The following is an 88,556-nucleotide window of genomic DNA, read 5'->3' on the forward strand; positions in this document are numbered from 1 at the left end:
GGCAACACCTTCGACGAGGGTGTGGCCGCCTTCCAGGAGGTGTGGAACCGGGCCGACCCGCCCCCGGCCATCACGGTCCACGTCGTGGCCGGCTTGGCCGGCCCCGAGTTCCTCGTCGAGATCGACGCCGTCGCCGTCGTGTGACTCCCCTACCCGGTCGTCGCTGCCGAGTCGCACCCAGTGTCAAGGCGGCCGGCATGGCGGCGACAATCGCCTGGGCGGGTCCATGCGACGCCCGCCCGAGCCCCCTCGTCCGCTACGGTGCCGAGCATCCGCTCACCACCTGACGAGGAGCGCCCATGCCCCAGATCACCGTCGAGTACTCCGCGGCGCTGGACGACGCGTTCGAGCGCCGCGCCTTCGCGCTCGCCGTCCACACGACTGCCGGCGCGCTCATCGACTCCGACCTCGACAGCTTCAAGACGCGCTTCCACCGGATCGAGGAGGGCGTCATCGGGGACGGGGCGGCCTCCCATGCCATGATCCACGTGGAGGTGGCGATCCTGCCCGGTCGCAGCGAGGAGACCAGGAGGCTGCTGGGCCAGGCCGTCCTCGACCTGGCCGTCCGGCATCGCAAGGACGTCGCGGAGACCGTCCAGACGACGGTGGAGGTCCGCGAGCTCACCGCCGGCCACTATCACAAGCACGTCTCTCCCTGAGGCCGGCCGCTCCCTGAGGTAAAGGGAACCGCTCGCGCCCGGATCGGCAACAACGGGTGACCCGATCCAGAGCCGAGAGGCCGAGAATGAGTGAAACGAGCGGGCCCGAGGGCGATGACGCCTCCGTCATCGCCAGGTCCCTGCACGAGCCTGAGGCCTTCGCCGAGGTCTTCCGCCGGCACGCGCCGGACATCACCCGCTATGTCACCCGCAGGCTGGGCGAGGACGCTGCCGACGACGTGGCGGCGGAGACCTTCCTCGCCGCCTTCAGGCAGCGGAACTCCTACGACCTGGCGCGCCCGAACGCGCGGCCGTGGCTGTACGGGATCGCGACCAACCTGATGAGCCGGCACGTGCGCGCCGAGGTGCGCCAGCTGCGCGTGGTGGAGCGCACCGGCGCCGACCCCGTGACGGCCTCGTTCGCGGAGCGCAGCGACGAGCGGGTCAGCGCTGAGGCCGCCCGCCGCAGTCTGGCGGGCGCGCTGGCGGCGCTGCCCAAAGGGCAGCGCGACACGCTGCTGCTGGTGGCGTGGGCGGGCCTGAGCTATCCCGAGACGGCCGAGGCGCTGGGCGTCCGCCTCGGTACGGTGCGCTCGCGCGTCAACCGCGCCCGGCTCAGACTCCGCAAGGCGCTCGGCGCGTACGACCCGATGGCCACCGTCAGTGAGGAGCCGGTCTATGAATGAGATGACCCAGCTGGAGAGGTTCCGCTCGGAGATCCCGCGTCCCGGCCTGGACGACCTCCGTGGTCAGCAGGACCGGCTGCTGGCGGCCATCGCCGATCCGACCCCGGCGGGCCCCGCGCGGAGACCGCGCGTCCCCGGCAGGCTCAGGCTCGGACTCGCGGCGGGGCTGGTCGCCGTCGCGGCGAGCGCGGCGGCCGTGGCCGCCATCACGGCCTGGCCGAGCGCGCCAACGGTGATCCACACCATGCCCGCGAGCGCGGAGGAGGTGCTCACCACAGCGGCGAGGCGGGTGGACGAGTTTCCCGAGCTGCGCCCGAAGCCCGGGCAGTTCCTGGTCTTCGAGTCGCGGACGATGGATCCCGCCGAGGTCAACGACGCCGCCGGCCATCACCGGTACCTGTCCCGCTCCGAGCGCAAGGTGTGGCTTCCCGTGGAGGGCGACTCGACGGGCGGCTTCATCGAGAGCCAGGCCCTCGAGCCCCGGCCCTACCCCGGCTGGCCGATCCCCTCGCACGCCGTGGCGAGCCCGGGCCGCAGCGGGCCCGAGAAGCTCGCCGACTTCGACCAGCGCGCCGAGTACCTGCGCACCGACTACGCCTACCTGAGCCGCCTTCCCACGCAACCCGAGCAGATGTACCGGCACCTCTACACCGGGCTCGGCAGCGGCCCCGAGGCCGACGCCGAAGCGTGGAACCGGGTCGGCGACATGCTCGCGGAGGCGTACCTGCCCAGGGCGCAGCGCGCCGCGCTGTTCAGGGCGGCGGCGGCCATCCGGGGGGTCACCACCGTCGACAGCGCCGTCGACGCGGCGGGCCGCACGGGGGTCGCGGCGGCGAGGACCAACCCGGGGCTCGGCATCCAGGAGGAGTACATCTTCGACCCCTCGACCTACCGTTACCTGGGCAGGCGCAGCGTCGTCTCGGACGCCGCCGCGGCCCAGGCGCCACTGGGCACCGTGCTGACCTCCTCCGCGCTGCTGAAGGTCACGGTCGCCGGCCAGGCCCCGGAGGTGGCGGGACAATGAGCCCGAGGAGGGCCGCGCGGACCGGACGGCTCGCTGACGATCCCATCGCATACCGCATCGAGAGAGGACAGACATGTCGGTTCTCGGCACGCCCTGGGTCGCCGCCGCTGTGGCGCGGGTGATGCAGGGCCTGGCCGCCGTCACCCTCGACATGGTCGCCAGGCGCAGGGGGATGACGGTGCCGGAGTTCGCGGGGAACACGGACGACATCACGATCCCGACGTCGATAGCGCCGGCGCGGGCGGTCGTCTACCGCCCTGCCGGCCAGGACCCGTGCCCGCCGGTGCACGTCAACTTCCACGGCGGCGGGTTCGTCATGTGGGGGGTGCGGCTGGACGACCCGCTGTGCCGGTATCTGGCCGCCGAGGCCGAGGTGGTGGTGGTCAACGTCGACTACATGGTCGCGCCGCAGCATCCGTTTCCCGCACCGCCGCGCCAGGCCTTCGAGGTCGTCCGGTGGGTGGCCGAGCACGGCACGGAGCACGGGTGGGACGGCGGGGGGCAAGGCCCGCCAGACGTACGCGGTGATCGCCCGCCGCGTCAGGCAAGCCACGCAGCCCTCCACACCGGTCCCTGACTAGTGCGAACCGCCGAGGACCGCACCAGGGCTTCCGGCTCTCGGACTCGGGGTGGAAGTCTTGCCGGGCGTCGGTGAGGCGTCCGCCGACCGCGGCGCCGACCACGCCACGCGCGGCCCGTACGGCCACCGGCTGGGCGGTCTTCGGCGGGCGTCGCTATGGCACGGCGGTGAAGGAGCTGTCGGCGCGGAAGGCCGGCGTGTCCTGCCGCTGATCCAGCCAGAGCTGGCGGTGGCGGTGGCGGACGACCCGGTCCGGGTAGTTGACCGACTCCAGCGTGACGGAGCCGCTCCTGGAGCCTGCCCTGGCCAGGAAGGTCGCGTCGCGCTCGAAGAGGGCGGTCCCGTTCGGAGCGTCGAAGCGGATCCTGTAGTTCCTGTGCCTGAGGTAGCGGCCGTCGGGGGCGACGAAGGAGTAGCCTTCGCCGGCGAGTCCCGGCACGATCGTGAACGCGATGGCCGTGCTGTCGAGATGGCCCAGGCCGTCGCGCTCGCCGACCGACGCGCCGGTGAGGTTGACCGGCCGCAGCTTCCTGGCCGCCCCGATCGGCAGTGCCCCCGCGGGACGGTTCCTGGTGAAGGTCAGCGTGCCGAACCCGAGGTGGTCGTACTTGCTGCCTCCGTAGTCTCCGCCGCCGCCCTCCGGCGCCAGCCGCTCGGCGTACGCGCTGATGTAGGGCGCGTCCAGGCCCCTGCGCACGACGTAGTGGTTGTACACCAGGGCCCATACCGGGTCGTTCATGCCCCTGCCCGCCGCCGAGACGGTCGTCTGCTGCTGCGGCGCGCAGTTCCTGCCGTTCTCCCACTTGTAGGTGGTGAACGGTACGTCGTGGCCGAGGTTGTACCTGGCCACGTACTCGGCGCCCTTCATGAAGCGGTTGTCGGCGTAGCCGTACAGATCCACGCCCTGGTTCCAGGCCATCTCGCAGATCACGCCCATGAGGCCGACGCCGAGGCTGCTGTGCCCCTGGTCGCGACCGCTCTCCTGCCACTGTCCGAGTCCGCCGGGGTGCAGGAAGGGCACCGCGCGCATGATCGAGCCGTTGCCCGCGCCGTGCTTGAAATACTCCACCGCCCGGCTGACCTTGGCGCCGTCGTCGGTGAGGACGCCGATGGCCAGGACAGAGGCCATGGCGCAAAGGTCCCAGTTGGCCCAGTAGTTGGAGACGCAGGCGTCGTTGTGCTTGGTCAGGAACTGCTCGTTCAGTGGGTAGAAGACCTTCACCAGCATCGAGGCGAAGCGCTCGAAGTCGAAGCCCGGGTAGCCTCGCATGATCTCGGCGACGTTCGCCCACTGCCAACCCTGGATCCCCGCGGCAAGGAAGCGGTCGGCGTTGCCTGTGAGCGTCCGCAGGCTGCCTGACCAGGCGTTGAGGATCCTCGTCGCGGCGTCGCCGTGTGCCTTCTCGCCGCTGATCTTCCACCGCAGCGCGTTCTGGTAGGCGGCGGCCACGTCGACGCACATCTGGCCGATGTTCTGCCCTGTCCCGCCGCGGATGACGGTGGCGAGCGGGCGAGGCGTCCACGTGCTCCTGGAGCGCCCGTTGGCCACCAGCTTGTCCCATCCCGCCTTCCACGGCTGCGCGCCGGCGTTGACCTGAGCGGCCATCCGGTCGAAGTCGGCCTGGGTGTGCAGCAGTCCTGGATGCCGGAAGCCCGCGGCCTCGGCGCGGGCCGCGGGCGGCAGCACAACGGCGGCTCCGGCGCCGATCAGGGCCGCCTTGAGCAGGCTCCGCCGGCTGGTCTGCGTGATCATCTCGGTCCTTTCGTCATGGTCACTTCGGCACAGGAGACGCGGGAGCCGCTTGCGGATAACACAAAATCGGGATTCATACCTGACTGCGTTGGGGGACCCGGTGGGGATCGACCGGCCGGGCCCTGGTGACGTACTGGGGGACGGGGGCACGGTCGTCACCGGTGTCACGGGTCAGGCCGTAGCGGACGATGCCCTTGGCCGGATCGGGCTTGGCGGTGAGGTCCGCCCAGACCTCGCGCCAGGTCCTGGGCGCCACCGACAGGTCGACGTCGGTGCCGCCCTCGTTGTTGTGCAGGGTGACGCTGCCGTCGAGGTAGTAGAACTCGTTCTGCCACATCTGCTGGTGGCCCTTGGGCAGCCTGACGACGCCGGTGTCGGGAGCGCCCATCCAGGTGACACCCGGTGCCTGCTCGTCGTCCATGCGCCGGCCGCCGCCCGAGGCGACGTGGAACAGCCTGCCCTTCAGCCCTGTCCAGGTGGCGGGCGGGAAGTGGCCGATCCTGTTGCGGTAGAGGATGCCCCACCTCACCCCGATGTAGCCCTTGCCGGTGATCGTGATGAAGTCCCCGCGGTGCGTCATCTGGGGGGCGCCGCCGTGCCGCGAATAGCCGTGTTTCCCACTGATTCTCAGCGTTCCGGCGGCACGCGCGGGCAGCGGGGCGGGCGGGCGGTTCCTGGGCGGAGCGTGATCGACGACGTCGACCACGCTCCCGTAGCGGCTGCGCGTGCGGGTCCTGGCAGGGGTCGGCGTGGGCGAGGCGGCAGGCGCGGGCGAGGACGGAACGGCAGCGGTCGGCGAGGCTCGCGCCGGCGTGGGCGCAGGAGAGGAGGCTACGGCGCGCGGCCTGGGCGCCTGGGCCGGCTGGAGGGTCTGGACGACCGCCGCGCCGCCCGCGATGACCGTGACTCCGATCGCGGCCACCGCGATCGGCTTGGTGGCCAGCGACGTGCCCGCCAACCCGGCGGCGGTCGCCGCCTTGCCCTTGACCAGCAGGCCCAGCGAGAGTCCTGCGGGGAGCGCCACCAGGCCGAGCCCGGCGAGCAGGCCCTCGACGGGCACGAGGTCGGCTCGCTGGTCGGCGCAGGTGCCGCACTCTCGGACATGTTTGGAGATCCGCTTGCGCCACAAGGAGCTCGGCGCGCCGTCCCAGCCGATCGTCACCTCGGCGAGCGCCCCGCAACGTGGAGACGCCGACACCGCCCGCACCACGGCGCGCGAGCTCTCCAGACGACGCTTCATCCGCTGGACGCGCACGGCCGCGTGCTGCTCGCTCACCCCCAGGCCCGCGGCGAGCTCGGCCCTGCTCAGCCGGCCCGCCACCTCCAGCCACCACAGGGAGAGCACCTGCCTGTCGTCGGGATCGAGCCAGCGCGTCGCCTCAGCGGTCTCCTTGCGCTGCCCTGACAGGCCCAGCTGGATGACCGTCACCCCGACGAAGTCGGCACCCGCGTCGGCCATGCCGCGCACCTCGTCGAGGACGGAGTCGGCGGGCGTACGAGCGCGCTGCCAGTCCCGCACCTGGCTCATGGTGATGGCCACCAGCCACGACCTGAAGCTCTCCGGATCGCGCAGACCCGGCAGCCCGCCCACGACTCTGGCCATGGTCTCCTGGACCACGTCGTCCACGTCGGGATGCCCGTCGAGCGCGCGGCCCGCGATGTTGTAGACGAGCGGCAGATGGTCCCTGACCAGCTCATCGACGGCCGCGCGGTCGCCACTCCTCGCCGCGAGAACCGTGTCGACCTCGTACGTCGGCTGCGTGTACACCCATCACCTCCGCCACTTCCCACACACGAGAGACGTAGCAGCATCCTCTAAATACCAGGAAATGTCAGATTGGGCGTTTGTCGCGTGCGCCTGCTCGCACGGTTCAGCCGTCGGGTCGCACGATCGGCGACGCCTGCGACATCCGGTTCGTTGGGGAGCTCGCCGCATCGCTCAGCGCTCCCACGGCATGCACCACGGCGCGCGCACCGCGCAGGGTTAGGGTGATCCAGGTTGAGACGGGGAGAACAGCACGCGAAGAGACCACCTCCCTCGTCCCCGGCAGGTGGCGCCGCTCCCGCCTGTGGAGCGTTACACGCGGGGCGAGTTCCTCTTCTTCTTCGACAACGACGCCGTCCTCCCGGCTCCGGATACCCTTGCCCACCCTGCGACCGACCCCGCACGACATGCGGGCTTCCACCGACTCATCGCCCGCAACCGTGTCTGGCTCGCCTACCGCCGCCTGCCTGCGCCTTTGATCCCCCTCTACCCTGTGATCTGGACGCTGCTCAGCGCCGCTCGCATCCGTTCCCGCGCCAACCTGGCCGTCTGGTTCGCCGGTCTTCTGGAAGGGCTCAAGGGCGGCCACGGACAGCGCCGGCCGATGTCGTGGGGCACCGTGCTGCGGCTGACTCGTGCCGGCCGCCCGCCAATCGTCTAGGAGCTCGCCGAGTCACCGCTGTCGGGGTCGAGTTGCTGCTGGAGACCGGCACGCATGCTGGGATGTCGAAGACGCCCCTCTCGTCCAGCACTGGTTCGACACACTGCCATGGGTGCGGGATCTCGGTGACCGGAAAGCAATGCGGTCGGCATCCGTTCTGGTAGGGCCTGACGTCGGTCCCCGTAAGAAAGCCGCACCCGGCCGGGTCGCGACAGTACGTTGTGCCGATGACCGAATCTCTGCCGCCGGGCGGCGCTGTGCTCGATGCCGAGGAACTGCATACGCGGTGGGCGGACGCCTGGCGGCCGGAACAGGTCGCGGAGCGGCTGGCCGGGATCGGTGCGCCCTGGTGCATCGCGGCCGGGTGGGCGCTGGATCTGTTCCGCGGGGGGCCATCACGGCCGCACGGCGATCTGGAGATCGCCGTGCCCGCGGCGGGCTTCCCGGAGATTCGAGACCGCTTCCCCGAGTACGTCTTTGACGCGGTGGGCTCGGGACGGGTCTGGCCGGGGGCGGGAGCTGAGGCGCTGTCGGCCACGCACCAAACCTGGCTGCGGGATCCGGCGAGCGGTCAGTTCCTGTTCGACGTCTTCCGCGAGCCGCATGAGGGCGAGACGTGGATCTGCCGACGTGACGAGGGGCTGCGGCTGCCCTACGACGCGATCATCGAGAGGACGGCAGACGGGATCCCGTACCTGGTGCCGGAGGTGGTGCTGCTGTTCAAGGCGAAGGCGTCGCGGCCCAAGGATCAGGCGGACTTCGACGGGGTGTTGCCGCTGCTGGGCCGGGCACGGCGGGCTCTCCTTGGTGAGTGGCTGGAGCGCGTGCACCCCGGGCATCCGTGGCTGGCGGAGCTGGCGGGTTGAGTGCGCGGGCCGTGCCTGGATCGTACGGTTGCCTCCCTGCCCCACAGCGGGCCGTGTGCTTCCGGGATGCGGCCGCACCCGATGGCCCGTCTCACATGTGCGACCCGTCACATTGAGCACGACTCGTGGGTGGGGGCCGACAGCCGGTGGTAGTCATGATCACACCAATGGCCATCGAAAGGACATTCGTGCGCACACGTAAGCTGGCGACCCTCCTGGCCGGCGCGGCCCTTGCTGCCTCTACCACGCTGGTGGTGGGCGCCGCTCCGGCCAGCGCCGCCGGCCCCTGTGGCAGCAGCTACTCCAGGGTCGGCGTTTACCCCATCTCCAGAGGAGACGGGACCCGCACGGGCACGCTGGAGGTGTACTACAGCTCCAGCGCCCGAAAGAACTGCGCCCTGACCTACGGCTACGGCCCCTACGCCAACACCAGGAGCTGGAAGCGAGTCACGATCTCGAGAGGCGACGGCAGCGGGGAACAGACCAATGCCGGGGAGTTCACCTACTACGCGGGCCCGGTGTACGTCTCGGCGCCCGGGCAGTGCATTGACGTTGCGGGAACGGTACCGGCCTGGGTGACCCGCGAGCTCGACAACGTGCACTGCGGCTGATCTCCCGCCATGCCGAAGGCCCGCCGCGCGGCGGGCCTTCGTGCTGCTACCGGCCTTCGACTGGAGCGGGGCGGCGGCGTCTGCGGCCTCCCCTGCTGAGTGTCGGCGGGTTCGATGCGCACCTCACCGTAGTTCAGGGGAATGGACGTCCACGTCTGCCGCAGGAGCCACGCGCGCAGATGCCTCATGACGGGGGCGGGCACCGCCGGTGAGGGATCGCCCGAGTAGGCCGTGGGTGTCGGAGCCGGGGCGGCCTCGGTCGGCGGGTGAGCGGCCGGACGACCCGGAGCCCCGACGGGGGCTCCGGGTCATCGATCACAGGTAGTGGCCGCACTGGCCGAAGAAGCCGTCCTCCCAGTCGAAACACCACTCCCAGACGATGTAGCCGTCGTTGGGCTGCGCGTGGGCAGGGGCGGCGGTGGCGCCGCTGATCACGACAGCGGCGACGGCGCCGAGCATGACGGCCACGGCCCGCTTACCCGCCCTGGAGAAACGCGACATCGATGACTCCTCCTCATTCGTCGGAACGTTGATGAGTCCATCGCGACGGACCTGTGTATCACCTGGAGCCCGGCTGTAGGTCAGTTGCAGGTGGCTATGACCCGAGGTGGGCCAGGATGGGACCGTGATGGAAGAACAACGCCTCCCCGGCGGGAACACGGGCGGCGCGGTTCGGGCAGGCGACACCGTCCGCCGCGCCCGTGGCCCGTGGACGTCCTCGGTGCATGCGCTTCTCCAGCACCTGGAGAACGTCGGGTTCGACGGAGCTCCACGGGCGCTGGGGTTCGACGACCAGGACCGAGAGGTGCTCACGTTCCTGCCAGGCGACGTGGTCGGGACCGCACGGCCATGGCCCACGTGGGTACACAGCGAGGACGCGCTGTGCCAGGTGGCTCGCTGGCTGCGCGACTTCCACGCCGCCGTGGCGAGCTTCGTCCCGCCTGCGGACGCGGTGTGGCGCGAGGGAGGGACCTGGCGGCCCGGCCTCATCGTCGGCCACAATGATGCCGCCCCCTACAACGCGGCCTGGGCCGACGGACGCCTCGTCGGCTTCTTCGACTGGGACTTCGCCGCTCCGGTCACCCCGGAGTGGGATCTCGCCTTCACCGCCTTCGCCTGGGTGCCGCTGCACGCTCGCCACGTCGTGGCGGCGGAAGGCTTCACCGCGCTCGCCGACCGACCCGAAAGGCTGCGGCTGTTCCTCGACACCTACGGGTGGAGCGGCCCTGCCGGGCAGTTCGTCGAGATCGTCCGCCAACGCGTCAGCGCCTCGGCCGAAGGCATCAGGCGCACCGCGGCGGCAGGCGACCCGGCCTATCAGACCATGGTCGAACGCGGCGTCGATGCGGCACTGGAGACGGCCGTGGACGAGCTGGCCGACTTCCCTCAGTGGTGAACCGATCCACCCGGCAGGATCAGCTGATGAGCGCGGCGAGCGCCTCGCGGCTCCGCTCGTCGGCGGGAGTGTGCGCGAAGACGTAGAGGCCCTGCTCGGCGACGGGCCGCAGCAGGGAGAAGGTCAGCCGCAGGCCCTGCCGTGCCCCCTCGACGGCGGCGGTGATCGGCGCGAAGTCCTGCACCGCCCTGCACTCCCACCAGTGCGCCGCGTCCGGGCGCTCCTTGGTGAGCAGGGCGACGATCTCGGCGGCGCGCCCGTCGTCGGGCCAGTGCGCGGTGTCGGCGCGGAACTGCTCGTACAGCCCGCGCAGCAGCGGCTCCTCCGCCACCACCCGGTACGGCCCGCCGCCGACGTGTGGCGCGGCGAGCAGCAGCAGGGCGTTGCGCCATTCGGCGGGCGCCGCATCGGGATCGCCCCAGACGAGACGGTAGGCCCGGTTGGCTGCCAGGACGTCGAACCGCTCGTCCAGGACGGCCGCCGGAGTCGTCGCCCAGCCGTCGACCAGCGCCCGCGTCGCCTCCCCCACCACGATCGGCGTCCGGCCCGCTCTCGGCGCCGCCGGCAGGAACCCGGCCAGCGACAGCGTGTGCCGGTGGGCCGCCGCGTCCATGCCGAGCACGCGGCAGATCGCGTCGAGCACCTGCCTGGTCGTGCGCGCCCTGCCCTGCTCCAGCCACGTGTACCAGGCCACGCTCACCCCCGCCAGCGCCGCGACCTCCTCGCGGCGCAGCCCGGGCGTGCGCCGCCTGCCGCCGCCGTCCAGCCCGGCCTGTGCGGGGGTGACCTGCTCTCTGGCCGCGCGCAGGTGCGCGCCCAGCTCGCGGCGCAGTGAGGCGTTCATGGGCAGGAATCCTATGAGTACGGCTACCACCATCAATCCTCACCTGCCTGCGCCCGCGCTTCTCCGCGATGCTCGATCACATGACACGGCTATGGCGAAAGCAGACCGACTCCTCCACCCTCACCGAGCCCCGCGTGCTGATCCGCGTGTTCGTGCCGCAGGGGAGGCTGGAGGCGAGCGTCGAGTTCTACCAGCGGTTGCAGCGCGTCGAGGCCGACGCGCGTTTCGACTTCCCCGAGGCGGGCCTGCGCCTGGCGACGGTCGGGGCGTTCCTGGTCATCGAGGGCGACGCCGAGGCGCTGGCCCCCTTCCGCAGCACCACGGGCACGCTGCTGGTCGACGATGTCGTGCCGTACCACGACAGGCTGGTGGCCGAGGGCGCCGAGATCATCTTCCCGCTGCAGCAGGTGCCCACAGGCGCGGGCTTCAACGCACGCCACCCGGACGGGACGGTGGTGGAGTACGTGCACCACCGTCCCACCTCCGAAGGCCGTTGACGCGGCGTGAATCCTTTGGGGCTGTTCGCGCCTCTTATACGTGTCGGCGACAATGCCGGCACAGGATCCGGAGGTTGTCATGATCGTTGGTGCCGTGGTCATCGTCGCGGCCGCGCTCGTCTGCACGTGCGCTGTCGTGCTGCGCCGGCGGAGGCGCTCGCGTGGCTGAGACGACCTGGCCTGGAAGGCAGCTGATCGTCGCCGCGCAGGGTGGTGACGTCGAGTCGATCGCCGCGCTGGTGTCGGGCGCGCACCCGCACGTACGGCGGTTCGCGCACGCGCTGTGCGCCTCGCCGGAGGACGCGGAGGACGCCGCGCAGGAAGCGATGATCATCCTCTATCGCAAGATCGGGATGTTGCGGGCCTCGGGCGCGCTGGCCTCGTGGATGTTCCGCATCGTCCGCAACGAGTGCCTGCGCAGGTCGCGGCTCGTGCTGCACCACCACGCCCCGGTGGAGGACACGCCCACGCTGTCGGCCGAGGACGAGGTGGTGCGACGGCTGGAGGCCGGGAGGGTGGCGACGGCGATCGCCGCCCTGCCCGCCGACCTGCGGCACGTGCTGATCATGCGGGACGTCCAGGGGTACAGCGGGCGGATGGTCGCCGACGCGCTCGGCCTCAGCGTCCCCGCGATGAAGTCGCGCCTGCACCGCGCCCGCGCGACGGTCAACCGCACCCTGCACGGCACACACGACCAGGCCGTGGGGGGCGACGATGTCTGACGATCGAAGCAGTTTCGCCAGCGCCTCGCTCCCCCGGCACCTGGTACGGGGCGTGGTGGGGTTCGGCGCGCTGATCGCCTCGGTGGCGCTGCTGCCCGCGCTGGGGCTCGTGAGTCTGGTGCTCGCCCCTGTCGGCCTGCTCGCCCTGCGCGGGTGCCCCACCTGCTGGGCGATCGGGCTGGTGGAGACCATCTCGATGGGCAGGCTGCGGCGTTCGTGCGTGGACGGCCGGTGCGAGCTGACCGACGGCCGTGCGACGAAGGTCTGACAGGATCAGGTGGCGGGCGAGGGCGAACGGCGCCACGCCACCCAGTTCCCCGCGTGGTTCTGGTTGCTGATCACCGGCCACCAGCCCTTGGGCGCCGCGGGCCAGGTGCTCTGGCTGGGCGTTCCCGCCCGCCACGGGACCACGACGAGGGTCACGTCGGGCGGGAGCCCCTCGGGCCTGCGCAGGTCGACGGGGACCAGCCTGGTCGGCACCTGGACCGCGTGCGACACCCAGATGCGCCAGTGCAGCCCCTCGTAGCTGACGCCCACCCTGTCCTGCGGACGTAGGCCGGCGGGGGTGAGGTCGGTGGCGAAGCTCAGCACGTCGCCCCACGGCGCGGAGACCTTCGCCACGGTCACTCCCGCGATCGCGCACTCGGCCGCCACGCACGCCGCGGCGATGACGGCCGGCCCTGTCCCGCGCGGCGCCGTGGCCCTCACCAGCGCGGCCAGCGTGAGCGCGAGCACAGCGGTCAGCGTGGCCAGGCCGAGGTCGAGTGACCCCCAGTTCCAGGTGAGAAAGGAGATCTCGGGGAAGTCGAACACGCCGAAGAAGTCGCGGGTCAGTCGCTCGCCCGCGTGCAGCCTGACGATCGCCATCGTCACCAGGGTGAGGGCCGCGGCCGCGAGCACCGCCCTGAGCGCCACGACGCGGCGGGCGCGGGTCAGCACCGTCAGCCCCACGGCGAGGAGCACGGGCGTCAGGCAGGCCAGATACCTGCCGTAGGCGAGGTTGGCGACCGTGCCTTCGCTCGGCAGGGCGGCCGCCGTGGCCAGGGCGACGCCGGCCACGGCGGCCACCGTGGCGCCCGCCACCAGCCGGTCCGCCGAAGGCGCGTTCCGCCGCAGCATGAGGGCGGCCAGCGCGACCAGGCCGACGCCCGCCAGTCCCCAGGTGGCGACGATCGCGTGCCAGAGCTGGCCCGTGGCCACCGACAGCGTCCACGCCAGGCCGTCCCAGCTGGTCAGCCGGGTGATGAGCCAGTCCCCGAGCGGCGCGACGCCGCTCGGGTAGATCTGGTGCCGCACCCACGCGTTCAGCGCCCAGCCGAGGCCGGCTCCGACCGCCGCGACGGCGGCCGCGGGCCAGAGGTCACGTCGGGCCGTACGGCCACGCAGGGCGGCCACAAGGGCGAGCAGGCAGGCGTGCACTCCGAGGAGGATGAGCCCGCGCGCGTGCGTGCTGTAGGCGAAGGCGACCGTGGCGCTCGCCGCGACGGCGTAAGACCTGCCGCCGCCGTCCAGCCAGGTGTGCAGCAGCAGCAGCCAGCCGAGGACGACCACCGGCAGGACGGCGTCGGTGAGCGCGAACTGGGAGTAGTACACCGCGGAGGGAACGAGCGCGGTGACGTGGGCGAGCACATAGGCCTTGCCCTTCGGCAGCCCCATCCGGCGGAGCGCCAGATAGGCCAGGACCAGCAGCCCCGCGCCGACCATCGCGTTGATGACGATGACCAGGCGATAGACGGTTGCGGGGTCGTCGCTGAGCCAGTACGCCGGGGCGATGAGCAGCGGATAGCCGCCCTGGTAGAACGTCCGCCAGGACAGGTCGCTCGCGGCGCCGCCCGACAGCAGCCGCGCGGCCAGTAGATATCCGGACTCATCGGGAATCAGCAGGGGCACCGCGTGCTGGAATCCGAGGATGACACGAAGAGCGGCCTGGGCCAGCCAGCCCGCCACGAGGGCGGAGATCCAAGACCGCTCTTTGACGGGCGAAGGAGTGAGAACGGACGGGATACTGACGCTCGCTGGTCCCACGATGGCCCCTGAGGAAAAGACACGACTGGCTGGTGACGGCCGCACCATATCTCCGGAGATTCACCCTGACGGCGCCGCAACATCTGGGTCGCGTATGCACGTGGCAATGAGTGAGTGAGCGGCCGTGCCCGGGATGTCCCGGACACGGTGCCGCGACTACTCCTGCCGTCCCTCAGTCGACCGGCGGCGTGTTTCTGACGAAGGGCCTGCAGTTCGTGGGCCAGGTGTAGGTGCCCGTGACGCGGCACGAGGTCTGGTAGACGTCCCCGTCCGCGGTGAGGATGGAGATGGCGATGTCGTTGCTGGCCGGCTCGCCCTGGTCCACGATCGTGGCCGCGACGACCGTCTCACCTCCCGGAACGAGCGGCGTCAGATCCTGCCAGGTCGGCATCTTGCTCGAGTCCCTGACGAACAGGCCTCCGGAGGCCGGGACGAGCAGGGTGAAGTACTTGTTGTTGGCCTGCGCGCTGTCGAGGCTCACGCCGGGCCCCTGCGCCCCGGTCTCACCCGCGGGACCTGTCGGGCCGGTCGGGCCGGTGACGCCTGTGGAAGGCCCGGCCGGGCCGGTCGGGCCCATCGGGCCGGTCGGGCCGGTGCTGCCCGTGGAAGGCCCGGCGGGGCCGGTCGGGCCGGTCGCACCTGCGGGTCCTCGCGGCCCCTCGGGGCCCCTCGGTCCCGGCGGGCACTTACAGCCGCGGACGTTGCAGCGCCTCTTGCAGGGATCAGGAAAGGACTCAGAGAACTGCGCGAGGTTTCCCGGAGAAGCGGTTCCGACACCCGAGGACGACGCGCCACCGAGCCACTCCGAGCGGAAGGTGTCGGCCGAGGCGCCCCCGGACGTACCGAGGGATGAAGCGAGGACGATCGTCGCCGTGGCCCACGCCAAAGCTCGTCCACCGAAGCGGAGATGATTCGCCCGCTTGGCACTAATTATGGACATCTTGCTTCCATCTGACGTCGAGGTTTCCGAAGAATCCAATTCACTACCGCGCCACAACGGCAGCGGCACGCAGGAGATACCCCTCGACTCGATAGAAAACCCGTGGTTTCTCGCCATTTGCAGGCAAAGGTACTTCAAGTCCGAATTAGCCGCCCACGACGCCACCTTTCCCCGTCGGCCACACTATTCTTCATATATTGTCCTATTTCATCACTTAATAGCGTCGGCGGGGAGGAGTCCGCCACCGACGGCGAACTCCGCGGCGAACCGCGTCTCGCCGATGGCCTCGACGGCTCCCGCGGCGATCCTGTCGACGTCCAGCCGCTCGCCCTGCGGCAGTGGCACGCCCACCGACCGCCTGGCCGCCGCGGCGGCCCCCAACAGCCTGGCGGCGTGGACAGGACGGCCCGCCAGCAGCCGGGCCCCCGCCAGCCCCTCCAGCGCCAGCGCGACCGCCCGCGGATCGCCCGTCGCCTCGGCGGCGGCGAAGCCGTCCAGCTGCAGGGCCGTGGCGGTGTCGGCCTGGCCCCTGTGCTCGGCGATGAAACCCAGCTCGGCCAGGATCAGCGCGGGCAGACCCGGCTCGTAGCCCATCCGGCGGTGCAGGTCGAGAACGCTGCGCAGATGCGCCTGCGCGGTGTCGAGGTCACCCTCCCTGCGCGCCCCCATGCCGAGCCCGATCTCGGCGAACTGCTCGCCGAAGGTGTCCGACTGCTCGACGGCCAGCCGCCGCGCGCGCTCGTGGAACTGCCTGGCCTTCGGGTAGTCCCGCATCAGCAGGGCGATCCTGCCCAGCCCCGCCAGCTTGAAGGACACCTCCCGCCAGAGACCGAGGTCCTCGGCCATCCGCAGTCCGTCGCGGTGGAGCCTCGCGGCGCGCTCGTAGTCGCCCAGGACCTCGGCCTCGGTGGCCAGCGGCGTCATGGCCTGGATCTGGCCCCACTGGTCGCCGAGGTCCCTGAACAGCTCGAGGCTGCGCTCGCTGTCCTGCCGTACCGCGCCGAAGTCGCCGCGCAGCTTGGCGTGGAAGCTCCTGCTGCTCAGGGCGGCGGCGGTGCCCCAGCGGTCGCCGAGCGAGCCGAAGGTCGCCAGCGCGCGGTCGATGAGGTCCGCGCTCCTGGACGGGTCGCCGATGCCGTAGGTGTGCGATCCGAGGAACCACTCCATCCTGGCGCGCCCGCCGGGATCGTCGACCCGCTCGTACGGCTGCAGCGCGGCGAAGTGGGCGGCGAAGTGGGCCGCGCCGCCGCCGAGCAGCAGCCTGATGCCGCCCAGCCAGGCCGTGGCCTTGGCCACCTCGGCGTCCGAGCCGCCCTGCCCCGCCGACAGCGCCATGGCCAGCAACCGCTCGGCCTCGCTGATCCTGCCGCGCAGGTACCAGTACCAGGTCAGCGCGTTGACCAGGCGCAGAGCCAGATCGCCCGCGCCGGAGCGCGCCGCGCTCTCCAGGGCGGCGCGCAGGTTGGCGCTCTCGAGGTCCAGCCGCCGCAGCCACTGCCGCTGGCCGTGGCCCCTCAGGTGCGGCTCCGCGCGTTCGGCCATGCGCGTGTAGTACTCGCGGTGCCCTCGCCTGAGAGCTTCGAGTTCGCCCGCCTCGCTGAGGCGTTCGACGCAGTAGGCCGTGACCGACTCGAGCAGCCGGTAGCGGGGACCGTCCTGGTCGTCGGAGACGACGACCAGCGAGCAGTCGACCAGGCGGGCGAGTAGATCGACGACCGTCGCGGGATCCAGGTCGCCCGCGGCGCAGACCTCCTCGGCGGCGGCCAGCGTGCAGCCGCCGGCGTGCACGGCCAGCCGTCTCAGCACCGCGCGCTCCTGGTCGCCGAGCAGCGACCAGGACCAGTCGATCACCGCGCGCAGGGTCCGCTGCCGTTCAGGGGCCCCGCGCGCTCCTGCGGCCAGCAGCCGGAACCGGTCGTCGAGTCGGGCCGCCACCTCGTGCACGCCCAGCGCCCTGACCCTGGTGGCGGCCATCTCCAGCGCGAGGGGGATGCCGTCCAGGCGTTCGCAGATCGACACGACCGCCTCGACGGTGCTCTCGTCGAGGGTGAAGGAGGGGGCCGCGGCGCTCGCCCTCGCCACGAACAGCTCCACCGCGCTGAAGCGGCGCGCCTCCTCTGGGCCGAGGCCGGCCCCGGGGGCGGGCAGCAGCAGGGGAGGCACCGGCCGCACGTGCTCTCCCGTGATGCCGAGATGCTCCTGGCCCGTCGCGAGGATCTTCAGCAGGGGCGCCGCCTTGAGCAGGTGCTCGGCCAGCTCGGCGACCGGTTCGACCACGTGCTCGCAGTTGTCGAAGACCAGCAGGGCGGGCCTGTCGCCCAGCGCGTGGACGATCCGGTCGACCGGCGACAGCGGCCCGCTCACGTCGTCGCGCACGCCGAGGACGCCGCCGACCGCCTGGTGCACCTCGGCGCAGGCGCGTGAGCCTCGCGACGGGGGCAGCGCGGCGAACTCGACCAGCCGTACTCCGCCGGGGAAGGCGTCGCCGGCCTGCGCGGCGACCGCAAGGGCGAGCCGGGTCTTGCCGACCCCTCCCGCGCCGGTGAGGGTGACCAGTCTGGCGCTCTCCAGCAGGGCGCGCAGCTCGCCGACCGCCTCGGCCCTGCCGATCAGGTCGGTGAGCGGGCTCGGCACGTTCGTCACCGGGCGGACGGAGGTCGTGGCGGGAGCGGGCGCGGCGGTCAGCGCGGGGTCCTGGGTCAGGATCGCCTGGTGCAGCGCGGCCAGCTCGGGGGTGGGATCCAGGCCGAGGCTCTCGGCCAGCAGCTCGCGCAGCTCGGCGTAGCTGCTCAGGGCGGCGCTCTGGCGTCCCGCTAGGTAGAGCGCGCGCACGTGCGCGGCGCGCAGCCGCTCGCGCAGCGGGTGGACGGCGACCAGGTCGCCGAGCTCGTCGGCCAGCAGCGCGTGCTCGCCCAGCCGCAGCCGCGCCTCGGCCTGCTCCTCCAGCGCGGTCAGCCGCTGCTCCTCCAGCCGCGCCGTCGCCGCCCTGGTGAACTCCTCGTCGGCGAAGTCGGCGAAGGCGGGGCCGCGCCACACCGCGAGGGCGTCGGCCAGCAGGGCGGCGCGCTCTCCCTGATGCTCGCTCGCCCGCGCCCGAGCCGTCAGCTCCTGGAAGCGGGCCTCGTCGACCGCGCCGGGCTCGACGCGCAGCTGGTATCCGGCCGGGCGGGAGACGATCAGCTCCCTGCCGCCGGGCTCGGCCTCCTCCAGCACCCGGCGCAGCTGCCAGATCTTGCTCTGCAGCGCGCCGGTCGGGTTGTTCGGCGGCTTCGCGCCCCACACGTCGTCGATCAGCCTGTCGGCCGGCACCGGCCGTCCCCTGTGCACGAGCAGGTCGGCCAGCAGGGCGCGGACCTTGAGCTCGGGAACCCTGACCGCTCGCCCGTCCTCCGTCCACACCCCCAGCGGGCCGAGCACCCCGAAACGCATGCGGTCACGGTAGCCCATCGCGCCCCTCAGGCCTGGCCCGGGTGGGCGGCAGAGGACCGGGAGAAGTCCGGGAGAACATCCACAGCGCTCCCGGCGACGCTGGAGCCCTCTATGGAAGGAGCCCCATGTCATCGAAGAGAGCGGGAAGCAGGGAGTGGACCGGGCTGGCCGTGCTGGCCCTGCCCACCCTGCTGCTGTCCCTCGACCAGAGCGTGCTGTTCCTGGCGCTGCCGCCCCTGGCCGAGACGCTGCGGCCCAGCGGCACGCAGACCTTGTGGATCATGGACGTCTACGGGTTCATGATGGCCGGTTTCCTGGTCACCATGGGCACGCTCGGAGACAGGATCGGCCGCAGGAGACTGCTGATGATCGGCGCCGTCGGGGTCGGCGTCACCTCCTTGCTGGCCGCCTACTCCACGAGCGCCGAGATGCTCATCGTCAGCCGGGCGCTGCTCGGGGTCGCCGCGGCCACGCTCATGCCGTCCACGCTGGCCCTGATCAGCAACATGTTCCAGGACCCCGGGCAGCGCGGCAGGGCCATCGCGCTGTGGGCAGGCTGCTTCATGGCCGGCACCGCGCTCGGCCCGGTGGTCGGCGGGGTGCTGCTCGAGTTCTTCTGGTGGGGCTCGGTGTTCCTCCTGGGCGTGCCCGTGATGCTGGTCCTGCTGGTGACAGCCCCTTTCCTGCTGCCTGAGTACCGCGACCCGGCGGCCGGCAGGCTCGACCTGTTCAGCGTGGCCCTCTCGCTGGGCGCCGTCCTGCCGTTCGTCTACGGGCTCAAGGAGATCACCCGGTACGGCTGGCAGCCGCTGCCGATCCTGACCGCGCTGGCCGGGCTGGCCGTCGGCGCGGTGTTCGTGGCCAGGCAGCGCGGGCTGGCCCATCCGGTGCTGGACGTCCGCCTGTTCCGCTCCCCCGCCTTCACCGCCTCGCTGCTGATCTCCACGCTCATCATGGTCGCCATGTCGGGCAGCTACCTGTTCGTCACTGGCTTCCTCCAGATGGTCGAAGGGCTCTCCCCCGCGCGGGCCGGCCTGTGGATGGTGCCGTCGGCGATCGCCTCCATCGTCTCGGCGCAGCTGGCGCCCACCCTGGCCAGGCGCTTCTCGATGGGTACGGTCATCAGCGCGGGACTGGCCATCGCGGCGGCCGGTTACGTGGTGATCGCCTTCGCCGGTCCCGTCGGCGGGCTGCCGTTGCTGGTCACCGGATTCGTGGTCAGCTTCTTCGGCACCGGCCCCATCGGGGCGCTGGGCACCCACCTGGTGGTCAACTCGGCCCCTCCCGAGCAGGGCGGGTCGGCGGCCTCGCTGCAGGAGACCAGCGGCCACCTCGGTGTCGCGGCAGGCATCGCCGCCCTCGGCAGCCTCGGCGCCGCCGTCTACCGCGAGAAGGTCGTCATCCCCGCCGGGGCCTCCTTCGACGTCGCCCGCGACAACCTCGAGGGCGCGCTGGCGCTGGCGGGGCGGCTTCCCGCGGAGGTCCTGGCCGCCGCCAGGGCCGCCTACACCAGCGGGCTGAACACCGTCGCGGTCGTGTGCGCGGTGTTCGCCGCCGCCGCCGCGCTCGTCGCGATCACCGCCCTGCGGCGGGTCGGCGCCGGCGGGGTGGCGCTGGAGAGGGAGCGGCCGCTCGAGCCCTCGGGGGCCGTCAGGCGAGGTTCAGCCGGCTGAGCTCGCGGCGGGAGCTGACGCCCAGCTTGGGATAGGCCTTGTACAGGTGGTACTCGACCGTGCGGGGGCTGAGGAAGAGCTGGGCGGCGATCTCGCGGCTGCTGTGTCCCGTGGCGGCCAGCCGTACGACGTGCAGCTCCTGCGGGGTGAGCTCCGCGACGGGAGCGGGGTGGGCGGCCCTCGGTGTCTCCCCCGTGGCGTGCAGCTCGGATCTGGCGCGCTCGACCCACGGGGCGGCGCCCAGCCGGGCGAAGGTCTCCATGGCCGCGTGCAGCGGGGCGCGGGCGTCGCCGGGACGGCGGGCGCGGCGCAGCCACTCGCCGTGGAGCAGCTGGGTGCGGGCGTGCTCGAAGGGACGGCCGCCCTGGGCGTGCAGGCGGAGCGCCTCCAGGTAGAGGCTCTCGTCGTCGCTCGTCAGCGCCCGGCAGCGCAGGGCCACGGCCTGGGCCCATGGCTGCCGGGAGGCGTCCGCCCATGCCACCAGGCGGCGCAGCGGCTCCTGCGCCCTGTGCGGCTGCGCCAGCCGTACGGCGGCCTCGATCTGGTCGGGGGCGGAGGACAGCAGCACCGCGGCGTTGCGCCCCGGCCCCGACCAGGCGGCCTCCAGACGGTCCAGAGCGGACTCGTGGTCACCCAGCGACAGCTCCAGCAGGCTCAGCACCGCCTCGCCTGTCGCCCGGTAGGCGCCGGGCGCCTCGCCTACCAGCCGGCGGCAGCGGTCCTCGTCCCCCTCGATCGCGGCGATCCTGGCGCGGACCCCGTTGATCCACGCGATGCGCTGCTGCAGGCCGCTGTCGCAGGCGATCCCGACGGCCTCGGCGACCGAGGCCTCGGCGTCGCGGTGCAGGCCCGCCCACACCTGGGTCTGGGCCAGGACCTGCAGGACCTGGGGCAACGCGCCGATGAGGCCGTTCTCGCGGCAGCGCGCCACCTCGGCTGCGGCCAGCGCCATGGTGGTGGCGTCGTCCCCGATGATCATTCCGGTGTAGAGGGCGCGTTCGGTGTCGGAGGAGGTGGACAGGAACTCCACCAGCAGCGGCAGGCCGCGCGCGTAGTCGGCGCGCATGAGGTGGGACAGGCCCTCGGCCATGGGGTCGGGCGTGCCGAGCGCGGCCAGCTTTCTGGCCGCGGCTGAGACCGCGCCCTCGTCTCCGGTGAACCAGGCGTAGGTCGCGCCGGTGCGCAGCATGGCGGCGCCCTGACACGGATCGGCCAGGTCGGCGCGTTCCTGGAGCAGGTGGACGGCCTGCTCCTCCTGGCCGAGCTCGAACATCGCCGCCGCGCGCGCCATGGTGAGCTCCGCGTCGGGAAGGCCGGGCTCGATGAGGCTCTCGGCTCTCTCGGCGAGGACGGCCGCCTGGTCGGGATGCCCGCCCGACAGCGCGCAGGCCGCCGCTCTGGACAGCCAGCCGACCTGCTGCCGCACGTCGGTGCCGAGCCTGGCGGCCTGCTCGTACAGACGGGCGGCGGCGGCGTAGGCGGTACGGGAGGCCGCTCGCTCGGCCGCGGCGGCCAGCTCGGCCGCCACACCGGCGTCGGGCTCCATCGTCGCGGCGGGCAGGTGGTGCGCCCTGCAGTCGGGGCTCTTGGCGACCTCGGCCAGAGCCCTGTGCACGGCCACGCGCCTGGCCAGCGCCGCGCCCTGGTAGGCGGCGGTGGCGACCAGCGGGTGCCTGAAGGCCACCCCCGACTCGCTCACCTGCATCAGCCCCGCCCTTTCGGCCTCCTCGAGGTCGTCGAGGCCGACGCCGAGCGTCTGTGCCGCCTCCAGCTGGAGCGGCAGGTCTCCCCTGCCCTCGGCGGCCGCGATCAGCGCCATCAGCCTGGTCCGCTCGGGCAGGCGGCCGATCTGCGCCCTGAACGACGAGAGCACCCTGTCGGCCACCTGCAGGTGCGGCTGCCGCCCCGCCTGGCCGCGCCTGGCCGCGGCGAACTCGATCAGCGCCAGCGGGTTGCCCCCCGACTCGGCGATGACCTCCTCGCGCAGGACCGGCGCGACCTCGAGCTCGGCCAGCAGGCTGGTCGCGCTCCCGCCGTCGAGCCTGGAGGGGCGCAGCTCGGTCAGGCCTGGCGCGGCGAAGCCGTCCTCCCTCGTGGCGAAGACCATTGCCACGCCCTCGGCGGCCAGCCGTCTCGCGGCGAACAGCAGGGGCTCGGCGCTGGCGTCGTCGAGCCACTGGGCGTCGTCGACCAGGCACAGCACGGGGCCCTCCTCCGCCAGGTCGGCCAGGAGGGTGAGGACGGCGAGCCCGGTGAGGAAGCGGTCCTGCCCGCGTGCGAGGTCGGCTCCGAGCACCGCCTTGAGCGCGGCGGCCTGCGGGTCCGGCAGCGCGTCGAGGCGGTCCTGCAGCGGCCACAGCAGCTGCGTCAGCGCGCCGAAGGCGAGGTCGGCCTCGGGTTCGATGCCCGTCACGCGCAGCACGCGCAGGCCGAGCGCTGCCGCGCCGCCCGCCGCCCAGTCGAGCAGCGCGGTCTTGCCGATGCCCGCCTCGCCGCGCACCACGAGGGCGCCGCTGTGCCCCTGCCGCGCCGAGGTGATCAGGCCTTCGAGCTCGGCCTGTTCAGTGGACCGCCCGTAGAGCACGACACCTCCAAGTACCTATGACCAGTAGATCCTACTGATGCGGCGAAACATTCCCCGCTCGTACGTTCGTCGGCATGAACGAACTATTCGAGCAGGTCACCCTGGGCAAGCTGGACCTTCCCAACCGCCTGGTGATGGCGCCGATGACGCGCAGCCGCGCCGTCGGCGGACTGGTGACGGATCTGACGGCCGGGTACTACGCGCAGCGGGCCGGCGCCGGGTTGATCATCACGGAGGGCACCCAGCCCTCGGTGATCGGCCAGGGCTACATCGACACCCCCGGGTTGCACACGCGCGAGCAGGCCGAGGCGTGGCGCAGGGTCACCGACGCCGTCCACGAGCGCGGCGGCCGGATCTTCGTCCAGTTGATGCACTCGGGACGGGTCGGCCACCCCTGCCTCTACCCTGACGGCGCGCTGCCGGTGGCTCCCTCGGCGATCGCCTCCGGCGGCCAGATCTACACCCATGACGGCATGCTCGATCATCCCACGCCCCGCCCGATGACGCTCGACGACATCGCCTCGACGGTGGAGGACTTCGTCACGGCGGCCACGTACGCGATGGAGGCCGGGTTCGACGGGGTGGAGCTGCACGCCGCCAACGGCTACCTGCTCCACCAGTTCCTGTGCGGCAGCGCCAACGCCCGCTCCGACGCCTACGGCGGCTCGGTCGAGAACAGGATCCGCTTCGCGGTGGAGGTCGCGCAGGCGGTCTCCGACGCGATCGGGCCCGAGCGGGTCGGCATGCGCATCTCCCCCGCCAACGGCAACAACGGGATCAACGAGCGGGACTCCGCCGACGTCTACCCTGCGCTGATGCGCGCCCTGGCGCCGTACGAGCTGGCCTACGTGCACGTCATGGAGTTCGGCAGCAGGGAGATCACCAAGCTGGTCAGGGCCGCCTGGCCCGGCACCCTCATCCTCAACCCGCACGCGACGGGCCAGGAGGCGAAGGTCACGCCTGAGGCCGCGACCGCGGTGCTGCGCGAGGGCCTGTGCGACGCGGTCAGCCTCGCCACCCTGTGGCTGGCCAATCCCGACCTGCCCGAGCGCATCAGGGCGGGGGGCCCGTACAACGAGGCCGATCCCTCCACCTTCTACGGCGGCGACCACCGCGGCTACACCGACTACCCGACGGTGGCCGCCCGATGAGCCTCCATGTACGGCAGGCCAGGCTCTCAGCGCTCTCGCTGGCCGTGCTGGCAGGGCCGATGTCGTTCGGCATCGCGGGCCCCGCGCTCATCCTGGGCGAGGTCGCCGACGGCCTCGGCGTCTCGCCCGCGACGGCGACCTGGCTGGTGACGGTGTTCGGCTGGGGCATCGCGGTGGGAACGCCGCTGATGTCGGGGCTGGTCGGCCACCGCGGGGTGCGCGCCACGGCGGCGCTGTGCGGTCTGCTCGTCCTGGTGGGATCGGCTCTCGCGCTCGTCGCGCCCTCCTTCCCCCTCCTGCTGGCCGGCAGCGCCGCGCAGGCGCTCGGCGCCGCCGGTCTGACAGGGCTGGCCATGCACCTGGCCGACTCCCCTCGCAGGATGGGCATGGCCACGGCCTCGCTCGCCGTGGTCGGCTCGGTGTCGCCACTCGTGGGGTCACTGGTCAGTGATCTGCTGTCGTGGCGCGTCGTGCTCGCGCTGCCGGTGGTGGCCGTGCTGGCGGTGCCCGCCGTCCTCGGTCATGCGCGCCAGGAGCCTTCGCCAGGCCGGTTCGACGCGACGGGCGCCGTGGTCCTGACCGCGCTGGTCACCGCGCTGGTGTTCGTCCCCCACCAGCCCGTGGTGGCGGGGATCGCCGCGGTCGTCGTGGCGGCGGCGTTCGCGCTGCACCTGCGGCGCAGGCCTGACGGCTTCGTGCCCGCCGTCCTGGTGCGCTCGCCCGCCTTCCTCGGCGCGGCGGGGCTCGCCTTCGCCCTGGCCGTCGGCAACTTCGCGCTGATCTACGCCCTTCCCGCCCGGCTGACGGAGCTGACGACCTGGACGTCCGCGCAGATCGGCGTGGCCATGGTGTGGCCGCTGCTGTTCGGCGGCGGCCTGTCGTGGTTCGTCGTGGCGGCCTCCGCGAGGATGCGACCGCGCCTGCTCATCGCGGTGCTGGTCGTCGCGGGGTTCGCGGCCGCGCTGACCGCGGCCTTCACCGGGTGGGCGTTCGGCCTGCTGGCCGCGCAGGCGGCGGCCTCGATCGCGGCCGCCTCGGGACAGGGGGTGCTGGCGGTCCGCGCCACCGCGGCCGCCCCCGAGGAGCACAGGGCGGCCGCGATCGGCCTGTTCAACCTGTGCTACCTGCTGGGAACCGCCTTCGGCCCCGCCATCGTGGCGCTGCTCGTTTCCGCCTGACAGAAGGGACGACCACCATGCAGTTCGGAGTCTTCACCGTCGGCGACGTGGCGGCCGATCCGGTCACCGGGCGCACGCCGACCGAGTACGAGCGCATCCAGGCGATGACCACCATCGCGATCAAGGCCGAGGAGGTGGGCATGGACGTCTTCGCGACCGGCGAGCACCACAACCCGCCGTTCGTGCCGTCGTCGCCGACGACCCTGCTCGGCTACGTCGCCGCCAGGACCGAGCGGCTGATCCTGTCCACCTCCACGACGCTGATCACCACCAACGACCCCGTGAAGATCGCCGAGGACTACGCGATGCTGCAGCACCTGGCCGACGGCCGGGTGGACCTGATGATGGGCAGGGGCAACACCGGCCCCGTCTACCCGTGGTTCGGCAAGGACATCCGCGACGGCATCGCCCTGGCCATCGAGAACTACGCGCTGCTGCGCAGGCTGTGGCGCGAGGAGGCGGTCGACTGGACGGGCCGCTTCCGCACGCCGCTGCAGGGCTTCACCTCCACGCCGCGCCCGCTCGACGGGGTGCCGCCGTTCGTGTGGCACGGCTCGATCCGCTCGCCCGAGATCGCCGAGCAGGCGGCCTACTACGGCGACGGGTTCTTCGCCAACCACATCTACTGGCCGAAGGACCACTTCCAGCGCCTGATCGGCATCTACCGCGAGCGGTACGCTCACTACGGGCACGGCGCTCCCGAACAGGCGATCGTCGGCCTCGGCGGCCAGGTCTACATGCACAGGAACTCGCAGGAGGCGGTGCGGGAGTTCCGCCCCTACTTCGACAACTCCTCCGTGTACGGCCACGGCCCCTCGCTGGAGGAGATGACCGAGCAGACGCCGCTGACGGTCGGCAGCCCGCAGGAGGTCATCGACAGGACCCTGACCTTCCGCGAGCACTTCGGCGACTACCAGCGCCAGCTGTTCTTCATGGACGGCGCGGGGCTGCCGCTGAAGACCGTTCTCGAGCAGCTCGACATCCTGGGCGAGGAGGTGGTGCCCGTACTCCGCAAGGAGTTCTCCGCCCGCCGTGCCGCCGGCGTGCCCGACGCCCCCGTCCACCCGGCCCTGGGTGTCACCGGCGCCCCTGCGTGACCACCACCGGTGGCGGCGTCCGGTCCCTGCGCCGGCTCGACCGAATCGCCCGCAAGCCGGCCGAGCGGGGTTCGCGCCCAGCCACGCGAACGTGCTCGCCCACCAGCTGGTGTCGGCGCCACCCTTCGCCTCATCGCTAGATGATCTACCCTTAAGCCCCGCCGCTGCCGTGCCCTTCACCCTCGCCTCGAACATTGATGTTCCCATCATGTGCGTGTTCACCGCGCGAAATTCCACTTGTCGGCGCATCATTGGAAATAGCGGTTTCGCATAATGCCCTCATCGCCGCCATTGAGACCGTTTTCAGCGCCATGCCCCTCTTTCTGTTCGAGCAACAACTCTTGGCCTTTCCGTGGACGGCGGGCGGGCCTGCCCATTTCTTTCCCTGGGTACATCGCCGACTGTCGCGGCCTGTCGCGAATTCACAGCTTCTTCAGATCGACCGACAGAAAACGGAAAGAAATGACGACAGAGACCACCCTTTCCCGACACGGCGGACGTGTTCGCATTCTGGCATTCGCCACCCTCTTCACCAGCGCCCTCCTCGTGCCCGCCGGACAGGCGGTGAGCGAGGTCGGCTCGCAGGCCATGGCCGGTCAGCCCGCGGCCGCCGTCGCCGTCACCGTCGGGGAGAAGTCGCTGCTGAGCTGCCGCCACGGGCGCAACTGCCGCCACGCCCGCCACCACGGCGGCCACAAGCGCTCGTGCAACTGCCCTGCCGGCCCTCGTGGACCGCAGGGCCCGCGGGGCGAGAAGGGTGAGAAGGGCGACAGGGGTCCCGCGGGTTCCTCGAGCGGCTCCGCGGCGAGCATCGACTCGGCCTTCCACAAGAACTACAAGTACGTCGTGACCGCGCCGGGCGACGGAAGCACGCTCGTCCGCGACCCGCGTACCACGCCCAGGTGGCATGACCTGTCGGATGTGGCGGGCTACCCCGGCGACGTGGTGGCGGTGTCGGCCGCGGTCATGAGCATGGGCGGCGACCTGCACGTGACCGTGCGCAACCAGACCGGGGAGATCGCGCAGACCTCCTGCAAGATCAACCCCGTACCCGGCCAGTACGCCGCCAACCCCGCGTGGCCGGACAACTGCGCCCCGTTCGAGAGCCTGACTCCGCCGAAATAGCTCCCGCGCGGCTCATCCTGCGCGGGTGAACGCAGGGCCACCGCGTGATCGCCGGCAGGAGCCGGGGGTCACGCGGTGGCCGCCGCCGTGATGTGGCTCAGCACGCACGGCCAGCGGCCCTGCCCTCTGGCGAACACGTCGGTCGTCCACTCGTCGGCGTCGAAGCGCCGGCCCAGGCGGTGCGCGGTGTTCGTGATCCGTCCCGTGAAGAGCCGTCCGAGCTGGTGTCGTGGTCCATCGCCCGATTCACCGGGCGGCCGTCCAGAGGTTCCGCTCGCCCGCGACGGCGCAGAAAGGGTGGGTGCGGGAGGCGTAGGAGCGGGCGGCGACCACGAGACCGAGGCCCAGCCCGGCGAAGGCCAGCCCGCCGAAGGCGATCATCCAGGTCAGTCCCGCACGGGTGAAGCCACCCGACGGCTCGATCGCCGGCAGCACGCCGACGGCGGTGAGCGGGGCGTAGACCGTGAGCCCGATCCCGTAAACCGAGAGGCTGGCGGCGGTCAGCCAGGCGGGGACAAGCGGCAGCAGCCTGGGGACGCGCCTGCCCGAGAGGAACAGCGTCCAGCGGGGGAAGACCATGCCCCACCGGTACATCAGGCCGAGGAGCAGGAAGATCGCCAGCAGCGCGGCCAGCACGGTGATGTCGATCCCCACCGAGGCCAGCGCCCTGGCCGAGGCCGGCGCGGCGGCGTTGGCCCGATCCCACTCCTCGGCGGTGACTCCGAGCGCGTCGCCGCCCAGCGTCCAGACGGTCTTGACCCCCGCCCACGGCACGATGCCGCACATCAGCGCGTAGACCGCCACCCGCGTCCGCCGCGACGCGGTGGAGGCGTCGGGATGGAGCAGCGGACCGGCTCCCACGCCCCTGTGGGCCTGCCCGCAGCGGACGCACCGTCCGCGCAGGCGGCGGCGATGGCCTGCCGCGGTCAGGACCAGCAGACCCGCGCCCGCCGTGTCGAGCAGGACATGGGCCAGACCCGTGGCGCTCTCCACCCCCGATCCCGACACCAGGGTCACGAACTGGAGGGGCAGGCTGATCATCCCCGCCACGAAGACCGGGACGGCCACCGCCAGCACGGTCGTCACCGCCGTCGCGCCCGCACGGGTCAGCGGCCTGGCGGTGGCCAGACAGGCCGCCGCCGCGACGACGGCGAGCAGGGCCAGCAGGAGCTGGGCCACGGGGGCGTAGGGCGTGCCGGGAGTCCATGGCACGGTGGTGCCCGTCACCGCCCAGGTGAGCTGCACGGTCGCGTACAGCGCGCCCCACGTCGCGGCGGCGGAGGGCGCCCACCTCGGCCAGCTCTGCGTCCAGGACTCCGGTCCCGGCTGCGCGCCGACAGGTGCTTCACTGACGCTCATGAGAGGTCCTTCGGTGTCGAGGTCATGCCGATGCCCGGCCTCCACCGAAGATCGCAGCCGCCTCGCCCCCGCTCCTCCCCCACCGAAGGGAGGCCGCTCCCCCTGAGGGGGGAACCGGCCTCTCAAGGGGAACCGTTCGCTCTCAGGGGGAAGGGGCGGAGCCCGCCGCCGTCCAGCCCGGATCGCGGAAGCGGGCGGTGAGGCTGCCCTCCGTCGGTTCCTCGCCGCACGCGCGGCAGACGACTCTGGGTTCGAGCTCGGCCCCGCACGCGTGCTCGAACACCACAGGAGGAACGTCGGCCAGGTGACGGTCGCCCCACTGCATCAGGGTGAGAAGAACAGGGCGCAGCTCCCGTCCCGCGTCGGTGAGGTGGTACTCGAAGCGAGGGGGATGCTCCTGGTAGGGCACCTTCTCCAGAACGCCCGCCTCGACCAGCCGCCGCAGCCGGGCGGCGAGGATGTCACGCGGGGCGCCGATGTTGGCCACGAGGCCGTCGAACCTGCGCACGCCGTAGAACACCTCGCGCAGCACCAGCAAGGAGTGCTTCTCGCCGATGACGGCGAGCGCGTCGGCGATCGAGCACGGGCGTGGTCTCTTCATGACCTCCACCCTATGCGCGTCAGTTGGATTATCTGACTCACTCGGGGGCAGGGAGGAGCGTTGTGAAGCTGCTGGTGATCTGCAACTCGTCCGCCGGTGGGGCCGATGACGACGCCCTCCGCACGGTACTGCGCACCCTCGAGGAGGGAGCCGACGTCCTGACCAGCGAGGATCCTGACGACCTCGCGAGCGTGCTGGCGGCGCACCCCGATCGCGTCCCGGTGGCGGTGGGCGGCGACGGCAGCCTGCACGCGCTGGTGGCGGCGCTGGCCGCGCGAGGCGAGCTGGGCGACAGGACGGTCGGGCTGGTGCCGCTCGGCACCGGCAACGACCTGGCCAGAGGGCTGGGCATCCCCCTCGACCCGCACGAGGCTGCGCGCGTGGTCCTGGACGGGCACACGCGCGCGCTGGACCTGCTCACCGAGGACAGGGGCGGCATCGTGGTCAACGCCGTGCACGTCGGGGTGGGCGCGCAGGCCTCCGAGCAGGCCACGCCGCTCAAGCCGTTCCTGCGCAGGACGGCCTACGCCGTCGGCGCGGTGCTCGCGGGGCTGCGGGCGCGCGGGTGGCGACTGCGGATCACCGTGGACGGCACGCCGGTGGCCGACGGCCGCCGCAGGGTCCTGATGGCCGGCATCGGCAACGGCACCACGATCGGCGGTGGCACCCCGCTGACCCCCGCCGCCCGGCCCGACGACGGCCTGGCCGACGTGGTCGTCTCCTTCGCCGTCAGCCTGCCGGCCCGCCTGGGCTTCGCCCTTCTGCTGCGCAGGGGCGAGCACCGTTCACGCGCTGACGTGCGCACCTACCGGGGCGGCGAGATCACGATCGCGGGCGAGGCCGTGCCGGTCAACGCCGACGGGGAGCTGGGCGCGGCGGTCACCCGCCGCACCTGGACGGTCCGGCCCGGAGCCTGGCGCATCCTGGCCCCCGAAGCGGACGCGGCCGGCCAGGCAGGCGTCACGCGTTGAGCGGGGAGGGCTCGTCCGCGTCGGATCTTCCCGGCACCCCGCTCGCCCCGTGAAGGCGAGCGGGGTGCTCGTCGTGCGAGTGGGCGGGGCCCTCTCCCGAGTTCTGGGTGCGTGCGGCGTGGGCTATGGTCGGCTGCATGGTCACGTGGCGGGTTCCGCGCGGGTCCACCGCCTTCTCCCTGGTGGTGGGCCTGGTGCTGCTCGCCTTCATGCTGGTCGGCTCGACGCCGGCCTGGTACGGCAGCGACCCCGCGCAGCGGGCGAGCGCCGTGTCCGACGAGGCATGGGCGCCCGGCGCGTGGATCGCGCAGTCGTCGAACCTGCCGCCGGCCGCCGCGGGAGTGCGCGAGCACGTGCTGCCCCTGTGGCCGCCACCGCGTCACGCCGCTCAGGGCAGTGACGCCGATCCCCCGCCTTCTCAGCGGGCCGGCTGGCCGGAGCCGAATCCCGCGCGCAGCCCGCGGCAGAGCGCGCACGGCACGGCGGGGCCGCGAAGCCCGCCGGCGATCCAGCCGATCCGCATGTCACCCCGGCCGCCCGGGTCTCTCCTCGCGGCCGGCTGAGCCGTACCCCGGCTCTCTTTCTCCACGTCACGGAGTCGATGCCGCCATGTCCGGCGTCGACGGGGCCTTCGCGCCCCGCGGCGGCGCGGGAGCCGTACGCCCGGCGCCGCCCGCCCCCATTCGGAAGGACCGACCACATGACCACAGGACTCAGCTCCGTGCAGCTCCAGACTCTGCGCGAGGAGCTCGAAGACCACCTGCGCTGGCGCGTCGCCCAGCTCGCCGACCTCAAGGCGGCCTCGGACGGCGACGTGGACCTGCGGGACCTGCTCGCCTCCGTCGCCGCCGCCGACCACGCGATCGCCGAGGCCAGGGAGTGCCTGGACCGCCTGGCCGAGGGGAGCTACGGCACGTGCGGCGGCTGCGGGGCGTCCATCCCGTTCGAGCGGCTGAAGGTGCGCCCGCTGGCGCGGTACTGCATGACCTGCCAGCGCCGCCGCGAGGCCGCCTGACCCGCGAGGCCGGCCGCCTGACGGCGGCCGGCCCTCGCCGGGCGGCCTCACGACGATCGGCGGGCGAGGGTCAGCCGATCGGGACGGCGGCGCCCGAGACCTTCACGCGGGTGTCGCCGGGGACGGGCGTCGTGGTCAGGAGGCTGGGGCGGCCCATGTCGGCGCCCTGGTGGATGGTGACCACCTCCCCGTCGTCGAGACGGCCCAGGTGGCGGAGGTAGCCGGTGAAGGCGGCCGCCGCCGCGCCGGTGGCCGGGTCCTCCACGACGCCGCCCGGAGGGAAGGGGTCGCGGGCGTGGAAGACGGTGCGCGACTCGGCCCAGAACAGGTGGACCGTGGTCCAGCCGCCCTCGGCCATCAGCTCGGCGAGGGCGTCGAAGTCGTAGTCGAGGTCGGCCAGGCGCTCGCGGGTGGCAGCGGCCAGCACGAGGTGGTCGTTGCCCGCGTTGGCCACGTGCGGCGGGTAGGCGGGGTCGAGGTCGTCGGCGGACCAGCGCAGGGCCTCGAGCGCCCGTCGCAGCTCCTCGCCGGTGGCAGGGCGGGTCGAGGAGGGCGGGCTGGTCAGCGTGGCGGTGATGCCGTCCCCCTTGGTGATCTCCACCTGGACCGGGCCGGCCTGGGTGAACAGGTCCACGACAGCGGGGCCGATGCGTTCGCCGAGGGCGACGGCGGCCGCGATGGTGGCGTGGCCGCAGAAGGCGACCTCGGCCAGGGGGCTGAAGTAGCGGATCCGGTAGGCGTGGCCCCCCTCGGGGAAGAGGAAGGCGCTCTCGGAGTAGCCGAGGTCCGCGGCGATGGCGAGCATCTGGCCGTCGGACAGGCCGTGGGCGTCCAGGACCACTCCGGCGGCGTTGCCGCCGGAAGCCGTGCTGGTGAAGGCGACATATTTCAGGACGTCATGCACCCGGCCATCATGACGCACGCGCCCGGCCACGGCCCACCGAGGTCACCCGTCAGCGGCCGCCCGAATTCACGTATTGACGCTGTAGCGGTCAGAGGTTAACGTCAACTCAAATTAAAAGGAAACCTTACTAATAGTTTCCTCGCTGACCTCCCCTCCCACCCCCTACACCCCCTACCGGATGGCGGAGCATCATGAAGAACACCCTCCCGAGCAAGGCCCTCGCGGTGCTGGCGGCATTACTCCTGCCGCTCACCGCGGCGGTCGTCACCCCACCCGGCGCGTACGGCGCCGCCCTCTCCGGCGCCCCGGCATCCAGCGCCTCGGCGGCCTTCGCCGACTGGGCCCCGTGGACCGCCTACGCCGCGGGCGCCCGCGTCACCTACAACGGTGTCGAGTACGAGTGCCGCCAGAGCCACACCTCCCAGCCCGGCTGGGAGCCGCCCAACGTCCCGGCGCTGTGGAAGACCACGGGCGGCGGGGGCGGCGACACCACCGCGCCGTCGGTGCCGGGCAACCTGCGCTCCACCGGCGTCACCTCCAGCACCGTCGCCCTGGCCTGGAACGCCTCCACCGACAACGTCGCCGTCACCGGCTACGAGGTCTACCGCGGCACCACCCTCATCACCACCGTCACCGGCACCACCCACACCGACACCGGCCTGAGCGCCAACACCGCCTACACCTACACCGTCCGCGCCAAAGACGCCGCAGGCAACCGCTCGGCCGCCAGCGCCGCCGTCACCGCCACGACCACGGGCGGCGGGGGAGGCGACACCACCGCGCCTTCCGTGCCGGGCAACCTGCGCTCCACCGGCGTCACCTCCAGCACCGTCGCCCTGGCCTGGAACGCCTCCACCGACAACGTCGCCGTCACCGGCTACGAGGTCTACCGCGGCACCACCCTCATCACCACCGTCACCGGCACCACCCACACCGACACCGGCCTGAGCGCCAACACCGCCTACACCTACACCGTCCGCGCCAAAGACGCCGCAGGCAACCGCTCGGCCGCCAGCGCCGCCGTCACCGCCACGACCACGGGCGGCGGCGGAGGTGGGGGCGACAAGGTGCTCGGCTACTTCGTGCAGTGGGGCGTCTACCAGCGCGGCTACCACGTCAAGAACATCGACACCAGCGGCTCGGCCGCCAAGCTGACCCACATCAACTACGCCTTCGGCAACGTGCAGAACGGCCAGTGCACCATCGGTGACAGCTACGCCGACTACGACCGCTTCTACCAGGCGGGCGAGAGCGTGGACGGCGTCGCCGACACCTGGGACGCCGGCGCCCTGCGCGGCAACTTCAACCAGCTGCGCAAGCTCAAGAAGAAGTACCCCCACATCAAGGTGCTCTTCTCCTTCGGCGGCTGGACCTGGTCGGGCGGTTTCGGCCAGGCCGCGCAGAACCCCGCGGCCTTCGCCGAGTCGTGCTACCGCCTGGTGGAGGACCCGCGCTGGGCGGACGTCTTCGACGGCATCGACATCGACTGGGAGTACCCGAACGCCTGCGGCCTCACCTGCGACACCAGCGGGCCCGCCGCGTTCAGGAACATGATGTCGGCCCTGCGCACCCGCTTCGGCTCGGGCAACCTGGTCACCGCGGCCATCACCGCCGACGGCACCGACGGCGGCAAGATCGACGCGGCCGACTACGGAGGCGCCGCCCAGTACGTCGACTGGTACAACGTCATGACCTACGACTTCTTCGGCGCGTGGGCGGCGCAGGGACCGACCGCCCCGCACTCCCCCCTCACCTCCTACTCCGGCATCCCGATCGCGGGCTTCCACTCCGACGCCGCCATCCAGAAGCTCAAGAGCAAGGGCATCCCGGCGAGCAAGCTGCTGCTCGGCATCGGCTTCTACGGCAGGGGCTGGACCGGCGTCACCCAGGCCGCCCCGGGCGGCACGGCCACGGGCCCCGCGCCCGGCACCTACGAACAGGGCATCGAGGACTACAAGGTGCTCAAGACCCGCTGCCCCGCCACGGGCACCGTCGCCGGCACGGCCTACGCCCACTGCGGCAACCAGTGGTGGAGCTACGACACGCCGAGCACGATCGGCGGCAAGATGGGCTACTCGAAGAGCCAGGGCCTCGGCGGCGCGTTCTTCTGGGAGCTAAGCGGCGACACCACCAACGGTGAGCTGATCACCGCGATGAGGAACGGCCTGGGCTGACCCCCGGCTGCCCCCGCAGGGCCGGTCCCGCGCCAGGGCCGGCCCTGACGGGTGTCAGAAGATCTCCACCTCGATGATGCGCGTGTAGTCGTTGGCGCCGTTGGAGGCCAGCGCCGAGACGCGGATCGCGTCGGTGGTGACGGCGGCGAAGTCGGAGCGCGCGCTGCCCTTGGTGTTGCCGCGCACCTGGGCGACCGTCCGCCACTGGCCCTCCACCCTGGCCTGGACGTCCCAGTCGCGCAGGCCCACCGAGGAGGCCGGATAGCGTTCGGTGTCGAGGGTGTGGAGGTCGACGCGCGTCACGCTCCTGGCGCCGCCCAGCGCGATGTCGACCGTGTCGGGCCAGAGCCTGCCTGTGGCGTCGTTCCAGCCGTTGCCGCCGGCCCAGCCGTTGGAGCTGCGGTCGCCGTCGACGACGCTGCAGGCCGGATAGTTGGCGTTGGTGTGCTGCGAGGAGGCGGTGACGGGCCGCCTGAGCGCGAGGTTGCCGCCGTTGTCGAGCTCGTCCACGCCGACCACCCGCACGGGTACGGCCAGCCGCTCCTTGCCCGCTTCGAGCCGCAGGCCGTACTCACCCTTGGGGGTGGAGGGCGGGACGGCGACCAGCAGTTTCGCGCCGAGTTCGTAGCCGGGCGGCAGGTAGCTGGACAGCATGGAGCGCGAAGCGGTCAGCGGCGCGTCGATCTCGACGGACATGTCGGCGTAGCGGGGCTTGCCCGCGTCGCTGCGCATGCCGATCTCGATCTTGGCGGGGCAAGCGGCGTCCACGCCCAGGGGCGCGACGAGCAGCCCGGCCCCCGCGATCGGGATCAGCCTGCCCGTCCCCTTGCTGGTGCCGGGGGTGACCTTCAGCGAGGAGACCGACGGCAGATCCTGCTCGGGCGCCTGGACGGCCGGCCCGGGATCGTCCCTGTCGGCCAGGGCGGCGGCGCCCGTGGTGAGCGTGAGGGCGGCGACGGTCAGCGCCGCGGCGAGATGTCTCATGTGCCTGGCTCCTTCCTAGAGCGCGTGCAGGCCGGGCACGCCGTCGAGCGCCACCAGGCTGGCCCTGGTCGAGACGGGTGCGCCCGGCCTGGTGACGTAGGGGACCACCTTGTAGTCCGACCTCCACTGGCTCCTGGTGACCGAGCAGGAGACGTAGCCGCGCTGGTAGCTGGAGAACCTGATGTGCGGGTTGACCGGGTCGGAGCCGCCAGGGGGCAGGCCCGTCGCCGGATTGCCGTTGCCGCCGCTGCTGATGGAGGTGCCGACGAACTCCACGCCGACGACGGGGGCGGAGGGGTCGTCGAAGTCGGTCTTCAGCTCGCCCGCGAGGTTGTAATGGATGTCGCCGGTGAGCACGATGGGGTTGCGCACCTTCCGCTCGACCATGCCGGTGAGCACACGGTCCTTGGCCGCCTTGTAGCCGTCCCAGAGGTCCATGCTGAGCCGCTGCGCGGGGGCGGGGTCGTAGTCGAGCTGGCACATGGCGATCTGCTGAGCCAGCACGTTCCATCTGGCCCTCGACTCCCCCAGGCCGTCCAGCAGCCACTTCTCCTGCTCGGCGCCGAGCATCTGGCGCGAGGGGTCGAGCCTTTCGGCGCAGTCGTACTGCTGGCCGTCGCCGCAGACCTGGTCGTCACGGTACTGACGGGTGTCGAGCACGTTGAACTCGGCCAGGTCGCCGAAGGTGAACCTGCGGTGGACGCGGGCGTCGGGGCCCCGCACGACCGGCACCCTGATGGGCAGGTTCTCCCAGTAGGCGCGGAAGGCGTTGGCCCTGATGACCAGGTAGTCCTGCTCGGTGACCTCGCCACCAGGGCCGTGGACCCCCGCCCAGTTGTCGAGCACCTCGTGGTCGTCCCACGTGACGATCCACGGCGCCGCCGCGTGGGCGGCCATCAGGTCGGGATCGCTCTTGTAGAGGCCGTACTGGATGCGGTAGCGGTCGAGGGTGTCGCACTGCACCCTGAACTGGTCGGGCACGGGCGTCGCGCGGTTGCCTCCGCTCGCGACGATCCCGTACTCGTAGATGTAGTCGCCGAGGTGGATGACGACGTCGGGCCGTTCGGCGGCCAGGTGGCCGTAGGCGGTGTAGAAGCCGTCCTGCCACGAGGCGCAGGAGGCGAAGGCCAGCGTCAGCGCCTCGGGGCTGCTGCCCAGGGCGGGCGCGGTCCTGGTCCTGCCGACCGGGCTGAGCTCGCCGCCTGTCCTGAACCGGTAGAAGTAGTCGCGGCCGGGCCGCAGGCCCTTCACGTCGACGTGGACGGAGTGGCCGTACTCGGGAAGGGCCCATGCGGCGCCGTGCTTGGCGCGCCGGGTGAACCCCTCGTCCTCGGCGAGCTCCCACTCGACTCTGATCTTGCGGTGCGGCATGCCGCCCAGCGGTTCGAGCGGTCTGGAGGCCAGCCTGGTCCAGAGGATCACGCTGTCGGGCAGGGGGTCGCCTGACGCGACGCCGAGCTGGAAGGGGTAGTCGGCCGATCGGGCGGCGGCCGACTCGGCCGTCCAGGGGTCGGCCAGGTTCGTGGTGAAGGCCAGGGCCATGGCGGCCCCGCCTAATCCGAAAAAGGAGCGGCGGTCCATGGGTCTCCCAGGGGGGAGGGGACGGGAGCCCACACTTTGTAGCAAGAGTGATGTTGATTTAACAAGACCTAAGTTAAATTCACAGCCTCTTCACACCTGCGCCACCTCGACGTTGTGGTGGCGTTCGCGCAGGCGCCGCACGGCGTCGTCAGGGGTGCGCGAGTCGACCACGACGAGGTCGAAGTCGTCGAGGGGGGCCACCCTGTGCAGCGCCACCCGTTCGAGCTTGGAGTGGTCGACGGCGAGGATGCTGCGGGAGGCCGAGCGCAGCATCGCCCGCTTCACCAGCACGATCTCCTGCTCCTGGTGGAAGGCGTAGCTGTCGGAGATCGCCGAGGTCGACACCACGAGCAGGTCGGTGCTCATCGCCTCGACCGCGTCGACGCAGGCCACGCCGAGGAAGGAGTCGTGGGAGGCGTGGTACTCGCCGCCGAGCGCCATGAGCCTGATGCCGGGAGCGCCCGCCAGCAGCCTGATGGCCTCGAGGAAGTTCGTCACGACGGTCAGCGGGGCCGCCTCGCCGAGGTGACGGGCCACGGCCAGCGCGGTCGTGGAGTCGTCGATCATGACCGAGCTGCCGGGCTCGATCAGCCCGGCGACGTGCCTGCCGATCGCCTCCTTCTCGGCCAGGTGGGCGGTGAGCCGGTAGGCGATGTTGCTCTCGAAGACGTTCGAGGCCTGCGCCGTCACCCCGCCCCGGAACTTGCGCACCATCCCCTGCCGCTCCAGCTCGTCGAGGTCGCGGTGGACGGTCATCACGCTCACCCCGAAGCTCTCGGCGAGTTCGGCCACCGACGCCGTCCCCCTGCGCACCACGAGCTCGGCCATCGCCTGCCGTCTGGCCGCGCCCGCGTTGACGCGCTGACGTGAACTCACCTGTGCACTCTCCCGTCCGCCGCCTCTCCGCTGCGAATATCCCAGACCATCGAGCGTCTCGCGCGAAAGGGACTCTTGACACCCGTGGAGGCGACTCGTAGCCTCCCGGTAATCACAACATCACAAGAACTCAAGTTAGATTTAACACACTTGAGAGGAGGTGACCATGGGATCAGCTCTGCCTCACGACCTGCGATGCGACCACCGCACCACGCCGCTCGGCGTGGCGAGCGCGCCGCTGCTGGCCTGGCGGCTCGAAGGGGCCGACCCCGTCGCGTACCAGGTCGAGATCGGCGATCTGTGGTCGACGGGGCGCGTCGACGACCCCGCCGCGATCAGCCACCTCTACGACGGGCCACGGCTGCGCCCCAGGACACGCCACACCTGGCGGGTCACCCTCTGGGACGCCGCCGGCTCCACCAGCTCGGCCGAGTCCTGGTTCGAGACCGCCCACGACGCATGGACCGCCTCGTGGATCGCGCCGGACCCCGACGCGGTCGAGCACGTGGACCCGCCCACCGAGGGCGACAGGGCGCTGAGCGCGCACGGGCTGCTCCCCTGCCCGCAGCTGCGCAGGAGCTTCCAGGTGCCCGGCGCCGTCACCGCGGCCCGCCTCTACGTCAGCGCCAAGGGTCTCTACGACGCCAGGATCAACGGCGAGAGGGCGGCCGACGCCGAACTCGCCCCCGGCTGGACCGACTACCGGCGGCGCATCCCGTACCAGGTCCACGACGTGACGCGGCTGGTCGGCGAGGGCGAGAACGTGCTGGCCTTCACGATCGCCGACGGCTGGTGGAGCGGCTTCACCGGCTTCGACCCGCGCAGGCCCGGCTACCACTACGGCCGCTTCCCCGAGCTCATCGCCGAGCTGCACCTGACCCTCGCCAACGGCTCGGCCAGAGTCGTGATGACCGACGGGACCTGGCGCACGGCGCAGGGGCACATCCGCCACGGCGACCTGCTGAAGGGCGAGTGCCACGACCTGCGCGCCGCCACGCCGGGCTGGGACTCCCCCGGCTTCGACGACTCCTCATGGACTCCCGTCACCGTGCGGGGCGCCGATCACCACCTGCTCGTGCCCTCGTGCGACGAGCCGGTCAGGGCGCTGCGCGAGCTGCCGCCTCTCTCGATCACCAGGACGGGCCCCCGCACGCACCTGGTGGACTTCGGGCAGAACCTCGCCGGCAGGGTCCGCCTGGCCGTACCCGCCCAGGATCCGGGCACCCGCGTCACCGTCAGGCACGGGGAGAGGCTCGAGGAGGACGGCGGCCTGCACACCGCGAACCTGCGCACCGCCGACGCCACCGACGTGCTGATCACGGCAGGCGGCGAGGCGCTGTTCGAGCCGCGCTTCACCTACCACGGCTTCCGCTACGCCGAGATCGACGGGCTGGAGAGCCTGGGCGAGGTCAGAGCGGTGGTCCTGCACAGCGACACCCGGTGGACGGGCGCGTTCGAGTGCTCGGACCCCGAGATCAACCAGTTGCAGAGCAACATCGAGTGGGGACAGCGCGGCAACTTCGTCAGCGTCCCCACCGACTGCCCCCAGCGCGACGAGCGGCTCGGCTGGATGGCCGACGCGCAGGTGTTCCTGCCGACGGCCTGCCTCAACGCCGACGTGGCCGCCTTCTTCACCAAGTGGCTGCACGACGTGCGCGACGCGCAGACCCCCGAGGGCGGCTTCCCCAACGTCGCGCCCCGGCTGACAGGGGTCGCGGAGGAGGGCGCGCCGGGCTGGGCGGACGCCGGTGTGCTCGTCCCATGGCACCTGTACGAGGTGTACGGCGACGCCAGGTTCCTCGACGTCGACTCGATGGGCGCCTGGGTCGACTTCGTGCTGCGTCACAACCCCGACCTGATCTGGAGGCAGCGGACAGGACCGCACTACGCCGACTGGCTGGCCCCCGGCCCCGCCACGCCTCGCGAGGTCGTGGCCACCGCGTTCTTCCACCGCAGCGCCGACCTGACCGCCAGGGCGGCGCGGGTCCGAGGCAGGCATGCCGACGCGGAGCGCTTCGAGCGACTCGCCGCCGACATTCGCACAGCCTTTATTAAAACGTTCGCACACCCCGACGGCACGGTCTCGGGCGACACCCAGACCGGCTACCTGCTCGCCCTCGCCTTCGGCCTGCTGCCCTCGTCGCTCGCCCCCGGAGCGGCGCGGCGGCTGGCCGAGCTGGTGCAGGAGCACGGCCCTCAGGCCGGCTTCCTCGGGGTCAATCTGCTGTGCCCCGTCCTGTCGGCGACCGGCAGGCCGGACCTGGCGCACGCGCTGCTCCGCCGTACGGACCCGCCGTCCTGGCTCTACCAGGTACGCCACGGAGCCACGACGGTGTGGGAGCGATGGGACGGCGAAGGAGCGCCCTCGATGAACTCCTTCAACCACTACGCGTTCGGATCGGTCGGCGAGTGGCTCTACTCCGGCGTGGCGGGGATCAGCCAGGCGCGGGGCTCGGTGGCCTATCGCGACCTGGTGATCCGTCCTCTTCCCGGAGACCTGACCTGGGCGCGGGCCTCCTACGAATCCGTGCGGGGACGGATCGCCGTCTCATGGGAGCGCACGAGCCAGGGCTTCCTCCTGGACGTGAGCGTCCCGCCCGGCGCCTCGGCGACCGTGCACCTGCCCGATGGCCAGACCCATCGGGTGCCCTCGGGGGACCACCATTTCGCATCAGTCCGAGGAGACACACCATGACCGACCTCCAGCGCGCCAGGATGAGCCGCGGCCAGTTCTTCCGCATGATGGGCGGGCTCGCGGTGGCCGCCGCGGCGACCGCCTGCTCGACCAGGCCGCAGACCACCACGGCGACCAGCGGCGGCACGGGCGCCGCCGCCGCCGTCGACCTGAAGTTCGTGGGAGTGGCCGACCAGAAGGCGCCGATGGACGCGCTGCTGGCGGCCTACCAGAAGGTGAAGCCCGGCGTGCGCCTCACCGCGTCGTACGCCCCGACCGACCAGGTGCAGACCTCGCTGCGCACCCAGCTCGGCGCGGGCAACGCGCCCGACCTGCACGTCGTCTACCCCGGCAACGGCAGCGCGATGTCGATGTCGCAGATCGCCGGAGCCGGGCTGCTGGCCGACCTGTCGGCCCAGTCGTGGACCGGCACGATCCCCACCGGCTTCAAGCCCGCCCTCCAGATGGAGGGCAAGACCATGATGTACTCGGCCGGCTCGTCGGTCATCGGCGCGATCTACAACAAGAAGGTCTTCGAGAAGGCCGGAGTCGAGGCGCCCCCGACCACCTGGACGGAGTTCCTGGCGCTCTGCGACAAGCTGAAGAAGGCGGGGGTCACACCCATCGCGCTGGGCGCCCAGACCCCGTGGGTCACCCAGCTCATCACCTACGCGCTGGTCCCCTCGACCGTCTACGCCAAGGACCCCGCCTTCGACGACAAGCAGCTGGCGGGGCAGACCAGCTTCGCCCAGTCCGGCTGGCGGCAGGCCATGGAGATGTACCTGGAGCTGAGCGAGCGGGGCTTCTTCAACGACAAGCCGAACGGGACCACCTTCGAGCAGCAGATCTCCATGGTGGCGACGGGCAGGGCCGCCATGGCCGTCCAGGTGTCGGCCGTGCTGCCCGACTTCCGCAAGTCGGCCTCCAGCCCTGATGACCTGTCGATGTTCCCCGTGCCCGGCGCCGACAGCGCCGACCAGGTGTGGATCCCCGCGGGTGTCGTGGTCGGCCTCGGCGCCGCCGCGAAGGGCAGGAGCGTCGAGGAGGCCAAGGCCTTCATCGACTTCCTCGGCAGGCAGGAGAGCATCAACAGCTGGGCCAAGGCGATCTCGGCCATCCCGCTCACCCAGGACGCGAGCTCGACGATCGACCCCGCGGTGGAGTCCTTCCTGCCGTTCACCAAGGACAGGGCGGTGCCGTTCATGGACCAGCGGTGGCCCAACGCCGAGGTGCAGCCCGTCCACTTCGCGGTCGTCCAGGAGCTGCTGGCCGGCAAGGCGACGATCGACGAGGCGCTGAAGAAGATGGACGAGGCGTACCAGAAGTGATCAAGCGATTCTCCGCGCTGTCGCCCTCCTGGCTGTTCGCCGCGCCCGCTCTGCTGGTCTACGCGGTGGTGGTGCTCTATCCGAGCGTCGCGGGCGTGCTCTACGCCTTCACCGACTGGAGCGGCATCGGCGAGGGCATGTCCTTCGTCGGGGCGGCGAACTTCCGGGCCATCCTGAACGACGAGCAGGCCATGGGCTCGCTCGGCAACACGCTCCTGCTGACGCTGGCGATCGTGGTCGTGCAGAACGGCCTGGGCCTGCTCCTGGCGCTCGGCGTGCACGCGAAGCTGAAGAGCCGCGCGCTGCTCAGGGTGATCTTCTTCGCGCCCGTCGTCGTCAGCCCCGTCATGGTCGCCTTCCTGTGGAAGTACGTCTACAACCCCGACCCGTCGGCAGGACTCAACGGCCTGCTCGGCCTGGAGGTCGACTGGCTGGGCGACCCGTCGGTCGCGCTGTGGTCGATCGCGGGGATGGTCGTGTGGCAGTACGCCGGCTACTCGATGGTCATCTTCCTCGCCGGCCTCGAGGGCATCCCCGCCGAACTGCACGAGGCGGCCATGATCGACGGCGCGGGCACGCTCCAGCGCTTCAGGTACGTGACCTGGCCGCTGCTCGCCCCCGCGCTCACGATCAACCTGATGCTCTCCACGATCGGCGGCCTCAAGCTGTTCGACCAGGTCTTCGCCGCCACGAACGGCGGCCCGGGCTACGCGACGGAGACCCTGTCGACCGTGCTGTACAAGCAGGCGTTCGTGTTCGGCAAGTTCGGCTACAGCACGGCGATCGCGCTGGTGCTGGCGCTGTTCGTGGCCGCGGTCTCGCTCGTCCAGATCTACTACCTGCGCTCCAGGGAGGTGGCCCAGTGAGGAGGACCTTCCTGCTGGAGGTCGTGATGATCGCGGCGGCCGTGGCGTTCATGTTCCCCGTCTACGCGCTGGTCACGCTGTCGCTGAAGGATCCGGCCCAGCTCTCGCAGACGCCGCTGGCGCTGCCGAATCCGCCGACGGGCGACAACTTCGCCAAGGCCTGGTCGGCCGCGGCCCTCGCCCCCTCGCTGGTGAACAGCACCGTGATCACCGTGGTCAGCCTGGTCGCGCTGATCGGGCTCGGCTCGTTCGCCGCCTACTTCCTGGCCCGCGCGCACACCCGCCTGGGCTACGGGCTCTACGTGCTGTTCCTGCTCGGCATCGTGCTGCCGTTCCAGCTGGGCATGATCCCGCTCTACCGGCTGGTCACCGACCTCGGCCTGATCGGCACGCACGCGGGGATGATCCTCTTCTACACCGGCGTGCAGCTGCCGTTCACGGTCTTCCTCTACACCGGGTTCATCCGCGCGCTCCCCCGTGAGTACGCCAGCGCCGCCCAGATCGACGGCGCCTCCCATCTGACCGCTTTCACCAGGGTCGTCTTCCCCCTGCTGCGGCCGATCACCGGCACCGTGCTGATCCTCAACGCGGTGTTCATCTGGAACGACTTCTTCACGCCCCTGCTGTATCTCGGCGGCTCCGGCTTCGAGACCGTTCCCGTCAGCGTCTTCTCCTTCGTCGGGCAGTACGTCTCCGACTACGGCCTCGTGTTCGCGGGACTGGTCATGGGCGCGCTGCCGATCGTGCTGGTCTTCCTCGTGCTCCAGCGCTACGTGATCAAGGGCTTCTCCTCGGGGCTCAAGGGATGAGCCTGTTCGACGTGCTGGCCGAGCCGCCGCGCAGCCACTCCCCCGCCGCCATCTGGTGGTGGAGCGGCGAGCCGCTGCGCCGCGACCGGCTGCGCTGGCAGATGGAACGCCTGGTGAGCGGCGGGGTGCACAACCTGGTCGTCCTGAACCTCGCCCCCTCGGGCCCGCTGTTCGGCGCCGACGCCGACGACCCGCCGTTCCTGTCGGAGGCGTGGTGGGAGCTGTTCGACGGCGTCTGCGAGGACGCCTCGGAGCTCGGCGCCTACCTGTGGTTCTACGACCAGCTCGGCTTCTCGGGCGCGGACCTGCAGGCCCGCCTGGTGCAGGAGCATCCCGAGTTCGCCGGTCAGTGGCTGGCCGGCGACGGCACGGTGAGCACGCGCGGCTTCGACTACCTGTCCCGTACGGCCTGCGCCGTCCTGCTCGACCGGGTGCACGGCGAGTTCGAGCGACGTCTCGGCCACTGGTTCGGCCGTGTGATCGTCGGCTCGTTCCAGGACGAGCTGCCGTCGATGCCGACCTGGTCGGCCTCCTTCGCCGAGGAGTTCAGGGCCCGCAGGGGGCACGAGTTCCGCCTGGAGGAGCCCGACTGGCACGGCTACCACAGGACCAGGGCCGAGCTGGCCGAGGAGGCCTTCTTCAGGCCGCTGGCCGAGTGGCACGAAAGGCACGGGCTGCTCAGCGGCTGCGACCAGCAGGACCCTGCCAGGGCAGGGCACCCGCTGGAGGGCGTCGAGCTCTACGCCGACTACACCCGCACGCACCGCTGGTTCAGCGCCCCTGGCTCCGACCACCACGGCGACGCCCGCCTGCACTCCTCCCTCGCCCACCTGTACGGCCGGCCGCGCACGTGGATCGAGGCGTTCCACTCCAGCGGATGGGGCGGCACCCTCGAGGAGACCCTCGACTGGCTGCTGCCATGGCTGCGGGCGGGGGCCAACCTGTACAACCCGCACGCCGTCTACTACACGACCAGGGCCGGCTGGTGGGAGTGGGCACCGCCCTCGACGGACTGGCGGCAGCCGTACTGGCGGCATCACAGGGTCTTCGCCGACGCGGTGACCCGCATGTGCGCGGCGCTGTCCCTGGGCCGTCACGTGTGCGACATCGCGGTGCTGTTCCCGACGACCACCGTCCAGCGGGGCGTGTCCCTCGGCGGGGCCACACGGGAGGCGGAGCGGGCGCAGCGGGTCTACAGGGACCTCGTCGGGGACATGGCCTGGTTCCAGACGGTGCCCGGCGCTCTGGACCTGCTCGGCCTGGACGCCGACGTGATCGACGAGGACTCCCTCGAGCGCGCCGTCGTCGAGGACGGACGGCTGAAGGTGTCGACGGAGTCGTACGGCGTGATCATCCTGCCCGCGCTCACCGCCCTGGACGAGGAGTGCACCGCGCGTCTGGAGGCCTTCGCCGAGGACGGCGGCCTGCTGATCGCCGTCGGTGAGCCCTTCGGCAAGGCGCGGTTCGTGGCCTCCGCCGACGGGCTGGGCGAGGCGCTGGCCGGATTGGAACCCAGGGTGGAGGCGCCGGTCCCTCCGCTGGTGCGCGAGGTGGACGGCACGACGCTCGTCTTCCTGACCGCCGCCTTCCCCAGGGCGAGCGAGATCGGGGTGGGACGGCCTCAGGAGCGCGGCGTCGAGCTGGGCTGGCTGGACGCCACCGTCGACTTCGACCAGGACCGCTACCGCAGGCACATGCGGGTCAGGGTCAGGGACGTCACCGGCACGCCGCTGCTGGCGAGCCCGTTCGGCGGGACGCCGCGGCCGCTGCCGCACACCGTCGTGGACGGCGTCGTGGAGGTGGTCGTCCCGTTCGACGAGGGCCCCGCCGCGATGCTGCTGTTCACCGGCGAGGACGTGCCCGTCGAGCGGGCGCGCGAGCCGTACCCGCACGAGGTGGACCTCGGCGCCGAGTGGGCCGTCGAGCTGGTGCCGACCATGGACGACACGTGGGGCGACTTCGCCACCAGCGCGGCCGTCGAGCGCTGGACGCTGGCGACGCCCGAGGGCGAGCCGGTGCACGCGACGTTCGGCCCGCGCGGCGAGCAGCGGATCGGCGCCGGCGCGTGGCGGCCGTCGGTCTGGTCGGACTCCAGAGGGCTGCGCAAGGATCGCGTCCACCGCGACACGCTGGGCCCGAAGGGGCACGTGCCCGAGGAGTTCCTCGACTTCGGCCGCGTGGAGGCGGGCACGGACTGCCGCTTCCGCGCGCTGGTCACCACGCCGGGCGAGGCGTGGCTGGTCGTGGGCGCGGCGGCGGCGAAGGCGGTCCTGCTGGACGGAGTGGAGCTGCCCCTCGACGACGCCGGCTACCTCGCCGTGAGCGCACTGCCCGTCGGGGCAGGTGAGCACCTCCTGGAGGTGCGCCTCGTGCCCGACGAGGAGCTCACCCTGCGCGCCCACGTCTCCTTCACCGCCGACCCCGCCCTTGTCCGCAGGCCCGAGTGGATCGCGGGCCCCGTGGTGGAGACGGTCGTGGACGGCGAGAGCGGCGGCGGCGTCCTCCAGGTCGCCTCCACCTCGCCCTGCCTGGTGCTGGTGAACGGGCGGGAGGCGGGCCGCCAGGGCGGCTTCGACCCCTACGCCGAGGCCGACATCCCGCGGGTGCGCCGCTACGACCTCACCCCCCTGCTGCGCCCTGGGCCGAACACCGTCAGGCTGGAGTGCCAGGGCGAGGTCCTGGTGGACGGCCTGGCCGTGTCAGGTCCCGGCTGGAGGAGACCGGAGGGCGGCCAAGGCCCGCTCGTACGGCGGCGCCAGCACGGCGACCCGGCCGCGCTGCACCTGTCGCCCCGGCCGCATCCGCTGCCCGGCGCGGGCTGGATCGACGGCCGCGACACCGCGCTGCCCGCCGGTTTCACCCGCCCGCGTGACGCCGCCGCCCGGATCGATCGCAGGGCCGACGCCCGGGCCGCTCCCCTGGCCGATGCCGGGATCGATCCCGGGGCAGGATCTCGGGCGGCTCCGGCCGCCGAAGGGCCGGTCTCCGAGCACGCCTCCGAGCACGCCTCCGTGGGGCGCTTCCTGCTGGACCTGCCGCCGGGAGCCGTCCGCGTGGACGTCGACACCCACGGCCCTGCCCAGCTCGTCGTCGACGGCGTGGCCCACGACCTGCCCGCCGTCCTGGACGGCCTGGCCACGAGGGCCGAGCTCACCGTCGCGGCGAGGCCGGGCCTCGAGGGCGGCGCCGCGCTGGCGGGGCCCGTCAGGTTCGCGTGCGGACCAGGCCGGATGCCGCTGGGCGACTGGGAGTCGCACGGCCTGTCCGGGTACAGCGGCGGCGTCCGCTACACGACCACCGTCCACGCGCCCGCCGCCACGCCGGCCGTTCTCGACCTCGGCCGGGTACGGGGCACCACGGAGGTCACCGTCAACGGCGCCACGGTGGGCGTGCGGATCTGCGCGCCGTACACCTTCGAGCTCGGCCTCGGCGAGGGCGCGAACACGATCGAGATCCTCGTGCTCGGCACCCTGGCCCCCTACCTCGACTCCGTCAGCCCCACGCACTTCGTCTTCCCCGGTCAGCGGGCGACGGGCCTGTTCGGCCCCGTCCGCCTGCGCACCGTCCACCCCCTGGAGGAATCGTCATGAGAATCGGACTCGTCGCGGGCGGACTCGGCGCCTACTGGCCCCAGTTCCCCGACCTGCTCCCCCAGCTCCAGCGCTCGGCCGCGCGCGTGTCGGAACGGATGCGCACGTTCGGGTGCGAGGTCGTCGACGTCGGCTTCATCTCCGACGCGCAGGAGGGCGCGGCCGCCGCCGAGCGGCTGCGCGCGGCGGGATGCGACCTGATCGTGGGGTTCCTGACCACCTACATGACCGCCACGATGCTGCTGCCGGTGGCCCAGCGCAGTGGCGCGCCGGTGCTGCTGATCAACCTGCAGCCCACCGAGGCGATGGATCACGACAGCTTCGACACCGGCCAGTGGCTGGCCTACTGCGGAGCCTGCCCGCTGCCCGAGATGGCCAACACGTTCACCCGCGCGGGCATCCCCTTCCGCTCGGTCTCCGGCTACCTGGAGGACGAGCGTGCATGGGCGCGCATCGAGCGCTGGGTGAAGGCGGCGGGGGTGCGCGCTGCGCTGCGCCACGGCAGGCACGGCCTGATGGGACACCTCTACCCCGGCATGCTGGACGTCTCGACCGACCTGACGCTGGTGCCCGCCAACTTCGGCGGGCACGTCGAGGTGCTGGAATTCGACGACCTGCGGGTACGGGTGGAGAAGGTCACCGAGGCCGAGACGGCGGCGAGGGCGCGCGAGGCGGCGGAGATCTTCGACGTGGACGCCTCGGTCGTGGACGAGGACTTCAACTGGGCGGCGAAGGTCTCCGTCGGCCTCGACCGCCTGGTGGCCGACTTCGAGCTGGACAGCCTGGCCTACTACCACCGCGGGCTGGAGGGCGAGGTCCACGAGCGGCTGGGCGCTGGCATGATCCTCGGCGCCTCGCTGCTGACGGCGCGCGGGGTGCCCGCGGCGGGCGAGTACGAGCTGCGCACCTCGCTGGCCATGCTGATCATGGACAGGCTGGGCGCCGGCGGGTCGTTCACGGAGCTGCAGGCGCTGGACTTCCTGCGCGGTCATGTGGAGATGGGGCACGACGGCCCCGCCCACCTGGCGATCAGCGCCAAGCGGCCGCTGCTGCGCGGCCTCGGCGTCTACCACGGCAAGCGCGGCTGGGGCGTGTCGGTGGAGTTCGACGTCGCGCACGGCCCCGTGACCGCCTTCGGCCTGCTGCAGCGGCGCGACGGCCGGTTCGGGTTCGTCGCCTCCGAGGGCGTCACCGTGGACGGCCCGCATCTGAAGATCGGCAACACCACCTCCAGGGTGGACTTCGGCCGCGACCCCGGCGAGTGGACCGACGCGTGGAGCGCGACCGGCATCTCGCATCACTGGGCGCTCGGCACCGGGCACCGCGTCGCCGAGCTGCGCGCCCTGGCCGACCTGCTCGACGTCGAACTCGTCGAGGTCACCGCGTAGCGACGCGCCGAGGAGGCCGCGAGGAGCGGCCCTCTCGGCGCGTCGGCCGGAGCGAGGGGGTCAGGCGGCGGCGCGGGCCGCCGTGGCGACCGTCGCCTCCTTCTTCACCCCGTTCACCGTCACCGCGACCACGACCTGCCCGTCGCGCAGCGCCGTGAGCGTCCCCTTGGCGGGGTCGAGCACCGCGACGTGCCACGGCTTGGCGCCTCTCACCGAGCCGATGTGCAGGTTCGGCGAGCCCGACCACTCGGCGGAGACCGGGTAGGCGACGGGCACCGTCCGCTCGCCCTGCTGGAGCGTGGCCGTCACCTTGCCAGGCGAGCCTGCGGCCACCGACGAGGGAGCGGTCAGCGTCAGCGTGTCCACGTGCGGCCGCACCTGGGCGCCGATCCAGTCCGGCGCGTCCACGAACCAGTTGCGCCGCACGTGCTCGGCCTCCTTCGGCGTCACGGGGTCCACGCCCCACAGCGACCACCCGGTGAAGCCGCCGTCGTCGGCGGCAGTGGCCGGGTTCTTGCCCGAGTTGCCGTTGATGAAGTACGGCACCGCGTCCACGTGGGAGGCGTTGAACGTGCCCACGTGCGCGCCGAGGTAGGCCGCGCCCTTGCCGGTGGTGCGCTGGAAGTCGGCCAGCCACCCCTCGACGAGGGCCGCCTCCTTCCTGTCACCGAGCTGGCTGCCCTTGCCGGGGGTCGGGTCGCGCGGCGGCACGTGGAAGACCACCACTACCGAGCCCACCGAGCTGTCCTGCGCCGCGGCGCTCAGCTGGTCGCGCAGCATGGCGATCTGGTCGAAGCCGCCGCCTCGCAGGTTCAGCCGCGAGGTGTCGAGGGTGACGAACCTCGTGCCCTTGTGGTCGAAGACCCTGGTGGTGTCGCCGAAGACCGCCTTGAAGTTGTCGATCTTGCCGCCCATCACCTCGTGGTTGCCGGGCACGTAGTAGTAGGGCAGGGAGCCGCTGAGCTCCTCGTCCAGGATCCGCTTGGCCAGCGCGAAGTCCTCGGGCGAGGCCTCGTCCACGAGGTCGCCGTTGATCAGCAGGAAGTCCGGGCCGGCGGCCTTCAGCTCGCGCAGCGTCCTGCGGGCGTTCTTGACGATGTCGCTGTCGGGCTGCCTGGCGACGAACTGGGCGTCGGACATCACCGCGAACCGCCACGGCATCGCCCCGACGGCCGGCTTGACCACCGGGTCGGCGAGCTTCGCAACAGGGGGCGCCTGCACCGACGGCGGCACCCTGGCCACCAGCCTGTCGATGGTGATCTGACTGGTGTACTTGGCGTCGCCGCGCGTCTCGGCGACGTAGAAGCGGCGCAGCTTCAGCGGGTAGCTCACCCCCTGCGGCACCGCGAACTCGACGTACTTCCAGCCCGTCCAGGTCAGGTGGGGGCCGCGCAGGATCTGCGACTGCCCGTTGGCGTCGTAGAACTCCAGGCTGGGCCACTCCCCCTTGCCGGAGGAGTCGATCCACAGCCCGAAGGCCTGCGGCTGCCCCGGCACGACGAGCTGCTGCGGCGGCGAGGCGTAGGCGGCCCTGGTCGCGGTCGACTGGGTGAAGTCGTAGGAGAGCCTGAGCCCGCCGCCGCTCTGCCCGGGGCCCGCCGCGAGCGAGCCCGTCGCGCGGGCGGCCGCGAAGGTCCACGACGCCGCGTTCTCGAAGTCGGCGACCGCGACGTCCTCGAAGCCGACCGTCACGGGCACGGCCACGCTCAGCGCGCCCACGCGGGCGGTGACCAGTCCCGAGCCCACGCCCTTGAGCGCCTTGACGGTGAAGTAGCCGTGCTGGGCGGGGGTGACCGACAGCAGCGAGGCGTCGTAGTCGAGCTTGAGGTCGCCCGGCTCGATGGGGGCCGAGTTGCCGTTGCGGTCGTAGCCGACGACGCCGAAGGTGCCCGTCGCGTCGGCGCCGGCGAGCCCGACCCTGTCGGAGGTGGCGCCCAGGCGGGTCAGCGGCTGGAGCACGGTCAGCTCGATGCCGCCCTTCGCCCCGCCCCTGGTGGCCTTGACCGTGGTCCGGCCGGGCAGGAGGGCGCGGAAGACGCCGTCCTTGCCGATGAGCCCGTGGTCGGCGTGCCAGGTGGGTTTGCCCTCCGCCGGGCCGTACGTCTCGTCGTAGCCGGCGGCGGTCAGCCGCCGCGTGAGGCCGGGGAAGACGCGTTCGGGACGGCCGCCGGCGACGGGGCCGACGCCCGGCGCCTTGGCCGGGTCGCTGGCGGTCTCGACCCAGAAGCCCTTCAGCGTGCCGCTGCCCTGCGGGGCGTAGAGGGCCAGGCCGTTGGGGACGTGCCGCTCCCCTCCGTCGGAGGGGCTGTTCTCGACCTGCACCTCGGGCGCGCCGGGCTCGCGCGCCAGCATCGTGGAGGAGCCGCCGCCGTCGAGTTCGAGCGCGCTGTGGGCGCCGAGCTCGACCATCAGCGCGGCCATCTCGCCGAGCGTGAGCCCGCGGCTGTCGGCCTGCCGGCCGTCCACCGTGAGCAGGTACATCTTTCTGCCGTCGGCGGAGAAGCCGACAGAGGTGCGTGGGTGGCTGTCGGTGTCGGTGAACGGCTGCGCCTTGCCCTCCTTGACCAGGACGTTCCTGCCGCCGAGCGCGGTCTGGACGGCGCCGCCGTCCGACGGCTTGGGCAGGTACTTCACCTCGACGCGGTCGCCCTGCTTCAGCGCGGCCAGCGCGTCGGCGCCCGCCTCCCTGCCGACGAGGATCGTGGTGCCGGCGGGGATGACGCCCTGGCCGGCGGTGGTGCGGACCTCGGTGACCGCTCCGTCGACGAGCACCACCTCGGTGACCTTGGCGGCGTCCGAGCGCCGGTAGGAGCCCCACAGCGGGGTGAACAGGCCGACGCCGCCCGCCTGCACGTTCTGGTTGAACTGCGTGATCGTGACCGGCGCGCCGCCCGAGGGGGTGGCGGTGCCCTCGAAGTGCATCTGCAGGACGCGGCCCACGCCCTCGTTCAGCGCGATGGCGTTGTTCCAGCCCTGGACGGGCGACTGGACGAGCTCGCCGTCCTTGACGCCGACGCCGAGGGCGGCGCCCGAGCGGTTGATGTCGAAGTAGTCGCCGTTGACGGCGGCCACGGCGCGCGCCCGCCTGGCGGGCCCCGACAAGGCCTCGGTCTTCGACACCTCGCCCGAGTTGAGGTAGCCGGTGGTGACGCCGCCCGACAGGTCGGCCGACAGCGCGTCGGCGCGCAGCCATCCCGCGGAGTCGAAGCGGTCGAAGGAGGTGAGCGTGATGCCCGGCGCGACGGGCCGGACCTTCTTGGCCGTCTCCAGCGTCCGCCCCGCGGGGGCGTTGAGCAGCAGCGTGGAGTCGGACCTGTAGGACGACGCGGCGGGCGCGTCCTCTGCGGGAACGGGCGGATCAGCCTGCGCGGGGCTGGCGATAAGAGCTAAGGCGAGCGCGGCGGAGGCCATGTAGCGGAGGGTCTGCACGACCGAACTCAATCGCGCAATGGTGACAAGTTTCAAGACTTTGCAATGAACTAAAAGATAATTTCAGATCGGCGCCGAGGGTATCTACCGTGGTCAGGTCTTAACCTCTGGCTTTCGGGTAGACGGGAACGCAGACTGAAAGGGCAGATCAACGCAGAACGCGTGGAGCAGCCGTGGACACTCTGTACGATCACATGCCGATCCTGTCGCGAGGCAGGCACCGCAACCCGCGCAAGGGCGCCTGCTTCATGGAGCTGGCCTCCTATCTGGCGGGCGAACGGTGGAGCGACCATCCCGCGTGCACACACCCGCTCCTCGCGGGCCTGGCCCGCCTGGTCAACGACCACACCACCGACGAGGGCAGAGGCAGGCTCGTCCCACTGGTCCCGTCTATCATCGGGCTACGGGGTGACGACCTGCGGATCGACGTCAGGCTCGCCCTGCGCGCCGTGACCACCGCACTGCCCGTCGCCGCCGCCGACCGACAGCTCGCGCTGGCCGTGTCGGTGCTGGCCGCCGAGGAGATGCTGGCCAGGCTGGACGGCAGGCCCGCCGCGCTCGAGGAGCGCAGCAGGTGGGCCTTCGCCCAGGCTCCGCACGCCGCCGAGGCGGCCAGACGCTTCAGCCGCGCCTCGAAGATCACCGAGAAGGGCTTCCGCAGGTACGCGGCGCCCAACGCGGTGCAGCTGTCCGTGGTCGGCATCGCGCAGGCATGCGTGCCCGACCCCGACGGGATGCTGCACGATCTCCTGGTCGCCGCGATCGCCGAGTGCGAAGCGCTGATCCCTCGGGCCCGTCCGGGGGCCGACGCCGCGACGGCTCCCCGAGGCACCGTGAACGCCGGCACGTCCGGCCGACCCGCCTGACGCGCCGGGCCATCGGCGAGCCCACCGGGCAGGGGAGAGCTAGGGTCTGGCCGAGGTGGCCAGCCGGACGCCGAGGGCGATCAACGCCGCGCCGGTCAGACCGTCGATCGTCCTGCGCACCGCGGGCCTGGTGAAAAGCCTGCGCAGCGTGCCCACCAGGTTGGCCACCACGACGAACCACACCGCCGTGCCCGCCAGCGCGACGGCCGCCAGCGTCACCGTGTCGGCGAGCGCGGCGCCCTCGCTCAGGAACTGCGGCACCAGAGCGACGAAGAACAGCGCCGCCTTCGGGTTGAGCACGTTGGTGAGCGCCCCCTCGGAGAAGGCGGCCCACGAGCTGCTCCTGCCCGGGTCGGGGAGGTCGAGGTCGGGCGCCCCGCCTTTCGCCGCCGCCCGCAGCGCCTTGGCGCCGAGGTAGAACAGGTAGGCCGCCCCGACGACCTTCACCACCGTGAAGGCCGTCGCAGAGGCGGCCAGCAGCGCCGCCACGCCGGTGGCGGCGGCGATCACCCACGCGGCGACACCGACGGCGATGCCGGCGGCGGCCGCCATGCCGTACGCGCGGCCCGAGAGCGCCGACCTGCGTACCACGACCGCGAAGTCGGGCCCCGGCGACATCGCGCCCAGCATGACGACGCCGCCGAAGGCGGCGATCTGGGTGAGGGTGGTCAACGCCGCCCCTTGCGCCAGCGCTTGACGACGGCCCTGATGGTGAGCAGCAGGACGACGGCCACGACCTGGCCGCCGAGGACGATGCGGTTGACGTCGACCGCGGGCTGCCAGCGGACCTCGCCGTTCTTGATGACGAAGACGCCCGCGGGGGTCGCGCCGAGGCCGTAGCCGCCGCCCGACCCCTGGCCGCCGTGGTCGCCCTCCGACGCGCCTGATCCACCGCCACCGCCCTGGGCGACCCTCGCGACGGGGATGACCGTGACGTCACCCCGTGTGATCGGTTCGCCGAAGACGCGCTGGACCGTGGCGCCGTCCTTGGTCTTCTCCACCAGTTCCATGATGTCCATACCGTCATCTCTATCCGCTGACGCGGCGCAGCACCACCATCTCGCTGCGATAGTCGGGTCCGGCGATGAACCAGGTCGGCAGCTCGAGGCCGTGCGACATGAGCGTCTGCCCGTGCCAGCGCTCGCCCTCGGCGCTCTCGTAGATCGCGGAGGGGTCGAGGCCGGCCAGCCGTACCCTGCGAGGGGGCCGCTTGGCCAGGGCGAAGGGGTTGTAGGCGAGCACGACCACGCGGTCCTCGTGGCTGTACTGCACGGCCGAGGCGGTGATGCCAGGGTCGCCGGCCAGGCGGTGCAGGCGGCCGTGCTGGATGACCGGCCGTACCGCCTTGTAGGCGGCGACGAGCGAGCGGGCCTGCTCCAGCTCCTCCGCCGACCATCTGGTCAGGTCGCCGCCGATGCCCAGCGCGCCGGCCATGGCCATGTGGAAACGGTAGGCGAGCGGCACCTCGCGCCGGGTGTGCGGGTTGGGGCTGTCGGTGACCCACGCCGACATCGCGCAGGCCGGATAGAGGTAGGAGTAGCCCTCCTGGATGGCCTGCCGGTCGCGGGCGTCGGTGTTGTCGGAGGTCCACACCTCGTCGGTGCGGCGCAGGATGCCGAAGTCGACGCGTCCGCCGCCACCCGAGCACGACTCGATGCGCAGGCCGGGGTGGCGCTCGCGCAGGGTGTCGAGGACGGCGTAGACGCCGCGGGTGTGCTCGATCCAGAGCAGGTCGGCCCGCTCCCCCGCGTCCGGCCAGCCCGCCTGGGTGAAGCTGCGGTTCATGTCCCACTTGAAGTAGTCGAGCCCGTACTCCGACACCAGCCCAGACAGCCAGCCGATCGCCCATTCGCGCACGTCGGCGCGGCCGTAGTTGAGCACGAGCTGGTGGCGCAGCGTGTCGCGACGGCGGCCCGGATAGTGCAGCACCCAGTCGGGGTGCTCGCGGTAGAGGTCGCTGTCGGGGTTGACCATCTCGGGCTCGACCCACAGGCCGGCCCGCATGCCGAGCTCGCGGACGGTGTCGAAGAGCTTGGACAGGCCACGGGGGAAGCGGTCGGGGTTGGGCCACCAGTCGCCGAGGCCGCGCCTGTCGTCGACGCGCCCGCCGAACCAGCCGTCGTCCACCACGAACAGCTCCACGCCCAGGTCGGCGGCGCGGCGGGCGAGCTCGATCTGGCCCTCCTCGTGGACGTCGAACCAGGTCGCCTCCCACGAGTTGTAGAGGACGGGCCGCTCCTCGAACGGCGTGGGGAGCACGTGGTGGCGGGCGTAGTCGTGCCAGGCCCTGCTGGCCGCGCCGTACCCGCCGCAGGTGCGCAGGCCGAGGACGGGCGGGGTGAGCAGGCTCTCGCCCGGGGCGAGATGCCAGGTGGGGCCGTCGTGACCGAATCCGGCGGTGACGGCGACGTCACCCTCGGGACGGCGCTGCGCGGTCAGCCGCCACGAGCCGCTCCAGGCCAGCGCGACGGACCAGACCTCGCCGAGCTCCTCGGTGGCGTCACCGGCGTCGATCATGATCCAGGGGTTGGCGCGGTGCGAGGTGGTGCCCGTCCTGCTGGTGAAGGTGGTCTCGCCCACCGCCAGCTCCGCCCTGTGCAGCTGCGTCTCCTGCGCCCACGCGCCCGCCACTCCGGTGTAGCGGTAGCCGGCCCGCTCGGGGATCACCCAGCTGCCCGAGTCGACCCTGCCCAGCCGGACGGCGTGCTCGCCCTCGTTGGTCAGGCTGACCCAGCGCTCGACGACCTCGGAGGCGACCCTGACGTGCAGGCCCACCCTCAGCCCCAGCGGGTCGCGCAGCACCAGCTCGATCTCCGAGTCGGAGACCACGGCCTCGGCGAACGTCAGCTCGACCGAGCGGACCCCGCCCTCGTAGGTGACCTGCAGCGACGGCACGCCCCATCGCGCGCCGCCCTCGACGGGCAGCAGCTCGTCCACGTCGCGCGGGTCGTGGAAGCCGGAGTGGATGCGCCTGGGCGCCTGCCGTACGACCTCGGCCAGCGCCTCGTCCGGCAGTCTCGGCCCCCAGTACCACTGCACGACGCGGCTGTCCTCGCCGGCGGCCTCGAGGCCGAAGACGAACGCGGAGCTCTTCGTGACAGCGGCCCACGCGCTGTCGCCCACCCGGAGTATATTCACGCTAGACACAAACTCCATGAGATCAGATCCCACCGTCCATCGCCAGAGGGGAAGTTTGTTCACCTCATGAATCTTTCTCCCGCAGCGCGCGCGGTCTTCGTGGAGCTGCTGGTGCACGGCCCGCTGTCCAGGGCCGAGGTGGCCAGGCGGCTGGAGCTGTCGCCCTCGGTGCTGACCAAGCTGACCAGGCCGCTGCTGGCGGAGGGCTTCCTGGTCGAGGAGCCCGGCCCGGCGGGGGTGCCGGGGCGCCCCTCGGTGCCGCTGCGGGTCGAGCCCGCCCGAAGGGCCTACGCGGGGGTCAAGCTGACCGACTCGGAGCTGTTCGCGGTCCGCACCGACCTGGGCGGCGCGGTCACCGCCGAGGTACGGCTGCCGCTCGAAGGCCACGAGGTCGGGCGGGTCGTCGCCAGGATCGCCGAGGCCGTGGCGCTGCTGCCGGGAGACGAGCCGCCCGCCGCGGTGGGGGTGAGCCTGGCCGGGCCCGTCTCGCGCGCCGACGCCCTCGTGCGCCACTCGCCCTTCCTCGGCTGGCGCGAGGTTCCCCTGGCCGGCCTGGTGACGGCGGCGACCGGGCTGCCCGCCGTCCTGGAGAACGACGTGCGGGCGCTGACGGCGGCGGTGCACTGGTTCGGCGCGGCGGCGGGGCGCGGGACCTTCGCCCTGGTCACCATCGGAGAGGGGCTCGGCTGCGGGATCGTGGTCGACGACCGCCTCGTCGTGGGCACGGCGGGGGTGAGCGGGCAGATCGGGCACCTGGCGATCGACGACAGGGGTCCGATCTGCGAGCGCGGCCACCGCGGCTGCGCCCGCGCCTACCTGGCCTCTCCCTCGATCAGGCGGACGGCCAGGGCCGCGCTCGACCGTCCCTCGCTCACCTTCGAGCAGGCGCTCGACCTGGCCAGGCGGGGCGACCCGGTGGCCAGGCGGATCTTCGACGAGGCCGGCCTGGCGCTGGGCAGGATCGTGGCGACGATCGCCAACCTGATCGGGCCCGAGGTGGTGGTGCTGTCGGGAGAGGCGGTGCACATGCACGAGGTGTGCGAGGCGGCGTTCGAGGCGGCGCTGGGCGAGCACACCCACTGGACCAGCCAGCCCGTGGAGGTGCGGGTGCAGCCTTTCGCCTTCACCGAATGGGCGCGGGGCGCGGCCGTGGTGGCGCTCCGCCACGACCTCGGGGTCGCCTGACGGCCGCTCATCCGGCCACCCGCTCGAGCCGCCGCCCCTCCTCGGCGCCTGCCCGCGAGCGGGGACGCAGCGCCCCCGCGAGCAGCGTCATCACCGCCACGATCGCCGTGATCATCGCGAACGCGGCCGGGTACGACAGCGCTCCCGCCGCCCACCCCGTCACCGCGGGCGCGATCAGCCCCGACAGGTACGTGATGGTCGCCACCCCCGCGATGCCCTCGCCGGGCGTGTCGCCCACGTCGCCGGCGGCGGCGAACACGAGCGGCACCACGACCGCCACCCCCACGCCGACCAGGGCGAAGCCCGCCATGCACAGCCACGGCGTCCGGCCCGCCACCACCAGCACGCCACCGGCGGCGGCCACGATCCCGCCCACTCTGACGACGGCGTCGGCGCCCATCCTCCGCACGAACCGATCTCCGATCAGCCGGGTCGCGGCCATGCAGAGCATGAAGACGGTGTAGGTCGCCGCCGCGACGCCGGGGCCCGCCGAGGCGACCGCCGTCACGTAGACGGCCGCCCAGTTGGCCGAGGCCCCTTCGGCGAACGTGCCGCAGAAGCCGACCAGGCCGACGGCGAGGATGGCGCGCGAGGGCAGGGCGAACCTGCGCGGCGCAGGGACGCCCTCGGACGACTGGTTCGCCAGGAGGCCTCGTCCGGCGAGGCCGCCCAGCCCGAGCAGGACCACCGAGACGACCGCCAGGTGCACCCTGGCGTCGATGCCCAGGTGCGCGGCGAGCACGCCCACGCCTCCCGCGGCGAGGCTGCCGACGCACCACATGCCGTGCAGCCCGGCGATGATGGAGCGGCCGAGGCGGCGTTCCAGCACCAGCGCCTGGGAGTTCATGACCACGTCACAGGTGCCCGCCGCCATGCCGAACAGCAGGAAGACCCCGGCCAGCCACACCGGCGAGGGCGCCAGGGCGGGCAGCGCGAGACAGGCGCACCAGAGGGCGAGCAGGAGCCGCGTGGCGGTGCGCCCGCCGAGACGGTGGGCCATACGGGTGGCCATGGGCATGGCCACGAAGGCGACCACTCGACCGGCGGCCTGCGCAGCTCGGCGACGACCTCCAGCGCGTTCACCGGCAGGTCCTTGCCGGTGCGGACGCAGAACGGCACGCCCGCCCACCGCCAGTTGTCGATGTGGAGGCGCATCGCCACGAACGTCTCCGTGCAGGAGCCCTCCGCCACCCCCTCGGTGTCGAGGTAGCCCTCGTACTGCCCGCGCACCACCTCGCCCGGGTCGATCGTGCGGACCGCGCGCAGCGCCCGCCACTTCTCGTCGAGCACCGCCCTGGCCTCGCCCGAGGGCGGGGCGTCCATGGCGACGTGCGCCAGCAGCTGCAGCAGGTGGTTCTGCACCACGTCGCGCAGCGCGCCGACCTCGTCGTAGAAGGCGCCCCTGCCCGACACGTCGAAGTTCTCCGCCAGGGTGATCTGCACGCTGTGCACGTACGTGCGGTTCCAGATCGGTTCCAGCAGCGTGTTGGCGAAGCGGAAGACCATCAGGTCCTCGACCGGCTCGAGGCCGAGGAAGTGGTCGACGCGGAACAGGTGCTCCTCGTCGAAGTAGCCGAGCAGCTCGGCGTTGAGCCGCCTCGCCGACTCCAGGTCGTGCCCGAACGGCTTCTCCACCACCAGCCGCGCGCCGGCGTCGAGCCCGGCCTCGGCCAGGCCCCTGGCGACCGTGGCGAACAGGCTCGGCGGCACGGCGAGGTAGTGGGTGAGGTCGCCGAGGTCCTTCACCTCTTCACGCAGGCGCGCGTAGGTGTCCCCGTCGGTCAGGTCGCCGGTGACCAGCCGCAGGTCGAGCCGGTCGGACAGCTCCGCGCCCACGGCCTCGCTGCCCAGCGCGCGCAGGCCTTCGAGGTCGAGGTGGGTCCTGGCCACCCCGACGACCGGCACCTCGAGCCTGCCGGTCGCCGCGAGCGTGTTCAGCGCGGGCAGCAGCATCTTCCTCGCCAGATCGCCCGTGACGCCGAACAGGACCAGAGCCATGGATCAGACCTTTCTTCCGCGCATCTCCCTGTACTTGCGCACCAGCGCGGCGGTGGAGGCGTCGGGCGCCTGCGCGGGGGGCTCCTCCGAGGTGAGCGCGGGCGCCAGGTCCATCGCCATCTTCTTGCCGAGCTCGACGCCCCACTGGTCGAAGGAGTCGACGCCCCAGATCGTGCCCTCGACGAAGACGATGTGCTCGTAGAGGGCGACGAGCTGGCCGAGCGTGGAGGGCGTCAGCCTGGGAGCCAGGAGGGTGGAGGTGGGCCTGTTGCCCGGCATCACCTTGTGCGGCACGACCTCGGCGGCGGTGCCCTCGGCCGCGATCTCCTCGGCGGTCTTGCCGAACGCCAGGGCCGAGGTCTGCGCGAGCAGGTTGGCGGTGAGCAGGTCGTGCATGCCCTCGGCGTCCTCGAGGGGCTTGCCGAAGCCGAGAAAGTCGGCGGGCACCAGCCTGGTGCCCTGGTGCAGCAGCTGGTAGAAGGCGTGCTGACCGTTGGTGCCCGGCTCGCCCCAGAAGATCTCACCGGTCGGCACGGTCACCGGCGTGCCGTCCGCCTGGACGGACTTGCCGTTCGACTCCATGGTCAGCTGCTGCAGATAGGCGGGGAAGCGGTGCAGCCGCTGGCTGTACGGCAGGACCGCGCGGGTCTGGGCGTCGAAGAAGTCGGTGTACCAGATGCCGAGCAGCCCCATCAGCACCGGCATGTTGGCCTCGAAGGGCGCGGTGCGGAAGTGCTCGTCGACGGTGTGGAAGCCGTCGAGCATCTCGCGGAAGCGCTCGGGCCCGATGGCGATCATCAGCGACAGCCCGATGGCGCCGTCGTAGGAGTAGCGGCCGCCGACCCAGTCCCAGAAGCCGAACATGTTGGCGGTGTCGATGCCGAACTCGGCGACCTTCTCGGCGTTGGTGGAGACGGCCACGAAGTGCTTGGCCACGGCCTCCTCGCCGAGCGCCCCGACCAGCCACGAGCGCGCCACCTTGGCGTTGGTGAGCGTCTCGAGCGTGGTGAAGGTCTTGGAGCTGACGATGACCAGCGTGGTGGCGGGGTCGAGGTCCTTGAGCGCGCCGTGGATGTCGGCGGGGTCGATGTTGGAGACGAACCTGGCGGTGATGCCCGCGTCGGCGTAGTCGCGCAGCGCCTCGTAGGCCATGGCGGGCCCGAGGTCGGAGCCGCCGATGCCGATGTTGACGACGGTCTTGATGGCCTGGCCCGTCTGGCCCTTCCACTCGCCCGAGCGCACCCTGCCGCTGAAGTCGCTCATCTTGTCGAGCACGGCGTGCACGTCGGCGACGACGTCCTGACCGTCCACGACCAGCTTGGCGTCGGCGGGCATGCGCAGCGCCACGTGCAGGACGGCGCGGTCCTCGCTCACGTTGATGTGCTCGCCGGAGAACATCGCCTCGATCCGCTCCCGCAGACCCGCCTTCCGCGCGAGCGCGAGCAGCAGCTCCATCGTCTCGGCGGTGGCGCGGTGCTTGGAGTAGTCGAGGTAGAGGTCACCGGCGGTGAGGCTCATCCGCTCCGCCCTGCCGGGGTCCTCGGCGAACAGCTCACGCAGGTGCTTTCCCGCCACCGCCTCGTGGTTGGCCTTCAGCGCCGCCCACTCGCCGCTCCGACTGATGTCCACGTCTCCTCCTCGCACTCTCAACCCGTCCACGTACCCGCGATGAACGATCCACCGCACCGCGGGAGGTTATCAAGCGGTCATGAACCCGTATTGCGCCTGGGTCAACGCCTCTTCCTGCGCCGCTTCTTCCGGGTGGGCGAAGTGTCCGGTTTCCATGACGAACAGCTCCTTCGGCCCGCCGAGCGCGTTGTACACGGCGAACTGGCCGGGCGGCGGCACCGAGGGGTCGAACAGCGCGGCGCCGACGTGCACGGGCCTGCGCACGAACGTGGCGGCGGTGGCCGAGTCGTAGTAGGCCAGCACGTCGAGCACCTCGGGCCGCCTGGCGTGGAGGTCGCGGACCGCCTCGCCGCTGCCCGTGCACGGCAGCGTGACCCGCAGCGGGTGGTTGCCGAAGCTCGGCACGACCAGCGCGCCGCTGGTGAACCTGTCGTCGAAGGCGAGCACGAACGGGCCGATGCCGCCGCCGAAGCTGGAGCCGACGTAGTCGAGCCTGACGCCGGCGCTCTCGGGCACGAGTTCGCCCAGCGCGGTCGCCGCGCACCACATGTCGGCGACGCAGCCGCGGTGGATGTAGGTCTCGCGCGAGCCGATGCCGTGCAGGACGTGCTCCTGCGCGTCGGAGGGCAGGTCGGGGTGGAGGCTGCGGGTGGGCAGGCCGCGCGCGCACGGCCAGATCGTCGCCGTGCCGGGGATGCCGACCCGCACCTCGGGCCTGTCCCTGCCGCCGTAGCCGTGCGCGACCACGCGGGCCCTGGTGACCTCGCCGTCGATCGGCAGGCTCAGCCAGCCGCCGATCCTGAACCCGTCGGTCGAGGTGAAGCTCACGCCGTGGAAGCGCAGGCCGTCGGCCTCCCACTCCACCGGGCCCAGCTTGGGCGCGACGCTGACCGCGCTCGCTCGCGCGTGTGTCTCCCGCCAGAAGCGCTCGAAGTCCGCCGGCGCTTCGGGCGCGGGTACGGCCAGCAGCGCGTCGAGGTCGTAACCATAGGTCGGGTCGAAGGCGAAGTCGTGCCGCGGTATCAAGGCCAGCCCCTTTGTGCAAGATCGTCAGGCCAGCTTAACCGCCCTCTCCCTCGAGGAGGAAACGATGCGCCACGGCGGGTCAGGCAGCCGCGCGGCGACCGCTCGCGCCTGCGCCTCGTCCTCCGGCAGCAGCGCGCCGGCCGGCAGTCGCGGGGAGTTGGCCGCCACCACCCTGCCCTCGGCGTTGACCAGCGTCACCTGCGTCGGGCACGCGGCCAGCACGCCCAGCAGCAGCGCCTCGAACCTGGCCGCCCGCACGTCGGCGCCGACCACCCCGAGGAAGCGCCCGTCCACCTGGGCGGGGGCGGTGAAGGTGAGCACGTAGGTATCGGTGCCGCCGTAGTCGACGTAGGGCCCGACCACGTGGCGGCAGCGGGTGCGCTGCGGCGCGGCGAACCACTCGGCGGCGGTGTAGTCGTAGAAGTCGAGGCTGTCGGGGTCGAGGTCGACGTCGAGGAAGACCGGGTCGTCCTCCGGAGGGGCCTGCCACCAGTCGAGCCAGCGCGGCCGGTCGGCCAGCACCCCTGGCGCGACGATCACACCGGTGCCCGCCGCCACGCCGCGCAGGCGGCGCAGGCAGCCGAAGATCTGTGGCCGGACCCCGGCCAGGTCCGCGGAGGTGAAGGAGGGCGAGGAGCGGTAGCACTCCTCCATGCCCACCCTGATCTCCTCCAGCGCGCCGAAGACGTCCTCGACGATCGCGTGAACCCGCTCGGCCACGTGGGCCACATGTGGATCGCTCATCGCCACTCCCGTCGGCCCTGGGTGACAAGTCGCCAATGGAACTCCATCAGACGCTCCGTGCCCCTGTCGAGGTGCTCCTCTGTCAAGGTTCGCGCCCGGTCGGCCTGCCTGGCGGTAATGGCCTCGATGACCTGACGGTGGCTGCGCACGACCTCGCCGGGGTCGACGGCCTCGCCGTAGGGGAGCCAGAGCAGCTCGCCCACCTCGGACTGGATGTCGATCTCCGCGCGGGTCAGCCTGACCGACTGGGCGGCGGCGGCGACCTCGATGTGGAAGCGGCCGTCGGCGCGGCGGCGCTCGCCGACGGTGCCGGCCGCTTCGAGGCGGTCGACGACGTGATGGAGCCTGGCGACCTGGTCGGCCGAGGCGCGCAGGGCGGCGAGGCGGGCGGCCGTGCCTGCGATGGCGGCGCGGTAGTCGCCGATCTCGCGCAGCTCGGAGGTGCTCAGCTCGCGCAGCCTGGTGCGCAGCCTGGCCGTGGAGGGGTCGGCGGGGCCGCGCACGAACGTGCCGCCGCCCCTGCCCCGCCTGGTCTCGACCAGGCCGCGTTCGCGCAGCGCGGCGAGGGCGGCCCGCAGGGTGACGGTGGAGACGTTGAGGGAGGCGGCCAGCTCGAGCTCGGCGGGCAGCTGGTCGCCGTCGGCGACGAGGCCGAGCGCGATCGCCTCGGCCAGGCGCCGGACCACGACCTCGACCCGGCCCGAGCCGTCGTCGACGGGGGCGAAGACAGCGGCGCCGGGGAGCTGATGCACAGCAGACAGCTTATTGCCTTTTGAAATATGAACTCATAGTTTTAATTGCAACCCGATCTGAGGGAGGCCTCCGGTGCCCGATCCCGAGAAGAGGTTCGCCGAGGAGTGGCGTGACGCCGCCTACAACTGTTTCTCCTCAGGCCACAAGTTCTGCCGCGAGGTCTGCCCCGTCATGCAGGTCACGCGGAACGAGTCGTGGAGCCCCACCGCCTTCCACGCCAACGTGGTGGCGATGGAGCAGGGCTCGCTCGAGGTGGCCGACGTCGCGGCCGACTACGTCAACTGCACCGGGTGCGGGGCCTGCGAGCTGCGCTGCCCGAACTCCCTGTTCACCGGCGACTTCTACCGCTTCCGCACCAGGACGGTCGACCTGGTCAAGGGCGTGCGTTCGCTGGCCGTACGGCAGGAGGTGCACCAGCCGGCCTGGCGGCGATGGAACGAGCTGACGGCCGAGCGGACCCACGAGCCCGTGGCCGACGGGGTCTCGCAGGAGCGGGTGCGCGACTGGGCGCAGGGCCTCGGCCTGACGGTGGGCGGCGAGACGATCCTGTTCGTCGACTGCGAGGCCGCCTTCTACCGCCCCTCGGTGCCGAGGTCGGTGGCGCGCGTGCTGGGACTGGCCGGATACGGCTTCGGGCTGATGAACGAGCAGTGGTGCTGCGGAGGGCCCGCCGCCGAGATGGGCTACGAGGAGCAGGCGCGGCGCTTCGCCGAGCACAACCTGGCCGACTGGCGGGCCTCGGGGGTGCGGCGGGTGCTCGTGCTCGACCCGCACGACTACATCACCTTCACCGAGGACTATCCGAAGTACTTCGGCGAGGCCTTCGACATCGAGGTGGTGCTGGTGGTGGAGCTGCTGGCGGCGCTGATCAGGGAGGGACGGCTGGCCCCCCACGTGCCGGTCGAACGGACGGTCACCTACCACGACCCCTGCAGGCTCAACAAGCGCAAGGGGATCTGGCAGGAGCCGCGCGAGATCCTGCGGGCGATCCCCGGCCTGACCTTCCACGACGTCGACAGGGTGAGCCAGTGGTCGTACTGCTCGGGCGCGGGCGGCGGGCTGGCGGTGGAGAAGCCCGAGCTGACCGCCAAGATCAGCGAGATGCGCATGGGCAAGGCCGCCGAGCTGGGCGTGGACACGCTCGTCACCGCCTGCCCGTGGGCCGAGCGCCCGCTGACGGCGGCGGGCGAGGCCCGCTCGATCGGCGTCGTCGACCTGCACGAGCTGCTCGCCGAGTCGCTGGGGGTGGCGCCGTGACCGTCACGCTCGACGATCCCGTGGTGGAGGAGCTGCGGCGGATCCTCGGCCACGACCACGTGCTCACCGGCAAGGCCGACCGCCTCAACAGGACGCGCGTGCCCGCGCCCTTCCCCGTGCACCGCTGGGCCGAGCGGATGCCCGACCTGATCGTCATGCCCGGCTCGACCGGCGAGGTCGCCGAGGTGCTGAGGCTCGCGCACGCCCACCGCATCCCTGTCGTGCCGCGTGACGGCGGGACGGGTCTCACCGACGGCGCGGTGCCGCTGCGCGGCGGCATCGTCGTGGATGTGAAACGACTCAACCAGATTAAGGAGATCGATCTCGACAACAGGACCTGTACGGTTGGCACCGGCATCAACGCGCTGAAGCTCAACGAGGTCCTTTCACGACACGGCCTGCTCTATCCCGACGACCCCGCGTCCTATCCGTGCTCGCTCGTCGGCGGCCGCATCGGCACCAGCGGCTGGTCGCTGATCGGCTCGCGATACGGCCACACCCGCGACCTGGTGCTGAGCTTCGACCACGTGCTGCCCACGGGGCAGGTCATCCACGTCGGCGACGGCATCGGCAGGAAGATCACCAAATCCTCGAGCGGCTACCAGCTGAAGCACCTGTTCATGGGGCACCAGGGCACGCTCGGCATCGCCACCGAGGCCACGCTGAAGCTCTTCCCCAAGCCCGAGGCCGAGTTCTCGCCGTTCTGGGCCTTCGACGACTACGACAGCGCCTACCGGACCGTGGGGCAGCTGGCCAGGGCGGGCGTGGCGACGTTCGCCGGCGCGGTGCTGTTCGACGAGTGGAAGGTCTCCTACCTCCGGCGCGACGACGAGGCCTACATCCCGCAGCCCGCCTCGGTGAAGGCGCTGGTCTGCGCGGCGCTGTACGGCTACGAGGACGAGGTGCGCGCGGGCGGCTCCCGCCTGATGCGCATCGCCCGCTCGATGGGGGCGCGCTACCTCGGCGACGAGATCTCGCAGGGCGACTGGGCCGCCCGCCACGACCGCTACGCCACCCCGCTGCACGGACGCACCCGCTCGGGCCAGGTCGTGCCGATGAGCTGGCACTGCGAGGACGCCTCGATCAACTACACGAACCTGCCGGCCGTACGGCTGGCCTGGCACGAGATCGCCGACCGGCTGCGGCGCGCCTCCGACGTCTTCGACGACTGGGGGATGTTCGCCTACACCAACGGCGCCACGGGCGCGGACTACCTGACCGAGATCGACATCGGCATCTGGGAGCAGCGCCTCGACGACGCCGCCTGGGCGGCGTGGGTGTCGGCCAAGTGCGACCTGGCGGCGGTGGCGCTGGCCCACGGCGGCTCGATCAGCGCCTGCCACGGCTCGTGCCGCGAGGGCGAGGTGGACCTGGTCCCCGAGGAACTGGGCGGCGGGTTCGAGGTGATGCTGGCGATCAAGCGGGCGCTGGACCCGCACAACATCATGAACCCCGGCAAGTACCTCCTCGACCGCGCCTACCCCGACCAGGACGGCAGCCCATGACGCCCTCACCGGGGCCCGCCGAGGTCCCTCCGCCGTGCCGTGCCGAAACCGCAGCGATCGACGAGCCGTCAGGCGAGGAGGAGTCGTGAGCTACCGCTACAGGGACGAGATGACCCCGCCGCCTCCCGAGCGCGCCTCCGAGGTGGCGGTGACCCGCTTCGAGGACGTCTACGAGGTGGATCCCGCGCTCATGACCGAGCACGTGACCCAGCAGACCTTCCCCAACTGGGACACCCTGCGCCTGGTGCGTTCCCGCGCCGGCCACCTGGCCTGGATGCACGCCCACTTCGCCGACAAGGTGGTCTCCGGCGAGGAGTTGCTCGATGACCTCGACCGATGACGGCAGGCTGGCCGACCTCGGCTACACCTCCGAGTTCCGCAGGGAGATGAGCCTGTGGGCGAACTTCTCCCTCGGCTTCACCTACCTGTCCCCCGTCGTCGGGATCTACACGCTGTTCGCGGTCTCGCTGGCCACCGGCGGGCCGCCGATGATCTGGAGCCTGCTGATCGTCGGCGCCGGCCAGTTCCTGGTGGCGCTGGTGTTCGGGGAGATCGTCTCGCAGTACCCGCTGACCGGCGGCATCTACCCGTGGGCGCGGCGCCTGTGGGGGCGCAGGTGGGCGTGGATGACGGGCTGGGTCTACCTCGTCGCGCTGCTGGTGACCATCGCCAGCGTCGCGTACGGCGCCGGCCCCTACCTGTCGGCCTTCCTCGGCATCGAGGTGAGTACGACCAACACGATCATGTGCGCGCTGGTCATCCTGGCGGTCGCGGTGTCCGTCAACCTGGCGGGGACCAGGGTGCTGGCGATGGCGGCGATCATCGGGTTCACCGCCGAGCTGGTGGGGGCGCTGGCCGTGGGCGGCTGGCTGCTGCTGACCCAGCGCCGTCACGGGCTCGACGTGCTGTTCGACTCGTTCGGCGCGGGCTCGGAGTCGGGCTACTTCGCCGCCTTCCTAGCCGCCGGACTGATCGGGATCTTCCAGTACTACGGCTTCGAGGCCTGCGGGGACGTCGCCGAGGAGGTGCCCGACCCGACGCGGCGCATCCCGAAGGCCATGCGCATGACGATCTACGTGGGCGGGGCGGCCGCGACGTTCGTCTGCCTGGCGCTGCTGCTGGCCGTACCGGACTTCGGCGCGGTGATCTCCGGAGCCAGCGCCGACCCCGTCTCCGAGGTGCTCACCACCGCCTTCGGGCCCACCGGGCTGCGGGTGGTGCTCGGGGTGGTGCTGCTGTCGTTCCTGTCGTGCGCGCTGAGCCTGCAGGCGGCAGCCAGCCGGCTGCTCTACTCCTACGCGCGCGACGGCATGATCGTCGGCAGCGAGCCGCTGAGCAGGTTCTCGGCCGTACGGCACGTCCCGCCGTACGCGCTGGTGGTGGCCGCGGTCGTGCCCGCGCTCGTGGTCATGGGCTCCATCGTCTCGGAGGACGCCCTCGTGAAGATCATCTCGTTCGCGACGCTCGGCATCTACCTCGGCTTCCAGATGGTCGTGCTGGCCGCGCTGCGCGCCCGGCTGCGCGGCTGGCGCCCTTCGGGGCCTTTCACGCTGGGCGCCGCGGGCCTGGCGGTCAACGTCGGAGCGCTGGTGTACGGCGTGCTGGCCATCGTGAACATGATCTGGCCGAGGACCCCCGACGCTCCCTGGTACGACAACTGGCTGGTGGCGCTGTCCGGCCTGGTCGTCGTGGGCCTGGGAGCGCTGTACCTGTTCGCCGCCAGGCCCCACGAGCACGGCGCGGCCCCCGCGGGCGACGCCATCCAGGAGGAGCGATGAAGTTCAGTTACGTGATGCTGCCGGACTATCCGCTGCAGGACTCCCTGTCGGCGATCAGGCTGGCCGACGAGCTCGGCTTCCACGCCTGCTACGCGGCGGACGAGACCTGGCACAAGGACCTGTGGCTGCTGTTCGCCGCGGCCTCGCAGCAGACCAGCAGGATCAGGTTCGGGCCGAGCGTCTCCTCCGTCGTGCTGCGCGAGCCCACGCTCATCGCGCAGGCCGCCGCCACCCTTGACGAGCTCAGCGGAGGACGTGCCGAGGTCGTCCTGTCCAGCGGCAACTTCGGGCTGCTGGCCCAGTACGGCATCGACTGGACGGTCACCAGGCCGCTGTCGCGCGTGAAGGAGGCCGCACACGTCGTCCGCACGCTCCTGGACGAGGGCGCGATCACCTTCGAGGGCGAGTTCTTCAGGTACAACGGCCTGTTCACCTTCGCCAGGCCGGTGCAGGAGCACGTCCCTGTGAAGCTCGGCGCCATGCGCGGGCCCCGCTCCTTCCGCGCGGCCGGTGAGCTGTCGGACGGCGTCCACCATGCGCTCAGCTACACCCGCGAGGCCTACGACTACCTGGTCACGGAGTTCAGGGCGGGGGCGGAGAAGGCGGGCAAGGACTGGTCGTCGATGGACATCGGCGCCTGGGTCGTCTTCGCCACCGGGCCGGACTCGGCGGTGGCGAAGGAGGCGGCCCGCAGCATGGTCGGCCTGTACGCCTCCTCGATGCCGGACGAGCAGCTGGAGCGCAACGGGGTGGACCCGAGCGCGATGAAGCCGATCGTCGACGCGCTGGGGGCGGGCGATCTGGCGCGGGCGATCGAACTGACCACGCCCGAGCTGGGCGACCGCCTGTCGATCGCGGGCACACCCGAGGAGTGCGTGGAGAAGATCAAGAGGGAGATCGAGCCTTCGGGGGTCAACCACATGATCCTGGCTGTGACGGACGCGACGCTGGTCAAGCAGTTCATGGGACGCGACCTGCCGGAGGTCTCCTCGGTGGAGACCCAGCTCCAGCTCATCCACGACCGCATCATGCCGTCGTTCACCTGAGGCCACGCGCTCGCGGGATCCCGAGGAGGTCTGCGGTCTTCGGGGTCCCCTGCGCGTGCGGGTTCCCGCCATCTGGCCCGGCATCCAGGACGAACAGGTGGACGGTCTCGGCTTCGGCCAGGCCGTCGAAGGCGCCTGCCGTACGCGGGGAAGCTGGACCGAGGTGTGCGGCTCGAACGCCTTCTGTGGCGGGGCTTACAGCGCCTGCCTCGACGAAATCGGCCGGCCATCTGTGTAGGGCCGCGCTGAGGGGGCAAGGACTCCGGATCCCGCAACCGAGAACGAGGAGGAGCCGTCGTGCTCACCTTGACACCCAATGCAGCTCAGGTCATCAAGGACCTGACCGCCCAGCAGGATGTGGAGGCCGCCGGCATCCGCATCTCCTCGCAGGGGGACGACCAGGGAGCCCTGGTGCTCAGCATGGCCACGGCGCCCGAGCCCACCGACGCGGTGGTGGAGACCGAGGGAGCGAGGGTCTACCTCGACCCCGTGGCGGCCAGCGTGCTGGACGACAAGTCTCTCGACGCCGACACGGATGGGCAGGGTGGTGTCGCCTTCCACGTCACCGACTGACGCGCCCGCGAAAGAGTGCCCTCCTCGATGGGAGAGGCACTCTTTCCCTGCGCTTCGTTCCTGCGAGCCGATGATCCACCCCGTGGATGGCTGGCGGCGAGACGATCGGGTGGGTCAGCGGTGGAGGAGGGCGGCGGCCTCGGCGGGCGACGGCAGGCCCTCGACATCGCCGTACACCTCAACGATGCGGCCCGCCAGCTCGCTTCCCACCCACGCGGCGTGCTCAGGACCCGCTCCGGCGAGACGAGCGGCCAGATAGCCGCCCAAGAGGGCGTCGCCCGCCCCGACGGGGTCGCGCACCACGCGCGCGGCACTCGGCAGGTGGACGGGCGCTCCGTCCTCGCCCCTGCAGTGGACCCCCTCGGCCCCCGCCTTCACCACCACCTCGATCTCCCGCCCGGCCCCCGCCCCGGACCCCGCTCCGCCGGCCTGGGCGGCGGCGAAGACGGCGGCAGGGTCGGTGGCGCCGAAGAGGGGTTCGGCCTCGTCCTGTCCGAGAACCAGCAGATCGGTCAGCGGCAGCAGCTCGCGGACCGTCTCCAGCACCCGGTCCTGGCGGCCGAGAGCAGGGCGGAGGTTCGGGTCGACGACCAGCATCGCCCCCGCCTCGCGCGCCCCCTCCGCCAGCGCCCGCACCAGCCGCTCGGGCCCCTCACCCAGCGCGATCGTGATGCCGCTGACCACGAGCGCTCGCGGGCGGGTGGCCAGGATGGCGGCCGCGTCGCCCTCGTCCATTCCCGCCGCCGCCGAACCGCTCCTGTAGTAGTGGACGCGCCTGGCCCCGTCCGGCCGTACTTCCTTGAAGAACACGCCCGTCGGACGTCCGGCGTCGCGGCCGACCAGGGAGGTGCCGACGCCGAGGGCACGTGCGGCGTTCAGCACCCGCTCGCCGAACGGGTCGGCGCCCACACGAGAGGCGAACCAGGCGCTGCCGCCGAGCCTGGCGACGGCCGCGCACACGTTCAGCTCGGCGCCGCCGACGTGCACGTCCATCCGCTCGGCGGTCGCCAGGTCCTCGCCTTGGGCGGGCTGGAGCAGCACCATCGCCTCGCCGACCCCGACCACGTCCGGACGAATCACCAGGTTCTCCTTAGTTCACGCTGACTTGATCGGCGACGATACCGCCTGCGTTTCCAATTGACAGCCTTGCAATATGTGCGAAAGCATCCCATATAGAGCAATCAAATCCCACGGAGGTGGCCCGGTGCGGGAGTTCAGGTGGCGGCTGGCGGAGCGCGTGGTGGCCGACCGGGTGATCGGCATCATCCGCGCGCCGTCGGCCGACACGGCCGTCTCCTACGGCGAGCGGCTCGTCTCCGCCGGGCTCGGGGCCATCGAGGTCTCCCTCTCGACGCCCGGCGCGCTGGGCGCCATCCGTACGCTCTCCTCCCATGAGAACGGCGCCCTGATCGGGGCGGGCACGGTGATCGACGCCCACCAGGCGGTGCCGGCCATCGAGGCGGGGGCGCGTTTCCTGGTGTGTCCCACTCTCAGCACCGAGGTGATCCGCGCGGGCAGCCGCCACGGAGTCCCCGTGGTGGCGGGCGCCGCGACCCCGACCGAGATCGTCGCCGCGCTGGAGGCAGGGGCCGACCTGGTGAAGCTGTTCCCGGCCTCCCAGAGCTCACCCAAGGCGCTGCGCGACCTGCTGCAGGCCCTTCCCCATGCCCCGGTCGTGCCCACGGGCGGGGTCACCGCCGCCACCGCGCCCGAGTGGATCGCGGCGGGGGCGGTGGCCGTGGGTATGGGCGGCGAGCTGACCAGGGGCGAGCCCGAGGACACCGAACCCCGCGTGCGGGCCCTGCTGAACTCACTCAAGTGACGAGGCGACTCCCCCGTCACCACCACCGAAGCCCTGCCCCGCAGGACGCCCACTCGCGTAACGCGAGCCGGTGGAAGATCTGCGCCGGGAAGGTGGCCGGTACGGCGGGCCGTACCGGCCTGACGCCTGCTAGCCGAACAGCTTGCTGACGTAGCGCAGCTGCTCCTCACGCTGGAAGCCGCCGCCGCCCTCGTGGTTGTTCCACGGCCAGACGGTGATCTCCTTCGGCCCCTGCCAGTGGTTGTAGGCGGCGAACACCGTCGAGGGCGGGCACACGTCGTCCATCAACGCCACCGAGTACAGCGCGGACGTCTGCCCTCTGGCGGCGAAGTTCAGCCCGTCGAAGTACGACAGCGTGCGGAAGACGGCCTCCGCGCTGGGCCGCTGGCTGGCGAGGAAGCGGACGATCTCCTGGTAGGGGTCGCGTCCGGTGATCTCGACCGCCCTGCGGAAGTGGGTGAGGAACGGCACGTCGATCAGCGCGCCCTTCACCGAGGGACGCAGCGCCGCCACCGCCTGGGCGATGCCGCCGCCCTGGCTGCCGCCCGAGACCACGATCCTGTCGCCGTCGACGGCCGGATGCCCCGCTGCGACCTCCACGGCCCTCACCGCGTCGGTGAAGACCCGGCGGTAGTAGTAGTCGTCAGGGTCGAGGATGCCCCTGGTCATCATGCCCGGCGCCTGCGGGGAGGCGCCGCCGTGCGGGTCGGCGGTGGCACCGGGGCTGTGCAGGCTGTGGCCCCCCTGGCCGCGCGTGTCGACGACCAGCACCGCCAGGCCCGCCGACGGCCAGACCAGGTGATCGTGGACGAAGCCCCTGCCGCCCGAGTAACCGATGTACTGCACCACGCACGGCACGGGGCCCTCCGCCGCACGTGGCACGAGCAGCCAGCCGTTGATCCGGTGGCCGCCCCATCCCGCGAAGGAGGTGTCATAGACGTCCACGGTGGCCAGCGGGATGTCGTGGGGCGTGAAGACAGGAGCGAGGTCGTGCTCGGCGGCCTCGGCCAGGGTGCGGCTCCAGAAGGCGTCGAAGTCGGCTGGCTCGTCCCTCTCGGGGCGGTACTCACGAAGCTGGTCGAGGGGGAGGTCGAACAGGGGCACAGGGTCTCCCAAAGGTCATATGGCGGGCCCTGACATTTCACCCCATCCACCCGTGAAAGCGCTATCCCTCGCCTCCAGGATCCCGCCGTACGAGACAGTCGAAGCGCCGTCCCGAGGTCAGGCGCTGCGCCCAGGAGACGACGACCTGCGCACACGACGCCATCCGGTCATCCTCGCCCGCCGCCCCGCGATGACGTCAGAGAATCCGGCCCACGGCGCCGTCGACGCGCAGCTTGGGCGCCTCGTCCAGCAGCGGCACCTGCGCTTCGTCCTCGTCGCCGAGGCGCCACTCCTGGACGGGCACGAGTCCTGGCCCGATCAGGTCGAAGCCCTCGAACAGCCTCTCCACCTGCTCCCGCGTCCGGAAGGTGGACTGGGCGGGCGAGTTGGCCGTGGCCATCGTGAGCTGCGCGATCGCCTCGGGCGCGCTCTCGGCCATCGTGTGCGACAGCACCAGATGGCTGCCAGGCGCCATCCGCTCCCTGAAGCTCGCCACGATCCCGGCGGGGTCCTCGCTGTCCAGGATGAAGTGCAGCACCGCCACCATCAGCACGCCGACCGGCTGGTCGAAGTCGATGAGACCGGTGACGTGCGGATCGTTCAGCACCTCGTGAGGCTTGCGCACATCGGCCTGGATGCTCGCCACGCCGGGCGTCCTGGCCAGCAGCACGTCGGCGTGCATCCGCACCACGGGGTCGTAGTCCACGTAGATCACCCGGCATGCGGGGCTCACCTGGCGGGCGATCTCATGAACGCTCGGCGAGGTCGGGATACCGGTGCCCAGGTCGATGAACTGCCGCACCCCCTGCTCGGCCAGATGGCGCACCGCCCTGACCATGAAGGCCCTGTTGGCCCTGGCGACCAGCCTGGTATCGGGGGCGACGGAAAGGAGCCGGTCGGCGACGGCCCTGTCGACGGCGAGGTGGTCCTTGCCGCCGAGGAGGTAGTCGTACACCCGGGCGGAACTCGGCACCTTGGGATCAACACCTGGAGGAACACGGTCCAGCTCGCTCAAGAGTGTCTCCTTCACCTCATCCGACGTGATCGTCATGCTACCGGGGCAGGGTCGGCGATCAGCCGGGGCCGCGGGCCGTACTTCTAGCCGAAGGAGCGTACGAACGCGGTGACGGCCGGGCGGCGGTCGGCGGCGCGCCAGGCGAGGGCCAGCCTGGCAGGCGACAGTCCTGAGACCGGACGGGCCACCAGCCCAGGGCGCCGGTACAGCTCCGCGTTGCCCTCCGAGAGCAGCACCAGCCCGAGCCCGGCCAGTACCGCCTCGAAGACGCCGTCGGGCGAGGCCGCCTCCGCCCCGACGATCGTTCCAGGACCGCCCAGCCAGAAGTCCCGCAGCGGCCCTGCCGTCTCGGGCAGCGCCACGAACGGCTCGCCGCGCAGCTCGGCGAAGTCGATCTCCTCCCTGGCGGCCAGCCGGTGGTTCTCCGGCATCGCGACGAAGCGCCGTTCGGTCGCCAGCACCCTGGTCGCCACCCCCTCAGGCGCGGGCAGCCACACGAAGGCGACGTCGGAGCTGCCGTCGGACAGTCCGGCGCTCGGGTCCTCCCAGCCGACCACGCGCAGCGACACCATCCAGCCCGGCATCCGCTCCCTGAAGCGCCGCAGCGCCTCGGCCTGGATCCCGCGGCCGACGGCGGTCTGCAGGCCGATCACCAGCGTGCCGCTCGGGGCGGCCTGCCGTACCAGATCGAGGCCCTCGTCCCAGCGGGCCAGCAGGTCGCGGGCGACAGGCAGCAGCGCTGTGCCCTGCCGGGTGAGCGCGAGGCCGCTCGGCACGCGGTCGAAGAGGGTGAACCCGAGCTGCCGTTCCAGCGCTCTCAGCTGCTTGGACAGGGCGGGCTGCGACACGAAGAGCCGCTCGGCCGCCCTGGTGACGTTGAGCTCCTCGGCTGCCGCGACGAAGTACCGCAGCTCGCGCAGGTGAATCTCCATAACCACCGGTTATACCGGCATGTCTTGGACGTGGCCACCGGGGAACGCGCAGGATCGGGGGCATGAGAACTCTTGGCAAACTCACCGTCCCCCCGATCGGGTACGGGGCGATGGTGCTCTCTCCCGGCATCTACGGCGAGATCGACGACGACTGGGCGCTGGCCGCGCTGCGTCACGCTCTCGACGAGGGCGCCACCCACATCGACACCAGCGACGCCTACGGGCCGGACGGGCACAACGAGCGGCTGGTCGGCAGGGCGATCAGGGGCAGGAGGGACGAGGTCGTCGTGGCGACCAAGTTCGGCCTGGCCGTCCCTGAGGGGGTGGAGACCAGGTCCATCCCCGTGGGGTACGCCTTCGGCGAGCTGCGCGGCAGCGCCGACCCCACCCTGGTGCGCGGTTACGCCGAGCGCAGCCTGCGCAACCTCGGCACCGACGTGATCGACCTGTACTACCTGCACTACCCCGACCCCGGCGTGCCGGTCGAGGACACCATGGGCGCGGTGGCCGATCTGGTGCGGGCGGGGTTGGTACGGCATGCGGGCCTGTCGAACGTGACCGCCGAGCAGTTGCGCAGCGCCCACGCCGTGCTGCCGATCGCGGCTGTGCAGGTGGAGTGGTCGATGTGGCGGCCGATCGACCCCGAGTTGCTGGCGGCGACGCGGGAGCTCGGTGTCGGGGTGGTGGCGTGGAGCCCGCTGGGCTCGGGCTTCCTCACGGGGAGCGTCTCGAAGCTGGAGGAGGGCGACTTCCGGCACCACGCGCCGCGCTTCGACGCCGCCAACCTGGCCGTGAACAACGACAGGTACGCGCCGATCAGGCGGCTGGCCACCGAGCTGGGCATCACCCCCGCCCAGCTGGCGCTGGCCTGGCTGCTGCACCAGGACGAGCACGTGGTGCCGATCCCCGGCAGCAGTACGCCCTCGCACATCACCGAGAACCTGCAGACCGCGGGCATCGCGCTGCACCCAGACACGCTGAGGCGGCTGGACGAGGCGCTGTCCTCCTTCAAGGTGGAGGGAGGCACGCTGCTGTAGGCATGCCCCCTGAGGAGAGGTGACCATGCCCGCAGGGTCAACCCCTGCGGGCGAGGTCCATAGATATGCGGCAGATCATCACAAGTCGGATGGTGCGTGCCTGAACCTAGGTCTCATATCGCCCTAAAAGGGTCTTCGAGTAGGTTCGTGCGTGTGCTGTGGCCCGTGTGGCGTCGCCTCGCCCGGCGCGGCCTGCGCCTGGTGGGCCGCGCGCTGGCAGGCGCGGCCGTCCTGGTGCTCGCCCCCGTGCTGGCCCTGGCCACCCTGGGCGGCCTCGCCGGCCTCACCGCCACGCCCGCCGTCCTGCTGGGCGCGGCCCTCGGCGTCTTCGCCTCGATCTTCTTCCTCGGACTCCTGCTACTCGTGCCCCGTCCCGCCTCCCGGCTCCCCCGCTGGCTGCGCGCGCTCGCCATCCTCGGCGTCGAGGCCCTGGTCGTCTGGCAGGTGGCCGCGGCCACCCTCGACCCTCTCCGGGACGCCCGGCCACCACCGCCCGTCGCCGGCCAGCGGACCTGGGAGCTGTCCACAGGCTCCAGGCTCGCCTACGTGGTCAGGAAGCCGAAGCGGTCGCGAGGGCTGCCGCCCGTGGTGGTCCTGCACGGCGGCCCCGGCCGGGCCGACCTGGGCGGCGACTCGGCCTTCTTCGGCGCCCTGGCCGCCGACGGCCGCCCTGTCTACGTCTACGACCAGCTGGGGGCGGGCCGCTCGTCCCGGCTGACCGACCCTGGCGGGTACGGCCTGACCAGGGACCTCGACGACCTCGAGGCGATCCGCCTGCGGCTAGGGGCCGACCGGCTCGTCCTGGTCGGCCACGCGGAGGGCGCCCTGCTGGCCGCCGCCTACCTGGCCCGCCACCCCGGCAACGTCGACAGGCTCGTCCTGTCATCACCCGCGGGGCTGCGGCCTGCTCCGTCGGGCGCGGCGCTGGCCCGCCTGGACGCCGCCCAGAACCGCCGCCTGGCGCTGAGCCTGCTGAATCCGCGCGTCCTGGCGGCCTCGGCGCTCCTTCAGTCGAACCCCGCCGCCGCCCACTCCGTCGTGGGCGACGCCGAGCTCGACGCCCGCCTGGCCGCCTACCACCGGCTGCTGCTCCCCGCCCGGCGCTGCGGCTCGGGCGCCGCGCCCGCCGCCGTCACCGGCGCGTACGCCAACCTGGTGCGGCGCCCGATCCCCTCCTGGATCGGTGAGGGCATCAGCGGCAGCCCGGCTCCCACCCTGATCGTCAAGGGCTCCTGCGACTACCAGAGCTGGTCGTCGGCCGCCGGCTACCGGGCGATCATGCCGGCCTCGCAGCTCGTCTACCTGCGCGGGGCGGGGCACGACGCCTACCGCGACAGGCCTGGGCCGTACCTGGAGGCCGTTCGCGCCTTCCTGGCCGGCCGCCCCCTCAGCCCCCACACCGGCGAGCTCCCCCCTCCCGACTTCCAGGGCCCGCCCTGAGCCCCCGCCGGCGACCACGATCCGAGCCGGACGCACGGGGGGAACACGTGGACGGCCAAGACCCACGAAGGCGAGTGCGCGGGCGTCCGGTTGGGCCCGAGGACAAAGAACGGCGCGCATCCGTCGTCCCGCAGGCCAAAGGGCGGCGCGGGTCGCCTGGTGATACTGGCAGCATGGATCTCGAACGAGTCAAGCGCGAGGTATTCTCGCTGGTCAGCCCGCACACCCCCGGCCTGGCCGTCGGCGTGTACGTCGACGGCGCCGCGGTGCTGACGGTCGCCCAGGGGGCGGCGTGCGTGGAGTTCGGCGTGCCGGTCGACGAGCACACGCGGTTCGACATCGCCAGCGCGAGCAAGCAGTTCACGGCGGCGTGCGTCCTGCTGCTGGAGCGCGAAGGGAAGCTGGGGCTCGACGACGACGTGCGGACGCACGTGCCTGAGCTGAGCCTGGAGACCCCGGTGACGCTGCGGCAGTGCCTGCAGCACACCGGCGGCCTGCCGGAGTGGTACTCGCTGCAGGCGCTGACGGGCGTGCCGCTGGCGGAGATGACCGAGCAGCGGCTGCTGGAGGTGCTCACGGGCATCCGCAGGACGACGTTCGAGCCGGGCACGGCGTTCTCCTACTCCAACACCGGCTACGTGCTCGCGGCGGTCGTGATCAACCGCGTCACGAACTCGTCGCTGGCGGAGTTCGCGCGCAAGCGGCTCTTCGAGCCGCTCGGGATGGCCGATTCCCTGTTCCGTGACGACGCGTCGGTTCCGCTGGACCGGCTGGCGTACGGCTACGCCAACGCGCAGGGCGAGCCGCGCAGGGCCGACACCCAGGAGAGCGCGGTCGGCGACGGCGGACTGGTGACGAGCGTGGCGGGGCTGGCGCCGTGGTTCGGGTTCCTGGCCGACGGGCGGGTGCTCGGCACCGACCTGCGCGACCGGCTGCTGGAGCGGGGGGTGCTGGCCGACGGCACGGTCCAGGCGTACGCGATGGGGATCTATCACGGCGATGGCTGGTTCGCCCACGCGGGCGGCATGCACGGGTACCTGTCGAACCTGCTGTACCTGTCCGATCCGGGTGTCGGCATCGCGGTGCTGTCCAACCAGACGGCGATCAATCCGGTGAGGGTGTCGCACCGGCTGGCGCGGCTGCTGCTCGGCCAGGAGGAGCCGCCGAAGCCCGCGCCGAAGCGGCTGGCCGCGCCGGAGCGGCTGCACTGGCACGATCCGGCCGGGGACGGGACGCTCACCCTCACACCCGCCGACGAGGGCCTCATGATCGACGGCGTGGGCGTGTTCACCGGCGGCGCCGACGGACGCTGGCACGGGACGGGATTCGCCGAGGGCGGCTGGATGGAGATCGACGGCGACCGGCTGCTCCTCAACGTCGGCCCACTGTCGCGCCCCCCTGTCGTCTTCGACGCGGCCGAGCCGCCCTCGGACGCGCCGCTGCCCGACGGCGTCTACCGCAGCTGGGAGCTCGGCGTCGACGCCATCGTGAGCGACAGCGTGGTGCGCATCGGCCGCGAGCTCGACCTGCCGGTGTCCGCCGCCCCTGGCGGAGCGTGGAAGGCCGGGCCGTTCACGCTCCGTGTCCACGAGGGCGACCTGCTGGTGAGCGGCGGCGGCCTGCGCCGGATGCGCTTCGAAGGCTGATTGGCCCGCAGGACGAGGCGGGGGCCGCCGGTTTTGGCTGCCGGGTCAGTGAACAGCGGCTGTCCTGCTCCTAGCGTCCGACTGTCCCCGCCCGAACCTTTCCGAGGTGGTCCCATGACATCCGCGAAGGCCGCGACCGCCGCCGTCGTACTCGCGCTCACCACCGCCTGCTCCTCAGGAGGAACAGTGCCACAGGCCCGCGACTCCCTGGTCTGGGCCACCGCCAACGCGCCCAACAGCCTGGACATCGCGCACGGCTTCAACAACGCCTCGACCCTCGTCCAGACCGCGGTCCTCGACACGATGGTCACCCTCGACACTCGCGGCGCGCCCGCGCCCCGGCTGGCGACGGAGTGGACGCAGCCGGACCCTGCCACCTATCTGTTCACGCTGCGCAAGGGCGTGCGTTTCGCCGACGGCACCCCGTTGACGGCCGACGACGCCGCGTTCTCGCTGCGCCGCCACCTGGACCCGAAGGTCGCCTCGCAGGCGGCCAGCTACTTCACCACGGTCAAGCAGGTCGAGGCGGTCGGCGACGGGCAGGTCAAGGTCACGCTGAAGCGGCCGAACCCCGCCTTCCTCGCCATGTCGGCGATCGCCTGGCAGGTGACGCCGCGCAAGCTGGCCGAGGCGCACCCCCAGGACCTGGGCAGCCCCGAGGTGGGCACGATGGGCACCGGCCCCTTCAAGGTGGCGAAGTTCTCGCTCACCTCGGGCGTGGTCCTGGAGCGCAACGAGTCGTACTGGGGCCGCAGGCCCGCGCTGCGCAGGGTGGAGTTCAAGACCATCGCCGACCCCGAGACGCTGCGGCTGGCGGTCAGGTCGGGCGAGGTGGACGCCACCGACGGCGTCAACGTCCGCGACGCGCGCAAGTGGACCGGCCTGCCCGGTGTCAAGACGATCTTCTACCCTGGCAACAACATCGGCTACCTGTCGCTGGCGGTCGGCACGGGCCCGCTGAAGGATCCGCACGTGCGGCGGGCCATCGCGCACGCGGTCAACCGCAGGGCGGTGTCGGACCTGATGACCGCCGGTCACGGCGCCCCTGCGGCGGCGATGCTGCCGAGCCCGCAGCTGGCGGCGCTGTACGGCGACAGCGTCCCGGCCCTGCCTGCCTATCCCTACGACGTGGAGGCGGCCAGGGCCGAGCTGGCCAGGTCCGCCTACCCGCAGGGGTTCGAGCTGGAGGCGCCGTACGCCAGCACCGGCGACAGCGGCACGGTCATGCAGACCGTCGCCGCCGACCTGGCCAAGATCGGCATCAGGCTCACCCTGCAGCCGAGCCCCGCCGACCAGTACCGGGCACGGGTGATGCAGCACGACCGCCTGTCGATCCAGTACGTCAACCTGGCCTACGGCACGCCCGACCCGCTCGAGGTCCTGCCCGACATGGTCAGCCGCGCCGCCGCCGAGCCTGAGGGCTTCAACTTCTCCGGCTACGGCAGCGCCGCCACCGACAAGCAGCTGGACACGCTGGCCTCGGCGACCGGTCAGGACAGGAAGGAGCAGGTCACCGCGTTGCTGACGGAGATCGCCGAACAGGTGCCCTACATCCCGCTGTTCCATACCGACTACGCCGTCGCGCTGAACGAGAGGTTCACGGGCACGTTCTCCACCTGGTCCGCGGACGCCATCGCCTCGCTGCGCCCGGCGGGCCGCTGACATGGCGGTCGTCAAGCGCCTGTGCGCCGCCGTTCTCCTGCTGGGGATATTGTCCGTGCTCACCTACGGGCTGCTCGCGGCCGCGCCGGGCGGTCCCGAGCAGGTGCTGCTCGGCGGGCGCCCGTCCACGCCCGAGACCAGGGCGGCGATCCGCGTGCAGTACCACCTGGACGATCCCTTCCCTGTCCGCTACGCGCGCTGGCTGGGCGACGCGCTGCGGGGCGACTTCGGCACCTCGATCTCCTCACGCGAGCCGGTCACCACGGTGATCGCCGACCGGCTGCCGGTGACGGCGGGGCTGGCGGGCTACGCGCTGGTGCTCACGGTCGTGGTGGGCGTGCCCGCCGGGCTGGCCGCGGCGATGCGCCGCGGCGGCAGGCTGGATCAGGGCATCACGCTGGCGTCGCTGGTCGCGCTGTCCATCCCGTCGTTCGCGCTGAGCATCCTGCTGCTGTACGGCTTCGCGGTCGCGCTGGGCTGGTTCCCCGTCTTCGGCGCGGGCGACACCCCGATGGACCGCCTGGTGCATCTCACGCTGCCCGCGATCGCGCTGGCCGCGGCGCAGGCGGCGATCGTCGTCAGGCAGATGCGCGCCGCCGCGCTCGATCTGGCCGCGCAGGACTTCCTGACCTTCGCCAGGGCGCGCGGCCTGCCCAGGTGGCGGGTGTGGGTGAGCTACGCGCTGCGCAACGCGGCGCTGCCCGTGCTGACGGTGGGCGGCCTGCTGCTGGCGGCCAACCTGACCGGCTCGGTCTTCGTCGAGCAGGCCTTCGGGCTGCACGGGCTGGGGGCGCTGCTGATCAGCGCGGTCGGCGAGAAGGACATACCGGTGGTGCAGGCGCTGGTGCTGTTCGGCGGCGCGATCGTGATCCTCGTGAACCTGCTGATCGACCTGGCCTACGTGGCCGTCGATCCCAGGGTCAGGCACAAGGCGGCCACGGCATGAGGGCGATCCTGGTGGCCGTGCTGGGCCTGGCGGCGGTGGCGGCCGTGGCCGGTTCGTGGCTGGCGCCGTACGATCCCGCCGCCCAGGATCTCGCGCTCGGCGCGGCGGGGCCGAGTGCCGCGCACTGGCTCGGCACCGACGACCTGGGCCGCGACGTGCTGTCGCGGTTGCTGGCCGGTGCGGGCTCCGCGCTGATGTGGCCGGTGCTCGTCGCCGCCTGCACGACGGTGCTGAGCACGACGCTCGGGCTGCTGGCGGGCTACCGGCTGGGCTGGGTGGACGCGCTGATGATGCGCACGGTCGACCTGGCGATCGCGATGCCGGGCATGCTCGTGCTGATCGTGGTGGTGGGCGTGATCGGCGGCGGGTACGGCTGGGCGGTGCTGGCCATGGCGCTGCTGTTCACACCCGGCGACATCCGGGTGATCCGCAGTCTCACCCTCGCCCAGAGGGAGCTGGCCTACGCCGAGGCCGCCCGCACGCTGGGCCTGCCCGCGTCGCGGATCATGTTCAGGCACCTGCTGCCGAACCTGGCTCCCACGGTGGTGGCCAGCTCGCTGCTGAGCTTCGTGGCGGCGCTGGTCGCGCTGGCGGGCCTGTCGTTCCTGGGGATCGGGCTGCCTGCCGGCACGCCCGACTGGGGCCTCATGGTCCAGGAGAACCGCGGTCTGCTGGACCTGAACCCGTGGGCCTCGATCGCGCCCGCGGCTCTGATCACCGTGGTCGCGTGCGCGGCCACCCTGCTGGGCGACCGCGCGTTCGAGTCGCTGTCGAAGGGAGGCCTGCGGTGAGGATCTCCGAGCTGCGCATCTCCGGGTCCGGGCTCATCGTCGACGGCGTGGACCTGGAGGTCTCCAGCGGCGAGACCGTGGGACTGGTCGGCGAGTCGGGCAGCGGCAAGTCGCTCACCGCGCGGGCCGCCGCGGGACTGCTGCCCAAGGGGCTGCGCGCCACCGGCTCGATCACGCTCGACGGCCGGGAGCTGCTCGGTGCGCGCGAGCGGGTGTGGCGCTCGGTGCGCGGCACCCGGGTGAGCCTGCTCATGCAGGACCCGTTCGCCATGCTGAACCCCCTGCGTACGGCGGGCGCCCACGTCGCCGAATCGCTGCGAGGGCGCAGGGACAGGGCGGAGGTGCTGCGCCGGCTGGCCGAGGTGGGCATCGACGATCCGGACGTGGCCGGGCGCCATCCGTTCCAGCTGTCGGGCGGCATGCGACAGCGGGTGGCGCTGGCCGCCGCGCTGGCGGCGGACCCGGGGTTGCTGATCGCCGACGAGCCCACCACGGCGCTGGACGCCACGACGCAGCACGAGATCCTCATGCTGATCAGGGGCCTCCAGCGGGCTCGTGGCATGGGCGTGCTGCTGATCACCCACGACCTGCGGGTGGCGTTCGAGCTGTGTGACCGGGTGGCGGTCATGTACGCGGGGCGCATCGTCGAGCAGGGGCCGCCTGCCGAGATGGCCAAGGCGCCCGCGCATCCGTACACGGCGGGTCTGCTGGCCGCCGTGCCCACCGTCGAGCGGCGGCTGCCTCGGCTCATCGGCATCAGGGGCGGCGTGCCGTCGGCGGCGGAGGTGAGTGCGACGTGCGCGTTCGCCGCCCGCTGCGACCAGGCGACGTCCGAGTGCGCGCACGCCCGGCCGCCGCTGCGCGAGCTGCGCCCTGAGCGGCTCACGGCCTGCCTGCACCAGGTGCGCCCCAGGATCCACGTCGAGGAGGGCGGGCAGGAGCGCCGCCAGGTGACCGGCGACGAGGTGCTGCGCGTCACCGGCCTGCGCAGGACGTACGGCTCACACGTCGCGCTGGGCGGCGTCTCCCTGCACGTCAACCGCGGTGAGAGCGTCGGTGTCGTCGGCGGCTCCGGCTCGGGCAAGACCACGCTCGCCCGCTGCGTACTGGGCCTGGTCAGGCCGGACTCCGGCACGATCGAGCTGGCCGACCCTGCTCGGCCACGCCACCAGCTGGTGCAATGCGTCTTCCAGGACCCCTCGACCTCGCTCAACCCGGCCCTGACAGTCGGCGCCACGCTTACCGAGGCGGCGGCGCAGGGCCCGGCGAAGGACAGGCTCACACCGGCGGAGCTGCTCGAGCTGGTGGGGCTGCCCGTCGCCTACGCCCGCAGGCGGCCGGCCGGACTGTCGGGTGGGGAGCGGCAGCGGGTGGCCATCGCCAGGGCGCTGTCCGTCCGGCCCGCGCTGCTGATCTGCGACGAGCCGGTGGCCTCGCTGGACGTCTCGGTCCAGGCGCACGTCCTGGAGCTGTTGCGGGAGGTCGGCACCAGCATGCTGTTCATCACCCACGACCTGGCTGTCGTCAGGCAGATGGCCGACCGGCTGGTGGTGCTCTCGCGCGGCGAGGTGGTGGAGAGCGGTGACACAGCGGAGGTTCTCGACGCCCCCGCGCACGCCTACACGCGCAGGCTTGTGGCCTCCGTACCCGTCACGCCCTGATATTTCATACTTCTGTATCTAGCGCCCGCGATGGCGGGCAAGGGAGCCTTGCGCCATGCATGACCTGCTGCTTCGCGACGGGACCGTCCATGACGGGCTCGGAGGAGCGCCCCGGCACGCCGACGTCGCGATCACCGACGGGCGCGTGGTCGCCGTCGGGCGCGACCTCGGCCCTGCCCTGCGCGTGATCGACGTCTCCGGCCTGATCGTCAGCCCGGGCTTCGTCGACCCGCACAGCCACTCCGACACAGTTCCCTTCCTGGAGGAGCCGCAGCCGTTCAAGCTTCTGCAGGGCGTGACCACCGAGATCGTGGGCAACTGCGGTTTCTCGTGCGGCCCTGTCGATCCGGAGTCAAGGAGCTTCCTGCCGGCCGAACTGGCCGGGGCGAGCTTCGCCACCCTCGGCGACTACCTGGACGCGGCCGAGGCGGCCGGGCCGAGCAACAACCTGGCCGTGCTGGCAGGGCACAACACGCTTCGCCTGGCCGCGGCCGGGATGAGCGCCGAAATCACGCCGGACCGGCTGGCGCGCATGTGCGAGCTGGCCGCCCAGTCCTTCGAGGCGGGCGCGGTGGGGCTGTCGAGCGGCCTGGAGTACGTGCCCGGCGCCTACGCCGACCTGGAGGAGCTGGTCGCGCTCGCGCTGGTGGCCAAGCGCTGGGACCTGCCGTACGCCACGCACATGCGTAGCGAGAGCGAGGGCCTGGCCGACGCGCTCGACGAGGCGATCGCGGTGGCGAAGCGGGCGGGCGTCCGGCTGCAGGTCTCGCACTGCAAGGCCTCGGGGCGAGCGGTGCACGGCGCCTCCGCGATGATGCTGGACAAGCTCGCCCAGGCCCGCCGCGCGGGCGTGGACGTGCGCGCGGACGTCTATCCCTACCTCGCCTTCGGCACCATGCTGGTCGCGGTGCTGCCCCCGATCGCGTGCGAGGGCGGCGAGCAGGCGCTGCTGGAGCGGCTGGGCGACCCGGCCGAGCGTGCGGCGCTGCGCGCGCTCGCGGAGGACCCGACCACCGGCACCGGCGTCGGTTTCTGGCGCGAGCTGCACCCCTCCGACGTGCAGATCCTCGTCCACAACGACCCTGGCATCGAGGGCAGGCGGCTGTCCGACCTCGGCGGCGACCCGTGGGAGGCGCTGTGCGACCTGGTAAGGCTGGACCCTCAGGCCTCGGGCGTCTTCCACACCATGCACGAGCGGGACCTGGCCGCCTTCCTGGCCGACCCGCTGATCTCCATCGGCTCCGACAACGGGCCTCCTGTCGGCCCCACCCATCCGCGCACGTTCGGGACCTTCCCCACCTACCTCGGCACCTACGTCGAGAAGGAGGACATGCCTGAGGCGATCCGCAAGCTCAGCTCCGCCGTCGCCGCCCAGTTCGGTCTGGCCGGGCGCGGCTGGCTGGGTCCGGGGGTGATCGCCGACCTGTGTGTCTTCGACCCCGTCACGATCGGCCACGCGGGCACCTACGAGAGCCCCGACGTGCGGCCCACCGGGGTCGAGCACGTCTTCATGGCAGGGCGCCAGGTGGTCGCCGACGGGGAGTTCACCGGAGGCAGGCACGGCCGGATGCTCAGGCGGGGCGCCCGGTGACGGCCCGCGGGCGGGTCACGCTCGGCGTGCTGATCGACAGCCTCGGCCCTGGCCTGGCGCGCCCGCTGGCGCTGCCGCACGGCAGGGAGCCGCTGGTGGGCACCCCGGTCATCTACGACCCCGAAGAGCCGCAGGCGGGGCTCGACGGCGCGGTCCTGCTGGTGACCGGCCGCCCGTCGGCCGAGATCCTGGCCCGCGCGGGCGAGGGCGGCGTGGCCGTCGTCGTGGTCAAGCCGGGCACCTGCGACGAGCAGGCGCTGGCCACCGCGGCCAAGGCGGCGGGCACGGCGCTGCTCGCCGCGCCGCCCGAACTGTCCTGGGGACAGCTCTACACACTCATCGACGCCCTGCTCGCGGTGGTCGCCCCTGCCGGGGACCCACGCGGCACCCGGGCGGCCGACCTGTTCGTGCTGGCCAACGAGGTGGCGGTCCGGGTGGGTGGCGCGGTGGCGATCGAGGATCTGGCGATGCGGGTGCTGGCCTACTCCACGGTCGAGGGCCAGCGCATCGACGAGCTGCGAAGGGAGGGCATCCTGGGCCGCAGGGTGCCCGAGCACCCGACCAACGCCGAGGAGTACGCGGCCGTGCTGCGCGCCGACGGGGTGGTCTGGAGCCACGAGCCGCGTGAGTTCTATCCCCGTCTGGCCATCGCGGTCCGGGCGCACGGCGAGGTGCTCGGCACGATCTGGGCGGTGCAGGCGGAGGAGCCGCTGGCCCACGACGCCGCCGCGGTCCTCGAGGAGGCGGCCACCGCCGCGGCGCCGCACCTGGCGCGCATCAACCTGGCCGCCGACGAGGCGCGGCGCAGGCGCGACGAGTGCCTGGGCTGGCTACTGCGCGGCATCGGCGCGGTCGACGAGCTGGCCACCTCCTTCGGCCTGCTGCCGCGCGAGCCGGTGACGGTCGTGACGCTGGGCCCCTACGCGGGCTCGGCCGACGCCTTCGCCGCGACGCACGCCGCCGACCTGCTGCGCACCGCGTTCGTGGCCTACCGGATCAGGGCCGCGACCGGCGTGGTCGACGGCCGCGCCCATGCGATCGTCGCGGCCGAGGCGTCCGCGACATTGCTGCGCCGCATCATCGTGGACACGCTGGCCAGGGTGAGCGAGCGGCTGGGCGGCGGCTGGCGGGCCGGCATCGGCCGTACCGTGGCCTCCGTCGCCGCCGAGCCCGCCGGGGCGCGCCAGGCGGAAGAGGCGCTGCGCGCGGTCTGCGGGCCGTTCGCCCAGGAGCTGGCCGGGTCGCACGAGGAGCTGTCGGCGGCGCTGTTCCTCATGGACGTGGAGGCCGCCCTGCGGCCGAAACCCTCCCTGTCCGGCGAGCCTCTGGCGCTGGTCGCCGCGCACGACGCCAGGCACGGCACCCACTACGTGCACAGCCTGAACGTCTGGATCGGCGCCCACTACGACGTGCCCCGCGCGGCCGAGCTGCTGTCGTTGCACCCCAACACGCTGCGGTACCGGCTGCGCAGGATCGGCGAGCTGATCGCGCTGGACGATCCGGACACGCGGCTGGCGCTCGCCCTCCAGCTCAGGCTGAACGCCGCCACAAAGCAGAGCCGATGAAGTTCGGCGTGGACGCCAACGCCCCGGACGACGCGCGCCGCGATGCTGATGCCCATGGCCGAACACCTCACCATCCGTTCCCTCCACGGCATCGGGGCGCTGCGGCGTGCCGACCGACTGCTCCGCGAGATCTGGGGAACCAGACGCGGTGACGACCCGCCGATAGCCCTCGACCTGCTGTGCGCGTTCGCCCACACCGGCGGGTACGTGGGCGGCGCCTTCCTCGACGAGGAACTCGTCGGGGTGGCGACGGGGTTCCTGGCGGCCGGCCACAGCCTGCACTCGCACGTCGCGGGCGTCGCCGAGAAGGCGCGCGGACGTGGCGTGGGCCGGGCGCTCAAGGAACACCAGCGGGACTGGGCGGCCGAGCACGGGCTCGTGGCCGTCTCCTGGACCTTCGACCCGCTGGTCCGGCGCAACGCCTTCTTCAACCTGACCCGCCTGGGCGCCGAGGTCGGCGCCTACCTGCCCGATTTCTACGGGCCGATGAGCGACGGCATCAACGACGGCGGGCCCTCCGACCGGCTCTTCGTCACCTGGCCGATCGAGCAGGCCGCTCCCCCGCCGGTTCCCGAGCGCGAGGCCGTGGTCGTGGTGGACGAGACGGGGGCCGTGAGGGACGCCGAGGGAGCGCCGCTGCTGCGGTGCGCCACCCCGGCGGACGTCGAGGCGCTGCGCACGACGGACCCCGCCGCGGCCAGGAGGTGGCGGGCGGCGCTGGCGAGCGGGCTCGGCGGCGCGCTCGGCCAGGGATACCGGGTCACCGGGTTCACCCGCTCCGGCTGGTACCTGCTCGCCCGCGGGGGTGCCGCGTGAAGCTCGACGCCGTCGAACTGCGCCAGGTCGCGCTGCCGCTGGTCAGCCCGTTCCGCACCTCACTCGGCACGCAGACGGTTCGCACCGCGCTGCTCGTGCGGGTGCTCACCGACGAGGGCGAGGGCTGGGGCGAGTGCGCGGCCGAGGACGAGCCGACCTACAGCCCCGAACACCTCGCAGGGGCCGCCGACGCGATCAGGCGGTTCATGCTCCCCGCGCTGGCCCCGCTCGAGCTGGATCCGGCGGCGGTCGGTCCCGCGCTGCGGCATCTGCGCGGGCACCCGATGGCCAAGGCGGCCGTGGAGATGGCGGTGCTGGACTGCTGGCTGCGGGCCCGCCGCACGAGCCTGGCCGCCCACCTGGGAGGGGTACGGCAGCGCGTGCGCGTGGGCGTCTCCGTGGGCATCGCCGAGACCGTCGACGCGCTGCTGGACACGGTCGACCGGCACCTGAGCGCCGGTTACGCCAGGATCAAGCTGAAGATCGAGCCCGGCTGGGACCTCGAGCCGATCAGGGCGGTGCGCGAGACGTTCGGCGCCGATGTGATGCTCACCGTCGACGCCAACACCGCCTACGAGCCGGGTGACCTCAGGCACCTGGCGAAACTCGACGCCTTCGGGCTCGCGCTGGTCGAGCAGCCCTTCGCCCCTGACGACCTGCACGCGCACGCGGCGCTGGCCGCCCGCATGGACACGCCGGTCTGCCTGGACGAGAGCATCACCAGCGCGCGCGACGCGGCCGAGGCCATCAGAAGGGGCGCCTGCTCGATCATCAACATCAAGCCCGGCCGCGTGGGCGGCTACCTGGAGGCGCGCCGCATCCATGACCTCGCCCAGGCGAACGGTGTGCCGGTCTGGTGCGGCGGCATGCTGGAGACAGGCCTGGGCCGGGCGGCCAACCTGGCGCTGGCCAGCCTTCCCGGATTCACGCTGCCGGGCGACATCTCCGCCACCGAGCGGTACTACCACCGCGACATCACCCGCCCGTTCGTGCTCGACGGCGGCGAACTGGCGGTTCCCGCCGAGCCAGGCCTCGGCGTGCTGCCCGAGGAAGCCGGCCTGGAGGCCTGCACGACGGTGGTGGAGACGGTGAGCTGCGCCGTCTGAACGTCTCCTCGGCAGGTGGCGTGCTGATCGAAGGAGCGCGAAGTCGGAGGCCAAGCGGTCTTAGGAAGACAATTGCCATCTCCAACTCCTTGGCTCACAGAACGAAATG

74 protein-coding genes are annotated in these 88,556 nt (G+C 72.1%); 46 read left to right on the forward strand and 28 right to left on the reverse strand.

Annotation, left to right across the window (positions count from 1 at the left end):
* Nucleotides 1-299 precede the first annotated feature (299 nt).
* The 4 genes from ABFX50_RS25445 to ABFX50_RS25460 all read left to right on the forward strand — a co-directional run bounded on the left by ABFX50_RS25445 (nt 300) and on the right by ABFX50_RS25460 (nt 2,946).
* Nucleotides 300-659: a 5-carboxymethyl-2-hydroxymuconate Delta-isomerase gene (locus tag ABFX50_RS25445; RefSeq protein ID WP_346149856.1), complete on the forward strand. Its 360-nt coding sequence runs from the start codon at nt 300-302 to the stop codon at nt 657-659.
* Between the two features lie 86 nt (nt 660-745).
* Nucleotides 746-1,345 (forward strand): RNA polymerase sigma factor, encoded by a 600-nt coding sequence (locus tag ABFX50_RS25450; RefSeq protein ID WP_346149857.1) that lies wholly within the window; start codon nt 746-748, stop codon nt 1,343-1,345.
* Nucleotides 1,338-2,369, forward strand: coding sequence for a CU044_5270 family protein (locus tag ABFX50_RS25455; RefSeq protein WP_346149858.1), 1,032 nt, complete (start codon nt 1,338-1,340; stop codon nt 2,367-2,369). Before ABFX50_RS25450 ends, ABFX50_RS25455 begins: the two co-directional genes overlap by 8 nt.
* 73 nt (nt 2,370-2,442) lie before the next feature.
* The gene (locus tag ABFX50_RS25460; RefSeq protein WP_346149859.1) at nt 2,443-2,946 is read left to right on the forward strand and encodes an alpha/beta hydrolase; all 504 of its coding nucleotides are present in this window, start codon (nt 2,443-2,445) and stop codon (nt 2,944-2,946) included.
* Between the two features lie 157 nt (nt 2,947-3,103).
* Here the strand turns inward: ABFX50_RS25460 and ABFX50_RS25465 are convergent, their stop codons facing one another.
* Nucleotides 3,104-4,702, reverse strand: coding sequence for an AbfB domain-containing protein (locus ABFX50_RS25465; RefSeq protein ID WP_346149860.1), 1,599 nt, complete (start codon nt 4,700-4,702; stop codon nt 3,104-3,106).
* 73 nt (nt 4,703-4,775) lie between these two features.
* Nucleotides 4,776-6,470 carry an RNA polymerase sigma factor gene (locus ABFX50_RS25470; RefSeq protein WP_346149861.1) on the reverse strand — a complete coding sequence of 565 codons (1,695 nt, stop codon included), beginning with the start codon at nt 6,468-6,470 and terminating at the stop codon, nt 4,776-4,778.
* Between the two features lie 301 nt (nt 6,471-6,771).
* On the opposite strand from ABFX50_RS25470, the gene ABFX50_RS25475 reads away from it, so the two are divergent.
* From ABFX50_RS25475 to ABFX50_RS25485, 3 genes are all read left to right on the forward strand, one after another.
* Nucleotides 6,772-7,128 carry a hypothetical protein gene (locus ABFX50_RS25475; protein WP_346149862.1) on the forward strand — a complete coding sequence of 119 codons (357 nt, stop codon included), beginning with the start codon at nt 6,772-6,774 and terminating at the stop codon, nt 7,126-7,128.
* A gap of 227 nt (nt 7,129-7,355) precedes the next feature.
* A complete protein-coding gene (locus tag ABFX50_RS25480; protein WP_346149863.1) occupies nt 7,356-7,994 on the forward strand; it encodes a nucleotidyltransferase domain-containing protein in 639 nt (212 codons plus the stop codon).
* Nucleotides 7,995-8,182: 188 nt separating this feature from the next.
* Nucleotides 8,183-8,605 carry a hypothetical protein gene (locus ABFX50_RS25485; protein WP_346149864.1) on the forward strand — a complete coding sequence of 141 codons (423 nt, stop codon included), beginning with the start codon at nt 8,183-8,185 and terminating at the stop codon, nt 8,603-8,605.
* Between the two features lie 315 nt (nt 8,606-8,920).
* Here the strand turns inward: ABFX50_RS25485 and ABFX50_RS25490 are convergent, their stop codons facing one another.
* Nucleotides 8,921-9,106, reverse strand: coding sequence for a hypothetical protein (locus ABFX50_RS25490; protein ID WP_346149865.1), 186 nt, complete (start codon nt 9,104-9,106; stop codon nt 8,921-8,923).
* A 127-nt stretch (nt 9,107-9,233) separates the two neighbouring features.
* Between ABFX50_RS25490 and ABFX50_RS25495 the strand changes: the two genes are divergently transcribed.
* Nucleotides 9,234-10,001 (forward strand): phosphotransferase, encoded by a 768-nt coding sequence (locus ABFX50_RS25495; RefSeq protein WP_346149866.1) that lies wholly within the window; start codon nt 9,234-9,236, stop codon nt 9,999-10,001.
* Nucleotides 10,002-10,020: 19 nt separating this feature from the next.
* On the opposite strand, the gene ABFX50_RS25500 is transcribed toward ABFX50_RS25495, so the two are convergent.
* Nucleotides 10,021-10,845: a helix-turn-helix domain-containing protein gene (locus ABFX50_RS25500; protein WP_346149867.1), complete on the reverse strand. Its 825-nt coding sequence runs from the start codon at nt 10,843-10,845 to the stop codon at nt 10,021-10,023.
* 80 nt (nt 10,846-10,925) lie between these two features.
* On the opposite strand from ABFX50_RS25500, the gene ABFX50_RS25505 reads away from it, so the two are divergent.
* From ABFX50_RS25505 to ABFX50_RS25515, 3 genes are all read left to right on the forward strand, one after another.
* Entirely contained in the window at nt 10,926-11,342 is a 417-nt protein-coding gene (locus ABFX50_RS25505; RefSeq protein ID WP_221240963.1) for a VOC family protein, read from the forward strand.
* 161 nt (nt 11,343-11,503) lie between these two features.
* On the forward strand, nt 11,504-12,064 hold the full coding sequence (locus tag ABFX50_RS25510) for an RNA polymerase sigma factor (RefSeq protein ID WP_346149868.1): 561 nt from the start codon (nt 11,504-11,506) through the stop codon (nt 12,062-12,064).
* Nucleotides 12,057-12,332: a hypothetical protein gene (locus ABFX50_RS25515; RefSeq protein WP_346149869.1), complete on the forward strand. Its 276-nt coding sequence runs from the start codon at nt 12,057-12,059 to the stop codon at nt 12,330-12,332. Before ABFX50_RS25510 ends, ABFX50_RS25515 begins: the two co-directional genes overlap by 8 nt.
* A 5-nt stretch (nt 12,333-12,337) precedes the next feature.
* Here the strand turns inward: ABFX50_RS25515 and ABFX50_RS25520 are convergent, their stop codons facing one another.
* The 3 genes from ABFX50_RS25520 to ABFX50_RS25530 all read right to left on the reverse strand — a co-directional run bounded on the left by ABFX50_RS25520 (nt 12,338) and on the right by ABFX50_RS25530 (nt 18,458).
* Nucleotides 12,338-14,011, reverse strand: coding sequence for a hypothetical protein (locus ABFX50_RS25520; RefSeq protein ID WP_346149870.1), 1,674 nt, complete (start codon nt 14,009-14,011; stop codon nt 12,338-12,340).
* Nucleotides 14,012-14,261: 250 nt separating this feature from the next.
* On the reverse strand, nt 14,262-14,570 hold the full coding sequence (locus ABFX50_RS25525; RefSeq protein WP_346149871.1) for a hypothetical protein: 309 nt from the start codon (nt 14,568-14,570) through the stop codon (nt 14,262-14,264).
* A gap of 669 nt (nt 14,571-15,239) precedes the next feature.
* Nucleotides 15,240-18,458, reverse strand: coding sequence for an AfsR/SARP family transcriptional regulator (locus ABFX50_RS25530; RefSeq protein WP_346149872.1), 3,219 nt, complete (start codon nt 18,456-18,458; stop codon nt 15,240-15,242).
* A 125-nt stretch (nt 18,459-18,583) separates the two neighbouring features.
* On the opposite strand from ABFX50_RS25530, the gene ABFX50_RS25535 reads away from it, so the two are divergent.
* Nucleotides 18,584-20,131: an MFS transporter gene (locus tag ABFX50_RS25535; protein ID WP_346149873.1), complete on the forward strand. Its 1,548-nt coding sequence runs from the start codon at nt 18,584-18,586 to the stop codon at nt 20,129-20,131.
* On the opposite strand, the gene ABFX50_RS25540 is transcribed toward ABFX50_RS25535, so the two are convergent.
* The gene (locus ABFX50_RS25540) at nt 20,109-22,715 is read right to left on the reverse strand and encodes an ATP-binding protein (RefSeq protein ID WP_346149874.1); all 2,607 of its coding nucleotides are present in this window, start codon (nt 22,713-22,715) and stop codon (nt 20,109-20,111) included. The two genes, ABFX50_RS25535 and ABFX50_RS25540, sit on opposite strands and share 23 nt — an antisense overlap.
* A gap of 74 nt (nt 22,716-22,789) precedes the next feature.
* Between ABFX50_RS25540 and ABFX50_RS25545 the strand changes: the two genes are divergently transcribed.
* From ABFX50_RS25545 to ABFX50_RS25560, 4 genes are all read left to right on the forward strand, one after another.
* The gene (locus ABFX50_RS25545; protein ID WP_346149875.1) at nt 22,790-23,866 is read left to right on the forward strand and encodes an alkene reductase; all 1,077 of its coding nucleotides are present in this window, start codon (nt 22,790-22,792) and stop codon (nt 23,864-23,866) included.
* On the forward strand, nt 23,863-25,044 hold the full coding sequence (locus ABFX50_RS25550) for an MFS transporter (protein WP_346149876.1): 1,182 nt from the start codon (nt 23,863-23,865) through the stop codon (nt 25,042-25,044). Before ABFX50_RS25545 ends, ABFX50_RS25550 begins: the two co-directional genes overlap by 4 nt.
* Nucleotides 25,045-25,061: 17 nt before the next feature.
* Nucleotides 25,062-26,141, forward strand: coding sequence for an LLM class flavin-dependent oxidoreductase (locus tag ABFX50_RS25555; RefSeq protein ID WP_346149877.1), 1,080 nt, complete (start codon nt 25,062-25,064; stop codon nt 26,139-26,141).
* Nucleotides 26,142-26,603: 462 nt separating this feature from the next.
* On the forward strand, nt 26,604-27,266 hold the full coding sequence (locus ABFX50_RS25560) for a hypothetical protein (protein WP_346149878.1): 663 nt from the start codon (nt 26,604-26,606) through the stop codon (nt 27,264-27,266).
* Between the two features lie 246 nt (nt 27,267-27,512).
* On the opposite strand, the gene ABFX50_RS25565 is transcribed toward ABFX50_RS25560, so the two are convergent.
* Together ABFX50_RS25565 and ABFX50_RS25570 are read right to left on the reverse strand one after the other, a co-directional pair.
* Complete coding sequence (locus ABFX50_RS25565) at nt 27,513-28,625, reverse strand: hypothetical protein (protein ID WP_346149879.1); 1,113 nt, start codon at nt 28,623-28,625, stop codon at nt 27,513-27,515.
* A gap of 142 nt (nt 28,626-28,767) precedes the next feature.
* The gene (locus ABFX50_RS25570) at nt 28,768-29,226 is read right to left on the reverse strand and encodes a winged helix-turn-helix transcriptional regulator (RefSeq protein WP_346149880.1); all 459 of its coding nucleotides are present in this window, start codon (nt 29,224-29,226) and stop codon (nt 28,768-28,770) included.
* 62 nt (nt 29,227-29,288) lie between these two features.
* Here ABFX50_RS25570 and ABFX50_RS25575 point away from each other — a divergent pair, with 62 nt between their 5' ends.
* The 3 genes from ABFX50_RS25575 (at nt 29,289) to ABFX50_RS25585 (ending at nt 31,212) form a co-directional block, all read left to right on the forward strand.
* A complete protein-coding gene (locus ABFX50_RS25575; protein ID WP_346149881.1) occupies nt 29,289-30,197 on the forward strand; it encodes a diacylglycerol/lipid kinase family protein in 909 nt (302 codons plus the stop codon).
* 137 nt (nt 30,198-30,334) lie between these two features.
* The gene (locus ABFX50_RS25580; protein WP_346149882.1) at nt 30,335-30,760 is read left to right on the forward strand and encodes a hypothetical protein; all 426 of its coding nucleotides are present in this window, start codon (nt 30,335-30,337) and stop codon (nt 30,758-30,760) included.
* A 137-nt stretch (nt 30,761-30,897) separates the two neighbouring features.
* Nucleotides 30,898-31,212 carry a TraR/DksA family transcriptional regulator gene (locus ABFX50_RS25585; protein WP_346149883.1) on the forward strand — a complete coding sequence of 105 codons (315 nt, stop codon included), beginning with the start codon at nt 30,898-30,900 and terminating at the stop codon, nt 31,210-31,212.
* Nucleotides 31,213-31,282: 70 nt separating this feature from the next.
* Here the strand turns inward: ABFX50_RS25585 and ABFX50_RS25590 are convergent, their stop codons facing one another.
* Nucleotides 31,283-32,116 carry a PhzF family phenazine biosynthesis protein gene (locus tag ABFX50_RS25590; RefSeq protein ID WP_346149884.1) on the reverse strand — a complete coding sequence of 278 codons (834 nt, stop codon included), beginning with the start codon at nt 32,114-32,116 and terminating at the stop codon, nt 31,283-31,285.
* Nucleotides 32,117-32,307: 191 nt separating this feature from the next.
* On the opposite strand from ABFX50_RS25590, the gene ABFX50_RS25595 reads away from it, so the two are divergent.
* Nucleotides 32,308-34,290, forward strand: coding sequence for a glycosyl hydrolase family 18 protein (locus tag ABFX50_RS25595; RefSeq protein WP_344829406.1), 1,983 nt, complete (start codon nt 32,308-32,310; stop codon nt 34,288-34,290).
* Between the two features lie 54 nt (nt 34,291-34,344).
* On the opposite strand, the gene ABFX50_RS25600 is transcribed toward ABFX50_RS25595, so the two are convergent.
* From ABFX50_RS25600 to ABFX50_RS25610, 3 genes are all read right to left on the reverse strand, one after another.
* Complete coding sequence (locus ABFX50_RS25600) at nt 34,345-35,274, reverse strand: discoidin domain-containing protein (RefSeq protein ID WP_346149885.1); 930 nt, start codon at nt 35,272-35,274, stop codon at nt 34,345-34,347.
* 15 nt (nt 35,275-35,289) lie between these two features.
* Nucleotides 35,290-36,816 carry an alkaline phosphatase D family protein gene (locus tag ABFX50_RS25605; RefSeq protein ID WP_346149886.1) on the reverse strand — a complete coding sequence of 509 codons (1,527 nt, stop codon included), beginning with the start codon at nt 36,814-36,816 and terminating at the stop codon, nt 35,290-35,292.
* A gap of 129 nt (nt 36,817-36,945) precedes the next feature.
* Nucleotides 36,946-37,731, reverse strand: coding sequence for a DeoR/GlpR family DNA-binding transcription regulator (locus ABFX50_RS25610; protein ID WP_312895394.1), 786 nt, complete (start codon nt 37,729-37,731; stop codon nt 36,946-36,948).
* Between the two features lie 166 nt (nt 37,732-37,897).
* Between ABFX50_RS25610 and ABFX50_RS25615 the strand changes: the two genes are divergently transcribed.
* Genes ABFX50_RS25615 through ABFX50_RS25640 form a run of 6 tightly spaced genes read left to right on the forward strand, consistent with a single transcriptional unit; the run spans nt 37,898 to nt 48,386 of the window.
* On the forward strand, nt 37,898-40,426 hold the full coding sequence (locus ABFX50_RS25615) for a glycoside hydrolase family 78 protein (RefSeq protein WP_346149887.1): 2,529 nt from the start codon (nt 37,898-37,900) through the stop codon (nt 40,424-40,426).
* Nucleotides 40,423-41,733 (forward strand): extracellular solute-binding protein, encoded by a 1,311-nt coding sequence (locus ABFX50_RS25620; protein ID WP_346149888.1) that lies wholly within the window; start codon nt 40,423-40,425, stop codon nt 41,731-41,733. The genes ABFX50_RS25615 and ABFX50_RS25620 overlap by 4 nt, the downstream gene beginning before the upstream one ends.
* A complete protein-coding gene (locus tag ABFX50_RS25625) occupies nt 41,730-42,599 on the forward strand; it encodes a carbohydrate ABC transporter permease (RefSeq protein WP_346149889.1) in 870 nt (289 codons plus the stop codon). The genes ABFX50_RS25620 and ABFX50_RS25625 overlap by 4 nt, the downstream gene beginning before the upstream one ends.
* The gene (locus tag ABFX50_RS25630) at nt 42,596-43,408 is read left to right on the forward strand and encodes a carbohydrate ABC transporter permease (RefSeq protein ID WP_312895395.1); all 813 of its coding nucleotides are present in this window, start codon (nt 42,596-42,598) and stop codon (nt 43,406-43,408) included. The genes ABFX50_RS25625 and ABFX50_RS25630 overlap by 4 nt, the downstream gene beginning before the upstream one ends.
* Nucleotides 43,405-46,998 (forward strand): hypothetical protein, encoded by a 3,594-nt coding sequence (locus ABFX50_RS25635; protein WP_346149890.1) that lies wholly within the window; start codon nt 43,405-43,407, stop codon nt 46,996-46,998. Before ABFX50_RS25630 ends, ABFX50_RS25635 begins: the two co-directional genes overlap by 4 nt.
* A complete protein-coding gene (locus ABFX50_RS25640; protein WP_183644976.1) occupies nt 46,995-48,386 on the forward strand; it encodes an L-fucose/L-arabinose isomerase family protein in 1,392 nt (463 codons plus the stop codon). Before ABFX50_RS25635 ends, ABFX50_RS25640 begins: the two co-directional genes overlap by 4 nt.
* Before the next feature lie 60 nt (nt 48,387-48,446).
* Here ABFX50_RS25640 and ABFX50_RS25645 read toward each other — a convergent pair whose 3' ends face one another.
* Nucleotides 48,447-51,827 carry a phosphodiester glycosidase family protein gene (locus ABFX50_RS25645; RefSeq protein WP_346149891.1) on the reverse strand — a complete coding sequence of 1,127 codons (3,381 nt, stop codon included), beginning with the start codon at nt 51,825-51,827 and terminating at the stop codon, nt 48,447-48,449.
* Nucleotides 51,828-51,988: 161 nt separating this feature from the next.
* On the opposite strand from ABFX50_RS25645, the gene ABFX50_RS25650 reads away from it, so the two are divergent.
* On the forward strand, nt 51,989-52,681 hold the full coding sequence (locus tag ABFX50_RS25650) for a hypothetical protein (RefSeq protein ID WP_346149892.1): 693 nt from the start codon (nt 51,989-51,991) through the stop codon (nt 52,679-52,681).
* 39 nt (nt 52,682-52,720) lie between these two features.
* On the opposite strand, the gene ABFX50_RS25655 is transcribed toward ABFX50_RS25650, so the two are convergent.
* Genes ABFX50_RS25655 through ABFX50_RS25665 form a run of 3 tightly spaced genes read right to left on the reverse strand, consistent with a single transcriptional unit; the run spans nt 52,721 to nt 55,819 of the window.
* On the reverse strand, nt 52,721-53,353 hold the full coding sequence (locus tag ABFX50_RS25655) for a LysE family translocator (protein ID WP_346149893.1): 633 nt from the start codon (nt 53,351-53,353) through the stop codon (nt 52,721-52,723).
* The gene (locus ABFX50_RS25660; RefSeq protein WP_346122798.1) at nt 53,350-53,700 is read right to left on the reverse strand and encodes a spore germination protein GerW family protein; all 351 of its coding nucleotides are present in this window, start codon (nt 53,698-53,700) and stop codon (nt 53,350-53,352) included. The genes ABFX50_RS25655 and ABFX50_RS25660 overlap by 4 nt, the downstream gene beginning before the upstream one ends.
* 10 nt (nt 53,701-53,710) lie before the next feature.
* A complete protein-coding gene (locus ABFX50_RS25665; protein ID WP_346149894.1) occupies nt 53,711-55,819 on the reverse strand; it encodes an alpha-galactosidase in 2,109 nt (702 codons plus the stop codon).
* A gap of 66 nt (nt 55,820-55,885) precedes the next feature.
* Here ABFX50_RS25665 and ABFX50_RS25670 point away from each other — a divergent pair, with 66 nt between their 5' ends.
* A complete protein-coding gene (locus ABFX50_RS25670; protein ID WP_346149895.1) occupies nt 55,886-57,004 on the forward strand; it encodes an ROK family protein in 1,119 nt (372 codons plus the stop codon).
* A gap of 7 nt (nt 57,005-57,011) precedes the next feature.
* Here the strand turns inward: ABFX50_RS25670 and ABFX50_RS25675 are convergent, their stop codons facing one another.
* From ABFX50_RS25675 to ABFX50_RS25700, 6 genes are all read right to left on the reverse strand, one after another.
* Entirely contained in the window at nt 57,012-57,911 is a 900-nt protein-coding gene (locus ABFX50_RS25675) for an MFS transporter (RefSeq protein ID WP_346149896.1), read from the reverse strand.
* Nucleotides 57,848-59,002: a glucose-6-phosphate dehydrogenase gene (locus ABFX50_RS25680; protein WP_346149897.1), complete on the reverse strand. Its 1,155-nt coding sequence runs from the start codon at nt 59,000-59,002 to the stop codon at nt 57,848-57,850. Before ABFX50_RS25680 ends, ABFX50_RS25675 begins: the two co-directional genes overlap by 64 nt.
* 3 nt (nt 59,003-59,005) lie before the next feature.
* Nucleotides 59,006-60,631, reverse strand: coding sequence for a glucose-6-phosphate isomerase (pgi, locus tag ABFX50_RS25685; protein WP_428834706.1), 1,626 nt, complete (start codon nt 60,629-60,631; stop codon nt 59,006-59,008).
* Between the two features lie 69 nt (nt 60,632-60,700).
* A complete protein-coding gene (locus ABFX50_RS25690) occupies nt 60,701-61,657 on the reverse strand; it encodes an acetylxylan esterase (protein WP_346149898.1) in 957 nt (318 codons plus the stop codon).
* A gap of 24 nt (nt 61,658-61,681) precedes the next feature.
* Entirely contained in the window at nt 61,682-62,401 is a 720-nt protein-coding gene (locus tag ABFX50_RS25695; RefSeq protein ID WP_346149899.1) for a PDC sensor domain-containing protein, read from the reverse strand.
* Nucleotides 62,398-63,153, reverse strand: coding sequence for an FCD domain-containing protein (locus ABFX50_RS25700; protein ID WP_183645004.1), 756 nt, complete (start codon nt 63,151-63,153; stop codon nt 62,398-62,400). The genes ABFX50_RS25695 and ABFX50_RS25700 overlap by 4 nt, the downstream gene beginning before the upstream one ends.
* Before the next feature lie 73 nt (nt 63,154-63,226).
* On the opposite strand from ABFX50_RS25700, the gene ABFX50_RS25705 reads away from it, so the two are divergent.
* From ABFX50_RS25705 to ABFX50_RS25730, 6 genes are all read left to right on the forward strand, one after another.
* The gene (locus ABFX50_RS25705) at nt 63,227-64,411 is read left to right on the forward strand and encodes a (Fe-S)-binding protein (protein WP_346149900.1); all 1,185 of its coding nucleotides are present in this window, start codon (nt 63,227-63,229) and stop codon (nt 64,409-64,411) included.
* Entirely contained in the window at nt 64,408-65,916 is a 1,509-nt protein-coding gene (locus ABFX50_RS25710; RefSeq protein WP_346149901.1) for an FAD-binding oxidoreductase, read from the forward strand. The genes ABFX50_RS25705 and ABFX50_RS25710 overlap by 4 nt, the downstream gene beginning before the upstream one ends.
* Nucleotides 65,917-66,001: 85 nt before the next feature.
* The gene (locus tag ABFX50_RS25715; protein ID WP_346149902.1) at nt 66,002-66,256 is read left to right on the forward strand and encodes a hypothetical protein; all 255 of its coding nucleotides are present in this window, start codon (nt 66,002-66,004) and stop codon (nt 66,254-66,256) included.
* Nucleotides 66,240-67,694, forward strand: a complete 1,455-nt coding sequence (locus tag ABFX50_RS25720) for an APC family permease (RefSeq protein ID WP_346149903.1) — start codon at nt 66,240-66,242, stop codon at nt 67,692-67,694. The genes ABFX50_RS25715 and ABFX50_RS25720 overlap by 17 nt, the downstream gene beginning before the upstream one ends.
* Nucleotides 67,691-68,740 carry an LLM class flavin-dependent oxidoreductase gene (locus tag ABFX50_RS25725; RefSeq protein ID WP_346122819.1) on the forward strand — a complete coding sequence of 350 codons (1,050 nt, stop codon included), beginning with the start codon at nt 67,691-67,693 and terminating at the stop codon, nt 68,738-68,740. The genes ABFX50_RS25720 and ABFX50_RS25725 overlap by 4 nt, the downstream gene beginning before the upstream one ends.
* 297 nt (nt 68,741-69,037) lie before the next feature.
* The gene (locus ABFX50_RS25730) at nt 69,038-69,313 is read left to right on the forward strand and encodes an iron-sulfur cluster biosynthesis family protein (RefSeq protein WP_183645019.1); all 276 of its coding nucleotides are present in this window, start codon (nt 69,038-69,040) and stop codon (nt 69,311-69,313) included.
* 114 nt (nt 69,314-69,427) lie between these two features.
* Here the strand turns inward: ABFX50_RS25730 and ABFX50_RS25735 are convergent, their stop codons facing one another.
* Nucleotides 69,428-70,393 (reverse strand): sugar kinase, encoded by a 966-nt coding sequence (locus ABFX50_RS25735; protein WP_346149904.1) that lies wholly within the window; start codon nt 70,391-70,393, stop codon nt 69,428-69,430.
* Between the two features lie 124 nt (nt 70,394-70,517).
* Between ABFX50_RS25735 and ABFX50_RS25740 the strand changes: the two genes are divergently transcribed.
* The gene (locus ABFX50_RS25740; RefSeq protein ID WP_346149905.1) at nt 70,518-71,135 is read left to right on the forward strand and encodes a bifunctional 4-hydroxy-2-oxoglutarate aldolase/2-dehydro-3-deoxy-phosphogluconate aldolase; all 618 of its coding nucleotides are present in this window, start codon (nt 70,518-70,520) and stop codon (nt 71,133-71,135) included.
* A 129-nt stretch (nt 71,136-71,264) separates the two neighbouring features.
* Here ABFX50_RS25740 and ABFX50_RS25745 read toward each other — a convergent pair whose 3' ends face one another.
* The 3 genes from ABFX50_RS25745 to ABFX50_RS25755 all read right to left on the reverse strand — a co-directional run bounded on the left by ABFX50_RS25745 (nt 71,265) and on the right by ABFX50_RS25755 (nt 74,186).
* The gene (locus tag ABFX50_RS25745) at nt 71,265-72,239 is read right to left on the reverse strand and encodes an acetylxylan esterase (RefSeq protein WP_346149906.1); all 975 of its coding nucleotides are present in this window, start codon (nt 72,237-72,239) and stop codon (nt 71,265-71,267) included.
* A gap of 196 nt (nt 72,240-72,435) precedes the next feature.
* Nucleotides 72,436-73,254 (reverse strand): SAM-dependent methyltransferase, encoded by an 819-nt coding sequence (locus ABFX50_RS25750; RefSeq protein ID WP_346149907.1) that lies wholly within the window; start codon nt 73,252-73,254, stop codon nt 72,436-72,438.
* Nucleotides 73,255-73,337: 83 nt separating this feature from the next.
* A complete protein-coding gene (locus ABFX50_RS25755; RefSeq protein ID WP_346149908.1) occupies nt 73,338-74,186 on the reverse strand; it encodes a LysR family transcriptional regulator in 849 nt (282 codons plus the stop codon).
* 62 nt (nt 74,187-74,248) lie between these two features.
* Here ABFX50_RS25755 and ABFX50_RS25760 point away from each other — a divergent pair, with 62 nt between their 5' ends.
* The 11 genes from ABFX50_RS25760 (at nt 74,249) to menC (ending at nt 88,447) form a co-directional block, all read left to right on the forward strand.
* The gene (locus tag ABFX50_RS25760; RefSeq protein ID WP_346149909.1) at nt 74,249-75,223 is read left to right on the forward strand and encodes an aldo/keto reductase; all 975 of its coding nucleotides are present in this window, start codon (nt 74,249-74,251) and stop codon (nt 75,221-75,223) included.
* A gap of 147 nt (nt 75,224-75,370) precedes the next feature.
* The gene (locus ABFX50_RS25765; protein WP_346149910.1) at nt 75,371-76,663 is read left to right on the forward strand and encodes an alpha/beta fold hydrolase; all 1,293 of its coding nucleotides are present in this window, start codon (nt 75,371-75,373) and stop codon (nt 76,661-76,663) included.
* Between the two features lie 173 nt (nt 76,664-76,836).
* Nucleotides 76,837-78,309, forward strand: a complete 1,473-nt coding sequence (locus ABFX50_RS25770; protein ID WP_346149911.1) for a serine hydrolase domain-containing protein — start codon at nt 76,837-76,839, stop codon at nt 78,307-78,309.
* Nucleotides 78,310-78,423: 114 nt separating this feature from the next.
* Nucleotides 78,424-79,971 carry an ABC transporter substrate-binding protein gene (locus ABFX50_RS25775; RefSeq protein ID WP_346149912.1) on the forward strand — a complete coding sequence of 516 codons (1,548 nt, stop codon included), beginning with the start codon at nt 78,424-78,426 and terminating at the stop codon, nt 79,969-79,971.
* Between the two features lies 1 nt (nt 79,972).
* Entirely contained in the window at nt 79,973-80,917 is a 945-nt protein-coding gene (locus ABFX50_RS25780; RefSeq protein ID WP_346149913.1) for an ABC transporter permease, read from the forward strand.
* Nucleotides 80,914-81,708 carry an ABC transporter permease gene (locus tag ABFX50_RS25785; RefSeq protein ID WP_346149914.1) on the forward strand — a complete coding sequence of 265 codons (795 nt, stop codon included), beginning with the start codon at nt 80,914-80,916 and terminating at the stop codon, nt 81,706-81,708. Before ABFX50_RS25780 ends, ABFX50_RS25785 begins: the two co-directional genes overlap by 4 nt.
* The gene (locus tag ABFX50_RS25790) at nt 81,705-83,369 is read left to right on the forward strand and encodes an oligopeptide/dipeptide ABC transporter ATP-binding protein (RefSeq protein WP_346149915.1); all 1,665 of its coding nucleotides are present in this window, start codon (nt 81,705-81,707) and stop codon (nt 83,367-83,369) included. The genes ABFX50_RS25785 and ABFX50_RS25790 overlap by 4 nt, the downstream gene beginning before the upstream one ends.
* Nucleotides 83,370-83,424: 55 nt before the next feature.
* Nucleotides 83,425-84,960: an N-acyl-D-amino-acid deacylase family protein gene (locus ABFX50_RS25795; RefSeq protein ID WP_346149916.1), complete on the forward strand. Its 1,536-nt coding sequence runs from the start codon at nt 83,425-83,427 to the stop codon at nt 84,958-84,960.
* The gene (locus tag ABFX50_RS25800) at nt 84,957-86,525 is read left to right on the forward strand and encodes a PucR family transcriptional regulator (RefSeq protein ID WP_346149917.1); all 1,569 of its coding nucleotides are present in this window, start codon (nt 84,957-84,959) and stop codon (nt 86,523-86,525) included. Before ABFX50_RS25795 ends, ABFX50_RS25800 begins: the two co-directional genes overlap by 4 nt.
* A gap of 54 nt (nt 86,526-86,579) precedes the next feature.
* Nucleotides 86,580-87,341, forward strand: a complete 762-nt coding sequence (locus tag ABFX50_RS25805) for a GNAT family N-acetyltransferase (RefSeq protein WP_346149918.1) — start codon at nt 86,580-86,582, stop codon at nt 87,339-87,341.
* Nucleotides 87,338-88,447, forward strand: coding sequence for an o-succinylbenzoate synthase (menC, locus tag ABFX50_RS25810; RefSeq protein WP_346149919.1), 1,110 nt, complete (start codon nt 87,338-87,340; stop codon nt 88,445-88,447). The genes ABFX50_RS25805 and menC overlap by 4 nt, the downstream gene beginning before the upstream one ends.
* Nucleotides 88,448-88,556 lie beyond the last annotated feature (109 nt).

The sequence above is a fragment of the Nonomuraea recticatena genome, assembly GCF_039533245.1.
Classification (GTDB): Bacteria; Actinomycetota; Actinomycetes; order Streptosporangiales; family Streptosporangiaceae; genus Nonomuraea; species Nonomuraea roseola.

Coding starts and splice junctions, on each gene's coding strand:
- ABFX50_RS25760 (WP_346149909.1), top strand. CDS start 74,249: ATGAGAACTCTTGGCAAACTCACCGTCCCCCCGATCGGGTACGGGGCG.
- ABFX50_RS25620 (WP_346149888.1), top strand. CDS start 40,423: ATGACCGACCTCCAGCGCGCCAGGATGAGCCGCGGCCAGTTCTTCCGC.
- ABFX50_RS25580 (WP_346149882.1), top strand. CDS start 30,335: ATGGTCACGTGGCGGGTTCCGCGCGGGTCCACCGCCTTCTCCCTGGTG.
- ABFX50_RS25455 (WP_346149858.1), top strand. CDS start 1,338: ATGAATGAGATGACCCAGCTGGAGAGGTTCCGCTCGGAGATCCCGCGT.
- ABFX50_RS25605 (WP_346149886.1), bottom strand. CDS start 36,816: ATGGCCCTGGCCTTCACCACGAACCTGGCCGACCCCTGGACGGCCGAG.
- ABFX50_RS25530 (WP_346149872.1), bottom strand. CDS start 18,458: ATGCGTTTCGGGGTGCTCGGCCCGCTGGGGGTGTGGACGGAGGACGGG.
- ABFX50_RS25680 (WP_346149897.1), bottom strand. CDS start 59,002: ATGGCTCTGGTCCTGTTCGGCGTCACGGGCGATCTGGCGAGGAAGATG.
- ABFX50_RS25600 (WP_346149885.1), bottom strand. CDS start 35,274: ATGAGACATCTCGCCGCGGCGCTGACCGTCGCCGCCCTCACGCTCACC.
- ABFX50_RS25515 (WP_346149869.1), top strand. CDS start 12,057: ATGTCTGACGATCGAAGCAGTTTCGCCAGCGCCTCGCTCCCCCGGCAC.
- ABFX50_RS25640 (WP_183644976.1), top strand. CDS start 46,995: ATGAGAATCGGACTCGTCGCGGGCGGACTCGGCGCCTACTGGCCCCAG.
- ABFX50_RS25660 (WP_346122798.1), bottom strand. CDS start 53,700: ATGGACATCATGGAACTGGTGGAGAAGACCAAGGACGGCGCCACGGTC.
- ABFX50_RS25500 (WP_346149867.1), bottom strand. CDS start 10,845: ATGAACGCCTCACTGCGCCGCGAGCTGGGCGCGCACCTGCGCGCGGCC.
- ABFX50_RS25795 (WP_346149916.1), top strand. CDS start 83,425: ATGCATGACCTGCTGCTTCGCGACGGGACCGTCCATGACGGGCTCGGA.
- ABFX50_RS25555 (WP_346149877.1), top strand. CDS start 25,062: ATGCAGTTCGGAGTCTTCACCGTCGGCGACGTGGCGGCCGATCCGGTC.
- ABFX50_RS25695 (WP_346149899.1), bottom strand. CDS start 62,401: ATGAGCGATCCACATGTGGCCCACGTGGCCGAGCGGGTTCACGCGATC.
- ABFX50_RS25780 (WP_346149913.1), top strand. CDS start 79,973: ATGGCGGTCGTCAAGCGCCTGTGCGCCGCCGTTCTCCTGCTGGGGATA.
- ABFX50_RS25805 (WP_346149918.1), top strand. CDS start 86,580: ATGGCCGAACACCTCACCATCCGTTCCCTCCACGGCATCGGGGCGCTG.
- ABFX50_RS25490 (WP_346149865.1), bottom strand. CDS start 9,106: ATGTCGCGTTTCTCCAGGGCGGGTAAGCGGGCCGTGGCCGTCATGCTC.
- ABFX50_RS25595 (WP_344829406.1), top strand. CDS start 32,308: ATGAAGAACACCCTCCCGAGCAAGGCCCTCGCGGTGCTGGCGGCATTA.
- ABFX50_RS25495 (WP_346149866.1), top strand. CDS start 9,234: ATGGAAGAACAACGCCTCCCCGGCGGGAACACGGGCGGCGCGGTTCGG.
- ABFX50_RS25560 (WP_346149878.1), top strand. CDS start 26,604: ATGACGACAGAGACCACCCTTTCCCGACACGGCGGACGTGTTCGCATT.
- ABFX50_RS25480 (WP_346149863.1), top strand. CDS start 7,356: ATGACCGAATCTCTGCCGCCGGGCGGCGCTGTGCTCGATGCCGAGGAA.
- ABFX50_RS25505 (WP_221240963.1), top strand. CDS start 10,926: ATGACACGGCTATGGCGAAAGCAGACCGACTCCTCCACCCTCACCGAG.
- ABFX50_RS25775 (WP_346149912.1), top strand. CDS start 78,424: ATGACATCCGCGAAGGCCGCGACCGCCGCCGTCGTACTCGCGCTCACC.
- ABFX50_RS25670 (WP_346149895.1), top strand. CDS start 55,886: ATGAATCTTTCTCCCGCAGCGCGCGCGGTCTTCGTGGAGCTGCTGGTG.
- ABFX50_RS25755 (WP_346149908.1), bottom strand. CDS start 74,186: ATGGAGATTCACCTGCGCGAGCTGCGGTACTTCGTCGCGGCAGCCGAG.
- ABFX50_RS25535 (WP_346149873.1), top strand. CDS start 18,584: ATGTCATCGAAGAGAGCGGGAAGCAGGGAGTGGACCGGGCTGGCCGTG.
- ABFX50_RS25635 (WP_346149890.1), top strand. CDS start 43,405: ATGAGCCTGTTCGACGTGCTGGCCGAGCCGCCGCGCAGCCACTCCCCC.
- ABFX50_RS25445 (WP_346149856.1), top strand. CDS start 300: ATGCCCCAGATCACCGTCGAGTACTCCGCGGCGCTGGACGACGCGTTC.
- ABFX50_RS25450 (WP_346149857.1), top strand. CDS start 746: ATGAGTGAAACGAGCGGGCCCGAGGGCGATGACGCCTCCGTCATCGCC.
- ABFX50_RS25565 (WP_346149879.1), bottom strand. CDS start 28,625: ATGAGCGTCAGTGAAGCACCTGTCGGCGCGCAGCCGGGACCGGAGTCC.
- ABFX50_RS25785 (WP_346149914.1), top strand. CDS start 80,914: ATGAGGGCGATCCTGGTGGCCGTGCTGGGCCTGGCGGCGGTGGCGGCC.
- ABFX50_RS25720 (WP_346149903.1), top strand. CDS start 66,240: ATGACCTCGACCGATGACGGCAGGCTGGCCGACCTCGGCTACACCTCC.
- ABFX50_RS25770 (WP_346149911.1), top strand. CDS start 76,837: ATGGATCTCGAACGAGTCAAGCGCGAGGTATTCTCGCTGGTCAGCCCG.
- ABFX50_RS25570 (WP_346149880.1), bottom strand. CDS start 29,226: ATGAAGAGACCACGCCCGTGCTCGATCGCCGACGCGCTCGCCGTCATC.
- ABFX50_RS25725 (WP_346122819.1), top strand. CDS start 67,691: ATGAAGTTCAGTTACGTGATGCTGCCGGACTATCCGCTGCAGGACTCC.
- ABFX50_RS25615 (WP_346149887.1), top strand. CDS start 37,898: ATGGGATCAGCTCTGCCTCACGACCTGCGATGCGACCACCGCACCACG.
- ABFX50_RS25460 (WP_346149859.1), top strand. CDS start 2,443: ATGTCGGTTCTCGGCACGCCCTGGGTCGCCGCCGCTGTGGCGCGGGTG.
- ABFX50_RS25465 (WP_346149860.1), bottom strand. CDS start 4,702: ATGATCACGCAGACCAGCCGGCGGAGCCTGCTCAAGGCGGCCCTGATC.
- ABFX50_RS25545 (WP_346149875.1), top strand. CDS start 22,790: ATGAACGAACTATTCGAGCAGGTCACCCTGGGCAAGCTGGACCTTCCC.
- ABFX50_RS25585 (WP_346149883.1), top strand. CDS start 30,898: ATGACCACAGGACTCAGCTCCGTGCAGCTCCAGACTCTGCGCGAGGAG.
- ABFX50_RS25550 (WP_346149876.1), top strand. CDS start 23,863: ATGAGCCTCCATGTACGGCAGGCCAGGCTCTCAGCGCTCTCGCTGGCC.